The sequence below is a fragment of the Legionella waltersii genome (genome assembly GCF_001468085.1).
Taxonomy (GTDB): domain Bacteria; phylum Pseudomonadota; class Gammaproteobacteria; order Legionellales; family Legionellaceae; genus Legionella; species Legionella waltersii.
Genome location: NZ_LNZB01000004.1, coordinates 1 through 85,510 on the forward strand (window position 1 = coordinate 1; position 85,510 = coordinate 85,510).

An 85,510-nucleotide genomic window follows, 5' to 3' on the forward strand; every position below is an offset into this window, starting at 1 on the left:
ATATTTACTCATATAACAACCTCCTGTCAGAGGCTATTATCTCTCAAATTTTACTCTTTGTGTGGTCTAAATTTTGGGGGGCATTATAATTGAGCCAAACCAAATCTTAGGCTCATTTTTCTTAGGTTTATAACGGCCAGAAGCAATTTCAATAGTACGACTCTGAAATTTATCTCGTGGCATAATACCAATTTGAAGTGTTTTCATTTTTCCCCGCATTATTTAATACAAATAAGCCATCTAGTTTTTACCCTTTAATAAAAGGATAAGATATCACCAGATGATATTCATATTATAATGAATACTCAGCATAATAAAAAAATTATTTACTCTAATTAAGGAATATTAAAATAGAAGTATATTGCGCTTAAAATTCATTTTTCGGGAAAATTGCAAATTGCCAAAAACTCACTGTCAATAAAATCGACATCCAGTAGTCAAGTAATCCTTGACAGCTGAATGTCTTTTCAAAAACACTAATATACAATTTAATTATAATTCTGAATGTGAACCTGTACGATCCATCTTAATAATTTGAAAACGATTGATTAATTCAATAAATTAATAAGTTATTATGACTACAAGTTATTAAATTTAATTAAGACAGTAGAATAAATGATTAACCTAAAAAAATTGGAAGAACAAGGGTGGATCGAAATTGAAGGAATTTCCTCTTTAAATGATTTACTTTTAATAGCAAGAAATTTGGGTATTATTCAACATCATCCCAATGGTGAAATTGTATCCTCTCTTATCCCCTCAGATGGAAAAAACTCAATCAAAGGGACTCTCTCTAATATATACGGTTTTTCAGAGTTTCCATTGCATACTGACACAGCTTTTTGGCCTATTCCAGCAAGATATGTTGTAATGGGCATGTTCAATAAAAGTAACTGTAGCACAAGTATTTTAAACTTAACTGATTTCTTTTCAGAACCCAATCAGCAAGCCCTAAGAAAGGCCCAAAATAGTATCTATTTAATTAAAACTATCGAAGGAAAGAGATATACATCATTTTATTTCAAAAACGGCTCGAAAGATGGTTTCAGATTTGATACTAACTGCATGATCCCAGTTAATAATGAGTCAAAAATATTTCATACCGAACTTATTAAATGGTTAATAAAACAAAAAAGAAGTACTATTAATTGGAGTGGTAATAAAGCAATAATATTAGACAATTGGAAAATATTACACGGACGAGGAGCTATTCCTTACTCAGAAAGGAATAGAAAATTGATGCGAATATATGTGGGATAATATATGGGCTGGGATAGAGAATCATTGTGGACAAAATCTAGATTATATTTTGAAAGAGCTCTGAATACAGATAGAGAAGATGATAGCTTTGGTCTTTGGTGCTCTATGGGGCTGGAACTACTAGCAAGATCAGCAATAGCAAAGTTTAGTCCAACTCTTCTAGCCGAACCAGACAAAGATCATAAATATTTATTAATCGCATTAGATCTTGGCTCTGCAAAAATTTCGAGAAAATCTATTCCAACAAATCAAGTCTTGAGCCTATGTAAAACATTAATTCCTAGCTTCACCGAAGAAGAACTAAAACTCGCTTCCGCCCTTACTGGCCGACGAAATGAAGAGCTGCACTCAGGCACTGCTGCTTTTCAAGAATATTCTACCCAACAATGGATCGCCGGTTTCTATAAATGTTGTAAAATACTAGCTGAATCCCAAAGTGAAAACTTAACAAACTTGTTTGGAGATGATGAGGCCAAGATTGCCGAGGCTGTAATAAAAGATGTTGCCGATGAAGTAAAAACAAAAATTCAAAATGATATTGCAGCTTATAAAAAAGTATTTAATGAAAAAGAAGAAATAGAAAAGAGTGAACTAAAAGAAAAAGCAGAAAAGCAAAGTGAAATTATGTCTCATAAAAAGCATCATCGTGTTAAATGTCCTGCTTGTGAAAGCGCAGCTATAGTTCAAGGTGATACGTATGGTAAGGAACAGATAGAACATAAAGAAGGAGAGATAGTTGTTCGACAATCAGTTATACCTACACAATTTTCATGTATAGCTTGCGGACTCAAGTTAAGTGGCTATGGTGTGCTCTCCGCACCTAATTTGGGAAATCATTTCACTCATAGAACTCATTACACTCCTGAGGAATACTATGACTTAATTGACCCACATGATACTGAAACTTTGCGCTCATACGCGGAAGATCATGGTTATTATCATTTTAGTAATGATTAATTCAAAAAGACAGATGACAATGTAATCTCTCACCAAAGATGTTTTACATTAATTCGAGTAATTTCTGACCCCATCGATCCAATTTAATTGCAAACTTGCTTAGAGAAAAAATAAGTCTTTAATATAAATATCTTAAGATTTTAACTACAAATATATTCTTCGCCAATGTTGCTCTGAACAATAACGAAGAAATTCTTCTTTAAAATTAATTGTCAAAATGTCCTGTCAACAAACTTTACTAAAAATTAGATTTAGGGTTAAAAAATACATCCTTGTTTTCATCCTCTATAGATGTTTCGATTTTTTCTTTTTCTTTAAAAAAATTTATTTTTCTTAATTCATTTTCAATAGATAGTTTAACAAATTCATTTAAACTTATACCTTTTTCAAATGCTGCAATAGCTGCTTGTGCATGAAAATCTTCTCCAATACGTATACTAAAAGATCCTTTAAATGGTTTTTCAGGAGTTCTATCTGTTTGCTCACAAGTATCCAAATAATCATCTACAGCTTCTTCAAATGCATTTCTAAGATCTTTTGGCGTATTTCCTTCATAACTCACTAAATCTCTTATAAATTCCAGCTTTCCATATAAAATATTTTCCTCTAGATCTGTCATTATGGAGCCATAATAACCTTTATATATCATCATATTCTTCATAATAACCCCTCATCTTGGAGTTGCTCAATTATCTGCTTTACTTGGTAAGATCTCAGTATCGAGGGATTATGCGGTTTGTGTAAACTTATCATACGGTACCTATCATGTATAAAACTAACACGTGAACCACTTGTCTTACCCTTGTTACATTCTTTAAACCCCAAATTACCCAGAAGCTTAGTTAGCTCATTCCAAGTAAAATCTTTAGGGAAACTCAACAACCTGTTTTTTATTTTATCTATTTGGGTCATTGCCACACCATATAATATCCATAATAAAAGTATAGTTTAATACAGTTAATCTGCAACTAAATTTAGTTGCTTAAAATGTATAATTAAATATTAAATAATTGCGTCACTGCCATTTTCCAGCAGTGACGCAGAAATATTCGACATCACTAACCCTCCAACACTAAGACTTAAAAGATCTTTTGTCCTAACGCACCAGATAAGATAGGACAAAATATTCCTTGTAAGAGTCTTGCCCCCAGATCTGCACTTTGCTATTTTTTAGATGAAGCATGACTGATGAATCGGTGAAAATCCGATGAAACGCTTAGGCGTCTTATGCTAAGCCACTCTCATTCCCTAACTTTGTGGCTGGACGTATAGTCGGGAAACCCTTCAGGAACCTTTACCATTCGGTAAGGGGAGTTCTTCGGAACTCTAAGTCATTTCATTTGACCATGGATCAGAGATAAAGCTCTGCTTTATTGCTTTCACTTACTTTTATTTTATTGAGGAGAAAAAACCACAAAAAAACTAGCAGTACTGGCGAGATCGTTTGCCTTATAACGATTGATTTGCCCCCTTCTTCGAGCTTTACGGCTTTGCCGGGTTTCAACAGAGAGTGAACCGCTCGACCAACACTAAACAATACACAGGGCAATTTATTTTTTAACACTTTTTTGCGGATAGGAAGATGCGTACAAAATCCTTAAGACAATTCGCTAATCGACAAATCAAACAGGATAGGCAAGGTAAATACCTGTATCGGAAACACCGTGCCTATGTCATCCATAAGATGATTGATGACTTGTTTGTTATACGGCAAATGCCACCTTCATGGCAGGCGTTGCAATCTGAGCAAGTTCACAAGCTGGTGCATTACTGGAAAAAGCAGGATATCAATCCAGTCACTATTATGCGATACATGACCATCATTCGTCGTTTTTTGCAGATGAACAATTGTTCTATTGCTAATATTGATAATCAATCGCTCGAACTCTCAAGACCTAAAGCAAGAAAAAAGAGAAAGAAAACAATCTCTCCAGATATTTGGAAATCGCTTCACGATCCTATAGCCAGAATAATCATGGGCTTACAAACAGAGTTTGGACTCACTTTCAAAGAAGCAATTCTGGCTAAGCCACATATCCAAGTTAGAGAAGACTCACTTTGGATAACACGAGACATTGCTTTTAATTCCAGCGACCGTACCATACCTGTACGAACCGAAAACCAGAAAGCGGTACTCAATCTTTTTAACTGGCTCACGCAACAAGATGGTAACTTGCTCCAATTAAAATCTTATGAGGAAATCCGCATCATCTGGCGCAGTGCATTAACAAAGCACCGTTTATCCAGTACCAAAAGCTGGCGATATTTGTATGCCAAACAAATGTATTCTTGGCTGCTGCCTGAATATGAAAATTACAAGTCTTGTTTGCTGATACGTGATGAGATGGGAATAAAATCTCGAAATACACTTTGGTTATATCTTAAAGAATAAAAATTTATCTGGGACAATTGGGACATGAGGGACAGCCCGTAAATGCTGGCTTGTAGCTGTCCCAAGATGTCCCAATATTTCAAAATATTGGGACAAATAATTCTGATTTATCGAAATAAGATTACTCCCCACCCCAGATTTTATCTGTAAACATGTATAGTCTGGGTGTTCCAACTCCCTTAATTCTTGGTTTATGAGAGGGCGATCCATCTGCTGCTGGCTTTAACCAACCTTCATTCATTAATACACGGACTACCATTCTAGGCTCAAACCCCATGCATAGCTCTTTTTTAAAGACTTCCGTTAATACCATATACACGCGAAAACCTGCATCATCGGTAAGGTAAAATCCAGCACGATTCTGAATCCTTTCATTGTTTGGCGTTCTGATATTATCAAACCGACTGGCACCATGAGATTCAAAGAAGGCTCTGACTTGAGCTAATATCGCTCTGTCCTCCTTATTGCCCTCCATGCCAAAATGTTCCAGCCATGTTCTATAACATTTGTAAGCTGCATAGGTAGCCTCGCCTTTTTGCCAGCCGGTCAATCCATACTGGCTAGCCAATTCGCCAGCGACAGCAACCAAGGCAAACCGTCGGGCTACGCGGATAATTTGTCCCGTTGAATCCGGAAAGACAGCACTATTAACAAACTCTTGCATCGCGTCAGCAATGCCAGTTGCAATGCTTGATTGATTTGCCACGACCTTTTGCAGCCATGCCATCCCAACTGCACCATAATACTTACTGGAATATTCCTTTAAGGATAAGGACATTGTAGCTGGACTGAGTTGATTATGGATTTTTTCAAAAATCCCCTTATTTAAACCAGCATCAGCTTCAATATCCGCCAACCGTATCTCTTGACCCGTATTGGTTTTCTGTCCAGCTCTAGCCATCAAAGACATCAATGATTCCTCTCCAGCAGATAGAAAGAACAATGACCATCGAGACGATGGTTTGACTGTTCCATGACGTGAGGCTCGTGTTTTACCTTGACCATTGGCCAGCAAGTAAGCCGCCTCCCCTGCTTCTTTGGGATCCATCTGACTTAATTCATCCAGAATTAATAAGCCATCGTTATGCAAAGCAGCTAATCCTTCAAGTCCATTCGTAGTACTGCGCCATAATCGACAATATGCTTGGGGATTACCCCAAACCGAAGCCGCTACTTTTAAAGCAGTGCTTTTACCACTAGAAGATGCACCTCTAAAATGAAATCCACCTGAATCTTCACCAGCAATCTTTGCTAAAGCAGGAGCAAAAGCAGCGGATATAGTGAAAACTAACCGAGAATTGCCAGAGGCAAGACGGCCTATTGATTCTCGCCAATCATCTACAGTACCGGAAACAGACATAGCAGATTCAATCGCATGGCTATTTTGAAAAACAATTTTTTCAGAGGAGTGTCCGAAGATTTGTGAGGGAGTTACAAAGAGGTTTTCATGCCACCCCAATTTCTCGACACAACGTGCCCGATCTTCAACAGGAAACACCTGCAAATAGGTAGCCAGTAAATCCCGAACAACTCTATGAGGTGAAATAGTTAAACCAAGACTAGCCAATTCTCGTCTTACTTCAGAAGCGTCTCCTTGTAACAAGGCTAATGGCATTGCCCATTGATGAATGACTCCATCATCATCCTGCCACTCAAGTAATCGACCCCACTCCCCACTTTTAGCATCACGAGTTTTAGCCACAACATACAAAGGAGAACAAATCCACTTTGGCGCCATTGGATTACCGTCTTTATCTTTTCCCAAGAAAGACACACCCTGTTCATTTAATTTAAAATGACCTCCTGCATATTCGCAGATAATAGGACTATGACCGTTTTTGTTTTTTAACGTAATAATTTGATTTTGCAACATCACTGTTTCTCCGACAACGTCCAAGGAAGATAGAAACCCTATCCATCCGTGAACAATCTATTTCTTCTATGGGTTTTATTCGTTGACCAGTGAAAGCAGTTCACCTCGGTCACCAGTAGAGCGATAGATTTTCTGTTGTTGTAGAAAAGACAACACGTCACTTTTTCGATACAAAACCTTACGGCCTATTTTAAGGTAGGGAACGCCCTTTCCTTCCCAACGATTGCGCTCCAAAAGTTGAGTGGAACAATCTAAAACAGCCGCCAAAGTGTGTTGATTAAACAACGCAGAAGTTGGTGCAGATTCAAATTCGTTTAATAGTTGTAAACGAGATAGTTTTTTATTCATATGGAACCTCATCAAATGATTATTCATTCAGCTTAATGCCGACGGTATGCGTCCTGCTCGATGAATATCAGTTGACTGTCCGGCCGGATAATAGTCGTGATATTTCATTTTCCATGACTTTTACAGAACCGTGGATCCGCAAAAGTTTACTGCTCGCGATAAGTATTGCTTGGAATTTAAAAGGCCGTCAAGCCTTTTAAAGCCTGGTGATCTGATTGTTATTATATGATATTGTTTGTTACTTAAAAAATTATCTGGCAAGATTTGTCCCATTTGTCCCAAACGAACTTTTTACATTGGGACACATAAAATCTAATGTTTATAAGTTTGTCCCCACTGTCCCAATTGCCCCATTTTTTTTGTAATGGTTTACATTGAAATTAATGAAGAATACATTTGGTAATGAGACGATTACCTCCAAATTGTTAACTATCATTAACCAGGTTTTAAATTATCATTATGATTAATACTGCCGTAAACCAAAATACGCTTCATTTACTTGACAGAATATGTGATATTTCTTAGCATTCGACCCAAGTGACTAATATATAACCACTAACCTATAGTTATCACCCGATAAGTATTTCCTTTTACTTAAAACCAACAATAAAAACTCGGTGCAGTAACTCATTTTTAAATGAGGCTATTTTCTTTGTGTAACAGAAAGCTATTAGCCAGCAATAAACGGCGTGTTAAATGAAAAAATTACTATTATTGATCATTCTTTGTGTTTCCAATGTTGTAATCTCTGCAGATATAAAAACTTATAACCCTGATACTTCTTGGTTCACATCCAAACAATCCTCAATGCTATCCATAGCAAATAATCTATCCCTTCGGCATTACAATAAAAAATTAAATGACAAAGAATTTGTTAGTGAATTGCTTAAGTGCTCTTTAAAAAATAATTTTTGGTGCTCAGGAAGACTAGGTGATTGGCTTTTAGAAAAAAATGAATATTCTGATGCGTTTTACTTACTTACTCAGGCAAATGATAACTTACACGACTCATTTAGTTTTTCTCTTGGCAGAATGTATCTTGAAGGAGTTGGAGTTCTTCAAAATGAGGAAAAGGCTCTTCTCTATTTTAAAAAAGCGGCAAAAGCAGAAGTAGATCTTTCACGAGTCCGCAAATATGCTGCCTACAATGTAGGAGTAATCTACTCTCAAAAAGAATTAAAGAAAAAAAATAATAACATTACGAACATAACTAAAGCTTATGCTTGGTTTAAGGTATCAAAAGCTTTGGGATATGATGCTGAAATAAAAGTTAATGAGGTTTTAAAAGAATATCTTGCTTCACATAAAGGTTTACTTAAAGCCGATAAACTAGCTACTCAAATATGCTCCACAATACCTAATTGTCATTAACTCCAGAGAGAAAGTTAAATACAATAATATAAGATAAGATTGATAATCTATAGGAGCTTATGTAGCCGGGGTGAAAGTGCTAATGTAAGTATTTCAATGCTGCAGGGGCGGCATACAATTGATGGGAAAGTTTATTAATAACACAATCAAACCCATTCCATCCAAAAATTTAGTCTTCATATTCTTTATTAACGCATCTGCCTCTACAGCAGGCACAAATTGCATTTTTATTTATTGCCATAGTAATTTGATTAACAAGTCCTTGAAAATATATAGTAATACTTTTCAAAATAAAAAAACAAAATATACCGATTATAATAAATTCAATATGCTCCTTTAAATAATTAAATATTAAATAAATAATGGAGAGTGAACTGTAAAATAAATTCAGTGTATCTAATGATGGATTAGAAAGTTCTCTTAGGATACCGAAGAAGATAGACACAATCATCAGCCCTATGTATAAAGTCAAAAAAAATGTCCATAATCCAGATAGTATGGCAGATAGTTTGGTTTTAAATGATCTGTTAAAATAAGCCCCTAATAAATTTCCTGTAGCAAATAAAAGTATTATACAATTTATTGTACTATTACCTGACAAACAAAACGTCAGCAGGATGATTATACCGACGATAGATACCATGGCTAATGTATCGTTTAGTGCTGATAATATTCTAACATTTGATTTAATATAAAAACTCTTTACGTAGTTAAATATTTTAAAGCCAATTTTTTTGTTACTCATTTTTACCACTTATTAAATTACTTACAAATTATATATAAAACATTCATTAAACTTAATTCACAACACATACGCCATGTGTTCGTTTTTAATTATAGGTACTTCAACATTAAGCTAATATGCTGAGAAACTACAAAAACTCAATTCGCAATTACCCATGCCACTTGAAATGAAACGTGCAGAGTAGCAAGTGATCGATTTTTATTCAACTTTTTCTTGCCTTGGCAACAAATTTTGACTCTATCCTAAACTCTAAAAACTTCCCCATAATTGAAGAACAGCCAATGGAGAAGTGCTCCACTAAAAAATATACCATTTGAATTGGAGCGCGTCCCCTTGGTGTCGCAATTATGATAAAACGCCGATTCAATGATTTAGCACATTGTGTTAGGTTGGAAATCTTTTAGCCAAGTTAACTTGAAACAAGTATATAAAAACTACTATACTGTACATGTACAGAAAATATGGAGAAAACCATGCAAACAGTGTCTTATACTCATATGCGCGAACATTTATGTGAAATCATGGAAAAAATCGCCAATGGTGAGCAAATCTGCTTTACTCGCAAAGGTCAAAAACCTTTTATTATAGGAAAGATTGGCACACCGACAGAGGCTCAACTTGAAGAAGCAAAGTACAAGAAGCGTGCTCAGACGATTGCTAAACTAAAAGAACGACATGCAGCCACTATTAAAGCTTTAGCGGATAAATAATGGAATTAATTTTTTTAACTGTAGAAGATGTAGTATTTATTCAAAGTGAAATATTATCTAATGCTTCGGTTACTGATTTAGGGAAACTTGAATCCGCGCTTAAACGTGCTGAACAGTATCATCACTATGAACACATCAATAATATTATTGAGTTAACAGCTATTTATATTATTGGCATTGCTAAAGCACATGCTTTTCCCGATGGTAATAAACGAACTGCCTTCCTGAGCGCCACTTATTTTCTTGATTTGAATGGGTATGCCTTGGAGGAAAATAGTGAATTGCCAGATATTATTGAACAGGCAGCTTCTGGCGTAGTTAATAGACATCGGCTCGTTGAGCTTTTAAAACCTTATATTTATTCAAATGAATAAGGTCAGTTAAATCCCGTTTGCAAGCAACGATCTAAAATAACTGCCTCTGATATGAAATATGCTTACTGCCCTTGCTCTATTTTCTTTCCTATACAATTTGCAATTATCTTTCAACTTGTGAATATCCTTTTGATTTTAAACAGAGGGCTTCAAATCTTGATTGCTCATATGCACCATTCACGCTGTTTTCAAAATAACTTTGTCGCATATCTTTTTCACATTCATAAAAATCCTTTGTTTTTTGCTGCGGAGAAACATCAGGATTTTCCCAATATACTTGAGTACATCCTGTTAGAACCAGAACAGTTAAAATTAGATATGCTTTCATATTCATACCCTCACTACATTGAAAAAAGTATAATTTAATTAATTAAATTGTAGTATAAATTATCAATCTAAATAGTTATGAACAGCTGAAACAAAAATTACCAAAATTTCATATTATTAAAGAATATGTTAGCAAGCGCAACCTTTATTTAGACTACGTCTAATAAAGGCTAATCTTGCAATATACAGGCACGTCAAACTGTTAAATAAATGCCTGAACCCAAGAAGAAGACGAATTGATCTAATTTAGTTCCACATATATAATTGATCAATTTTAATACTTCAAGCCATTATGAAAATCTCAAGAAGTACAATTTTCACCCTTTTTGTTATAATTTTCTTTCAAAATTCAATTATTAATGCCCAAAGTAGTTTAAAAACAATTACATGCCCTAAATTTGTTGAATGCACACCAAAATCTAACTCAGATAAGCTAAGCCTTTGTAATGCTGAAATAAGTAATAATCAAGATTTCTTCTATAATTGGCAGAAGCCTGATTATCCAATATTAATTGACGATATATCACCTTATTCTCAAAAACACCCTGGCATTTATAAATTTTTGAGCGCTAATTGCAAACGATATAATCTAGGGTTTGAATGTCTTTGTAAGTATAAGAGACAGGCTCCCTTTCCTGATTATTTTACGATTGGCTTAAGAAGACAGGCAAATCTATTACCAATGGTACCGACCGAATGGCTAAATAAAAAAAATCACTATATTTGTAAAAAATCCCCAGAAATGTGCCTTCTAATTGAAGATAAAAGTATAATTAGAATTGAAAGTGTTATAGAAAGGTCAGATATGCCTACTTATATAGATATTGAACTTGCAACACAAGATTCGAATAAAATAGAGTTATCTAAACCAGATTTTTTAGACAGCAGTATCTTGCATAAATTTACATTCTATATTGAAAAAAATAAATTAATAGATGCATGTAAATCAAAGAAACAGTGCAAAATATATATTAGAGCTCGGAAATCAAAATCTAGTGACTGGCACATCGGCAGTTTTACTGTTGATATTGAGAATGACTATCAAATTATTTCACTTAAACAATTTAATGATCATCCAGAATTTACAATGCGTTTAAACCAACCATTTTCCAGAACAATTTCTATAAACTCTTCATATTCGTGGTAGACCGACATAAGAGAGAGCAATCGAATGTCTAATTAATCAAGTATTAAATTTATAGTCTTCATCCCCAAAAGCCGGCTCCGGAAATAACTTGGCAGCAAGTAAATTGGGTCGTTTTGACCTGAGAGATCGTCACCTTTTTTAACAATAGAGAGCAAATAGCACCAATTTAAATTGGTTTTACTCAAAATCACTCAGATCCGTTCAGTAATACACTGATTCTTAGCCAAAAATATTTTTCAAAAAAAGGTGACGATCTCTCAGGTCAAAACGACCCAACTTACTTGCTGGGCTATTCTATGTTTAAATACACTATCTCATGAAGTTGGGGATCAGATACTTTATCGTGAGGCCCAATATTCACACTCCATTCAATATCAAAAGCTGATTGTCCTTGAGAAATAATTTTTTTTGTAACAGAGCCAGAGAGAAGTCCATTCAATGGCTCTCCTGTAAAGGAGTATATTGGTTCATCTTGCCTAGTGTTTTGCGCTTCTAAAGATGACAGGGAATTACTGAATGGTAAATTAACTCCAGCTGGAATAGCTCCAAATAAACCTGTCGTAGGTAATAAGTCACTTGGGAATGAATTGTTCTGAGTTACACTAGTTGGTATTTTTGGGGTTACAGGGGTATGTATTGCTCTTGATTCTATTTGAAAAGGACTAAGTAAACTCGACGTAGTGCTGATTCCATTAGCAGTTATGTAAGTTGGTTCCCACTTATACAAAATAAATGGTATTGAAATTCTTGTGCTCCAATAAATTCTTGTTTTTTCTTTTTTAATAAACTGTGGTGGATAAATTTGCCAAATTCTATTTTCACGCAGAAGCCCTTGTTCAACAGAACGAAGTTTTGCATTTTCATATTTTCGAATAATCTGATCCCGTAAATTCATAACATAGTAAAAGGAAGTGGGGTTTCCTTTCTCAAAAAAATATTTATTGGATAGTTGTATGTAATTTTTTAGGGTCTTTTCGGAAATATGTGTAGTTAAAGCATTTACATGTCCGATTAAACTTTGAGTGTTTATAAGTACGGTAACATTGCTGGTATTTTTTATTTTTTCTTCAATATATTTTTTTAATTCCCCATCATTAGTCATAAAAAAAAGCTTGCAATCCACATCAGCTTTTTGAGTTGAATCAACTAGCTGTAAAAATATTTGTGCAATAATTGAATCTCTAAACCCTTTTTCCTCTTCATCTGCTGAAAAAGGTGCAAGTCTAAAGCAAGCTCTATCAATAAGATTTTTCCAGTCCACATCAGAAGTATTTAAATTTAACACTTGAATTTTATGGCTAATGATTTGATTATTGATGTGTTCATCTATTTTATTTTTTATAATATCTTCGTTGACTACCTGAGAAGATCCAAGGAGATCATTTAACTTAGATACAGCAGGTAATAATTCAAATGCCCCCCTCATCATCTGGTGCTGTCTTTCCATAACAACAACTTCAGGTAAATACCATGATAAATCAACATCTTCTCGTTCTGACTCCCTTTTTATTAATGCACTAATTTCTTTATTAAATAACTTATTATTAAATTTTGTGAAAAGCACATTGGTATCAAAAACGACTTTAATCGTCGGTATTTTTTTATTCATTCAAAAAACCATTAAACAATTGATAATCCATCTTACACTCAATAATTAATATCACTTTGTAAAATTAAGTTTATCATGATTTATTCTGATTTTTTTATTAACTAATCTGCGACACAGATGCGACACAAAAACAGACATTCTCAAGAAAATTTCATAACTTATTGATTTTACAATGCCGCTGCGCAGAATCGAACTGCAGACCTTTTGATTACGAATCAACTGCTCTACCAACTGAGCTACAGCGGCTTAACGATTAGTATACTTTAGTGTGTTGATGTTGCAATACCACTCCGATGGTCCAGTCGGCGTTCTTGTTTTGTGGTAGAAAATTGATTTGTTGATCGTTTTTGATTCCGTATCCATTTACAATGAGGGCATACAAGTAGGACGGTAACATGCAGTAGTTGTAGAGCATAAAATTGTCTGGGTTGGTTTCTTCTAATGTAGACCATTTTTGATGGCAAATGTTTTGATCGGCTAAGTTGAAAAGCTCACTCATGGTGAATTTATTTTTGTTGAATGAGAATAGTTTGTCATGCAACATGGAGGTAATTCCTCCTAGAATATACCACTTGTCTACCGGGTTTGATTTTAGTATACCGTTCACTTTTTTAGACACGTAATGAACATCATTAACAAGTATGCTGATTTCATTTTTACACAAGCTTGCATCCCCCTGTCCCAAATGCCCCCTTGGTAATTCGAACTCTTTAGGGTAACAGTATTTTAAATCAAAATACTGATGTCCCATTTCATTTTGACCTAGACCAAGAAAACTACGGGAGTAAATCGTATAGGTTTTACCATATATAGACATAGTCACTAGATCTCTGCCTTTAAAGACGCCTCCATCCTTAATGGGTATAACAATCTGTACTGAAGCTCCACCGATATCCATGACACCAGTTGGCGTAGTATCTTGTTGATTGAATAAGTTTAATTGATAATTTATAGCAAGCCAGGCAAACACCCCTTCTTCTGTCCCTGAAATGGTTCTTGCCTTGATTAAGCGCCAATAATACTGTTTATCGAACCAATCAGCCACGAGCTGATTGACATTTTTGTGATGCGTTTTAGGTAAAAGTCTCATACCTCCAGTTGAATAAAAATACACTGGCATAGTCACAGCTGGTGCATCAGCAAATAGCTTTTCCATGTATACTGATATGGATTTGTGTTCATGCTCTATGGTTGATAAGCCTGGCACAGCTTTCCTGTTCCAAATTTCCTTAATATCAATTGGAGTATTAGTATCATCTAGAACGTATGAATAAATGTGCAACCGAGAGCCCGTACTTCCTGCATCGATAACTGCAATACAATGACGATTAATGCAATCCGATTTTTCTGCAAATACTGAAAAAGAGAGCGAACAAGTAATAATTATCCATATGATGAACTTATGCATATTGCTTCCTTACATCCCATCAACATCTCATCATATATTATCCACTCGGACAGGTCAAAACTACAAAACCACCTATAATCTATACAATATGTAAAAATCAATAACTTTTAATTTATTAAATAGATAATCACTTTTTTCTTTTAATTGGAAAAATATTATGCTATAAACGCGGACTTTTTTAGAAAATGAAAGCAGAAAATTAGTTTTTTTTTACAAAAGAAATGTTTTAAATTACTAGAGATAAATATAACATAAAGGGTTCACCCAATTAATTTTGAGAGAATATACAGCCTGTGAAAAATAGCATTCCTACGCTATCTAAGCCAATTAAAGATAGTGGTTATCGACGAGGATTAAAGGACCGCCATGTTCAACTTATCGCTTTGGGTGGGATTATTGGATCCGGGTATTTTTTAGGGACTGGAGAAGTCATCAATCTCGTCGGACCATCCGTTTTCATTGCCTATTTGCTTGGCGGATTGATTATCTTTTTAACCATGCTTTGCATGGGTGAGTTGGCTGTTGCAATTCCTATTTCTGGATCATTTGTTACCTATACCTCTGACTTTATATCTCCCGCAGTAGCTTGTGGAGTTGGATGGTCCTATTGGATAAGTTGGGTCGCCTATATTCCTGCTGAGTGCGTTGCCGGTGGAATTATCATGGAAATGTTTACTGGCATAAACGGCTACTTATGGGCCATTTGTTTCGGGTTTATCATTACTTACATTAACTTAGCAAAAGTAGATACCTTTGGTGAAATTGAATTTTGGCTTGCACTTATCAAAATTGTCTCTTTACTGGCTTTTGTTGTTTTAGCAACTCTTATATTTTTTGGCTTAATCCATGGCTCCGAGCCAACGGGAATCATTGGATTAAAATACTTAACAGGAGATGGTGGTTTACTTCCAAATGGTGCAATGTCCCTGTTAACCGCCATGGTGCTATTGCTGGTGAATTATCAAGGCTCTGAGATCATTGGCTTGGCAGCTGGGGAGTCAGAAAACCCTGCGCGTATGATACCTCATGCAATACGCAACGTTACATTGAGGATTTTATTTCTTTATATCATTCCAGTCTTTTGTTTGGTTTTAATTTTCCCCTGGCAGAAAGCGGGCTTGTCCAACTCAGTATTTGCTGATGCACTTAATTTTTATGGCCTGAAATGGGCTGGCGCTGTGACGAGTTTCGTCACTCTTTCAGCAACTTTATCTTGTGCCAACTCAGGATTTTATGGCACTGTGCGTTCGTTAAATGCTCTAGCTCGTGATGGAATGGCTCCTCATCCATTTTCTAAGTTTAACGAAAATGCGGTTCCCCAGAATGCAGTGATAGCCACGTTAATTGGTGTATGGGTACTTTTAGGCGTTGGTTATTTTTTTGGGCAAACTAAACTCTATATCGCTTTGCTTTTAGTCTCTGGTTTTACTGGTACTTTAGCATGGTTGTCTTTATGTTTGTCTCAGATTAACTTTAGAAACCGCTTATACAAAGCTGGCTATTCAACCAAAGATCTTAGATATGTGACCCCCTATTCTCCCTATACCGGTATACTTGCAATTATTCTCATGATTGGCGCTCTGTTTTTCTTAGTACTTAATAAAGATCCGATGTACAAAGTATCGTTTGGTATTGGCGTGGTGAGTTTTGTTGTCCCAATGATTATCTATAAATTATTTGATATTGCTAAAGTAAGACGTAAAGCTATGCATGTTAAGAGTCGTGTCAAATTCCAGGATTTATTCCCGCCACAGTGATTTCAGTGTAAGGGACAGGCCCCAGTGAGGAGGTCCGTGTCCCTAACTGGCAATAGAAAGTAATCGAGCCGCGACCGCAAGGGCTGAGAACCGACTCATTTTTTAAAATGGGGCATTTATACCAAAGGTCGGGGGCTTCGCCTAATGGCCTGCCTTAAGCAGTGTCATTCGTGAAAGCGGATAGTTCGGTATCCGCTTGCTGACGCGCGCGGCTCGGTTCACTTCCTGCTGTGACTAGGATTTGATTCAGACAGCAAAGAAGAAACCGAGCCGCGCGCGTCAGCAAGCGGACCGATGCGGGCCGTATAGATGAACCTAATGGCGCTGCTTAAGGCAGGCCATTAGGCGCGAAGCACCAGACCTACGCTTACTAACAATCAGAGAAGAGATTAGTTAGGACACAATAATAGGAGTCGATTCCTCAGCCGTCAGAGAGCGGGCCTAACTAATGTAACTTTTGACCATTAGGTACGCTAGGTTCAGTGGTTATTAAGCATATGTTGCCTTTCTCATCTGAAAAACCTACCAACAGAAACTGAGAAATAAAACCGGCGATATTCCGTTCACCTAAGTTAACGCACCCCACCACTGAGCGACCAATTAGGCTTTCTGGAGTATAGTGTACTGTGACTTGTGCCGAAGTTTGAAGAACACCGATTTCTGCTCCAAAATCCACCCATACTTTATAGGCAGGTTTCTTTGCTCTTGGAAACTCTTCCACCTTCACAACAGTGCCTGATCGCAACTCTACTTTTTCAAAGTCTTCATAGCTTATGATCATGTTACTTCTACCTTACCAGAAAACGATTTAATTACTGACTTCTTCAATGCCTTCTACACTATACTCTGGAACTAAGCTCTTCAATAAAATTAATAGCTCATCCTCTTGGTATTCATGACAAGCCGTATTCATCATGCGCATGGTTTGTGATAAATCATTCCAATCCAACTCTCGAAATTTTGCCTTAAACAACTTCGAATGTTGAGTCGTAGCCAGTTGTTCGCTTTCATGGAATAATTCTTCAAACATTTTTTCACCAGGCCTTAACCCAGTGTATTCAATCTGAATATCTTTGCCAGGTTCTTTACCTGCTAACCGAATCATCTGCTCAGCTAAATAACTAATTTTAACTGGGTCACCCATGTCTAAAACAAAGATTTCACCACCATAACCATTAACCATGGCTTGTAAAATCAGTTGACATGCTTCAGGAATAGTCATGAAATATCGTTGCATATCAGGATGGGTAACGGTGATTGGCCCACCTTGCTCAAGTTGTTTTTGAAACAGTGGCACAACACTCCCAGCAGAGCCTAAAACATTACCAAAACGCACAGTGATAAACTGAGTTTCCGACCTTAAATTTAGATTCTGACAATAGATTTCAGCAACTCGTTTGGTCGCCCCCATGACGTTAGTCGGATTTACAGCTTTGTCCGTAGAAATCAGTACGAATTTCTGAACTTGGAAGTGAGCACTGGCTCTAGCAACAATTTGAGTTCCTAGGACATTGTTTTGTACTGCAACTCTGATTTGATTTTGCAACATAGGAACATGTTTGTAGGCGGCAGCATGGAAAACCAGCTCTGGTTGGAAACGACGGAAAAGATCATTGACTGCAACTTCATCAGTAACATTGATTAAACATAAATCAACTGGAGTATTTGGGAATTTAGTAAGTAATTCTTGTTCAATTTTATACAAATTAAATTCACTGTTCTCAACGATAGCTAATCTCTTTGGGGATAAAGCCATTATTTGACGGCAAAGTTCAGAGCCTATAGATCCTCCGCCCCCTGTAACTAATATCTGCTTACCGAAAATAGAGTCAGCTATCTTATCCCAATCAAGCACAACTTGATCTCTGCCCAATAGATCTTCTATGTTTACAGGTCGTAGTGCATTTACCTCTACCCTTCCAGCTGCTAAAGCTAAAATACTTGGTAAAGTCCTAAATGCAACTTTTGTCTGCTCACACAATTGGACAATTCTTCTCATGACTGCCGAATTTGCAGAAGGAATTGCTATAAAGATTAGGTCCACTTGATGACGATTTACAATTTCTGAAATTTGCTCAATGGTTCCTAAGACCCGCACACCATGTATTTCTAACCCTCTCTTACTGGTATTGTCATCCACAATACCCACAGGTTTATAATAGCCAAAGCGCTTTAAATCTCGTATTAACCCTTCCCCTGCAAGACCAGCACCGATGACGAGAACCTTTTTAATCTCCTCCTCTTTGCCTTGCTTATTAGGTCTATCCCATTGCAATCGGACCATTAGGCGTCCACCACATAGAAAGGTAGTTAGGATAATGGCATAAAGTGGAAATACTGATCTTGGAATATAGTGCAATATTGACATTGAATAGAACACAGGAATGATTAAAATGACTGCGGTGAAAACTGATTTTATAATCCTAACGACATCATTTAATGATGCAAAGCGCCATAATCCTCTGTATATTTTGAAATAATAAAAGCAACTTATCTGTACAATTGCGAGTAAAGCCAAAGCAGAAAACGAATGCACTGAGGTTAAACTACTGGGATTTGTTTGTAAGTTAAATCGTAACCAATAAGCGATATACCAAGACACTGGAATTGCTGATACGTCAAACAATATAACTGGTAGTTTAGAAATGAATTTGTCTATAATTTTTATTATTTTTTGCAACATAGTACACTGTACTTATCCCTAATAAGATACGCATACTACACTAAGTTACGCTAAGTCGCATCAAAATTTAGCAGGACTCACGCCCCCCTCCCATCTCCTCGTTAAAAATTGATTTTAATTCAGTCGTTTAGTGTATCTAAACGTTCACATTTGAAACCCTGTTTATCTCAATCTTGGTGTCATTTATTAGTTTTGTTTAACGAACAATTCATAGCGATACTGGGAGTGCGTTGAATTTGTAGAAAACACATTAAGCATTTTATAGTTATTACTGTTTACTAGTTCTTTCTTTAAGCACATATCGCTTGGGGTGTATTTGACTTCGCCATTTTCGATCAATGAAGTCAAAATAAAGTAGGTTGGTTGTTGAGACAATATACTATTACAAAATACTTCATATCGATTAGAAGAGGGCATTTTTGTCATTTCAGCGTTGTTTAAACAATACGAGTCTATGAAATTCAGCGGACTGTAATAGGGGATAAGTCCGGAATCGGCTATGACTACTGTAGCATCTTTTGTTGCGTGAGTATTTAGCCATTTAACGACTTCAAGCCTTAGTTTCTCTCCATTTAAAGGAGCCTCACTGAAATAGCGGTACTCTTCTAAAGACATTTTAGGAATAAATAATAAAGCGATAAGAATCACTGTTACAAATAAATAGCCCACAACCATTTCTTTCTTAAGACTATAGCGATTCAATAAATGACTTACTCCTTGAAAAGCTAGGACTAGAATAAGGGCAAATGCGGGCATAAATAAGCGATTTTGAAATGCGACTAAAGTATCAGCCTCGATCAGCATCAATAAATAAGCGACGCTGGGAATCCATAAAAAATAATGCCTCTTGTCAGGGGAGTGAATGCATGCGGGAATAGACAACAATAGAAACGGCCAAACCAACTTTAAATAATTCAAATCCAAGGCAAAACGATTACCCTCAAACCCTTTACAATACACTGGATTTGGGAATAATTGTCCAAAATAATGCCATCTCCATAAAAAATAGGGTAGAAAAACAACCACGATGGGAAAGGAAAAACTAATTGCACTTCGAATAGTACTCACCGAAATAAAGGGATGTTGTTCCCAAGCCATTAAAACACCGAATAGGATCATAAACACAGGAGCCTCAGGCCGAGTCAAGGCAGCAATTGTTAAAAAGACACCTGCAAAGAAGAAACACCAATTATTAGCTTTGGATTTAGGATGGGGATAACTCAAATAACCCATCCCACGATAGCAAAAATAGACCGAGCCTGAAATTAGAGCTTCATAAACCGTTGTTTCAAGCCCACTAACTGCCCAAATAATTTGTCCCTTATACAGCAATAGCCAAATTACTGGAATCAAGGACTCCTTTCTAGAAAACCACAACCGCGTCATTAAATAGATAAATAGACAGGTAGCAACCAAACCAAGCCAACCAGTGATTTTAAGGGTAATAACAGGGTCTAGGTGGACTAAAAATGCAAAGACTCCGAGAACAACGAAGATAAAATTTGAGTAACCTTCGACAGGGACTGAATTAGGATTCCAGAGTAATCCTATTCCAGAAGCCCAATGATGTGCATATCGCAGAGAGATGTACATATCATCAATAGTAAATGGCCAAATCGCTCTAATTTGCAGCAATAGTAGGTAACACAATAAGGCAATATAGAAAATACAATGCCAGCGCCCTTTCAAACTCATCCGATCAGAGCCATAAGGGTCAACACTGAAAAACTTAGTAGATTCAGGATAGATAATTTATCGCATAAAAACACGTTGACCGGATCATCGTTATTTACTTCTTGTTTAGCGAGCCAAGCAAAACGCCATAAGGCTATAGCAGCAAACGGTAAGGTTAATACAAAATAATAGGCTTCCTCCCGCACGTACACGATGTACAAAATGTATGTCATTAGGCAGGCTATCCCTGTTCCCAATATCAATCGCTGTAATAATTGGGGATGGTATTTCCGTAACACTTTGCGCGTTGAGTTCTTTAGGCCGAGTTGTATTTCCAACTGTCTTTTGTTTAGGGCAATAAATAAGCTTAATAAAGTAGCTGCAATCAGCAACCATATGGATATAGGAATTCCTATTCCAGTTGTTCCAGCAAGTACCCTTAACATAAATCCCATTGCAATGCAGGCCACATCAAGAATTGGAATTAATTTTAGTAGATGATTATAAGCCAGATTTATTAGCAAATAGATTGCTAAAATAATGACTAATGATTTAGAGATTAACCAGCCAATACCAAGACCACTAATGATCAATAAAAACATAATTCCAATTGCATCTTCAACAGATACTAAATCACTTGCTAAAGGCCTATTGCTTTTATAGGGATGAAGACGGTCCTCAGAACGATCCTGTATATCGTTATAAATATAGACAGAACTAGCAATCAGACAAAAACAAAATGAAGCGACTATGGCAGGCAAAAGGAAACCCGATACAGGAGTATAAATAAAGCCAAGCATCACAAATATAGATTTACTCCAGTGTGACACACGAAGCAGTGAAAAATAGTTCAATAACTTATCCATGTATCCTATCCTGATGAATTTGTGAATTAGTGCAAGCATGCCAATTTACCTTATTCGAAAATCTAGTAGTAGAATTGTCATCAGACTCTGGCTTCAAGACATGGATTTACAAAGTTTTAAACGCCATATACGACCATAAAGAGCTTCTGATTCTTTAAAAATACCATAATCCTCAAAAAATGCATCATTTACAACCTGTTAAACTAGAATTCCTCAGTAAGGCATTAATAGTTTGCAACAATTTAGTAAAATTTAATCAAATCAGATTGCATTTAACCAATGAACCAGTAATATAAAAAATACACCAATAGACTTCATGAATAAGCGCTACAGACTCTTTTAGTGCAAGAAGTCTAAATAATTAACTCAAGGGAAATGAGGTTTATTATGCGTTATATTCTTCCAGCAGGAGCACTTTTAAATATATATTCTATCCGCAAGGAATATGAGGGTGAACGACATGTTAATTTAGATGAAACTCCTTCTCTATTTGGGGTTCCAACCTTATTCGGTGGTACTGATGTTAAATCAAGAGACAGACAAACCAAATTCATTCTAAAAATGATCATTGTTCTTCGCGCTAATTTTGCCCGAGAAGAGGAAATAACATCTCCCGAGGAATGGGAAGCTAACTTAACAGCCTCACGTGTTGTTCTTGCAGCTTGTTTATTCGTTCAATCACAAATTTCTACCTTTAAAAACAACTCGGCATTGTATCGCTTAATTAATAAAGATTTAGGGATAACCAGTACCAATTATTTAGATAAAGAAGACGAAGAAATGTGCTTTTTAGCAGCGAATCGAGTCATTAACTCTTCATTGTCAGCATACTCTGACGCAAATGCTGCTCTAAGAAAACAGAACTTTCCACCCTTCAGTGAAAAAGAGTGGAGGGAGTTTTCAGATTTTGTCGCTACACAAGCAAAAAATGCAAAAAAACCCGTAAATCCATACACTAACTATCCAGTTACAACAATTACGCAACGATTTTTTGGCGCTGTAGGTACCTACACCGGAGCAACAGTGGGCTACATCGGTGGAGACGTTATTAGCCAGTCATCCACAGCTCTTTCAAGTAAAGCTCAGCTTACGACCTACGTTGGAAGTAGTCTTTTATTCTTAGGTACAACTGGACCAATGGGTGTTGCACTATTCTCACAAGTCATAGCCAGTAAAATAATCACCTCCTTTTGCAATATCAGTATGGCCAGTTTGCTTGGAACAATAGGAGGTCTATTGGGAGAAGGTATAGGGGTTGGTGTGGGGATGCCTATAGATATGGTATACAGGCTTCTGTGGAGGGGGGCTGAAACGTTAATTAGCTATTCCACCACTTACCCTAATGATGGCAGAATGACAGGCTTACGGATTTCCGATGGCAAATCAGTCATTAATGGTATTGTTCTTGATTACTCAACAAACACAGAGCTAGCAACGGACTTAAAAGGCAAGACAGTGACTATCACGGAAGATAGGAAATTGCTTGTTGATGGTAAGGAACTAAAAGTACCTACTGATGGAGCATCTCTCCCAATTGAAGTCATTAATGAGCTCAAAAAACAGATCAATATTAGAGCGCTGAAAAAAGAGCTTGAAAATAATGCTCAACCGAATGAACAGGAAGAGTCTCAGGATGAAGAAAAAGAAGAGTTATTAAGCACTGCATCAACCCTATAGAGTTAGTCATGCATCAAGTTTGTCGGACCAAGGTCCGACAACCCCCTATAAAGTGATCCATTGATTTATAAATAGCGTCGGCCAGCGACTCTAGACGATGCATTTTTAGCAATTCCTGTTTTCATCCAGAAGTATTAATACCTCATGTTAACTTGTTCAGGACCAATCAAGTTACTCAACACCTCCAGTAACTCATTACTAGGATCGACAAACCATTTTGAACTTAGATTTAAATGCGCTTTTGCGACCTGATTATGATAAGCCACTTGCACTGCACAACGACCGGAATAATTTTTTAAAATGGATTGAATGGAAGAAAGAAGTGATTCACTACTCTGGTTTAACTGCAACTCCAAGCAGCGTGCAAATTTAGTTCTCGCACTCGCTATCGAATGAAGTACACTCGCTGTCATTTTAATTCCACCATTGTAGTCATCGATGGCCACCTCCCCTTCGATAACGAGCATCTCTCCACTCGCCAAAGTTTCGGTATACTGCTCAAAGATCTCACCAAATACAACAACATCAATCTTAGCTGTGGCATCCTCTAAGCCAATGATGGCTAATTTCTTTCCACGCTTAGTGATCAGTTTTCTAATGCCTACAACCTGCCCACAAATATGTGCTTTCTTTTGTACAGCTGGATTTAATTGACCAATTGGGTGAATAAAATCTGTAAACTCCCTTCGGTATTGATCAGCTGGATGCCCTGTTAAATAGAAGCCCAAAACCTCCCTTTCACCTTCGAGCCTTTGTGCATCTGTCCATGACTTACAGGGTACATATTCATGCTTGGTAGAGTTATCGTCGATCAAAGAAAACAAATCAAATTGGCCACTGTTTTGATTTTGATGCTCCTTTTCTGCTAAACGAAGCGCTCTGTCTAATGATGCAGTCAATGCTGCTCGCTCTATGTTCCATTCATCCAAGGCACCACTTTTAATCAAGGCTTCAAGGACCCGTCGATTTACTTTACGTAAATCTAATCGCTCACAAAAACTAAATAAGTCCTGGAATGAGCCATTTGCTACTCTTTCTTGCACAATGCATTCAATGGCAGACTCCCCTACCCCTTTGATAGCTCCAAGACCATAGATAATGGTTTTATCATCACTCACCGTAAAATGGTACATCGATTGATTAATCGAAGGCGGTAATACTTCTAACTTCATGTGCGCACACTCATCAATGAATGTCACAACTTTATCCGTATTATCCATATCTGAAGACATAACAGCCGCCATAAAAGCCGCAGGATAGTGTGCTTTTAACCATGCCGTTTGATAAGCAACTAATGCATAGGCTGCAGAATGTGATTTATTGAATCCATACCCTGCAAATTTTTCCATCAAATCAAAAATATGAGTAGCGACCTCTGCATCAACACCTCTAGCTAGTGCACCACTCGTGAATATCTCCCGCTGTTTCGCCATCTCTTCTGGCTTTTTCTTACCCATAGCTCGCCGCAATAAATCAGCAGAGCCTAGGGTATAATTCGCCAGTACCTGAGCAATTTGCATAACTTGCTCTTGATATAATATGACACCGTAAGTGGGTTTTAGAATTGGTTCCAAATCTGGATGTGGATAATCTACTTGGGCTCTTCCATGCTTCCTGTCAATGAAATCATCGACCATTCCCGATTGCAAAGGACCTGGTCTAAATAAAGCGACCAATGCGATGATGTCTTCAAAGCAATCCGGTTGCAGTCTACCGATGAGCTCTTTCATCCCTCGCGATTCAAGTTGGAATACTGCCGTTGTTTTGCAGGCTTTAAGCAACTCAAAACTCGCTTGATCATCCGTGGGAATATGGCTGATATCAACCAAAGGTAAGTTGTTTTGTTGACACTGTTTGTTCACCGTTGCTAATGCCCAATCAATAATTGTCAGTGTTCTCAACCCTAAAAAGTCAAATTTGACCAAGCCCACTGCTTCAACATCATCCTTATCGAATTGGCTTACGATTTGTGTAGACCCCTCTTCACAATAAATCGCTGTGAAATCGGTCAATCTAGAGGGAGCAATGACTACACCCCCAGCATGCTTTCCAGCATTTCTTGTCACGCCTTCTAGTTTTAAGGCTAAATCGAATAACTCCTTTACTTCCTCTTCCTCGTTATAACGGCGTCGTAACTCCTCTTCTTGCTCCATGGCTTTACTCAGAGTAATACCAAGTTCGAAAGGAATTAATTTAGCTAATTTATCCACAAAACCATAAGGGTGACCTAATACCCGCCCCACATCTCGAACGACTGCTTTCGCTGCCATAGTACCAAAAGTGATGATTTGAGATACACTTTGTCTACCGTATTTTTCTGCAACATAATCAATGACCCGATCCCGTCCTTCCATACAAAAATCAATATCGAAGTCCGGCATGGAAACTCGCTCTGGATTCAGAAAGCGCTCAAACAGCAATTCATAAAGTAGTGGATCCAAGTCTGTAATTTTTAAAGCATAAGCCACTAAGGACCCCGCCCCTGAACCTCTTCCTGGGCCAACAGGAACTCCATTATTCTTTGCCCATTGGATAAAATCTGCCACAATTAAGAAATAGCCTGCAAACCCCATGTTATTGATAACATTCAGTTCTACCTTTAATCGTTCATCGTAATTTATTCTTGCTTCTGCTATTTCTTCTGGGGGTTTTCCTTTAAAAATTTGCTGAAGTCTTTCCTCAAGTCCTATCTCAGACAAATGCGACAAATAGTTTTCGACGGTTGAGCCTTCGGGAATAGGAAAATTGGGGAGATAATTATGCCCAAGATCCAATTGCACATTGCATCGCTTGCTAATTTCAACTGTATTTTCAAGAGCAGATGGTAAATCGCTAAACAGATCTTGCATTTCTTTTGCTGATCGCAAATACTGTTGGGGGCTAAAGCGTTGTTCTCGCCTCGGATCAGCTAAAGTGTATCCATCGTGAATACATACTCTTGCTTCATGGGCATCAAAATCGGATTCATCAATAAAACGAACGTCATTACTAGCTACAATGGGTAAACCAAGCTCATCGGCTAAAGCAATCAATTTTTCATTGTACAATCCTTCATCTGCTCTTCCAGTGCGTTGTATTTCCAAATAAAATCGATTGGGAAATAACGTCATCCAGTGAGTTGCTCGTTGTTTTGCGAGTTCAACGTCATTTGCTACTAAAGCTTGACCTATATCTCCAAATCGCCCACCTGACAGGGCTATTATTCCTTCCGAATACTCCGCAACCCAATTGTATTGAACTCTAGGTTGTCCCTGATGTTGCCCTTCTTGATAGGCTTTTGAAACCAAACAAGTAAGATTTTTATAGCCTTGGGAATTCATACACAATAGAACTAAAGAGCTTGTAATATCTGGAGTTTCAAGATGATGACAAATTATTTCGCCACCTATGATTGGCTTGATCCCCGACTCTAAAGCACTCTTATATAACTTGACTGCAGCAAATAGATTACAAAAATCCGTGATTGCAACAGCACTCATGCCTCTCTCTGGCAAGATTTTCATCAATGGCTTTATTTGTACCAGGCCATCGATCAAAGAAAATTCCGTGTGTACTCTAAGATGAACAAATTGTTGTTGCATGGGGGTTATTTTAATTTTTTAATCATGAAACTTTAACCTAATTACTGGTTTATAACAATGTTCTCAGATCTCAATTTCAACGCTTTCTCAATGTGAGTGATGAGGATCAAAAGCATCCCTTACTGCGTCCGCAAAGAGATTGATGGACACAACCAACAAAAACATAAATACAAAAGCCGCCAACATTGGCCACCAAACAACAGGATCTCTTGCAAGTTCTAACCGAGCTCCATCTATCATGTTTCCCCAGCTAATCGTCATTGGTGATACGCCTACACCAACATAAGACAAGACTGCCTCTGCCATGACTAAAAAACTAAAATCCAATACCAGATTAATGACCACGATATGCATTACATTTGGCACTAAGTGTTTGCGAATTATCGTAACCCAACTACTGCCAAGAGAACGGGCGGCTAGTATAAAATCTGCTTCACGCAATTTCATGGTTTCTGCTCTCAATAGCCTACATAGACTAGTCCAACTGGTCACCCCTAAAATAATGCATAATGCGAGTAATCGTGCATCTGCACTTTCAGCCAATGTAGGAAATTGCTCAGGATGGTTAGCAATGTAGGTTTGCAAAGACAACACAGAGGCTGTAATCAATAGGACTCCAGGAACTGAACTTAGTGTTGTATAACAGTACTGAATCACATCATCCACTATCCCTCCAAAATACCCAGAGGCTACTCCTAATATCAAAGCAAAGGGTAAGGTAAACAGCGTCGTTAAAAAACCAATGATTAAACCAGTACGTATACTCTTTATACTGTAATAAAATAAATCTTGACCAATTTGCCCTGTTCCAAAAACATGAAATGCTCTTGATAATTGATACCCTGTATAAACCGATAGTGTAATAACACCGAGGGTCAATATTACACTGAGTTGTGTTGAATTTATCCTCCAAGCCTTTATTGATTTAGCCTTTAACTTTAGTGCACTAAAAAAGCCCCAAATACCAAGCATCAATATCATGCTGATGATTACACCCCTGATCACCACCGAGTGAATAAATGCCAATTTATCCTCCTCAGTCTGGATGTGTATCGGTGGGTACTCCAATCTCGGATAAACCTGTGTCATGACACCATTTACAAGTTCTGTTTCACTCACAAAAGAGGTTAAAGCCATGGGTTCCGAATACGTTTTTTCATACGTCAAACTCATTGGGGCGAGCAATTTATCCAATAAGGAAAGTCCAGTCTCGTCATTTGTTTTAAAATGAATGGAATCCAAAACTCCAATCATCAAAAACAACATCAATACAATCCCAGCACTCACTGCTATGGGCTTATGCAATATAATGGCAAAGGAAGAGCGAATAGGTTGTTTGCGCAGCCCTGTTAAAACGATGCAAATACTGGCTAGTAAAAGAAGTAAGAAGCACTTATCTGTCCAGAAGAAATCAAATTCCATTCAACATTCCATCCTTTCTCGATCTTGTCATTGTAGACGAACCCTGGGATCAACTAATAGATAGGATAAATCGGTTAATACCAATCCAATAATGTAAAGAATTGAGCCTAAAAACACCATGGATCGTACGATTGCGAAATCCTGTTGCTGTATCGCATCAATGATATAACTTCCCAAACCTGGCACACCGAAAAATGATTCTAATATCAAACTACCCATAAATAAGGAAGGAATGATCACTACAATTCCCGTCAATATAGGTAACATCGTGTTTTTCAAAACATGCTTAAACAAAATTCTTAACTCGGATAATCCTTTGGCTCGGGCTGTTTTCACATACTCTTGGTGAATTTCTTCGAGAAACAAGGTACGATACCAACGTGCACCAGCCCCAAATTGTCCTAATACCGCCACAAGAACAGGTAAGGTAATGAACTTAAAGGCATCTAAACCACCATCATAGCCAGAGATAGGAAATAATTTTAAAATTTTTCCAAACAAGTATTGCCCACCGATAATATAAAACAAACTAGAGATAGACATTAAAATGAGGCAAAACACGACTCCAGAAAGATCCAGATAACTGGTTCTAAAAAAAGCCATACCCATTGCAAAAACAATGTTTACAAGGATAGTCAACAACAACGTTGGCAAAGCTATAGCTAGGCTGGGCCACATTCGATAGCTTATATCATGGCTAATGTCCCTACCTGCATCCGATACTCCAAAATTAAAGGTAAATAACATCAGGGATTTCTGGTAAAACAAGGTGTCTTTAACTGTGTTAAACCCTGATTTTTCTTCATTATAAAATAAAGGGAAATTATAGCCATGAACCTCTTTCCAATCCTCAATTGCGGATTGCTCAATATGCTTATTCCCTAGGTGCATTCGCGCCATATCATCAGGGGAGTTTACAATAAAAAACAACGCAAAGGTGATGAGATTTATGCCAAATAAGATGGGGATTGCATAAATTATTCGTCGAAAAATATAATTCCCCATTATAAGCTACTCCGCTGAGCCGCTTGCTTTTCTTTTTTGAAGTAAGCAAAAATCAAGGGGAGAACAAGCGCGCCCATGAATAATATCATGACGATTAAAGGCCAAATAATTGGATGGTTCCAATCAGTACGCAATTTATTTCTCTCAGAAACATCAATAGAAACGTACTTTAATGTACTCAAGGAAATCGTGTTTGGCTTTACATGAGAGACCCAACTTTGGGTAAGATTAAAACTTTCAGGATGCATTCCCCATATCCAAGGAGCATCATTAGTGACTATTTTTAGCATCTTTGTAATAATTTTTTGTCTAGTTTCATCATTATTTCGGTTTTTCATTTTATCAAATAATCGATTAAATTCTGGGTTGTTGTAATTTGCAGCATTCTCACCTCCATATTTGACCTTACCATTTCGACCATAAAGAAGGAACAAGAAATTTTCCGGATCGGGGTAATCGGCATTCCAACCCCAACTAAAAATCTGTGTGTTGCCCGTCCTAACTTTATCCTGAAAACGATTATACAGGGTAGATTGGACATTCAAATCAATGCCAATCGTTGCAAACTGCTTACGCATCCAATCCAATCTAGACTTCTCATCTGGGTTGCCTGAAACAGCCACATCATAACTTAGAATCAGCGCTTTACCTGTTTTCGGATCCACTCCTTTAGGATAACCGGCCTCAACCATCAGTTGTTGAGCTTCAGCAATCGAACGACGCTTCATTGTATTATCTTTCCAACGATAGACATAAGGATTCATCCCCTGTTCTCCATCTCGATAACCAAATATTCCTGGAGGGATCGGGCCTTGAGCTGCCAAACCACGGCCATTAAAAAAAATAGCGATAAATTCATCGTAATTTACAGCAATGGAGATTGCCTGCCTTAGTTTCCTCGCTTTAGTGCTATATCCACCTACTACATTATCCAGCATGTTAAAACCCATGTAATAAATATAAGGCTCCAAGGATTGTGTTAATTGAATTTTTTTTGATTGCATTTCCGGGCTTAAAACCGCATTTCCGACACGGTTGATCCTGATTGCTTGATCAAAGCTATCTGCGCTTACGTCTGAGGTGTCGTAATAACCTTGTAAAAATTTATTCCACCGTGGTATCGATTCTTTCTCTAAGGTATAGACCGCCTTATCAATTATTGGTAGGCGCTTTCCAATATTATTCACATAACCTTCTCGCCTATCTGCATCTGAGGCATCAACAGGGAAATACACTTCTCTATAATTAGGATTTTTTTCCAATATCATGTTTCGGTTTGGGTTGTTCGCGGTCAACATGAATGGTCCTGTGCCAACTGGGTACCAACCAAAAGACAGATTTTTATCATCCATTCCTTTCTGTGAGTAGAATACATCGGCTTCCCAGGGTACTGGGGCAAAAAAAGGCATTGCTAGCCAAAATAAAAATTGTGGATATTGGCCACGCAATGTAATCTCAAAACGATAATTATCGAGTTTTTTTATCCCATTTAGAGGGTATTTTCGTAAATCGATATAGGTACCATTTCGTAAGAGCTCAGGCGGCAAAGAATCACCAAACTCTTTAAATCCCACAATGTAATCACTCATTAATCCATAAATGGACGAACTTACGGAAGGATTGGCTATTCGTTTAATTTCATAGATAAAATCATCAACCAAGAGCTCTCTGGTACCAGTGTACTTAAAATCAGATAATTTACTAATGTCTTTGTCATCCAAGTATTCTTCCGATAAATGATGATAACGAAAGCTCCCATCTTTTCGTTTTGCAAACGCTGGATGTGGTTGATAAAGGATTCCTTTTTGAATTTCGATCGTATAGACAGTAAATGCAGGCTTAGCGTTTTCAACTAAGGGTATCGTCTTACCTTGGCTATCCAAATATTTAATCGTTGGCATCGCCGTTGCGATCAAAGGGATCAGTTTGTAGGGTCTGGCATAATAATCGTATTCCAAGAGTGGCTCGTAAATCTGAGAGATAAACACGTACTCATTTGAAGAGTAAGATCTGGCTGGATCCAAAGTCTTAGGTTGCTCGTTAAATGAGGAATAATAGATGTTTTCTTTGGATTCGCTCTCTGGATAAGGATTATTTAAAACCCAATTACCGCTGCATACAACGGATGCATAGAGTTGAATGGTAATAAATAACGTTAAAGATCGCACTCAAATTCCTTCTTTTAGTTATCTTGAACCTTTATATACGCTGCAAAAATTGTTCTTCATCCAACACTTCAACCCCTAGTTCAGTTGCTTTTGCCAACTTAGAGCCTGCCTCTCCACCCGCAATCACGAAATTGGTTTTAGCTGAAACACTTCCACTGACTTTAGCCCCTAAAGCTAACAATTTTGCTTTGGCCTCTTCACGCCCCATACTGGTTAAAGTACCGGTTAATACCACTGTTTTACCATAAAAAGGGTTGTTCATGTTAATCGGTTTTTTTTCTTTAATAGGCCAATGAACCCCTGCTTTTAAGAGTTTATCGATAACTTCCATATTATGTGCTTGGCTGAAAAAATGCACGATATAAGATGCTGCCACTGGTCCAATGTCATTTAAAGTCATCAACTCATCTATTGTCGCCATTTTAATAGACTCTATATCTGGAAAATGGTCTGCTAAAACACGGGCTCCCGCTTCTCCAATTTCGCGAATTCCTAAGGCGTAAAGAAAACGATTAAACGTCGTTGTCTTACTTTTTTCTAACGCATCCAATAGGTTTTTTGCGGATTTTTCTCCCATCCTTTGTAAGTTGGATAGAGTCTTTAAATCCATGGTGTACAAATCAGACACATGTCGTACTATTCCAGCATCAACAAGCTGCTCTATGAGGACACTCCCTAAACCCTCAATGTACATTGCCTTACGAGAAGCAAAATGCCACATCATTCTTTTTAACTGTGCTTTACAATACAAACCACCCACACAGCGAGCTATTGCCTCGTCTTCTTCGCGCACAACATCTGATCCACAAACAGGACATTGCTTGGGTAGTTCGATAAATTGAGTTGTAGTTGGTCTCCTTTCCAAAACCACAGAAACAACTTCGGGGATCACATCACCAGCACGGCGGATAACCACTGTATCTCCAATACGAATGTCTTTACGAGTAATTTCATCCATATTATGGAGCGTTGCATTACTAACAGTGACTCCACCAACACTTACAGGTTCTAATCGAGCAACAGGCGTTAATGCCCCTGTTCTACCCACTTGAAAATCGACTGAAAGCAATTGGGTCATTTCTTCAGTTGCTGGAAATTTATGGGCGCAAGCAAAGCGAGGGGCCCGAGAAATAAAGCCTAGCTCTTGTTGCAATGAGATATCATCTATTTTATAAACCACTCCATCGATTTCAAAAGGAAGTTCATTTCGTTTTGCCAACATGTGTTCGTAATAGCTTAAACAACCGTTTATTCCGACCTCCCTCTTTGTGTCCTCAGACACTCTAAATCCATATGTTCTTAGTAAATCCAATTGCGCCAAATGGCTACTCGGTAAAGTAAAGCCCTCACAAGCTCCAATACCATAACAATACAGATCAATAGGTCTGTTTGCGGTGACTTCTGGGTTTAATTGGCGCAAACTTCCTGCTGCTGCATTGCGCGGATTCGCAAATGTTTTCTCACCTAAGGCTCTTGCTTTATCATTGTATTCTTGAAATCCGGCTTTGGGCATGTATACCTCGCCACGTATTTCGATGAGTTTCGGTGGGATTGAGCCCCTTAATTTTAAAGGAACAGAACCAATGGTTTTAATATTTGCGGTGATATTTTCGCCTACAGCCCCATCACCTCTTGTTGCAGCATGAGCTAAAATGCCATTTTCATAAGTGATGTTTACTGCTAAACCATCCAATTTGGGTTCACAGGCAAACACCAACTCTTGATGTTGATCATCCAGTTTATCCATAGCTCTTTTAATAAAAGCTCTGAGCTCTTCCTCGTTGAATACATTAGATAGCGACAACATGGGCTGTCTATGCGAGATTGGCATAAAAGCATCAGAAGGAGAGCCACTGACTCTTTGGGTGGGAGAATCAGTACTTAAATACTCAGGGTGTTCACTTTCAAGCTTTTGCAATGTTTTAAAACAGCGATCGTATTCAGCATCAGGAACGAGTGGTTCATCTAAAACATAATAATGATAATCGTAAGTCCTTATTTGATCGCGTAGTAGGTTAATTTTTTCCTTAATTTCATTTTGAATCATGAAATCCATTCCCCGACATAAAAAACTCAGTTTAACATTTTTTTAGTGGTTTTATGCAGGATTTATGTCTAATTGTATTTCGTTCTATGGCTTTTGGCTGAACTCAACAACCAACTTGAAATTTACAAGACTTACGAAAAACCCCAATGTCTTTTAACGAAGAGATTGGGGTTTTTCGTAGGTCTTTATTTATTTTTAACAAAGAGACTAGGGTTTTTCGTAAGTCCTGTTGAAAAGAGAATTCAAACCATGATATAGATCCACACTCATTAAATACTCTTTTTATCACAATCATTTACCTTAAAATGATTAAATTGCGAGGGGTGTAACTTAGAAACGTTTCATCTTTAGGAGAAACTTTGAAATGGGATTTCAACGCATTTTAGTGTTTATTGTTAGTGTTTTATTTTCAACATTGACCTTTGCTTTGCCAAAAGTGGATTCAAGTCATTCTGGACTGGCTTTAGTTCATGGTACGAAAGATCACCGCGAGGACGCCTATGGGACTTATTGGAAACTGGACTTTATAGAAACTCTTTCGCATGCTTTAGAGAAACCTGAAAACCTGTTTGTAGCCCATTGTGATTTCAGCCAGTACATGTGGCATGAAGACTCCGCAAATTGCCTTGCAGACCAACTGTTGGATTTTATCACTGAAAAAAACATCGAATCCCTTACGGTGATTACTCACTCCGATGGGGCTAACGTGATACGCTGGATTTTATCAAATCCCACCTATGACAGTCGCTACCTGAAGCTCAAAAACAAAATTATAAAAGTTATCGCCTTGGCTCCATCCAGTGGAGGAACTCCTCTGGCTGACGAAGTTCTCAATGGTGGAGTGTTTGAAACCAGTTTGGCTTGGTTACTTGGGTATCTTTCAGACGCTGTGAAACAGCAACGGGTTGGAGATATGTTGATTTTCAATGACGAATTACTTCTAGGTGGGGTTGGACGACCTTCGTTATCAATACCCTTCAAAGCAGTTGTTGGCACTGACGTTAGTGTCTCACCTTTTTCGTCATCAAGCTATTGCAATGGGTATATGTTGAATTCCGGTTTAAAGATTGCAAAATTATTTCTGGATGAATGTGCTGATGGGTTTTTAAATTGCGAGTCTCAAAGTCACGCAGGGGACGTTTGGTTTTATGATACAGAAAAAACAGAAAATAACTCTCCTTTAAGCCATAACCAGAGCAGACACTCATGCTTAGGTTTGGAGTATTTACTGATTAGAGAAATCGCACAAAAAGGAATTGTATAATGAAAATATTAAATTTATTCTGGATAGCCGGATTCTGCATCAGTCAAGCCCAGGCATTCACTCTACCCAGACAACCTACAAAGTCGTATGAATGCAATCATTGCAGTCAGCTTTCTCGAGACAATTTGCAGGATAAATGGGAAATTAATACTCAATCATTAAACAACGACCTCAGTAATGCACAAAAAAGTTACGGTTACAAAGAGCTGGTCAACATTGAACAATTTAAAAAGGGGATTGAAGTTTATACCCAATCACCTGGGGCAGTTATTCGCATTACGCCTTTACAAAATAAAACCATTCCTCAGCTACTCATTAAAACTCCATCCAATGACACCATGTCAATCAAAGAGGCCTCCTCTTTGTATTCTCAAGATCAAGAGCTAGGGGATTTAATTGCTGCGAATAAACACCATACTATGCTGCAGATAAAACCTGAACTCGGAGCTGGACGCTTTATCATTAAAACCAAAGAAATAAGTCCAGACAATGCTCAAGGCTATGTCATCAGTGTGTTGGATAAGTTTTCACTCACCTACTTACAAGTTGAAACAGATTCAATCCATTATCAATATGGAGATAAAGTCACTGCTACAATTTCTCTGGTTAATGATGTTACGGTGTATGATATAGATGAAGTCAGTGCCAGGATCGTTGGTCCACAAAACCAAAGCATTCCTCTGAAGATACGCAAAGTTAAACCAAACGTATTTGAAGCACAAGGCCTATTAAACTCCGAAAGTAATGACCGTGGAGAAAACTGGTACCTAGAAACAGATGTTGAGTCTGATAATGGTCAAGAAATTATCAGACGCTCTGGACATACAGCCTTTTCTTACTCTATTCCGTCAGCCAGCCTTATTAGCGTGAAAAAATTGTCTTCCAAACCTTTAACCTTTGTAGCCACCATCGATGTAGCTACAGCAAGTCGCTATTCCTTACAAAGCGTTCTTTTCCAAAAAACACCTAAATCATCGATTCGACCGATTCAGACTTCACAAAAAGCACAGTGGTTTGAACCTGGAAAGCACGTTATCCAATTTACCTTTGACAATTCACACCAATTATTAGACGATAACCTGTATTTAGGGTATTTACGCTTGATAGACTATGGTCAACTAAAAACCGTTTACCAATTCAACCCACCTATTAAGTTGACCCAACTAGTGGATTAGTTCATGTCATTTTTGTCATCTAACTTGTTTTTTGAGGGCATCGCCTTTGCGTTTGCCCTGCATTTTTTTCTGCTGTTATGGATGCTCGTTAAGCTAGGGCATCAAAAAAGCCACACCGCTCGTGAAAGCGAAAAAACGCTGCAAGCACTTACTAACCAGCTACATCAATTGCATTTGGACATTAACCAATCCTACCAAAGCAGTCAGCAACACATTAACGAAAAAATTGCACAAGGCCTACTGGGTACTCAACAACTGATCAGTGATACGATGCTGAAACAAATGGGCGATGTTAGGGAGCAAATCAATCATAGCTTTAAACAACATGCCAGCTCACTGACCTCTCACCTGCAGCTGCTCACAGAGGAGATTCGTAACCATCTTCACTCATTAACTCAACAAGTGAATAACAAGTTGACTGAAGGTTTTGAGAAAACCTCTTCGACCTTTATTGACGTAGTCAAACGTTTAACCATTATCGATGAAGCCCAGAAAAAAATTACCGAGCTCTCTAATCATGTTGTCAGTCTTCAAGACGTTTTGGTGGATAAGAAAGCGAGAGGGGCATTTGGAGAGGTACAATTATCCACATTAATTAGTAATATGCTTCCTAGCTCTAACTATCAGATGCAATACACCTTAAGCAACCAAAAAAGAGCGGATTGTATTCTGTTTTTACCAGAGCCGACTGGTAATGTGGTCATTGACGCCAAATTCCCACTAGAGACTTACCAACGCCTAATCAACGTAGATGCTCTTTCGAACGATAAAAAAGTGCTTCAACAACAATTTCGACAAGACATACAAAAGCATATCAAGGACATCGCTGAGAAATACATCATCGCGGATGAAACAACTGATGGCGCCATGATGTTTATTCCTGCTGAGTCTATTTTTGCAGAGATTCATGCCAACTACCCAGAACTTATTGCCCTATCCCAGCGATTAAAGGTATGGCTAGTATCCCCTAGTACATTAATGGCTGTTCTTACTACAGCTAAGGCTGTCCTTAAAGATGATGCTACACGGAAGCAAGTGCATATTATTCAAAAACATTTACATGCCCTTGCTAGTGACTTTCAACGATTTGAAAAAAGAATGGATAAGCTCTCCAAGCACATTGATCTTGCCCATCAAGACGTTACTGAGGTGAATACGTCAGCCAAGAAAATTACGTCCAGATTCCAAAAGATAGAGGCGGTAGATATTGAACAAGAAACCTTGGACAATGAATTGGTTGAACTCGAACCTATCGAAAAGTAGATAGGGTTTCTAGGGCCTAATGACCCCAGCATAGTGCTTATGAAATCGTCCAAATCAACTTAATGTGTGATGAGAGGCATGTTCAGGGTCACTTTTATTCAGCTCGTCCATCAAAGGCTTTCCTAATGTCTGAGCATCCTTGGGATGTTGTTTTAAATATTCCTTGGCAATGTTTTTGTAATTTTCATTATCGGGATTATTCCTGATCTTATCGACCAATTCATCCACTTTGTCTTGACGCATTTCAGTGGTGTATGATTTAAACTCCTTTTTAACATCCGCTTTATCTTGTTCTGTAAGGTTATCAAACCCACCTCTTTCCCTTGCTCTTATGGCCAATAAAATGCCATGCATGTTTGCACGTGCATTGGCAATGGTGCAGTTTTCTAATTTCTGCGCACTTTGAGGAATAAAACACACAGGGTCTTGATGATCAGTGACGTTGGCTATTTGGGATACTATGTCGTCGTGTGATGCACCACTATTATGCCCATTCATCATATTACGAATAAACTCAGGCGTTATTTTACTGGAGTCCTCAACTCTGTAAATTCGTGTACCAAATTTCCCAGGTGTTTCTCCAAGTCCGCGGTTTGTATAGACGAGGCTTCCTGATTTAACTGGCGGTTCGCCATCAGGCACAAAAGACAAACCCATTGCGTGACCTTTACAATTAACGGGTATAGTCGTTACTTTTCCACTTAATTTAATTCGTTCAGATAAAGCCGCGCCATTCCCATGAGGAGTACTGTTTACAAACCTGGCTTCTTTATTTGAGGTTGTAAACGCGTCGGCTATCTCTTTAAAATGGGGGTTATCAGGATGCCTTGCAGCATATTTAGTCACTGAATCAGTCATGACTTGGTAAGTAGGACCGACGTGAGCATATTGAGAAGACACACCATTGCTGTCCGTCATTTTAATACCAAGGGTCAACCCAAAATACTTCACGTCTTCAAGGGGTTCACTACGGTTAGCCTGAGGTAAACCATAATGCTCTCTACCTGCAACACTGTCTCGTGCTAGATTATAAATCGCTTTTTCTATAGAGGTTACATTTGCGCCTTCATTAAACAATCGCTCTGCAGTCTTAAAATCTTGGTTTTGTAGAGCAAACGCGAGTGGGCTTTGTCCGTTCTGATTGAACGCATTATTGACAGCCGTTTTTGAATCAGGATACCCGCTTGCTTGTGCAATATGTTCTAACTCTTCCTTGAATTGAGCGCTTTCTAGTTGCTTTTTCATCAGTTCAGCAAGCATCATGAAAAAGCGTTCGTTATCCACTTTAGCTTGATTGAGCTGCATTTGGATCATTTTTTGCTGTATTGCATCCGCTATATTTGACTTCTCCACTTTGTTCATCTGTTCGATTAAAGAGGATTGGCCACTGTCGACAGATGGTTTTTCCTTGTCAGCAACAGTACTAAAATTAGTATTAGTATCAGAAGGGGATTCAAACATAGTACATCTCTATCTATAATGAAAATTTGAGTTTAAATAATACGCTAATTATAGTCAAAATAGCAGGCGTTTTGGATTATTGCACGACTTCTTATCACAAAACTTACAATAAACCCCAGGTTGAAACAAAAAATGCAATTAATTAAGACGTTAGCCAAACAAAACGGATACTTTATAACCATAATTTAACGAGATGATTGGCTTTTATCCTAAGTTCTGTCTTATTTTTTCACCGTTAAGGGAGTATACTCACTCGTTTTAATTTTTAATCTGAAAACAGTATGAACAGCAATGCGCTACTTTACCCGACGACACAAAAGAAACTAGTTTGGGGTCAACTCCATGGTAGCAGCTTAGCACTTGCCTTAGCTGAATATTGCGAGCAGACCTCTGGGATTAAGCTACTCATTACGCAAGACAATCTCAGTGCTAGTCAACTGCAAGAGGAGCTGCTCTTTTTTTTAGAAGGTAAACAAGAGGTGCTGTTATTCCCTGATTGGGAAACGTTGCCCTACGATCAATTTTCACCGCACCAGGACATTATTTCAGAACGACTTTATACGTTAAGTCGCCTGCAACAATCCAACAACGTAATTGTGCTATCTTCCGCTAGCACATTAATGCATCGATTGCCTCCACCCGATTTTTTGAATCAATATGCCCTGATGCTCAAAACGGGACAAAAGCTTGAGCTAGACTTATTCCGAAATCAATTACAACAAGCTGGCTATCACTGTGTCAATAAAGTTCTTGAACATGGAGAATACGCTGTGCGAGGCTCAATCATAGATGTCTATCCTATGGGTAGTCACATGCCCTTTCGCATTGAGTTATTTGACGATGAAATAGAGAGTTTGCGCCAGTTTGATACAGAAACGCAAAGAACCATTGAGAAAATCAAGCATGTCCATGTGCTTCCGGCCCGTGAGTTCCCACTGACCGAACAAAGCCAATTATTATTTAGAAAATCGTTCAGAGAGCAATTTCCAGGAAACCCAAGCCAATGTCCTATCTACGAAGCGATTACCAACGGCCAATTTCCCTCAGGAATTGAATATTATTTACCCCTGTTTTTTGATAAAACAGTCACCCTTTTTGACTATTTGCCGCAAACGAGCAACATCGCTTTAATCGAAAACATTCAATTGTACGCTGAACAGTTTTGGGTAGAGTTAAGTGATCGCTTCGAACAACGACGCTATGATATTAGTCGGCCAATTTTACCGCCTGAAACCTGTTTCATTACTGCTAACGAACTTCTTACAAAGGCAAATAGCTATGAGCCCATTCGCTTATTCCATAACACGTCAGAAAAAAAGAATGCATTCAATTTCAATGTCTCTGAAGGGCCCTTACTTCCTATCGACCGAAAAAACCCCGAACCATTGCAGCTTCTAAAGCAATACTGCTCTGTTCCCAATCGACGTTATTTGTTGGTGGTTGAAAGTGCTGGAAGAAGAGAAGTGCTCCTTGACTTACTAAAACCCAGCCATATACAACCTAAAACAGTTCAATCATGGGCGGAATTTCTCCAAAGTAATAGTTCTGTCAACATTACGACTGGTGCCTTAATGAATGGCTGTGAACTTAATGAGAGCCATATATCCATCATTGTTGAATCACAATTATTTGGAGAACAAAGTACGCCACAACGGAGAAGCTCACAAAAAACAGTTGATCCCGATCTGATTATTCGAGATATGGCTGAATTAAGAGTTGGATCCCCAGTAGTGCATCTTCAATTTGGTGTAGGACGCTATCAAGGACTTCAATACATTAATACCAACGATACAGCAAGCGAATTTTTAGTCTTAACTTATGCAGGAGATGATAAAATCTATGTGCCCGTTACCTCCTTGCATATGATAAGTAGATACACAGGTGTAGACAGTGAGCATGCTCCATTGCATAGATTGGGTACCGATCTATGGCAAAAGGAAAAGAAAAAAGCCGCTGAAAAAATTCACGATGTAGCCATTGAGTTGCTGGATCTCTATGCCAAACGTGAAGCACAACCAGGCCATCAGTACCAATTTGAGCAAATGGAATACACCAAATTTGCCAGTGGCTTTCCATTTACAGAAACACCCGATCAATTACAAGCCATTGAACAGATCATCAATGACATGCGATCTTCTCGTCCCATGGATAGGTTAATTTGTGGAGATGTTGGCTTTGGTAAAACTGAAGTAGCCATGCGCGCTGCTTTTGTGGCTGTCCAAAATGGGAAACAAGTTTGCATTCTAGCTCCAACTACGCTTCTAGCAGGACAGCATTTTGAGTCATTTCGTGATCGCTTTGCAGACTTCCCAGTCATGATAGAGTTACTCTCTCGCTTTCGAAGCAACAAAGAATCAGAGCAAGTCATTGAATCATTAAAATCTGGAAAAACAGACATTGTCATAGGAACCCATAAACTCTTTCAGAGTAATATTGCCTTTAAAAATCTAGGCTTGCTGATTATTGATGAAGAACATCGATTTGGAGTTAAGCAGAAAGAGCATATTAAAGCATTAAGAACTCATGTTGATATCTTATCCATGACTGCCACACCCATTCCTAGAACGCTCAATATGGCAATGGCAGGAATTCGAGACATCTCTTTAATTGCAACTCCACCAGCAAAAAGGTTAGCCATAAAAACCTTCTGGCAAGAAAAAAACAACTTAACGATTAGGGAAGCAATCCTCCGCGAGATCCTAAGGGGAGGACAAGTTTTTTTCCTGCATAACAATGTGCAAACAATTGATAGAGTTTGTCAGGATTTGCAGGCATTGGTGCCTGAAGCCAACATACGGATAGCTCATGGACAAATGCGTGAAAGAGAGCTAGAGCGCATCATGTCGGACTTTTATCACCATCGTTTTAATGTGTTGGTTTGCACCACCATTATTGAAACGGGTATTGATATACCAACAGCCAATACCATTATTATAGATAGAGCAGACATGTTTGGTCTTGCACAATTGCATCAATTAAGAGGCCGTGTGGGGCGATCTCATCACCAAGCATATGCTTATTTATTAACTCCTAATGAAAAATCATTAACTCCCGATGCAATTAAACGCCTTGAAGCAATTGTCTCACTGGAGGATTTAGGTGCTGGTTTTACTTTAGCAACACATGATCTGGAAATTCGAGGTGCTGGTGAGCTGCTTGGTGAAGAACAAAGCGGTAATATGCATGCCATAGGCTTTAGTTTATTTATGGAAATGCTTGATAAAGCTGTCAGTGATCTAAAATCAGGAAAAACCCCTGAATTGTCTGCTCCTATGCAGCAAGGTCCAGAAATTGATCTTAAACTTAGTGCTGTTATTCCAGAGGATTATATTGGAGACATCCACAATCGCTTAATTATGTATAAACGAATTGCAAACGCAAAATCAAGCCAACAACTGCATGAGTTGCAAGTTGAACTTATTGATCGCTTCGGCTTGTTGCCTCAACCGGTTAAACACCTCCTGTTAATTACTGACTTAAAATTAAAAGCAGAGCAAATGGGTGTTGTTAAAATCAGTGCTAATGCTGAGCAAGGCCGAATTGATTTTTCAGAACAACCATTCATTGATCCGACAGTGCTCATTCAACTCATTCAGGTCCATGCCAAACGCTACAAAATGGAAGGACCACAGCGCCTAAAATTCTCCCTAGATGCCTCTACTGGAGAAGATAGAATCCATGAAATTAAGCAATTACTGATTAAACTGTCTCCCAAACAATAGGGTTGTGTGCCTTTAAAGCTTCTTGAACGAGCTCAGCAAACATAGGCTCCACAACCTTTCTCTTTACCTTCAAGGTCGGAGTTAAGCGGTTATTCTCTGTTGTCCATGCGTCCTTTAATACAATAATGTGGCTTATTTTTTCATGATTAACTAATTCTGAATTTACTAGTTTCAATGTGTCTTGCAATGATTTATTAATCTCGTCTTTATTCTTATTCAAGCGAGCAGATTCAGATAAAGTAAGCAACATCACATTTGTTGGAAGTTCTCGTCCGACTAAGCATAGTTGCTCTATTAGCGGATTTACTGAAAACCGTTTTTCAATCGGAGTTGGTGCAATAAACTCCCCTTTTTGGTTCTTGAAATTCTCAGAAATCCTTCCAAAAATTTTTACACGATTAAAACCATCTAACTCAGCAACATCACCCGTTTTTAACCAGCCATCTTCAGTAAATGAAGCACTTGTTGCTTCCTTATTTTTATAATACCCCGACATAAGACATTGGTTGAGGATCAATAGTTCATCCCCCTCACCTAGTTTAACATCAACATTCATTCTTGGGGTACCCACATAGCCCCTACGTCTATCATTCAGCATTGATAAGGTTGCATAGGCCATGTTTTCACTTTGCCCATATCCTTCTTGGATATAAATTCCCAATCTATCGAAAAAGTCAATTATCGAAATGGGCAAATGAGAGGCTCCTGAGAAAAAATTGGTACACTCCATGAATCCTAGTCCATGCCTAATTTTCTTTTTAATTAACGCTGAAATAAAAGGGATTTTGAGTAGCAAATTTAACTTTGTTGGTGACAACTTTAATTCAATCTTTTGTTTAAAAACACCCCAAATTCTTGGAACAGCAGTAAAAAAGGTAGGTTGAATTTCCTGTAAATTCTCCACAAATTTATCTAGACTTTCTACAAATGACACTGAGCTATTAATACTGACGCTTCCAAGCTGAATCGCTGAACGCTCATACACATGGGCTAAAGGAAGATAAGAAACTAACTTATAATGTTCTAGATCACGAATTCTTAATAGATCTTTGGGGAACACCTCGAGGTAGTTTGCAATCGCTTGATTAGTATACATAGCCCCTTTTGGAGAACCTGTTGTTCCTGAAGTATAAATGATGGTGTATAAATCATCGGGTAGAGGTTCGGTTAAATGAATAAGAGGATCTACTTTAAGCACGTCAGACCAGGTATGATCTACTTTCAAGTCCTTGTGATAATCAAAGCCAACAGTCTTGTACTGCTTAGGGATGAATTGGCGAACTCGTTGGTGATCATCTAATTTTCCGACAAAGACTAACTTTACATCCCCATGTTCTAACACATAGTGTGCACTGTCTTCATTTTGATTTGCAAAGAGAGGCACATTGACCATGCCAGCGATATGTATTCCAAAATCGGTAATGAACCATTCAGCACAGTTTTTGGAAATAATGGAAACATGATCTCCTCGTTTCAGTCCTAATTCCTGTAAGAATCCGGCTACTTTACGAGCTTGTAACATCACCTCTGCCCAACTATACTCTCTCCACTTACTTTCTCTTGGCTGCCTTAAATAGATTTTCTTTGGTGATTCTTTTTCATTTTTCAGAAGCAATTGGAATAAAGAATTGGGATTTGAGTGATTCGTCATCGCTTGTCCTTTAGCTTGTTCAATTGACTGGTTAACCTTCGAGAAATACATCCTAGTTAAGAGCAGAATAGTATCTTTTGCTCATTTATACAATCGATCAAGGTTATTTTGAATCTACATTCTCTTGTTTACCTATATTTCTTCATGAAAACTAGTGACAATGAATTTAATGAATCCAATTTGTTCTCCATGAACATATAATGTATATTCGACTCAATTTATTGCTAACTCAACTAAGGAAATGGAGAACATTATGACCAGGAAAATAGTGGACCTACTTGATGACTATAATATCAACTGCAATTTATCAAGTGATGACCCAATCCTCCAACTTCCTTTGTCCTTATTTAAGGAAACAGAATATGCTGATGTAATCACTATAGTCTGGTTTTATGAACATAATTGGTATAACCCATCAAAAGTACCTTCAACAAACAAAAAAATGGGAGAAATTAGCTATCGTCAATCCTTAGAGTTTTATAATTCGGTAAAAAGCAAGGTGGAATCTACGATGAAGTTGCCTGTAGATTTATCTTCAGATGAAATAATCATCAATAAATCTCCTGCATCTTTATGGGTAAATGCCTCTCAAACAACCTACCTCCTCTGCACCATGGATATCTTTGCTAAAATGATGACAAACATTAATTGTGATGATGAGCAAGAGATGTTTTTTAAATGGATTCTAGAGGGTCAGCTAAGCACACAAGATCAAGCAAGACTAGAAAGCCGATTAAGCATCAATACGTTAAAAAACACACTCGATGCCGTTGTATGTAATATGGCTAGGAATTTGCTCAACTCAGCCACATTCCAACAATCAAGCCACTCTATTGCTTTAGTAAAGAAACTTCTAGAGAACTTAATTCAAGGTAACTCTGGATTATTAGAAGATAATGCTCGGTTTTTCATTTCTGTGTTAAGACAAGTCATAACCATTTTTCCTACCCCAATCAGTGTGATCCTTCAAGGATTAGGTATACATATTCCTGATCAGCTTAGCCCAGAATTAGCCTTTATTTTAACAATGAACATCGATGACATACCTGGTTTAAAGGATGAAAATTGGCCTGTTTTTATCTATTGCATCACTCTCTTTCTTCATCAATGTGCTCAGGGTAGTCCATCGTTATTGTCATACTCCTATGCTGGAGCGGCACTGAATTTTTCCTTTGAGAGTTGTACAAAACATCACACGCAACGTCTTTTGGAGAGCCTTGAATCAAAAAAATCTTTTTACACAAAAGAGATTTCAGATCAGCTAAAAATGGAGCTGAGCGAATTTAATTTATCCTCTGTCCATCCAGAGTTGTTAGCCTTATTATGCTTTGAACGGTGTGATCCTTTAAAACAATTGTTTATAACGGCATGGAAAAACCAACAAGTTTCATTACCAAATACACCGGTGACAGCGTTGTTAGCCAGTAAAAATAAATTTACTCTTGGTGAAACAATTTATAACCCCAAAAACAATCAGATTGTTTCAGTGAACAAAGAAGATATTTATTTAATTATGAAACTAAAGCAGTTAGTACTCTCCTATAAATCAAAGGCGTCAGGAACTAGTCAGCCATTTTTTGCAACAAATGGTAGCAGCACTCAACCGCAGGCTAGAACAAAAGAAGAGTATTTACAGGAGTTTGAAACATTGAGCAGACAAATCAGTGATCCAAAACTTAAACTTTTTTTGACCATTGAATCTATTGACTCCCTACATTTTAGTTATGTGCCTAATTCTTCCGCTGTTTTTGAGTTCATGCATCAATACCTGGTCAGTTCAGAGCCCCAATATCCCCCGACGAGCGACCTGCGAGATTTAAATCTAGTTTTGAACAGTCCACAGGTCCTAGATGGAATTATTCTGTCTATATCAAAGGATAAGTTATTGGTCAACTTAAACGACGAAAGTTCCTATATAGCAGAACTAGAACGTATCGACGAAAAAATTGGTAAATTGGAGTCCATGCTAACCGGCTCCGGGGATGACGTCGCAACCGAAGAGACAAAACTACGTCAGTGGTGGCTTGAAATTCAATTACAAACCTGGGTAAAAATCAAAGAAATGATGACTACAAAACAAGAAGAAGCCGATATGAGGCATGGAAAAGTAGAGTTCGCTTTGCTTTAAAGGATGTATTGGTCTAACTAGACCAATACAAATTATCCAATAACTATTTAGTTCCACCAACAGTCAATGCATCAATTTTCAATGTGGGTTGGCCTACCCCTACTGGAACAGATTGCCCATCCTTTCCACACACACCAATTCCTTTATCCAATGCCAAATCATTTCCAATCATGCTAATTTTTTGCATGACCTCCGGCCCATTTCCAATTAAAGTTGCCCCTTTAACCGGTTTGGTCACTTTCCCATCTTCAATTAGGTAAGCTTCACTGGCTGAGAAGACAAATTGCCCTGAGGTAATATCTACTTGCCCCCCACCAAAATTTACTGCGTATAACCCCTTTTTGACCGTTCGAATAATTTCTTCAGGGTCATGTTGCCCTGCTAACATGTAGGTATTTGTCATTCGTGGCATAGGAACATGCGCATAGGATTCTCTTCGGCAGTTTCCAGTGACTTGCATGCCCATTAATTTAGCATTTAATTTATCTTGCATGTAATTGACTAACACGCCATTTTCAATCAAGGTTGTACATTGAGTGGGAGTTCCTTCATCATCCACAGTCAAAGAGCCTCTACGATTTTGTAAGGTTCCATCATCTACTACAGTGACGCCCGTTGCTGCTACTTTCTGTCCAACACGCCCTGAAAATGCAGAAAGACCTTTTCGATTAAAATCGCCCTCTAATCCATGTCCAACTGCTTCATGCAATAACACACCCGGCCAACCCGGGCCTAATACTACTGGCATAGTCCCCGCTGGGGCATGATCAGCTTCCAAGTTCACCAAAGCCTCTCGAACAGCATCTCGTGCATAGCTAAGGGCTATGTCCTTTTCTGTAAAATAGGAATAGGCGACTCTTCCTCCACCCCCAGCACGAGCAGATTCTCTTCGTCCGTGTTTGTCTTCAACGATAACGCTTACATTCACACTGACTAAAGGTCTAATGTCTGCAACCATTTGTCCACTCATCCCCGCAACCATAACCACTTCATAGCAACCACTTAAGGAAGCATTGACCTGAATGACTCTGGGATCAATACTTCTTGCTTCTTTGTCTATTGCTTCTAATAAGGCTATCTTTTCTTGCTTAGTCATTGTTTCAAGAGGATTTAAACCTTGATAACGACTGATAGGCGCAGTGTCTACCTTGACCTTTTGAAGGGTTTTAGAGCCTGTTAAGGCAATTGAACGCGCTGCCTCAGCGGCACGTAACATTGAGGGGAGTAAGATGTCGTCACAATAAGCAAATCCAGTTTTCTCACCACTGACGGCGCGAACCCCCACCCCTTTTTCGATTGAATAGCTTCCACTTTTGACCTCTGAATCTTCCAGATACCAGGATTCAAAGCTTGTGCTTTGAAAGTAAAGATCCGCATCATCAATAGGATGACTCGTCATTGATCTGAAGAGTTTTTCGATTCCTATTTCATCTAGAGAAGCAGGGGCTAATAAGATTTCTTTTGCTAGAACCAGTGCTTGGGACATGGGTTTACCTTAGGATGAAAACTCTGATTGTAGCCAAATGCAGTCTATATTTGAAGTAGTGGACTAAGATTGATGGGGATGGATCCTCTGGGGTCCGTCCCCATCTCTGTGTATCATCTCTTACGCATCTAGAGTTCTATCTATACCTAGTACCTGTTTGAAGTTAATTCAACACATGATGTTGAATAGAAGGAAATTGATTGCGTAAATGCTCTAAACGTTGCAGATCAATTCCAGCCATGATAACTCCAGGTCCAGTTTCTATGGAGGATAAAACCTTTCCCCAAGGCTCCACAACCATACTGTGTCCGTAGGTGTGTCGCCCATTCTGGTGTATTCCCCCTTGGTTGGCGGCTAGAACATAGGATAAATTCTCGATAGCTCTAGCTCTAAGCAGCACCTCCCAATGAGCTTTTCCTGTGACCTCAGTAAAGGCTGAGGGAATAGAGAATAATTGAGCCCCTTTCTGTTGCAAGCTATGAAATAACTCCGGAAAACGTAAATCATAACAAACACTAAGACCGATTTTACCCACAGGTGTATCAACACAAACCAATTCATTTCCTGGTTCAATGGTTAATGATTCTTGGTGAGCTTCTTGTTCTGATACGCGTACATCAAACAAATGAATTTTATCGTAGCGCGCTGCACATGCACCTTGACTGTCATAAACTAAACAACTAGCTCGAACTCGTCTGCCTCCTGTTTTCATAGGTAATGTTCCTGCAATTACCCATATTTTAAGAGATTTTGCTAATTGACCAATTTTATCCTGGATTACCCCATTTCCGTAAGCTTCTGCAACATGAAATCTATCGGTTTCGCGCATGCCCATAAAAGCAAAATTTTCCGGTAATTGCGCTAACAACGCACCTTGCTCTTTCGCTTGAACTAATAACTTCTCAGCTTGTTTTAAATTCTCGCCCACATTAGCAGTGGATACCATTTGGACGATGGCAACTTGATTCATAATAAGCCTTTTTGATGTTTAATAGTGATATTGCATAATATCATCCGCTTCCTGACGATCGCCGCTCGGTTTGTTCTCTTGATATTTCGAGCGGCTGTTAGAGGGTAGATAAATGCTTTCATTCGATGTTATCACAAAGTAAATTGACATCAATGCCATTTCGCTTTAATAATTAAGTACCTATGGTGAGGTATTTTTACCAAAGGTTTTTCCAGAAAATAATTGCATGAAACACCCTTGAAAAAAGGAAATTTGTCCATAGATATGCTACAATACTATTAAATATATGGAGTTCTAACAATGAACCGAAACGATGTCACTGTATTAAGTCAACGTAATGAATCTGTCCTTGCAACTAATAAGGTCTTAAGAAACACTTATTTACTATTAAGCTTAACCTTTTTATTCAGTGCATTCACAGCCTATTTGTCTTTTGTTACTGGCGCTCGCCCAATGAATCCTCTTCTTATGATAGTTGGAGTCTATGGGTTGATGTTCCTTACTCATGCTTTAAAAAACAGTGCGTTAGGTTTAATCAGTGTCTTTGCTTTCACTGGATTTTTAGGTTACACAATTGGTCCAGTACTTAATTTTTACATCACTGGATTTTCTAATGGACACCAAATAGTTGCAACAGCTCTTGGTGGCACAGGCATGATTTTCTTTGCTTTGTCAGGATATGCACTAACAACAAGAAAGGATTTCAGTTATTTAGGTGGTTTCTTGTTCGTTGGAGTGATGGTAGCCCTACTTGCTATGATTGCAGGAATATTCATCCATCTACCAGCCTTGCAATTAATGATTTCAGCTGCTTTCATACTGATTTCATCTGGCTTAATTTTATTACAAACAAGTCAAATCATTCATGGTGGTGAAACAAACTACATCGTAGCTACTGTGAGTTTGTTTGTATCCATATACAATTTATTTGTTAGTCTGCTGAATATACTGAGTGCCTTTTCAGGTCGCGACTAAATAAAGGTTCCTCTACCTGAGTCCCGGTTTATCCGGGATTTTTTTGCTTTAAAAGTCATTCAATGAGTTATTCAATGAACAGGTCTTACGAAAAACCCCAAAGTCGAGGCAAAAATAGAGTTCAATGAGGGAGTTTAGATTCACTAAATGACCGAATTGAACTCTATTTTTAACGAAGAGATTGGGGTTTTTCGTAAGTCCTCATGAAATCAGTATCCTAGGGCTACTGATATCCAATGCTATTGTTGCCAACTAGCCTTTGCTCGATATAAAGCGCTTAAATCACCGATCTGCTTATTCACTCCCTGTGGCAGGGTAAACAACTCTCGACTATGTTGGTAATAAACACCCAGAGGAACAGGATGTGAAGGAAAACTCAAGCGTGCTAAACGCATTGCATCTATTAAGTTTGAAGGCTTATGAATGTATGCGATATTTTCAGAAGCTGATTTACGCACCCATTCTTCGCCCTGTAAATCAAGAGCATTTTCCTTCTCAGCACCAAAGAATAAAGGACGTCCTGCTTCCAAGAGGATTGTATTTACTGCACGATTGCTTTTCACTGCAAAATCATCAAAAGCACCATGATTAAAGATGTTACAATCCTGGTAAATTTCAACAAATGAACAGCCTTGATGCTCATAGGCTTGCTTAATAACACTGGCCAAGTGATTAGGATCTTTATCGACTGCACGAGCAACAAAACTTGCTCCTGCTGCCAAAGCAAACATGAGTGGATTTATTGGTTCATTGCTTACACCCTGTGGTGAAGTTTTAGTGACTTGGCCTTTTTGCGATGTAGGCGAAAATTGCCCTTTTGTTAGTCCATAGACTTGATTATTAAACAGTAAAATATTGACGTTTACATTACGTCGTAAAATATGCAATAAGTGGTTTCCACCTATGCTTAGAGCATCTCCATCACCTGTAATGATCCAAACACTCAGGTCGTCTCTCATCGCCTTTAAGCCTGTTGCAACAGCCGTAGCGCGACCATGAATCGTATGAAAACCATAAGTATTCATGTAATAGGGCAATCGTCCAGCACAACCAATTCCGGAAACAAAAACATGCTTTTCTGGTGCCAGACCTAAATCGGGTAATACCCTTTGTAAAGCGGCTAAGATTGCGTAATCACCACAACCTGGGCACCAACGAACTTCATTGGCATTAGTAAAATCTTCTCGTTTATAATTGCTGTTCATAATTTGCTTCCGCTTGGATGGCTTTAACTAGAGATTTCACGCCAAATGGTTGACCATTGCATTGACTAATGGACTTTGCATCGACTAAATAGGTAGAGCGAATAATTTGACACAGTTGACCTGAATTTAGTTCAGCAACTAAGACCCTCTCATACGATTTTAATACTATTCCCAAATCACTAGGCAATGGATTAAGATGACGTAAATGAACATAGGCAACTGAAATTCCCAATTCTAGGCATTGCTGAACAGCTGATTTTAAACTACCGTAAGTACTTCCCCATCCAATGAGCAACATGGGAGACATGGTGTCCCCTTCAACAATCAGTTTCTCATACTCACGTGCAATCCCTTTTATTTTATCCATACGCAAATTAACCATTTGCTGATGATTGTCTGCATCATAACTTACACGTCCTTCATCGCCTTGCTTTTCCAGCCCTCCAATTTGATGAATATATCCAGCTGTACCTGGAAAAATCCAGCTTCTACTTAAAAACTCATCTCGTTGATAAGGCTTAGCAAATCGATTGTAGTCAATCTTTGGTAATTTTAATTCTGAAAGCTCAGGTATTTCCCAAGGCTCTGCAGCATTAGCCAGATAGGCATCCATTAACACAATCACTGGCGTCATGTATTTAATGGCCATTGCAAATGCTTCTAAAATTGTTTTAAAACAATCCGAAGGAGATTTGGCAGCAATGACTGGCAAAGGGGCTTCACCATGTCGCCCATACAAAGCCTGTCGGAGATCACTCTGGCTTGTTTTAGTAGGCAAGCCTGTTGAAGCCCCTGCGCGCTGTACATCCACTAAAACGAGCGGAAGCTCAGTAACAACCGCTAAACCTAGACTTTCACTTTTCAGGTCCAATCCAGGCCCAGAAGTACAAGTTAACGCCAAACGTCCACCATAAGCCGCCCCTATACAGGCACAAATCGCTGCAATTTCATCTTCTGCTTGAATAAGCTGTACACCATAATCTGCCAATCGTACACATTCATGCAAAATGGCCGATGCAGGGGTAATGGGATAACCAGAAACCAGTAAAGGTGTTTGTGTACCTGTAGCAAGAGTGGCTAACGCCAAGCCCACTGCTTCAACACCAGTAATTTGTCGATACTCACCCGATGGTCTATTGACCTCTCCCAGCATGAATTCTCTCCGGGAAAGCTCCAAAGTCATTGCATAGTTATAACCAGCAAGCAACGCCATTTCGTTGGCTTGAGCAATGGTTTTATTGTTTTTGAATTTTTTAGCAATAAAAGCTTGGCAGGTCGTTGTTGGTAAATCGAATAACCACAGTACTAAACCTAATGTGTAAAAATTCTTTGTTTTAGTAGCCTGCGGTTTGGTTAATTCTAATGTTTCCACCGATTGCAGGGTTTGAGAAATTAAAGGGAAAGAAACCACTTGGTATTGCTCGGCAACATTGTCTAGAAAACTCTTATCAATGCCTGCTTTTTGCCAATCTTTATCAGCAAAGCTGTCTTCATTCAGAATGAGCAAACCACCTTGATTTAGGTGTTGCAGCGAGTTCTTGAGGGCTGCGGGATTTAAAGCGACTAGAACATCAAGCGATTCACCTGCAGTAAAAATAGACCGCTCAGCCATAGCAAGCTGAAACCCTGATACTCCAGCAACAGTACCCGCAGGCGCCCTGATTTCAGCTGGAAAATCAGGCAAGGTTCTCACGTCACGACCCGATAAGGCAGCACTAATAGTTAGTTGTTCACCAACCAATTGTACTCCATCCCCTGAGTCTCCAGTAATACGGATTACGATCACGTCATTCATCGACATAATATCTCGCTTCCAGCATGAGTTGGCGCATATGCTTTACTGCTTCTTTCAAACCACAAAACAACGCTCGTGCAATAATCGCATGGCCTATGTTAAGTTCATGAAACTCTATTATTTGTGCGATGGGTTTAACATTCTGGTAATTCAACCCATGACCTGCATTAACAATTAAATTTAAGCCAGCTGCAAATTCAGCTGCCTCTTTGATTCGTGTAAGTTCATAAAGTCGCTTTTCATCCGTTGTTGCATCCGCATAGCAACCAGTATGAATTTCAATGACTGGTGCTCCAACATCGACTGCGGCTTTAATCTGTTCCTTATCAGGGTCAATAAATAAGGACACTTCACTCCCAAAGTTTTGTAAACGACTTACAGCATGAGCGACCGCTTTAAAATGGGTTAAAACGTCTAAACCACCTTCTGTGGTTAACTCTTCTCTCTTCTCTGGGACTAAACAAGAATGCTCAGGTTGTATTTCTTCAGCGAAATCAAGCATTGCATCCGTAACCGCCAATTCAAGATTCATTCGGGTTTGTAGAACTTGTTTGATTAATCGAACGTCTCTAGCTTGAATATGGCGTAAATCTTCTCGCATATGCAAAGTGATGCCATCCGCACCCGCTTCTTCTGCATCAATAGCTGCTTGAACAGGATCAGGGTAACGAGTCCCCCTTGCTTGCCTTACTGTTGCAATGTGATCAATATTAACGCCTAGTAGTAAGTCTCTTCTCATGTTGCACCAAAAATAGAAATTGAAGAGTATAATAAACTTCCTGTTAAACTGCTATAAACCTACAATTATACATACAATTTTCGTGCCTTAATTTCACGTCCACCCAAAAGATGGTCAATGGCTTGACGCATAATTAATTTTGCTGTTTTTAAATAGGCAACTTCACTTAAATTGTCCGATGCCAAGGCAAGTATATGCGATCCAGAAACTCCATGTTGTGAATTTAAAACAAAGCCCTCACCTGCTATAAATTGATAATAAGCATCAGCCACAATCATATCACCCGTTCGTGCCTCATGAACTAAGGAAAATAAATGCCCACAAGATTTAAGCAGCATCCACTCAAATCGTCTTAGAATAGCCTCTACATCCATTTTTTCTTGAATTTGAGCCAAGCCATTTAACGCCATTACATAGGCAGCAAAAAGATCCTCGTCTGGATAGTCGGTTCTCATTGCATAGACTAAGAGCTCATTCAAATACAACCCTGAAAAAAGGGAGTGGCCATTCAATCTCAAACTTGCAGAATTGCATTCAACAGAACGAATATAATATCGCTGATGACGCTCTTCAAAACTAATCCATAAAGGGGTAAAGGCTTGCAAAACAGCTTGTTTTTTTGGAGTTCTTCCACCTTTGTACAAACAATCAAGCAAACCCAGCTCTTTTGTAAACAGCACTAGACGAACACTGGTATCCCCAGAATATTTTTTATGAAGTAACCATGCTTGTAGTGATTTAATGGTCATAACCTAATTGTTTTAACATTCGCTCGTCATCCGCCCAACCGGATTTTACTTTACACCAACATTGCAAGAACACCTTTTTGCCCAGCAATTTTTCCATGTCGATGCGAGCGCTAGTAGCCATTTCTTTGAGTTTTTGGCCTTTGTCTCCAATAATCATGCGCTTATGGTTGTCCTTTTCAACTAAGATTAAGGCATGTATGCGTATCAACGTTCCTTCATCTTTGTAGGATTCAATTTCAACATTAACAGAATACGGCAATTCCTGACCACAGGAACGAAATATTTTTTCACGTATTAATTCAGCGCATAAAAATTTGGTTGAACGGTCAGTAAATTGATCATCTGGAAATAAATGCGGTCCTTCAGGCAAGAAGCTTAGTAGCTTATTCTGGAGTTCATCAACTTGTTGACCTGTTTTAGCAGACAATGGGATGATTGAAACAAACTCATGTCGCTGGCTCATTTCTTGAATCCAAGGCAGTAGTTTTTCTTTTTCAGCAATTTTATCGACTTTGTTGATGACCAAAATACAAGGCACCTTAGCCTTTTGAATCATTTCTAATACGTATTGATCTTCCTCTTTCCAATAGGTTCCATCCACAACAAACACAACGACATCAACATCTCGCAATACACTAAGGGCTGTTTTATTCATCATGCGATTAATGGCTTTTTTATTGTTTTGATGAATTCCGGGAGTATCTACATACACGTATTGATAGTCCCCTTCGGTACGTATTCCGAGAATACTATGACGTGTAGTTTGGGGTTTTCTTGACGTGATACTGAGTTTTTGCTCCAAAATCTGATTCAGCAAGGTAGATTTACCAACATTAGGCCGACCAACTAAGGCGATATAGCCACAATAACTCACCATTCATAGTTCCTGTTTAGTTTTGGAACATTTTAACAGTCATTTCTAGAATAAACCAGGATTTAGGAAAAATCATAACCTTTGTGATTTTCACTAACTCTCTCTTCTTAATTCCGAGACCAATGCTTGATTCCAGGAATTATCATGCGAGACGCTCCACCTACGATTGATGATTGCGTCAAGTGGAATAATGAGCATGTTGAAGTTACTTACAGGACTTACGAAAAACCCCAATCTCTTTGTTAAAAGAACTTTTTAATTCGGTCATTTAGTCCATCTAAACTCCCTCATTAAAAAGTTCTTTTGCCTCGACCTTGGGGTTTTTCGTAAGTCCTGACTTAGCTAAAGTTTATTTGGTTCATTGATTTTTTCAAAGTATAGTGAAAAATAGAACCAGGACTTACGAAAAACCAATAGGCCACACTATGTTCATGACTATCAAATTACTCATTTTTTGTTCTCTTGTAGTTATGCTAACTCTGTTTGCAACCCCAGGTATAACAAAGGACACGGATAGACAAGTATGGACTAATATGACTGCCATGGGACCCATCCATGACAATCACCGCTCAATCAGATACTGGCTTGAAATCCAAGACAGAATTGGTGAGGATGTGTCTCAATTATCTCAGATTCTACTACGTCCTGGTTTAGGCTATGAATTCTCACCGACCGCCTCTGCCTGGGTAGGCTATGCATTTATTCATACCTATCGCCCCTTTAGCCAACAACCTGTGGATGAAAATCGACTATGGCAACAATTGTTATGGTCAAAAAATTACACTCCATTAAAACTGAGTGCCCGGTCGCGATTGGAAGAACGATTTATTCAGCGTGTACCAGAAACCGCTTGGCGTTATCGACAACTGGTAAAAACCAACATTCATACCACTCTTCCCAAGTATGACGTTGTCATCACTGAAGAGGCATTTATTCACTTAAATAATTTCAATTTACAAAAAAACCGAGGTTTTGATCAAAACCGTTTGTTTATCGGTCTTGGATATAAAGCCAGTAAGAATAGTACTGTTGAAGTGGGTTATCTCAATCAATTGATCAAACGAACTCGCGGCAATCATTATATTGGGAATTATTTAGCCCTGACCTTGCTTTTAACTTAAATACAACAGGACTTACGAAAAACCCTCATCTTTTCGTTATATGAAATTATTAATGCTGTCATTGTGTACTTCTAAACTTCCTCATTAACAATTTCTATGCCTCATCCTTGGGGTTTTTCATAGGTCCTGAAGTTTGTGCTTGCTATTTTGATGCAAAATCGAGTAACCTAAATTTGTTTAGAATATGGCCAAAGCATGATGCGAGAATTTGAAACAACGAATGGACAAACCCAACTTATTATTCCCCTAAGAGTTGCACCTTTTAGCCATCAAGCCATGCCAACGATTACAGGAAGTCTCTTTAGTCAAGAAGCAGGTACGGTGTTGTACGGCAACTACACCATGGAATACCTACTTCCTGCTGGGGATAAACTACGCTTAATTGCTAATCACCATAAAAAAACAGTACAACTCATGCTGTTTACTCATGATTCAGATCTAATTCAACGTCTACCTGGCGAAAGATACTCTTCTTTGGTTTCAAACATTATTAACCGTATTCATCATTACAAACTGCTTTCAGACAGCTATAAAAGACCACTAAGTCCTGAACAAGAGGAAAAACTGAAGATTGCAAACCACTGCATCCAATTATTAAGTGGACTATTAAAAAAAGAACGACGATTACAAGCAAGCGATTTTAAAGGTCATGAAGAGCTAAGAAGAGAAGTCATTGGGATAATCAATGAGTGCAAGAAAAACAATCGCCTTATCGCCATCAACCCAGTGATATCCGAAGGCACTTTAAGTGATATTCTTTATGATGCGCATAAAACTGCTCAACATTATCAATTCAATCGAGTTTATCCTGTATCCCACCAGGATCAAATGGATTTTAGAAAAATCATCAAAGAACAAGATGGCATTGCAGTTCAACCCATTTTTGTCTGGGACAGTGAAATTCATGTTGGACATGATACAAAAGAGCTTGATAATGCTTTAAGGGTAATCTGTCAGCATTATCATTTGTCTCAAGCCAATCAGTTGATCAATTTACCCTCTAACCGCTTTTCCAAATTAGAACAATTTTTGAAAAAACTATTGAGGGATGGCCAAGATTGGATAGACTACCTGGCCATAGATACAAAGCCGCATCATAAAACCGAAATCCAGGAACGCTCAGATGGTGTTTCAATTACTAAAATTACACCCTACTACAAACTAAAGGGACTGCAACAAAAAGGATATGATAGCTTAAATGAATTCATGACTGAAATTATTGGGAAGCAAGTCGATCCTATCGAAGCGTCAGATCCAACTTCTGCCAAAAGTATGCTTGCCCATCTGAATAATGGGCATTGGGTAGTGCTAAGTAAGGAAAAAGCAATCCTTGTTCGCCAAGACAATAAACTCGTTCAAATTAATTATTTTGTTCACGACCAGCTCTTTTATCCTCTTCCAGAGGGTGATGATTTATATACACTGAGCCAAATCAGTAAAAGACACCTGTATTTGCCAGAACGAGCAAGTCTACGCTTAAAAGGGTTTCTTTCTAGAGTTCCAACCTTTTTCTCTCATTTTTTTAGAAGCATGCAACGATTTATTGTCCATGACTTGAAAGATGAATTTATCAAACACATTCATGCGGGGCATGTTGATACTTCCTACACAGAAAACGATACATCTTCAGTAAATAAAAAGGAGAAAACAAAACGAACCTCTCTTCATTTGGCATTGGAGGAGAATGGATTTCTAGCAAATGGCCAAACCATCGAAGAATTTATCGAAGAGCAAATTAAAAAGAGTCCTTATGTCATCGCAAGGGCAAATCACCCTCCAAGCCCACCAACTTATGAAAACCCATTGCATAGAGTTGCCCATGTGCTGAGGCATATTGCAGGATTTTTTATCGATACTAGTGAGCGTAATCCCCTGATTGGAACATTGGCGATGGCCGCTTATGCCTATGGTGCAGGGGCTGTCCTTGCGCCTAATGCATTAACGTCAATACTCACAAAGCTTCATCTTAAAGGTCTAATTTATGGAATAGAGCCAGTTCAAAAACTTGGACATTTCTTGAATCATGGTAAAACCTCAGAAGCAGTTGCAGCATCCATTACCCTTTGGCAAAGCATGGTTGCTGGTGGGAATTTGGATAAATTCTTTATCAATGCAGTCAGCGCTTTAAAGGAAGATCCAGCTGAAATTGCAATCATTGCTTCTCTTGCCCTAAGCTTGGGATATGGGTTAACCAAGGCTATCCCTGCTTTACAACATGAAATGGGGGATTTTCCCTATACCAATTATGCGGCTTTAGGAGGGAAAGGTGGAGCAGCTATCTATGATACCATCATGCATCCTGGCGATGATTGGTTACTGGGAAGCTGCAAATGGCTTTTCAAGCATATCATTAGTTTAGGAAAACTAACCATTGCGCCCTTTTTTGAATGGTATTATTACGGATACCGAGACGGATTTATTCATGGCTGGAAAAAAAACCATAGCTTGGTTAAACAACTTGGAAAACAGTTTATAGCTGCTTGCGCCGACTTACTCCTACTAATAGCAACCGTCCCTCTTGTTGAGATAAGTGCTTTATTTATTCATGTCCCCTTCATGGGCATTAGTAATTTCTTTCAAAAATTGTTAGGCGGTCTAGGTAATCTAAAGGCTCTCGGCAATTTATTTACAGCAATTGCTCAAAGACCTTCTTCCAACAATTACATTGCTGAATTTCGAATGTCTCCTTTGTATGGATTTACTTCGCCTTTCGGTCACTTTTCGGATAACGCATTTATTAATATTGGTATTGTCTCATTTCGAATTTTATTTTTACCTTTATGGCAGTGCCTGAAGAATTTCATTCTTTTACCATTAATCGATGTTGTATCGATGAGCACACGGATATTTCTTACCCTTATAAATCCAGCATCAAGAATCGTCTTATTTGGTCTAGGTAAAGCGCTCTATAGTGTGGGACTAGTTTCTGACCTATCAATAGGATTACTATGTACTTTGGCAGCAAAATTAGTCACTGTGGTAACCAATGAAATCGATCAACAAGCTGGCGAACTAAAACATTGGTTGCTTTCTAGTATTGAAATTAAACGTAGCGAGCTTTTCCACTGGGGATTTCACGAAGAAGATCTATCTCTACATACCGAATTGAATGACAGGCAATATTTCCACGATGATCCACGTCGTGCTGAGTTAATGCCCCATGATGAAAAACATTGTCTATTGGATAATTTGCTCAGTGATAGTTCAATCACTAAAAGCTCCCCTTACTTACCTCCCAAGCATTTCCCACCTCTTTTTGAGACTAATTCGTTGCTATCATTCACTTCGGGTTTGCAAAATGACTCTTTGCAACCTAATATTAGCTTAAAATTGGAGTAGCAACGGTCTAAGATGAATGGGGACAAGATGAATGGGGACGGACCCCAGTGGGGTCCGTCCCCATTTCTACTCCGGTCGTGGCTCCGTTGGAACTGTTCTAAACCGAGCCGCGACCGTGAGGGAGCGGATGAAGTGAGCGTATAACGCTTTCGCTGGATTAACGGCCCTTAAATGGTGACTATTTAACCAGCATTGTGTATAATTAACTTAACTAAGGATTTCAGAGGACCATCAGTATGGCTAGAGAACTGCATAAATCTACCAAGAGGCCCCCTCACCTTCAATTTAAATCAACATTCCAAGAATGGCTTGAAAAAAATTTACAAGATCCTGGGGCAATTCCAGCGATTAAAATAGGGACTACTGGTTTTCAAAATGCTGAAGTTCTTAGGCAATTTATGCTTAGTAACGTCGGACAAGTCTTTTTAAATGAGAACAGAAGACAATTCGATGAAAAACTCTTTATTCAAAACCAACTTAAAATCGATGCCATAGAGTCAGAGTTATTCAAACAGATCATTTTAGGTGCACTGCTCCGAGCCTACATGAATGGTGAAGACGCAAAAGCGGAGAAAATACGTAGATACGCTATAGAACTTAACCATCAGATTTTAAGTGAAAATCAAGCTGTTATTTCAGCAAATCATACCCCGAAACCCGATGATGCACCTAGAGGTCCGTCTGAAGGCCTAATGTCTACACTACAGATTCTTGAAGGAATTCAAAACAATATTGAAGAGCGTGAAAAACTTGAGCAGAAGTTAGCACTAGCCCAACATCAACAACAATTAATGCTTGCTAAACACGACCAGTTTAATCAGGCGATGGCGATTTTTGATACTCAAGATGGACATCTTGACGGATTGGATGTTTTTGCAACAAGGGATTTAGACAGACGCGTTCAATGGTATACCAAAGACAGCAAGTGGATTACGGACAGACTTCAAGATGGAGTGAGTGAAAAACTTTATGTGGATGCAAATGGAAAAACCGTTACCGATTTAAAGAAAGCCGAATTAGTTCTTTCTAAAGGGAAAAAAGTCGTTGTTAATGATGGAGTAGGTTATATTCTTAAAGATAGTCAAGAATTGGATGACCTAACTGAACATGAGAAAAAAGCGGCAAAAAATAGTTACCGAGAAGTCCAACAATACACGCGGCAATTAAAGCTCAATGAATTAAAATTAGAAGTTCTAAGGGATTTAATCGATGTCCTCAATGGTGATAAATTTTATGTGGATGCTGAAGGTAAGCCTGTTCAACCACCTAAAGACATAAAACAAGCAGAATTAGTTCTTGCTAAGGGACAAAAAGTCGTTGTTAAAGATGGAAAAGGTTATCTTCTTAAAGCAGGCCAAGAGTTTGATAGCCTTACTCAAGATGAGAAAGAAACAGCAAATAACAGTTATCAAGAAGCACAACACTATATGAAACAATTTAAAGTGTTGGTTGCAATGCATAAACGTGAAATTGAGTTGGATTTGGGAGCTACAGATCTGGCTATACTCATTGAAGATCATGCAATGAAAGCCCCCAAAGGTCATCATGGAGGACTTGACGATAATCTCGTTCGAGTAAGGGATCAACAACAAACTTTGAATTTAGAATTAGGTCATCTTTTCGATATGCTTGCTGTCCTTCAAGGACTTAAATATTTCGCTAACAAATCGGGAAAACGAGTTCCGTATGGAGAAGAGTCTGTCTATATCATTGATGTGAGTCAACAACCAGTACTTGTAAATGGCCAACTCTATGCTATTGATAAATCAGAAGAAATACTCGAAGACACGAATGAAAATCGATTTTACTTAGTGCCCAAAGGAACAACGTTGGAAATGTTGAAAAACGAACCCGAAGCTCAAAAAAGAGCTGAGCGATCTTTTGAAAGACTCAAATACGATCCCTCATCGACAGTTAAAAAACTTGTAAAAGATAACAATGCGTTAGAAGTTAGTTTTATGGAAGGTGAGATAAGCAGACATGCAAGTGATCTAGCTAACAATTTACAGGTTGGAAAGGAACTTAGTCAATCCCTAGCACCTAGACCGACTCCTAGACCAAGTTCACCCAGAAAGGATGATTTAATGGCACTCCGAAGAGGAGAGCAACCTGCCCTTACTTATGATGATTTCAGTCATTGTCAAGGAAGATTAGAACCTAAAGCCCGTGATGCTTACTTACAACTCTTAGAACAAGCACCCAGATTTGGTCCTATTCCTCCAGAGTTGCAGAGAAAAATCATGAACTTTTTGGATAAACATCATGTAAATCCTTTTGAGAGGACATTTAATCCAACCCCTTTCAATAATCCTTACCAATAATGTTTGTTGAGTCAAAATGACCTGAGCGCGCCTGGAAACAATGCGGCTCTGTTTAAGACTTTAGTACCGAAAACAAGTAGCTGTGACAGGGAATTAATCAAATTAAAGAACTCTGGCTCCCCGAAATAAAGTCGATTGGGATTCAGACTCTATTCGTTCCACTGCTTTGATAAAATCATTACTCTGTAAATGCTTTATGGTGTTTAAATACCGCTCTTTCCCAAGAGTTTCGTAGGCTTTAATGTCTACTGCATCTGCTTCGTTTACTACCTGAGTCCAAGACCAGACTGCAATCCACCACTCAATGATTGGTTTGTAGGCAGCCAACCAGGCTTTAAGACTTTCATTTTTAGAAGCATCCGAGAAATAGCAGTTGATAAAAGCAAGCTCTGCCTCAGAGCTCAGTTTTGCTTCCACACAAAAATAGACTAGATCCCATAGCAAATCATTGTTACTTGAGTATTCCCAATCGATTTGATACAGCATTACCTCTTCTGGGGTTGCTCCCTGTTTAACAAGGAAGTTTCCTGGAGTTGTATCGTTATGACAAGGTACACTGGGAATTTCATAATTAGAAAATAATTGCTGCAATTGATGCATTTTATCTTCAATAAATCGCGTGTCACCAGGGAATTTAAACCCCTTTTCTTTTAAATTTTGCAGTAATTGAGCGTTTCTACCAAAAAAATCGACGTTATTTACAAATTTGGAAGAACCATGCATAGTCTTCATCATGCTTGCAATTTTTTGTAGGATGCCCTCTCTAGCAAGAAGCGATTGATCCAATGCCTTTGCATCTTTAATAAATTGTGCTAATTGCAGACCGTCAGAACTGTCATAGAAATCAATCGGAACGTTAACTCCTAATTGACTCGCTTGGATGGCATTGTTTTTTTCATCACCGCGATTGATAAATGCAGAAGATCCCCTTCCAGGAACTCGTAATACCCATTCCTTCTTCAAAGTTCGATCTTTGACGCGATAACTACTGTTTGTCATGCCACCTGATAACAATTTAAACCTTAAAACATCCATTCCTAAAGACTGTAAAAAAGGGATACGATGAACGGTTGGTAGTAATTCCACGTATTTTTTAGTCAGTTGTGAGTACTTTCTCCATTCACTATTGACTGCTCCTGCCCTTGCGAGACTTGCATTATCCAATAAGCTAAGAATATAAATGACCAAATGCTCACTCAATGTAGGCTTTGCATGATTTTCTCCGAAGAATTTTATTTTCATTGAACCTCACAGAACCGAACTAATAACGCACAGACTGTGAATTATGTTTTAATTTACTCTCAATTCCTAGATAGTATTTGTATTTCCATAGAAAATAGTCACCTAAGACACGTTGGCTTACTTATATCTTACTCAAACAAATTGCTGTATTTCTTATCAATATACTTGCCAACAAGCAATAAGTCTTCTAACATTAATACCCATATTTACATTGCGGAACACATAATGGTAACTGATAAACTGTTAGGTAAGCAGTCAGTGATGATATCGCTGGATGTAGATGGTTTTTTATTTGATCGATTAAATCAAATTACCAAGGCAGGTTTTAATTTAGTTGAAATTAATTCAACTGATGTAAAATTGTTTACGTCTATCAAAAACCAATATCCGAATCTAAAAATTGGTGCGTCAGGAGTTATCAGCACTTCTGAATTGGAGGAGTGCTACAATGCTGGAGTTGACTTTGCATCCAGTCCGGGCTTTCTGCCATCTATAGCTCAGACCGCCAGTGTGTATTCCATGAATTATTTTCCTGGAGTAGCTACTGTTTCTGAGGCCATGGCCGCAAACAGTTTAGGATTTAATTACGTAAAACCTTATCCCGCTACCCTTAGTTTTTGCACCTTGCTCAACAAATGCATGCCCAAAGTATCTATACTTCCAACAGACATTGAATTTGAAGAAATTGAGCATTTTCTAAATTTACCCTCGGTGAGTGTAGTGGTTATTAATAATCCTGATATTAAGCAGTTAATTGCTTCAATGAATGCTACACAATCCATTGCTTAGACTTTAATTCGCTACTCTGAAATGAGAGGTAGGCATAGTTATTGATAGCTCAATTTATGAGAACTCGATTCTATTACGCCCCAAACGCTTACCTTTTAGCAATGCAAATCGAGCATTTTGTATAAGATTCTCAACCGTTGAATTCTTCTCATCAAAAACAGTAACACCAATCGTTGCTTTAAACGTTATTTTGTCGCTGGGTAATTGTACTTCTGCCTTGGCTATATTGTCCCTAATACGATTGACCACTGTTTTGATGTTATCAATATTTGGCGCGTGGATAATCACAATAAAATCTTCATCATGTCCTCTCGCGATAGTATCTTCATCACGACAAGACTTCAGTAAGGTGCTTGAAGTTACAGTGAGCACTTGATCCCCTGCTTCTTTACCATATTTTTCATTAATCGCTTGTAGATGATCAATATCTACAATTGCCACCGCAAAGGAGGACTTCTCTTTTTGGCTTTCTCCAATTTGGTAATTTAAGATTTTTAAACATGATTCGTAACCCCAAGCTCTGGTTAGCTCATCAGTAAAGCTTGTTCTATCCGTATTAGCAATCTCTTGCAGAAACAGCTTTTGGGCTTTAGATAATCGATAATTGCGAATCTCAGTCTCGATCAGCCTGACAATATCGTTTAAGTTTGTTAAATCGGTAAGTCCAAAAGTTCTAGGTTTATAATCAAATAAAATTAACGAACCAATTTTCTTTCCATGCCTCTCAAAAATGGGGCAGCTAACGTAAAATCTTAAGTTAGGCTCCTTAACCACCAGTCGATGATTTTTTAACCGTTCATTTTTTGCAGTATCTTCGACAACAAAAATGTCATCGTTATTGAATTCATTAAAAAAGGGCATAAATAAATCAATTTGACTGATATCAAAGGAAACAACCGGTTTCGCGAGCTGTCTTTTTTCATCAAATAAACAAATTGCAATACCGCTAACATTAAACATTCGCTTTGCTAGGCGTGCTAAACGCTCAAAATTATGTTCAATTGGAGTACTGAGCAAGTTTCCAATTTGATTACTAATTAGATTCAAATTAGCCAGAAAACTATCGTTTAACATAAAATTCGCCTCGTTTTACAATAAATTATTTTTTTGTTAAATAAAAATTGGCAAAATCATTAATGCTTCTCTCTATTTTTTGAACTAATTCATTGTATTTATCGTGATTCACTATCGAATCATCTATTTTTATTTTTCCTTGGCTTAGGCTCATAACCGTTTTTCCATTAAACTTTAATTTACTCTCAATCACTTTTTGCTGAGGTTTACGATTCAGTTTTTTATCAATTATTTTTTCGACTGTCTTAATAACCCGCTTTTCTCCGTAACCATGTGCTATTTTACTTGCAATGGACATTAAAGCCTCTATGTACATGGTCCCTTTATTCACTATTTGAAGAATAGCTTGCGCGGTTTTTGCGGAGACACGCGATAAGTCACCCACGGCACTCCATATTTCAGCCGGAACTTGAGCAAAGGTTAAATACAACTTCAAATGGCTTGGCGTTATGTTCAAGCTTTTACATAACTCTTCTTCAGTAGTGCTTTCATTAGCTATTAGGCTGTGATAGAACATGCCCTTGGAGTAATCAGAAACATTTTCTTTCTCATTTTCCGAAACCAAAATACCCACCGCTTGTTCGAAACTAACACTTTTTACAACAGCCTTCACCAACAAATTATTTTGTTTACACGCGATCCATCTTCTGTATCCTGCAATAACGATGTATTCAGCATTATGATCATCTTTAGGTCTAAAGACCTCGGATGTTTTAACCACAATAATGGGCTGGCATTGACCAATGTGCTTAATACTAGATGCTAACTCATCAATATTACCTAGCTCAAATGGTTTTCTGTCTCTAAACATCCAGGTATCTAGTTTCAGACAATCAAGCTCTACAATTTGTTCGGTATAACCCAATTCGTTGGTTGCACTTTGAAATCGTTCCAATAACACATCGGATAAGCAAAAATTTTGCATGATTATCTCCTTTCTGCCACTGACAGAGGATTAACTGATGGTGCAAAATCATCGGTTTTCTTGGATTCCATTTGTGCTGGATTTTTTACCTTTACACCTGCAATTTTCATAATTTCATCAGCTAAGGCCAAAAATTGCTTATGGCTTTCGGAGCTAGGATGATACGTTCCAACCCACATTCCTTGGAACGGGCTTTCTACGACAGCCGCTAAATTTGAAATATAGGTTTCAAACGCTAAACCTGTGTTGATTAATTCTGCAATGAGCTGAAGCGATAATTTGTGTCGCCTATTGATCTTGCAACCTAGAATCTTAAAAGGCTTTTGGGCCATTTTAGGTATTGCAATTGCATCGGTTAAATTGGTCTGATCCAGGAAGCTTGGAGAGCATGGTAGAATAATAAAGTCAGACAGCATGATGGCTTTAAAGGCTGCTGGCATGTAATTCGGAGGAGTATCTAAAATGACGAAATCGTAGGTCCGCCTTAAGCTTTCCATTTTTTCCATTGGTTTTTCTTCAAACATTTCTACCACAAAACCAATAGATTCTCCTTGTCTAGCCCAATTGATGGCATCAGGTTTGTCTTTATCCATGTCCGCCACAATTGCCTTGAATCCTTTCTCATTTAACGCGCCGCACAAGTTTATTGCCGTAGTAGTTTTAGTACTACCCCCCTTTGATTGGCTTATAGCTATTACAAATCCCATAATTCCTCCTGATTAAAATTATGGTCATTTTTTCTTAGTATAGAACATAAAAAATCAAATAGTTAATAAGTAGATCAATAAGATTGGAATTAATATCAAAGTGTGATGGTCGAAGACTATTTTGGTTATTTTTTGAGTTTTTGTATGCGATCAAGTGCTTGTAGTGGAAGTAGAAGCCAATAGTGACCTTCATTTTTCATATGACCAGCAATAAGGGTTGCCTTATCACCACCGCCCCAAAACACATCTCCTCTTACTTTGCCACGTATTGCGCCCCCCGTATCTTGAGCAATCATTAGGCGTTGCATAGGTTTATTGACATTGGGATCATGACTATCAGGTCTGGTTGTACTTAACCACAGAGGAGTCCCCATTGGAATCCACTTTCTATCAATGGCCATGGAATAACCCGGAGTCAACGCTACTCCTTGAGATCCCAAGGCACCGTCTAACGATAGTTTTTTGAAAAATAGGAATGATTTGTTTTTATTAATCACAGCATCCATTTGCTTAGGATGGGCTTCTAGATACTTCTTGATACGTTGCATAGAGGCATTGTCTTTAGTCATCACTCCTTTGTTGATTAATACACTGGCAATTGAAGTATAGGTAGCGCCGTTTTGGCCATCATACCCAACATACATTTGTGTACCATCAGGAAGTTCAATAACTCCAGAGCCTTGAATTTCCAGAAATACTCTATCAACAGGGCTGTGAATCCATGCAATCACTTTCGCTTTATCTTTGATTGCCCCTTTATTGATTTCTTCGCGTGTATAATAGGGAACAATCTTAGTTCCAGCGACCCTACCCACTATTGTTTTCTTTTTTAATTGGGGTAAAAATAGCCCTAAATCTACGGTGACTAAATCTTTTGGTAACTCATACAAAGGAACACTGTATTCGGAGGTTTTAGTAAGGCTACCCTTAAACAGAGGCATGTAATAGCCTGTAAATAAGCCTTTAACGGGTTGGTCGTTATAAAACTCCACTGGTGAAAACCATTTTTCAAAAAAGACCTTAGCAGCTTGTTCGTTGATTGATTTAATTTTAACGGCGGCGCGACAAGCTGGATGCCAATCCCCTGCCTCTAAGTAGATTTGCGGGGTTCCAACAACACGGCCAGAATCTTGTTTAAGAAAAACTCGGCAAGAGGTTTGAAATGTTTGAAATGACTTTTTAAATTGGCCTTTATCCCAGCCAGGCAAAGTATTAAACTGCACCTGTCTGTATTGAGGTTTTGGCTGCTGCTGTGAATACCACCAGCTCACCACACCAAAAGCTATAGCAGTTACAGCTATCAATAAATAAGTCAATTTCACTTTCATAACGGACAATTTTTACACGTTATGAGAAAAAATGCAACTTAAATTTCATGCTCAGTGTATAGAATTGAACTATTTTTGGTAAAAAATTCATCAGTCTCTCAGCTAAAGGTCAAAGCAAAAAATAACGCCAAGTGCTAATCCCCTCACTCACTTTTTCAACCTCTGTTTTACATTCCGACAATCGAGAAACAGTAAAGTATCGAAGCTGCAATAGCAATTCATTGGAATTCTCAGTTTTTCCATAGGTGATAGTCAACCGAAAATGGTGTGACACATAATTCACCTCTCCTTTAGAAATAACAAGACAAGGAAAATCACCTAGATCTTCTATAAAATAGTTAAATCTTCTGTCCCCTATTTGTAAAACACATGTGGAATTCAATAGAACATGAATTATTTCTTTAGAGCTTAAATGATGCCTACTTATGCATTTCGAGTTCAGTGCTGAATGCCCATTATTAACTATTTGCTCTGCTAGGTACTCCATACTATAGAATTTTTGATGATTCTCTTCTTCGCGATTGATTAATTTTAAATACAATCCAGTTTGTTGAATTCCTGTTGCAATAAGTAAAGCAAAAACAAACAACATCAAGAGGGTTGCAACTAAAATAAAGCCCTTGCAAGATTGATTCATGTGCTTCGCACCGTAAACAAAATAGTGTTGACATTGTATTTTGGATCGCCTAACAAGATACTGATTAACACACGATGATTTATTGTTTCTTTTAACACTTGAAACACAGAGATTAAGGAACTGAGTTCTTCTGAATGTATTAATCGGTAGTAAAAGTGTTTATGCCCGTTTGCGTCGGTCTTCATGAACCATTTTTCTTCTAGCCACTGACCAATGTACGCATTGAGTTGATAATCAAAGAGTATAGGCTCAACAAGAGTAATTAAATACCCACCTGCATGTCGTTGTACTGAAGCTACTCGATGCACTTCTGCATGCAAGCAATCAGCCATGATTATCGGGTAATTTGGGCCTATCGGCTTATCTTCAGATACTAAGACTTGTTGTCGTCCTATAATCTTGCTAATTTCAGCGTATGTACTGCTCATGTGGTGGATCTCGAGGGAATCTTCATGATCATGATCAATTTGGAAAACAGTTAGCGGAATATCCATGTTACGCCTGTCTGCTGATTGTAAATGATCAACTCTTCGACATGGAGAAAACCCTGCTTGCCTGATATTTTGACCTAATAATTCACCTATCCATTGCAGCTCTATATTGAACTCAATAATCTCTTGACTCTTGATGTACTGTTCCTTAATCGATAAATACACTTGTAACAGCACAGAAAATAAAATGCTTGTGATGAAAAGGCTAACTAACAGTTCTGATAAGGTGAAACCTTGCTCTTTTTTCATTTTGATGTGCCCAGATACCTGTGAGATCTGGATAGTGACCGAGCACCATTTAACCATTCAACCTTTAAATTCAATTCGCCATGAGTGTTGTGAACCTTTAATTCAAAAGGTTTTTCTGGTTTTTTAATAGTATCACTATGAGCAATGAACAACTCCTCTGTTTGATCAAGAATATTAGAGGCTTTTGAATAGAGTTGAGTTTGATTAATGACTGATTTAATTTTTGAGCGCTGTTCTAATAATCCTAAGGCAATTGTCATTATGAGCATAAGCGACAACAATACTTCGAGCAGGGAAAATCCCTTTGAAAGTTCCATCGTATTCATCCTGAGGTTGGTTTGACAAAGGAAGAATACTTCTCTTTATTTCATTTTTCAAGGATATGATGACATATAGCCCTTGCTTCGGTAATATGAAGTTTATTTTTGGTTAGGAGTACGAATGGCTGTCGATTTTCAAAAACTACCTCATCCCGGAATTCAATCATTAATCCCTTATAAACCAGGAAAATCGATAGAAGAACTCGCAAGGGAGAAAGGATTAAGTAAAATTATCAAATTGGCTAGCAATGAAAACCCGCTAGGCTGCAGCCCATTAGCTCTCGAGGCGGTACAATCGATAAGCTCGCAAACAATCGCTACTTATCCATCCCCAATAAACCACACGCTAATGGATAAACTGGCTGCTAAATTAAACATTAAAACAGACCAGCTATTTTTAAGTAATGGATCGGATTACTTATTTAATGTGGTACTCACTTGTTTTGCATTGCACAGGAATAAGAACATTGTTACGCATGACTTTGCTTTCAGCACCTATGAAATTCAGGCTAATTCACTGCAAATCCCAGTAATCCATGTGCCCATAGAAAAAAACTGGGTGGTTAATACTCGAAAGATTGCTCAAGCATGTACAGAAGACACTTCAATGGTTTGTCTTGCAAACCCCAATAACCCAACTGGATTACCCATTCACGAAAAGGATATTAAACATCTATTAAAAACGATTCCCGAGTCCACCTTACTGGTTCTTGATGAAGCTTATTATGAATTTGCCGCAGACACTCTTAATTACAACAGCATCAATTGGTTGGAAGAGCACCCGAACCTGATTATTACGCGTACATTTTCTAAAATCTATGGCATGGCGGGTTTGCGCTTAGGATATGCTATAGCTCATCCCACTATAATTAGCATTCTGCGTAGATTCCAGCTTCCTTTTATAGTCAATCAATTAGCAATGGCTGCAGCGCAAGCAGCAATTGAGGATGAGCAATTTATTCAAGCCAGTTTAGAATCCAATGCAAAAGGCATGGAGCAAGTAAAAGAAGGGTTCCAGCAGTTACAAATCGATTACTTACCCTCTGCTTGTAATTTTCTTACTTTTGACTGTAAAAAAGACAGCACTGATTTATACCAATACTTGCTGAATAGAGGAATCATTGTGAGACCCCTACATGCGTATAAAATGAACAATTATATTCGAGTAACTATTGGAACAGCCGAACAAAACTCTTTCTTTTTATCGGCTTTAAATGACTACTATTCATAACGGATAAGGATTACTATGACCAGTGATTTGAGCAGCAAACATTGTGAAGCCTGTGAAGGTATCGGTAAAGCACTCAATGCAGAGCAAGTGCACAACTTAATGCCCCAATTAAATAAACAATGGCAAACCAGTGAAGATTGTAAATGGATAAAAAGGAATTTTTCATTTAATAATTTCTACGAAACCATGGCTTTTGTCAATGCCATCGCCTGGATAGCCAATGTTGAAAACCACCACCCTGATCTAGAGATTGGCTATAACTACTGCCGAATACAGTTTTATACGCATGCGTTAAATGGGTTAACGCATAATGACTTCATTTGTGCAGCTAAAATTGATAAGTTGCTGGTTTAAAGACGCACAGGACTCCACTTCTTACTCAATAAAGGGGTTGATTTATCCGCTTGCTTACGTGCGGCTCGGTATGCTCAGCGCTATCCGAGCTGCCACTACGTACGCAGCTCAGATCTTAGTGTTAAGGTCTATCGTCCAGTTCTTTGCGCTGGCTTGGTAAAAAGTCCTTTCTATCTAATCCCATTGCAACAGCTAATGCACCTGCAACGTATATTGATGAATAAGTTCCAATTAAGATACCGATAATCAGTGCCAATGAAAAACCATGTATAGTCTCTCCACCATAAACATATAAGGCGACAACCACGAACAACGTGAGCAATGAAGTCATAATCGTTCGAGACAGAGTTTGGTTGATTGAAATATTCATGATTTCTAAAGGAGTTGTTCGCCTTATTTTCACGAAATTTTCTCGGACACGATCAAATACAACGATAGTGTCGTTTAATGAGTAGCCAATTACAGCCAATAAACCTGCTAAAGCTTTTAGGTCAAATTCAATACCGAAGAAAGCAAAAATCCCAAGAATTAATACCGGGTCATGAACAAGAGCTACTGCTGAACTGACTGCAAGTCGGTATTCAAATCGCATTGCAATGTAAATCATTGTAGCTAACAAAGAGACTACAATTGCTAGAGCCCCTTTTGTTGCAAGCTCTTGCCCCACTTGAGGTCCTACAAACTCTACCCTTTGTTTCATTGCACCAGGCAAACTCGCCATCGCTTGATCCACCAGCACACTTTGCTCTTTACCAGCATGAGGAGCTATGCTAATTAGAACGTCTTTTGAAGTTCCGTAGCTAACAACTTGAGCCTCTTTAAAACCTGCTTTACTCAAACTCTCACGGATCAATGGCAAATCAGCTGCTGTTGGGTAAGTCACTTCGATTTGAGTACCGCCTGTAAAATCAAGCCCCCATTTCAATCCATTCACCGCTAATGCAGCAATGGAAACGACGAAGATTAAAATGGAAAACGCCGCTGTCCAGCGACGCGCTCCCATAAAGTCCACTTTTGAATTTGGATTAAAAAATTCCATCTGAGCCTCTTCTTAAATACCTATTGATAGTTTCTTCACAGTACGACCACCGTAATACCAATTCACAATGCCTCTAGTATAGGTAATACCAGTTAACATGGAGGTTAGGAGTCCTAAGGACAAAGTCACAGCAAATCCACGAACCGGTCCAGTACCAATCGCAAATAAAATAATAGCGACTATCAAAGTGGTTATGTTCGCATCTAATATCGTTGAAAATGCACGCTCATAGCCTGCATGTATAGCAGCTTGAGGTGAAATTCCATGTCGGAGCTCTTCCCTAATCCGCTCATAGATCAACACATTAGCATCAACAGCCATTCCAACCGTTAATACTATCCCCGCAATGCCCGGTAAAGTTAGTGTTGCATCAATTATCGACAACAATGCGCAGAGGAGCACTAAGTTCAACATCAACGCAATATCAGCGATTAAACCAAAGAAGTTATAATAAACAAGCATAAGAACTAAAATGAGTCCCATACCTACTTCAAGAGAAACAACGCCTCTATGAATATTCTCCTTCCCTAAAGTAGGTCCAACTGTTCTTTCTTCAATTGGATAAATTGCTGCGGGTAATGCCCCAGCCCTCAATAATAAAGCAAGATTACTTGCTTCTTTGTTGTCAGAAAGTCCTGTAATTTGGAAATTACTACCCAATGCGTTTTGGATTACTGGAGCACTAATGACTCTTTCTTCTCGATGAGTGATGCGCTTTTCAACTCCATTAACCACTTGAGTTGCTGTTTTAGTCTCAACGTAAACGATTGCCATTCGCTTACCAATATTTTCACGCGTGATTTTGGTGAACAAACTTTCTCCACCACCACCTAATTGGATTTGGACTGATGGACTCGCTGTTTGCTGATCAAAACTTGAAACTGCCGAAGTGATCGAATCGCCACTTAAAACGACTTGTCTTTTTAATAGTATGGGATGACCATCCATCATGTACAATTTATCGCTTACAGGAACAACTCCAGTTTGTTTCGCTATCACTGCATCATTGTCTTGATCAACCAGATAAAATTGCAAGGTTGCTGTACCACCAAGAATTTGTTTTGCACGAGCCGCATCCTGAATACCAGGCAAATCCACTGCAACACGTGTAGCACCTTGTTGTTGAACAACGGCTTCACCTACTCCCAGCTCATTGACCCTATTCCTTAAAATACTCATTGTTTGTTCAATGGTATTTTGGCGAATGGTGTTTAATTCAGCAGGAGAAATCGAACTTAAAACGGAGTTATTGGCTTTGGCTTTAACAAAAACAACACCAGGAACTTTTTGTCTTAAGTCAACTAATGCGTTTTCCATTGACTCTGGATCTTTGAAACGCAACTCAACCCCTTTGTCCGCCAAATAACGAATTCCTGAATAGCGTATCCCTGATTCACGTAATTCTTGCCCTATATTTTTCATTATTCCTTCATAACGGCGGGCTATGACACTCTCCACATCAACCTCTAGAAGAAAATGAACCCCACCTCGCAAATCCAATCCTTGTTTCATTGGCGCGGCATGAATTACATCTAACCAATGGGGAGTTGAGGGAGCTAAGTTTAAAGCAACGGTATATTGACTATCTAATTTATTTCTAATCACGTCCCTTGCTTGCAACTGTGTATCTGTTGAGGAAAATACCACCTCTACTTCGTCGTTTTCTACAACAGCGGATTTATAATCTAATTTTGCATCGTGTAAAATGCTCTCAATTTTGGTTTTGAGTTCCTCTTTATCTTCATCTTCTTGACTAGATACTTGAACAACAGGGTTTTCCGTATACACATTGGGTATGGCATAAATAAACCCAATGACTGCTATGAATATCAGCATCAGGTTTTTCCAGAGAGGGTATTTATTCTGCATTTCCTTTTCCCTATGACAAACTTATAGCGATTTTAAAGTACCTTTTGGTAATACTGCAGTTACAGCACCCTTTTGCAAGCTGAATTCAATTCCTTCAGCTGGGCTCACTTTAATAAACTGCTCATCCATACTAACAACTTTTGCAAGTATTCCTCCAGTTGTCACGATTTCATCGCCCTTTTTTAAACGAGTTAGCAACTCCCTATGTTCTTTAGCTCTTTTATTTTGTGGTCGAATGAGCATAAAATAAAACAACACAAAAATTGCAACTATCATTACTAGAGAAAAAGTCCCATCATTTTGTCCGGCGGGTGCCCCTCCTGCAGCGGCAAAGGCATTGTTAATAAAAAAGCTCATAAAAACTCCTTACTCTGAAAATCAGGGCGACATTCAACAAGCCCAGTTATTTTACATCGAACCTAAATTTGGCAGTTGAAACTACTGCTAAATTTGGGTTGATTACCAGCGACACATCATATAGGGAATTGAGCTTAAGGTAAATGTATAGCTGTCTAGAAGACTTATAATTTTGCTGACTGAATATAACTAATATTATGCTGAATCAAAAATCGCTGACATAAAAGTGGTGTATTACGAAGAAGATGATGCAAATAAGCTCTTGTAAAGTGCTGTGAGCAAGTTAAGCACTGGCAGTTTTCCGATATGGTTGTAAAGTTCATGCTCTGCATCGGGGAGTTTAAATCGACTAAATCTTGATTAGAATACACGTAGCCATTCATCGCATTATTTGCTGGAATATCTGATTCAATAAGTATTTGGTCATAATCCTGCAATGCTCTGATTAATTCTAAATTTATTCTACCAAACAAGTAACATGGCCTATCTGAAGTTTGGGCTATTTTTTTCTGAATGGTTTTGAGATCTTCTTGCTCTGTGACGTGATAATAACTTCCAGGTGAATGGATTAATGGGTTGGTGCACAACTCTTCTTCAGCGAAAAACGGCAGAATAGAGTTATCCCACTGATTCAGCAGTTCTGGACAGACAGCCATAATCTTTTTGGGAAGAAGTGCTGCTTTTGGTTTTAACTGATGAATTAACTCCAAAAGCTCCGTATAAGTAAATTGCAACTTACTCCCATCATAAGAGGAAATAACTGTGAATATTCCTTCACGATTTGCTATTACATCGCCGCAATTGAGTATGATGTCACCTGACCAACCAAGATACTGGTTTAAATTTGGAATTGCCTTCAGAACAGAAATACCAGGTTTCACCATAAGCAACACGAGCTTAACTGCAAGAGTGTTTACACCCACTTCTGACCAATTTTCACCCGTTAGGCACATCCCTGCATTGGTGTTTAAAACGGGTATAAATTTTTGATTTAGTTTCAACATGTATTTCTCTCATGATTCAGAAGCTCAAAATAAGCTTTTCTCCCCTGAAACGAAAGGGAAGCACTTGTTCTATAAAAGTAGACTTGTGTCTCCATAACTAAAAAAGCGATATTTTTTATCAATCGCCTCTTGATAAAGATCCATCGCTTGTCGATGTCCAATAAACGCCGAAACCAGCATCAACAAGGTAGACTCTGGTAAGTGAAAGTTTGTCATAAGTCCATCACAAATTCTAAATTCATAACCCGGGTAAATAAATATGTCTGTATCTCGACTACAGGGGCATAGCTCACCTGAAACAGCAGCGCTTTCAAGACTACGCATTGCTGTAGTTCCAATAGCAATCACCCGGTTTCCTGCCTCCTTAGTCACTTTTACTGCATCACATAATTCTTGACTAATTGTAAACTGCTCACTATGCATTTTGTGATCTTGAATCTTCTCACAACGAACTGGTCGAAATGTACCCGCACCAACGTGCAAAGTGACATAGCTTACGTTTACACCTTTTACCGCTAGCTTCTCCAATACCTGATCATCAAAATGCAAACCAGCTGTTGGGGCAGCAACCGAACCATCGTATTTCGCGTACACTGTTTGATATCGGCTTTTATCGAGATTCTCATCATCCCTCGTAATGTAAGGAGGTAATGGAATGTGACCAATCCTATTCAATAAGTCCAAAATGGGTGCACTCGATTTACAATGAAATAAATCATCCTGCCTGTCTATAACTTCTAATTCAAATCCTTGATCTAAGTGAATCAATGATCCGGGTTTCAACGCTTTGCTGGCTTTGATATGAGCAAGAATTTTGTCTCCGTCAATTATTCTCTCAACAAGTAACTCAACTTTTCCTCCTGTGGATTTAGAGCCATATAATCGAGCGGGTATCACACGGCTATTATTCATAACCAGCAAATCACCTGAGTTTAGAAAATCAGCAATATCTTTAAATTGATGATGTCCATAGGATGATTGATGGCGATTATAGACTAATAAACGTGAATCACTGCGTTTATCCAATGGATATTGCGCAATGAGTTCTGGAGGCAAATCAAAATAAAAGTCATGGGTATTCATAGAACAACCTGAAAAAAAATTACTGGCATTATACTCTACTATTGGCTACTTGATCCAACGTTTAATGGATGGACTGAAACAGCTATCTTTTAGTATTAGTTAAGTCAGGGTCTGCTGAAGGGGTTGGACTATTTTCATCGGTCTGGGCAGACTTTTTGGGTGTAAAAAATCGAACTTGCTCTTGTTCAGTGCTATTTTTAACAGGAGCGCTTGCTGCAGCAACTTGTGATTGCGTTTGACTAGATGGGCTGCCAGTACTAGCCTGCTTGTTTATTGTAACAGTTTCACTCGCTTGCTGAGACTTTATCTGGACAACGGGGCTCCTAAATACCAAGCCATTTGCTGTTACTTGGATCGCTTCATTTGGTTTGTACACTAAGGTAGTGCTTTTTGATGTAGTTGGATCGACATCGGTAAATAAAACGTTTACACTGTCGGGATCCATACCCACTTTATTGCTAAATTCAATTTGTTGCTCGCGGATTGCGCCAGTTCCAAATCGCATAACGGCTTTATCACTGGCAATAATTGTGGTACTTATCCCTGATTTAGCAAATTCTTTGGCTAATTTATGCGCGAAACTACTGTCGGTTGATCCCTCACTTTTTGCACCATAACAGATGCTTAAAACGATTGTTATATGACTGCCCTTTTTCAACCCTGCTTCTTTAGCAAAGCTAACTATTTCTGCTGGACCTCTACTAATCTGTTCGCTGAACTCATCAGTAACATAATTTCCTGAGATTTCTTCCGTATCTGGGCTTGAATGCCCAGTGATCACCAAGAGCCCGTTATTGCCTATGTGCCTGGATAAAACTCGTGAAGCTTCAGTTCGATTTCCTTGTGATCTTACAACAACAAAGGGGGCTGTCTGTAAAGCCGATGCTATAGCTAGCCCAGTATGACCATCCCCTGGATTTGTTACATTTTCTGCATTTGTTTCTATGTAGGATTCAACCTGATCAGGTGTAAAAGCAGCTTTCTCCATATCAAGAGATTGTAAGCTTAATACCGCCCTAAGATCAGGAGCTGATTCATTATCTTTCTTAAATTGCTCCCATCGTTGGTACCCCACAAAATTTGGAAGATGATCTTTTAATACTTTTTCGAGAAAATGATTTCCTCTGCCTTTGAGAGAATAGGGAATTAACACATTTTTCGAAGGCGTTGAGTCAGAAGAAAAGTAAGTCAAACAAAAGTAGCCCTGTTGCGAGGCTTGGCGAACAACAAAGGGGATGCTTGGATTATCAGTTAAAAATTTTTCAGCGGTTGTTCTGTCATAGTCTAGGTGAAAGACTTCTCCAGATGCTTCGGGAATAATTCGTAGAAGGTTTTCTTTCACTTTTTCAAAGCATCTAGCTTGCACTATTACTTCAAGAGATTTATTTATTTGACGCATCCCAGTTTGAGACTGCTCCCAGAAAGTAAACTCCTCTTGGTCTGAAGTAGGGTATTTAACCAATACATTGCTTGATGCCTTTGAGTTAGAAAAAAAGTAAGTTATACAGAAGTACCCTTCTTGGGCAGATTCTCTGAGAACAAAGGGAGTATCTGGATGTTTTTTTAAATATTTTTCGGCTTTACTACGGTCAAAACCCTCTTGAAATACCGCATCTGGAATTTTTGGTACAATTCCCTTAATTTTGGTTTTTAATCCATTAAAATGTTCAGTTTTATCGCGCATAACGTTAAACACATAGGTAGCATATTATACATTATAGGCGATTTAAAAACATAGTAGTTCGTAGCTCATACCATGAGCAACAAATAGGAAATGATAAGGATGAGCGTGCTGGTCAGGTAAGGATATTTATAGGCTTTGTGATTTCGTCTACGATGAATCCAATCCATAATATGAACCGGTACTACGGATAGGAAGGTTAACAACACAACCAATGCTAAGCTGGTTGCATACTGATGAGCAGGAATTAGTTTGACTAAAATCATGAGTATTTTTTGCAATACTTCACGAATATAAATAATGACCCACAAAAACTCCATATTAAAACTGTATATTAACCAAGATCCAGCTGCCAAGGGTAAAATTAATTTAGCCCCTTTAATGGCGAAAATGCGTTTAATAGTTCGAATAAATTCCTGCGAAAAGAAAACAAAAATGGCCGCTAAGCAGATCAGCAAAGCTAGTGTTGCTTCCATTATTAATCCTTAGTTCCCATAGAGTTAATGCCTTTTCTCTTCCAAAAATTCCCAACGGACAAAAAACTGGCTCAACAATTCCTCTTGTTTGGCCAACTGCTGAGTCACTTCCGCAATCTTCTTCTCATCTTGCTCATAAAACTCTGGTTTTGCCATGATTTGGTGGATTTCAGCTATCCTTTTCTCAACAGTTTCAATTTGTTGAGGCAGTTTAGATAATTCACGCTGCTCTTCATAGGATAGTTTCTTTTCAGGATTAGATAAAGTCGTCGCTTTAGTTTGGATGACTTTTGGCTTTTGCTCCTGTAGCTTGCTCTTGTAGAGTTTATAGTCCTCATATCCCCCAACGTACTCATTAAATTGCCCATTTCCCTCGAAAACCAATACGCTAGTCACTACTTGGTTTATAAATGCTCTGTCGTGGCTGATTAATAGTAAAGTGCCGGGATATTCAATCAATATATTTTCCAATAACTCCAAGGTTTCTATATCTAAATCGTTCGTTGGTTCATCCATTACCAATAAATTCACAGGTTTTGCAAATAGTTTTGCTAAAAGGAGTCGGTTTCGCTCTCCTCCTGATAATGACGAGACGGGTTGATTAAAGCGCTCTGAAGAAAATAAAAACTCTTTCAAATAGCTAGCAACGTGTTTTTGTTTGCCATTGATGGTCACGTGATCAGCACCGTCACCGACATTAAACATCACGGTCTTGTCTTCTATTAATTGGCGTCTAAGCTGGTCAAAATAAGCTACCTGCAGGGTGGTTCCTAGCTTGATTGTCCCGGAGTCCGGTTGCAGTTCACCCAGCAACAAACGAACTAAAGTGGTTTTCCCACAACCATTTGGACCAATAATTCCCAATTTATCTCCTCGAGTAACCAATAAAGAAAAATTGGATATAATTGACTTTCCAGAAATACTGTAAGTGACTTTTTCAGCTTCAATAACCATTGAACCAGAACGAGATACATCTAAGCTTAATGATTTAACCGTGCCTTGTTGATTTCTCCGTGCATTATACTCTTCACGCATCGCCTTTAATGCTCTAACACGTCCCTCATTGCGCGTTCGTCTTGCTTTGATTCCCGTCCTGATCCACGCTTCTTCTTCAGCGAGTCGCTTATCAAATAAATCATTTTGCTTTTGCTCACTAAGCCGAATGGATTCACGTCTGTCTAGGTAAGTTTCGTAATCACATTGATGGGAATAGAGCTTCCCTCTATCGATTTCAAGTATTTGGGTAGCCACTTGCTTCAAAAATTCTCTATCATGGGTAACAACCACAACACTTCCAGAGAACGATTTTAGGTACAGTTCAAGCCATTCAATAGCATCCATATCCAAGTGGTTCGTTGGTTCATCCAGCAATAACAACTCTGGCTCTGCAATTAATGCAGCCCCAAGAAGCACTCTTCTCTTTAATCCCCCAGACAAATTAAGCATACGATCTTGGACAGGAATACCTAAGTGACTGGCCATGGTTTCAACTTTTGGCAAATAATGCCATAGATTCATGTTATCCATGCGTTGTTGACATATGGCGAGTGCATCCATATCTCCAGTCTTAGACAGCTCATAGAAACTGGACAATACCTCCCCTGCATCGCCTAAATTTTTCACCATAAAATGATATACAGATTCGTCTTCCTCAACTGGAACTTCCTGAACCAAACCTGCAACTCGCAGACCAGATTGCACTTTCATTTGTCCGCTGTCCAACAGCAAATCACCTTCTAATAATTTGAGTAAAGTGGATTTACCTGCACCGTTACGGCCCACTAAAGCTATTCTATCTTGAGGCTGTATCTGTAGATCAGCTTTATCAAGTATGTAATTACCCGCTAAAATTAAGGTGGCACTATTTAGTGAAACAATACTCATGGATTTACTCTATAAAGAAAGATAATCATCTTTTAATAATCAGTCGCTTATCCTGCTGAACGATATGAAATCGCGATAGCACATTCATTCCAAGCAAAACAGTATCGTCCTCTCCCCCAGGAATGATCACTGCTTTTACATCCTCCAATTTAAACTCACCAAATGTGAGTTTTTCTAGACGAGTTAGGTTACCGGTTACTTCACCATTGGCAGTTTCTAAAGTGATGGGGTATCGCCCAGAAATATGGATTTTACTTGCTAACTCTTCAGGAATTGCAACTAAACTAGCTCCGGTATCCACTAAAAACTCCACTGGATACTCATTAATACTTCCCTTGATGTGATAATGTCCATCTTTATCTGCACTGATTGCAAGTTCTGATGAGCTCGATAAATAAACCTTGCTTTCCGCTTTATCGTAATAATAAAAAAATAAAAATAAGCCTATAAAAAAGATTATCCATGCAATCAGAAACATAACACGCCCAGTACGGGCGTATTGATCATCATTCATAATAGTCAATCGACTCAGCTAGGTAGCACCATTATCCCATCTACTTCTACTTTTGAACCGCGCGGCAGTGCGGTAATACCAATAGCAGCACGAGCAGGAAAAGGTTCAGAGAAATAGCGAGACATGGCTTCATTGACTAAAGGAAAATGACTTAAATCAGTGAGATAGACATTCAGCTTTACAACATTAGCTAAACTACCGCCCGCTGCTTCACAGACTGCCGATAAATTTTCAAAGACTTGAGTAATTTGTAATTTAATGTCTTCACTACAAATCTGCATGGTTGCAGGATCTAAAGGTATTTGTCCAGAAAGATAGACCGTTTGGCCTGAGCATATGGCTTGACTGTATGTGCCTATTGCTTCTGGTGCTAGTTTGGTATTAATCGGACGCATTAATTTTCCCCTTGCTTTTTTCTGTATAAACGCATAACGACTTTATTTGCCCTTAAGCGACGCATGACTTTGGCTAAATGACTTCTGTCTCGAACGCTAATGGAAAAAGTAACGGCATTATGACGCCCATCTCTGGGATCCACATTGATATTACCTATATTAGAATCCGATTCAGAGATAGCGGTTGCCAAAGCAGCCAATACTCCACGTTCATTAGCCACTTCAACCGTGATATCAACCCAATATTCTCCTTGCACCTGCTCATCCCAACGCAAAGCGATAAATTGCTCTGGATGGTTGCGCAAGCTCTTTAGGGTGGGACAATCACTAGCATGAACAATAATTCCACGTCCTTGCTGGAACTTTCCAACAATATTATCTCCGGGGATTGGCTGACAGCATTCCCCAAAATGAACCACCATGCCTTCAGTGCCTTTAATTGCAAGTGGCTTAGCTTTGCCACCCTTTTCTAACTCAGAGGTATCCTGTGATACTACTAAGCGCTTGGCAATAACCATTGGCATTTGATTACCTATACCTATAGCATAAAGTAAATCATCTATTGCTTTATAATGTAAATCACTGAGTAAAGCCTGTAAGGTTTCCGGAGGAATTTTTGCAAAATCACTGGATAAATCAATTAATGATTGCTCAAGCAATCGCTTACCCAAAACAATGGACTCCGCATGTTGTTGACTCTTCAGGAAATGACGTATATTGGATCTGGCCTTACCAGTAACCACAAAATTGAGCCACGCTGGGTTTGGTTGTGCACCTGGGGCTGTAATTATTTCAACCGTTTGCCCATTTGATAAAGGAATACTCAATGGAACTAAGCGTCTATTGACTTTAGCAGCAACGCAACCATTCCCAACACCTGAGTGTACGGTGTAGGCAAAATCAACAGGTGTTGCTCCTTTGGGTAATTCCATAATATGGCCTTTAGGAGTAAATACATAAACTTCATCTGGAAATAAATCGATCTTAACGTTCTCAATAAATTCGAGCGAGTTCCCTGTGCTACGTTGCATTTCCAACAAACTTTGCACCCACTCTCTAGCTCTTAATTGAGCTTCGTTAACTTCTAAACCTGAAGACTTATAAATCCAGTGGGCGGCAACGCCATTATCAGCTACTTTATCCATCTCTCGTGTACGAATTTGTACTTCAAGAGGAACTCCAAATGGACCAAATAATGTAGTATGTAAAGATTGGTAACCATTGGCTTTAGGTATTCCGATGTAATCTTTAAAACGCTGTGGAACTGGCTTATAGGTACAATGCAATGCACCTAGAATACGGTAGCATGAGTCTATGTCTTCGGTAATGACACGAAATGCAAAGACATCGGTAATTTCAGTAAATGATGCCTTTTTTTGCTTCATTTTTCGGTAAATGCTGTATAAGTGTTTTTGACGTCCAAAGACTTGTTCGTAGGGTATATTCAGCTGAGACAAAGCATGTTGAAGGTCTCTTTCTATTGTTTGAGTTAATTCTTTTCTATTACCTCGAGATTTTTCAACCGCAGATTTGATTGCTCTATAGCGCATTGGGTGTAATGCTTGAAATCCTAAATCCTCTAGACCAACGTATATCGAGTGCATCCCTAGTCGATTGGCGATAGGTGCGTAGATTTCTAGGGTTTCTATAGCTATTCGACGACGCTTTGCGGAAGGCATTGACCCAAGGGTGCGCATGTTATGCAATCGATCAGCCAATTTAACAATAATAACTCGAATATCCTTAACCATGGCTAGGACCATTTTTCGGAAATTCTCGGCCTGTGCTTCTGCTTTAGATTCAAACTTAATTTTAGTTAATTTAGTGACTCCATCCACTAAAGCGGAAACCTCTTCACCAAACTTGTTTAAAAGCTCTTCTTTACTAATGGATGTATCTTCCACTACATCATGCAACAGGGTAGCCATTATGGTTTGGTAATCCAGGCGCATTTTGGCCAAGATCAACGCGGCGGCTACTGGGTGGGTGATGTAGGGCTCTCCGGACCGGCGCATTTGGCCATGATGTGCCTTTTCTGCGACCAAATAAGCTTGGTAACACTTCTCAATTTGTGCTTGTTCAAGGTAGCATTTAAGCTCTTCATCTAGCTCTTTAAAGTAGCTCACGCAGTACTCCCTAGTATCCAACATGGCTATTTATACCTCTCGTCATTCAAATAAATGATATGATGTGCTGCTCTTATTCCCTATTCTTCTTACAAATACCTTAAAACGATTTACAAGAGGTACATAAATAAAAGTCGAATGCCTGTAGTACAAATTCACTAAAAAAATCAATCTTGATCCAAGATATCCGCACGAATATGACCTTCAGCTATTTCCCTTAAAGCAACAACAGTCGGTTTATCGTTTTCCCATTCTACCATTGGTTGCTCGCCATGCACTGCAATTTGTCTTGCTCTTTTTGTTGCAACCATCACCAATTCGAAACGGTTTTTTACATGTTGTAAACAATCTTCAACTGTTACTCGTGCCATACAATCCACCCTTAAGTTAGTAAAACCAATACTCAAACCCTTTATTTTACTTCGATGATAACAGGAATGAAAGTAATTTCGCTTGTTTATTTACTTGTCTTTCAATTTTCAACCTATTTGCAATCACAATAGACTGTAATTCCAAGGCTGCCCTGTCGAAATCATCGTTTACAATCAAGTAATCAAACTCAGGATAATGACTCATCTCGTCTTTGGCTTTATTCATACGCTCACTGATCACATGATCTTTATCCTGTCCCCTTTGCATCAATCGCTGCTCCAACACCTCCAATGAAGGTGGAACAATAAAAATACTGACCGATTCTGGGTAATTACGCCGAATTTGCTCAGCTCCCTGCCAGTCAATATCCAGAACCACATCAATTCCGTGTTCAATACGTTTCGTGATTTGTTCAACGGAAGTTCCATAAAAAGAATTGAAAACACTGGCATGCTCAATAAATGCATTCTCATTAACCATGTTTAAAAATGTTTCTTCACCAACATAAAAGTAATCAGAAGCTTCTTTTTCCCCTGGTCTTTTAGCTCTCGTTGTATGAGAAATAGAGACTTCAATACCCTCTAGAGTTTCAACCAATTTTTTAACCAAACTGGTTTTTCCACCTCCTGATGGTGCAGCAACAATGTATAAATTACCCTTATCATTACCCTGCATAATAATCACTCAAAATTTTGAATTTGTTCACGCATTTGTTCAACCAGTACCTTCATCTCAACAGCACTTTGAGTTAATTCCACATAATCTGATTTTGAACTTAATGTATTTGCTTCACGATTAAGTTCTTGCATTAAAAAGTCCAATCGTCTTCCTATCACTTTATCGTTTTTTAGGGTTCTTTCAACTTCAGCAATATGTGTTTCCAGTCTATCCAACTCTTCACTTACATCCAAGCGAGTTAATATTAAAGCGATTTCTTGTTCAACTCTTGCTTCAGGAACTTCCATCTGTACAGTCTGTAATTTTGTTAATAATTTATCCTTAGTTCTCCTGGACATATCACTTACAATTTGCTTAGATTTTTGAACTTCAAGGAATAAGGTCTTGATTCTATTTTCCACATGGGCGACTAATGCCTTCCCTTCAAGTTCCCTAGCCTCGCATAATTTGTCTATAGAGTCCTGAAACAACTCCAACACTTGCTTCCCTAGCTCCTCGACATCAACCTGATTCACGCTAACAACACCTGGCCATGAAAGTACTTTACTCACCGTCATGTCATTTGCCAACTGATGAGAGGCAGCAATCGCATTACTTGTATCTAGTAATGCATTTATCATACCTATATTTATAAGCATAGACTGATTATTGGAACTTGTGTCTTGATACTTCAACTGGCACTCTAGCTTTCCTCTGTGTATTTTATCCCTTAGAGAAGCTCTTAAAGCAGTTTCTAAGAAACGAAAAGAATCCGGTAAACGGAAGGAAACGTCTAAATAACGGTGATTCACCGACCGGATTTCCCAGCAAAAATGACCAGTTTCCACTTGTTTTTGTGACCTCGCAAAAGCTGTCATGCTTTGAATCATAAACACACCTCACTTTAACCAAGCGCGACTATACCTTAAATTGGAATGAATGCCCAGATATTGGTAGAAGAGGAATAGGATAATATAAAATCAGGACTTCTAAATAACTCCCAACATCTAATTGATATTTGGAGTAAAATTTATCTGATTTTCGATCAAGCTCATGCCGAACTCAGC

At 38.4% G+C, this 85,510-nt stretch carries 69 protein-coding genes and 1 tRNA gene; 21 read left to right on the plus strand and 49 right to left on the minus strand.

Features of this window, described 5'->3' with window-relative positions; translation table 11 throughout:
• Positions 1-615: 615 nt before the first annotated feature.
• Positions 616-1,260, plus strand: coding sequence for a hypothetical protein (locus tag Lwal_RS00475; protein ID WP_058478970.1), 645 nt, complete (start codon positions 616-618; stop codon positions 1,258-1,260).
• Positions 1,261-1,263: 3 nt separating this feature from the next.
• The gene (locus Lwal_RS00480; protein ID WP_058478971.1) at positions 1,264-2,217 is read left to right on the plus strand and encodes a hypothetical protein; all 954 of its coding nucleotides are present in this window, start codon (positions 1,264-1,266) and stop codon (positions 2,215-2,217) included.
• Between the two features lie 238 nt (positions 2,218-2,455).
• Here Lwal_RS00480 and Lwal_RS00485 read toward each other — a convergent pair whose 3' ends face one another.
• Together Lwal_RS00485 and Lwal_RS18145 are read right to left on the minus strand one after the other, a co-directional pair.
• Entirely contained in the window at positions 2,456-2,878 is a 423-nt protein-coding gene (locus tag Lwal_RS00485) for a type II toxin-antitoxin system HicB family antitoxin (protein ID WP_065235631.1), read from the minus strand.
• A complete protein-coding gene (locus Lwal_RS18145; protein ID WP_058478972.1) occupies positions 2,875-3,129 on the minus strand; it encodes a type II toxin-antitoxin system HicA family toxin in 255 nt (84 codons plus the stop codon). Before Lwal_RS18145 ends, Lwal_RS00485 begins: the two co-directional genes overlap by 4 nt.
• A gap of 670 nt (positions 3,130-3,799) precedes the next feature.
• On the opposite strand from Lwal_RS18145, the gene Lwal_RS00500 reads away from it, so the two are divergent.
• Positions 3,800-4,609, plus strand: coding sequence for an integrase domain-containing protein (locus tag Lwal_RS00500; RefSeq protein WP_058478974.1), 810 nt, complete (start codon positions 3,800-3,802; stop codon positions 4,607-4,609).
• Between the two features lie 121 nt (positions 4,610-4,730).
• On the opposite strand, the gene Lwal_RS00505 is transcribed toward Lwal_RS00500, so the two are convergent.
• Positions 4,731-6,482 (minus strand): DUF927 domain-containing protein, encoded by a 1,752-nt coding sequence (locus tag Lwal_RS00505; protein ID WP_058478975.1) that lies wholly within the window; start codon positions 6,480-6,482, stop codon positions 4,731-4,733.
• A gap of 75 nt (positions 6,483-6,557) precedes the next feature.
• Positions 6,558-6,830, minus strand: a complete 273-nt coding sequence (locus Lwal_RS00510) for a MerR family transcriptional regulator (protein ID WP_058478976.1) — start codon at positions 6,828-6,830, stop codon at positions 6,558-6,560.
• A 696-nt stretch (positions 6,831-7,526) separates the two neighbouring features.
• On the opposite strand from Lwal_RS00510, the gene Lwal_RS00515 reads away from it, so the two are divergent.
• A complete protein-coding gene (locus tag Lwal_RS00515; protein WP_058478977.1) occupies positions 7,527-8,201 on the plus strand; it encodes a tetratricopeptide repeat protein in 675 nt (224 codons plus the stop codon).
• A 169-nt stretch (positions 8,202-8,370) separates the two neighbouring features.
• Here the strand turns inward: Lwal_RS00515 and Lwal_RS00520 are convergent, their stop codons facing one another.
• Positions 8,371-8,946 (minus strand): hypothetical protein, encoded by a 576-nt coding sequence (locus Lwal_RS00520; RefSeq protein ID WP_058478978.1) that lies wholly within the window; start codon positions 8,944-8,946, stop codon positions 8,371-8,373.
• Positions 8,947-9,419: 473 nt separating this feature from the next.
• On the opposite strand from Lwal_RS00520, the gene Lwal_RS00525 reads away from it, so the two are divergent.
• Positions 9,420-9,656 carry a hypothetical protein gene (locus Lwal_RS00525; RefSeq protein ID WP_035893860.1) on the plus strand — a complete coding sequence of 79 codons (237 nt, stop codon included), beginning with the start codon at positions 9,420-9,422 and terminating at the stop codon, positions 9,654-9,656.
• Positions 9,656-10,030, plus strand: a complete 375-nt coding sequence (locus tag Lwal_RS00530) for a type II toxin-antitoxin system death-on-curing family toxin (RefSeq protein ID WP_058478979.1) — start codon at positions 9,656-9,658, stop codon at positions 10,028-10,030. Before Lwal_RS00525 ends, Lwal_RS00530 begins: the two co-directional genes overlap by 1 nt.
• A gap of 103 nt (positions 10,031-10,133) precedes the next feature.
• On the opposite strand, the gene Lwal_RS00535 is transcribed toward Lwal_RS00530, so the two are convergent.
• On the minus strand, positions 10,134-10,358 hold the full coding sequence (locus Lwal_RS00535) for a hypothetical protein (protein ID WP_058478980.1): 225 nt from the start codon (positions 10,356-10,358) through the stop codon (positions 10,134-10,136).
• A gap of 291 nt (positions 10,359-10,649) precedes the next feature.
• Here Lwal_RS00535 and Lwal_RS00540 point away from each other — a divergent pair, with 291 nt between their 5' ends.
• The gene (locus Lwal_RS00540; protein ID WP_058478981.1) at positions 10,650-11,504 is read left to right on the plus strand and encodes a hypothetical protein; all 855 of its coding nucleotides are present in this window, start codon (positions 10,650-10,652) and stop codon (positions 11,502-11,504) included.
• 289 nt (positions 11,505-11,793) lie between these two features.
• On the opposite strand, the gene Lwal_RS00545 is transcribed toward Lwal_RS00540, so the two are convergent.
• The 3 genes from Lwal_RS00545 to Lwal_RS00555 all read right to left on the minus strand — a co-directional run bounded on the left by Lwal_RS00545 (position 11,794) and on the right by Lwal_RS00555 (position 14,521).
• Complete coding sequence (locus Lwal_RS00545; RefSeq protein ID WP_058478982.1) at positions 11,794-13,113, minus strand: PIN domain-containing protein; 1,320 nt, start codon at positions 13,111-13,113, stop codon at positions 11,794-11,796.
• A 173-nt stretch (positions 13,114-13,286) separates the two neighbouring features.
• Positions 13,287-13,359 (minus strand) — tRNA-Thr (locus tag Lwal_RS00550).
• A 7-nt stretch (positions 13,360-13,366) separates the two neighbouring features.
• Entirely contained in the window at positions 13,367-14,521 is a 1,155-nt protein-coding gene (locus Lwal_RS00555; RefSeq protein WP_058478983.1) for an acetate and sugar kinases/Hsc70/actin family protein, read from the minus strand.
• Between the two features lie 293 nt (positions 14,522-14,814).
• Here Lwal_RS00555 and Lwal_RS00560 point away from each other — a divergent pair, with 293 nt between their 5' ends.
• Complete coding sequence (locus Lwal_RS00560; protein ID WP_058478984.1) at positions 14,815-16,278, plus strand: amino acid permease; 1,464 nt, start codon at positions 14,815-14,817, stop codon at positions 16,276-16,278.
• A 445-nt stretch (positions 16,279-16,723) separates the two neighbouring features.
• Here the strand turns inward: Lwal_RS00560 and Lwal_RS00565 are convergent, their stop codons facing one another.
• The 4 genes from Lwal_RS00565 to Lwal_RS00580 all read right to left on the minus strand — a co-directional run bounded on the left by Lwal_RS00565 (position 16,724) and on the right by Lwal_RS00580 (position 21,540).
• The gene (locus Lwal_RS00565) at positions 16,724-17,059 is read right to left on the minus strand and encodes a tRNA-binding protein (RefSeq protein ID WP_058478985.1); all 336 of its coding nucleotides are present in this window, start codon (positions 17,057-17,059) and stop codon (positions 16,724-16,726) included.
• Between the two features lie 27 nt (positions 17,060-17,086).
• A complete protein-coding gene (locus Lwal_RS00570) occupies positions 17,087-18,961 on the minus strand; it encodes a polysaccharide biosynthesis protein (RefSeq protein WP_058478986.1) in 1,875 nt (624 codons plus the stop codon).
• 186 nt (positions 18,962-19,147) lie between these two features.
• A complete protein-coding gene (locus tag Lwal_RS00575) occupies positions 19,148-20,656 on the minus strand; it encodes a hypothetical protein (protein ID WP_058478987.1) in 1,509 nt (502 codons plus the stop codon).
• Entirely contained in the window at positions 20,653-21,540 is an 888-nt protein-coding gene (locus Lwal_RS00580) for a decaprenyl-phosphate phosphoribosyltransferase (protein ID WP_058478988.1), read from the minus strand. Before Lwal_RS00580 ends, Lwal_RS00575 begins: the two co-directional genes overlap by 4 nt.
• Before the next feature lie 348 nt (positions 21,541-21,888).
• On the opposite strand from Lwal_RS00580, the gene Lwal_RS00585 reads away from it, so the two are divergent.
• Positions 21,889-23,178, plus strand: a complete 1,290-nt coding sequence (locus Lwal_RS00585) for a type IV secretion protein Dot (protein ID WP_065235632.1) — start codon at positions 21,889-21,891, stop codon at positions 23,176-23,178.
• 134 nt (positions 23,179-23,312) lie between these two features.
• Here Lwal_RS00585 and dnaE read toward each other — a convergent pair whose 3' ends face one another.
• From dnaE to ligA, 5 genes are all read right to left on the minus strand, one after another.
• Entirely contained in the window at positions 23,313-26,759 is a 3,447-nt protein-coding gene (gene dnaE / locus Lwal_RS00590; protein ID WP_058478989.1) for a DNA polymerase III subunit alpha, read from the minus strand.
• Between the two features lie 87 nt (positions 26,760-26,846).
• Positions 26,847-28,181 (minus strand): ABC transporter permease, encoded by a 1,335-nt coding sequence (locus Lwal_RS00595; protein ID WP_058478990.1) that lies wholly within the window; start codon positions 28,179-28,181, stop codon positions 26,847-26,849.
• A 27-nt stretch (positions 28,182-28,208) separates the two neighbouring features.
• Positions 28,209-29,186 (minus strand): ABC transporter permease, encoded by a 978-nt coding sequence (locus Lwal_RS00600; protein WP_058478991.1) that lies wholly within the window; start codon positions 29,184-29,186, stop codon positions 28,209-28,211.
• Positions 29,186-31,333 (minus strand): ABC transporter substrate-binding protein, encoded by a 2,148-nt coding sequence (locus Lwal_RS00605; RefSeq protein ID WP_095197655.1) that lies wholly within the window; start codon positions 31,331-31,333, stop codon positions 29,186-29,188. The genes Lwal_RS00600 and Lwal_RS00605 overlap by 1 nt, the downstream gene beginning before the upstream one ends.
• 52 nt (positions 31,334-31,385) lie before the next feature.
• Positions 31,386-33,401, minus strand: coding sequence for an NAD-dependent DNA ligase LigA (gene ligA, locus Lwal_RS00610; protein WP_058478993.1), 2,016 nt, complete (start codon positions 33,399-33,401; stop codon positions 31,386-31,388).
• Between the two features lie 364 nt (positions 33,402-33,765).
• On the opposite strand from ligA, the gene Lwal_RS00615 reads away from it, so the two are divergent.
• From Lwal_RS00615 to Lwal_RS00625, 3 genes are read left to right on the plus strand one after another with little or no spacing between them, the layout of a single operon-like run.
• A complete protein-coding gene (locus tag Lwal_RS00615; RefSeq protein ID WP_058478994.1) occupies positions 33,766-34,665 on the plus strand; it encodes a hypothetical protein in 900 nt (299 codons plus the stop codon).
• A complete protein-coding gene (locus Lwal_RS00620; protein ID WP_058478995.1) occupies positions 34,665-35,840 on the plus strand; it encodes a DUF4785 domain-containing protein in 1,176 nt (391 codons plus the stop codon). Before Lwal_RS00615 ends, Lwal_RS00620 begins: the two co-directional genes overlap by 1 nt.
• 3 nt (positions 35,841-35,843) lie before the next feature.
• Positions 35,844-37,103, plus strand: a complete 1,260-nt coding sequence (locus tag Lwal_RS00625; protein ID WP_058478996.1) for a DNA recombination protein RmuC — start codon at positions 35,844-35,846, stop codon at positions 37,101-37,103.
• 54 nt (positions 37,104-37,157) lie between these two features.
• Here the strand turns inward: Lwal_RS00625 and ankD are convergent, their stop codons facing one another.
• A complete protein-coding gene (gene ankD, locus Lwal_RS00630; protein ID WP_058478997.1) occupies positions 37,158-38,564 on the minus strand; it encodes a Dot/Icm T4SS effector AnkD/LegA15 in 1,407 nt (468 codons plus the stop codon).
• A 281-nt stretch (positions 38,565-38,845) separates the two neighbouring features.
• Between ankD and mfd the strand changes: the two genes are divergently transcribed.
• Positions 38,846-42,286: a transcription-repair coupling factor gene (mfd, locus tag Lwal_RS00635; RefSeq protein ID WP_058478998.1), complete on the plus strand. Its 3,441-nt coding sequence runs from the start codon at positions 38,846-38,848 to the stop codon at positions 42,284-42,286.
• Here mfd and Lwal_RS00640 read toward each other — a convergent pair.
• Positions 42,264-43,937 (minus strand): AMP-binding protein, encoded by a 1,674-nt coding sequence (locus Lwal_RS00640; RefSeq protein ID WP_058479035.1) that lies wholly within the window; start codon positions 43,935-43,937, stop codon positions 42,264-42,266. The two genes, mfd and Lwal_RS00640, sit on opposite strands and share 23 nt — an antisense overlap.
• Before the next feature lie 253 nt (positions 43,938-44,190).
• Here Lwal_RS00640 and Lwal_RS00645 point away from each other — a divergent pair, with 253 nt between their 5' ends.
• The gene (locus Lwal_RS00645) at positions 44,191-46,065 is read left to right on the plus strand and encodes a hypothetical protein (protein ID WP_058478999.1); all 1,875 of its coding nucleotides are present in this window, start codon (positions 44,191-44,193) and stop codon (positions 46,063-46,065) included.
• 43 nt (positions 46,066-46,108) lie between these two features.
• On the opposite strand, the gene tldD is transcribed toward Lwal_RS00645, so the two are convergent.
• Entirely contained in the window at positions 46,109-47,551 is a 1,443-nt protein-coding gene (tldD, locus tag Lwal_RS00650) for a metalloprotease TldD (protein ID WP_058479000.1), read from the minus strand.
• Positions 47,552-47,714: 163 nt separating this feature from the next.
• Positions 47,715-48,521: a carbon-nitrogen hydrolase family protein gene (locus tag Lwal_RS00655; RefSeq protein WP_058479001.1), complete on the minus strand. Its 807-nt coding sequence runs from the start codon at positions 48,519-48,521 to the stop codon at positions 47,715-47,717.
• A gap of 300 nt (positions 48,522-48,821) precedes the next feature.
• Between Lwal_RS00655 and Lwal_RS00660 the strand changes: the two genes are divergently transcribed.
• Positions 48,822-49,496, plus strand: coding sequence for a Bax inhibitor-1/YccA family protein (locus tag Lwal_RS00660; RefSeq protein ID WP_058479002.1), 675 nt, complete (start codon positions 48,822-48,824; stop codon positions 49,494-49,496).
• Between the two features lie 239 nt (positions 49,497-49,735).
• On the opposite strand, the gene Lwal_RS00665 is transcribed toward Lwal_RS00660, so the two are convergent.
• The 5 genes from Lwal_RS00665 to era form a co-directional block, all read right to left on the minus strand.
• Complete coding sequence (locus tag Lwal_RS00665; protein ID WP_058479003.1) at positions 49,736-50,701, minus strand: 2-oxoacid:ferredoxin oxidoreductase subunit beta; 966 nt, start codon at positions 50,699-50,701, stop codon at positions 49,736-49,738.
• On the minus strand, positions 50,685-52,502 hold the full coding sequence (locus Lwal_RS00670) for a 2-oxoacid:acceptor oxidoreductase subunit alpha (protein ID WP_058479004.1): 1,818 nt from the start codon (positions 52,500-52,502) through the stop codon (positions 50,685-50,687). The genes Lwal_RS00665 and Lwal_RS00670 overlap by 17 nt, the downstream gene beginning before the upstream one ends.
• The gene (gene pdxJ / locus Lwal_RS00675) at positions 52,489-53,235 is read right to left on the minus strand and encodes a pyridoxine 5'-phosphate synthase (RefSeq protein WP_058479005.1); all 747 of its coding nucleotides are present in this window, start codon (positions 53,233-53,235) and stop codon (positions 52,489-52,491) included. The genes Lwal_RS00670 and pdxJ overlap by 14 nt, the downstream gene beginning before the upstream one ends.
• Before the next feature lie 65 nt (positions 53,236-53,300).
• On the minus strand, positions 53,301-53,984 hold the full coding sequence (gene recO / locus Lwal_RS00680) for a DNA repair protein RecO (RefSeq protein ID WP_058479006.1): 684 nt from the start codon (positions 53,982-53,984) through the stop codon (positions 53,301-53,303).
• Positions 53,974-54,861 carry a GTPase Era gene (era, locus tag Lwal_RS00685; RefSeq protein WP_058479007.1) on the minus strand — a complete coding sequence of 296 codons (888 nt, stop codon included), beginning with the start codon at positions 54,859-54,861 and terminating at the stop codon, positions 53,974-53,976. Before era ends, recO begins: the two co-directional genes overlap by 11 nt.
• A gap of 422 nt (positions 54,862-55,283) precedes the next feature.
• Between era and Lwal_RS00690 the strand changes: the two genes are divergently transcribed.
• From Lwal_RS00690 to Lwal_RS00700, 3 genes are all read left to right on the plus strand, one after another.
• The gene (locus Lwal_RS00690) at positions 55,284-55,979 is read left to right on the plus strand and encodes a DUF2490 domain-containing protein (protein WP_058479008.1); all 696 of its coding nucleotides are present in this window, start codon (positions 55,284-55,286) and stop codon (positions 55,977-55,979) included.
• 195 nt (positions 55,980-56,174) lie between these two features.
• Positions 56,175-59,318, plus strand: a complete 3,144-nt coding sequence (locus Lwal_RS00695; RefSeq protein WP_095197569.1) for a hypothetical protein — start codon at positions 56,175-56,177, stop codon at positions 59,316-59,318.
• Between the two features lie 236 nt (positions 59,319-59,554).
• The gene (locus tag Lwal_RS00700) at positions 59,555-61,639 is read left to right on the plus strand and encodes a hypothetical protein (RefSeq protein ID WP_058479009.1); all 2,085 of its coding nucleotides are present in this window, start codon (positions 59,555-59,557) and stop codon (positions 61,637-61,639) included.
• 102 nt (positions 61,640-61,741) lie between these two features.
• Here Lwal_RS00700 and Lwal_RS00705 read toward each other — a convergent pair whose 3' ends face one another.
• On the minus strand, positions 61,742-62,881 hold the full coding sequence (locus Lwal_RS00705; protein ID WP_058479010.1) for a phosphotransferase family protein: 1,140 nt from the start codon (positions 62,879-62,881) through the stop codon (positions 61,742-61,744).
• 225 nt (positions 62,882-63,106) lie between these two features.
• On the opposite strand from Lwal_RS00705, the gene Lwal_RS00710 reads away from it, so the two are divergent.
• Complete coding sequence (locus Lwal_RS00710; RefSeq protein ID WP_058479011.1) at positions 63,107-63,670, plus strand: multidrug DMT transporter permease; 564 nt, start codon at positions 63,107-63,109, stop codon at positions 63,668-63,670.
• Positions 63,671-63,724: 54 nt separating this feature from the next.
• Here the strand turns inward: Lwal_RS00710 and Lwal_RS00715 are convergent, their stop codons facing one another.
• From Lwal_RS00715 to Lwal_RS17490, 7 genes are all read right to left on the minus strand, one after another.
• Positions 63,725-64,744 carry a sensor domain-containing diguanylate cyclase gene (locus Lwal_RS00715; RefSeq protein ID WP_058479012.1) on the minus strand — a complete coding sequence of 340 codons (1,020 nt, stop codon included), beginning with the start codon at positions 64,742-64,744 and terminating at the stop codon, positions 63,725-63,727.
• Positions 64,745-64,769: 25 nt separating this feature from the next.
• Positions 64,770-65,669, minus strand: coding sequence for a ParB/RepB/Spo0J family partition protein (locus Lwal_RS00720; RefSeq protein ID WP_058479013.1), 900 nt, complete (start codon positions 65,667-65,669; stop codon positions 64,770-64,772).
• A gap of 2 nt (positions 65,670-65,671) precedes the next feature.
• Positions 65,672-66,376, minus strand: a complete 705-nt coding sequence (locus Lwal_RS00725) for a ParA family protein (RefSeq protein WP_058479014.1) — start codon at positions 66,374-66,376, stop codon at positions 65,672-65,674.
• A 125-nt stretch (positions 66,377-66,501) separates the two neighbouring features.
• The gene (mltA, locus tag Lwal_RS00730; RefSeq protein WP_058479015.1) at positions 66,502-67,704 is read right to left on the minus strand and encodes a murein transglycosylase A; all 1,203 of its coding nucleotides are present in this window, start codon (positions 67,702-67,704) and stop codon (positions 66,502-66,504) included.
• Between the two features lie 109 nt (positions 67,705-67,813).
• Complete coding sequence (locus tag Lwal_RS00735; RefSeq protein WP_058479016.1) at positions 67,814-68,341, minus strand: hypothetical protein; 528 nt, start codon at positions 68,339-68,341, stop codon at positions 67,814-67,816.
• Positions 68,338-69,081: a PilW family protein gene (locus Lwal_RS00740; protein ID WP_058479017.1), complete on the minus strand. Its 744-nt coding sequence runs from the start codon at positions 69,079-69,081 to the stop codon at positions 68,338-68,340. The genes Lwal_RS00735 and Lwal_RS00740 overlap by 4 nt, the downstream gene beginning before the upstream one ends.
• A complete protein-coding gene (locus tag Lwal_RS17490) occupies positions 69,078-69,398 on the minus strand; it encodes a hypothetical protein (RefSeq protein WP_058479018.1) in 321 nt (106 codons plus the stop codon). The genes Lwal_RS00740 and Lwal_RS17490 overlap by 4 nt, the downstream gene beginning before the upstream one ends.
• Positions 69,399-69,522: 124 nt before the next feature.
• On the opposite strand from Lwal_RS17490, the gene hisC reads away from it, so the two are divergent.
• Positions 69,523-70,632, plus strand: a complete 1,110-nt coding sequence (hisC, locus tag Lwal_RS00750; protein ID WP_058479019.1) for a histidinol-phosphate transaminase — start codon at positions 69,523-69,525, stop codon at positions 70,630-70,632.
• Positions 70,633-70,647: 15 nt separating this feature from the next.
• A complete protein-coding gene (locus Lwal_RS00755) occupies positions 70,648-70,986 on the plus strand; it encodes a 4a-hydroxytetrahydrobiopterin dehydratase (protein ID WP_058479020.1) in 339 nt (112 codons plus the stop codon).
• 121 nt (positions 70,987-71,107) lie between these two features.
• Here Lwal_RS00755 and secF read toward each other — a convergent pair whose 3' ends face one another.
• The 14 genes from secF to Lwal_RS00825 all read right to left on the minus strand — a co-directional run bounded on the left by secF (position 71,108) and on the right by Lwal_RS00825 (position 85,333).
• Entirely contained in the window at positions 71,108-72,025 is a 918-nt protein-coding gene (secF, locus tag Lwal_RS00760; protein ID WP_058479021.1) for a protein translocase subunit SecF, read from the minus strand.
• Between the two features lie 12 nt (positions 72,026-72,037).
• Entirely contained in the window at positions 72,038-73,894 is a 1,857-nt protein-coding gene (gene secD / locus Lwal_RS00765; protein ID WP_058479022.1) for a protein translocase subunit SecD, read from the minus strand.
• Positions 73,895-73,915: 21 nt separating this feature from the next.
• Positions 73,916-74,251 carry a preprotein translocase subunit YajC gene (gene yajC, locus Lwal_RS00770; RefSeq protein WP_058479023.1) on the minus strand — a complete coding sequence of 112 codons (336 nt, stop codon included), beginning with the start codon at positions 74,249-74,251 and terminating at the stop codon, positions 73,916-73,918.
• Positions 74,252-74,415: 164 nt separating this feature from the next.
• Positions 74,416-75,255, minus strand: a complete 840-nt coding sequence (locus Lwal_RS00775) for a hypothetical protein (RefSeq protein WP_058479024.1) — start codon at positions 75,253-75,255, stop codon at positions 74,416-74,418.
• Positions 75,256-75,324: 69 nt separating this feature from the next.
• Positions 75,325-76,338: a tRNA preQ1(34) S-adenosylmethionine ribosyltransferase-isomerase QueA gene (queA, locus tag Lwal_RS00780; RefSeq protein ID WP_058479025.1), complete on the minus strand. Its 1,014-nt coding sequence runs from the start codon at positions 76,336-76,338 to the stop codon at positions 75,325-75,327.
• 82 nt (positions 76,339-76,420) lie between these two features.
• Positions 76,421-78,022, minus strand: a complete 1,602-nt coding sequence (locus Lwal_RS00785) for a hypothetical protein (protein WP_058479026.1) — start codon at positions 78,020-78,022, stop codon at positions 76,421-76,423.
• Between the two features lie 65 nt (positions 78,023-78,087).
• Complete coding sequence (locus Lwal_RS00790; RefSeq protein ID WP_058479027.1) at positions 78,088-78,495, minus strand: hypothetical protein; 408 nt, start codon at positions 78,493-78,495, stop codon at positions 78,088-78,090.
• A gap of 24 nt (positions 78,496-78,519) precedes the next feature.
• Entirely contained in the window at positions 78,520-80,379 is a 1,860-nt protein-coding gene (locus Lwal_RS00795; protein WP_058479028.1) for an ATP-binding cassette domain-containing protein, read from the minus strand.
• Between the two features lie 25 nt (positions 80,380-80,404).
• Positions 80,405-80,893, minus strand: coding sequence for a retropepsin-like aspartic protease family protein (locus Lwal_RS00800; protein ID WP_058479029.1), 489 nt, complete (start codon positions 80,891-80,893; stop codon positions 80,405-80,407).
• A 14-nt stretch (positions 80,894-80,907) separates the two neighbouring features.
• Positions 80,908-81,288: a RidA family protein gene (locus Lwal_RS00805; RefSeq protein ID WP_058479030.1), complete on the minus strand. Its 381-nt coding sequence runs from the start codon at positions 81,286-81,288 to the stop codon at positions 80,908-80,910.
• On the minus strand, positions 81,288-83,414 hold the full coding sequence (gene spoT, locus Lwal_RS00810) for a bifunctional GTP diphosphokinase/guanosine-3',5'-bis pyrophosphate 3'-pyrophosphohydrolase (protein WP_058479031.1): 2,127 nt from the start codon (positions 83,412-83,414) through the stop codon (positions 81,288-81,290). The genes Lwal_RS00805 and spoT overlap by 1 nt, the downstream gene beginning before the upstream one ends.
• Before the next feature lie 167 nt (positions 83,415-83,581).
• Positions 83,582-83,785: a DNA-directed RNA polymerase subunit omega gene (rpoZ, locus tag Lwal_RS00815; protein WP_058479032.1), complete on the minus strand. Its 204-nt coding sequence runs from the start codon at positions 83,783-83,785 to the stop codon at positions 83,582-83,584.
• 46 nt (positions 83,786-83,831) lie between these two features.
• Positions 83,832-84,461 carry a guanylate kinase gene (gene gmk, locus Lwal_RS00820; protein WP_058479033.1) on the minus strand — a complete coding sequence of 210 codons (630 nt, stop codon included), beginning with the start codon at positions 84,459-84,461 and terminating at the stop codon, positions 83,832-83,834.
• Between the two features lie 5 nt (positions 84,462-84,466).
• Complete coding sequence (locus Lwal_RS00825; protein ID WP_058479034.1) at positions 84,467-85,333, minus strand: YicC/YloC family endoribonuclease; 867 nt, start codon at positions 85,331-85,333, stop codon at positions 84,467-84,469.
• Positions 85,334-85,510 lie beyond the last annotated feature (177 nt).

What these genes read in the sequence shown, in the direction of transcription:
- hisC (WP_058479019.1), top strand. Translation starts at nt 69,523, where the DNA reads ATGGCTGTCGATTTTCAAAAACTACCTCATCCCGGAATTCAATCATTA.
- Lwal_RS17490 (WP_058479018.1), bottom strand. Translation starts at nt 69,398, where the DNA reads ATGGAACTTTCAAAGGGATTTTCCCTGCTCGAAGTATTGTTGTCGCTT.
- rpoZ (WP_058479032.1), bottom strand. Translation starts at nt 83,785, where the DNA reads ATGGCACGAGTAACAGTTGAAGATTGTTTACAACATGTAAAAAACCGT.
- Lwal_RS00700 (WP_058479009.1), top strand. Translation starts at nt 59,555, where the DNA reads ATGGCTAGAGAACTGCATAAATCTACCAAGAGGCCCCCTCACCTTCAA.
- Lwal_RS00720 (WP_058479013.1), bottom strand. Translation starts at nt 65,669, where the DNA reads ATGCAAAATTTTTGCTTATCCGATGTGTTATTGGAACGATTTCAAAGT.
- Lwal_RS00595 (WP_058478990.1), bottom strand. Translation starts at nt 28,181, where the DNA reads ATGGAATTTGATTTCTTCTGGACAGATAAGTGCTTCTTACTTCTTTTA.
- Lwal_RS18145 (WP_058478972.1), bottom strand. Translation starts at nt 3,129, where the DNA reads ATGACCCAAATAGATAAAATAAAAAACAGGTTGTTGAGTTTCCCTAAA.
- pdxJ (WP_058479005.1), bottom strand. Translation starts at nt 53,235, where the DNA reads ATGAGAAGAGACTTACTACTAGGCGTTAATATTGATCACATTGCAACA.
- Lwal_RS00800 (WP_058479029.1), bottom strand. Translation starts at nt 80,893, where the DNA reads ATGAATGATGATCAATACGCCCGTACTGGGCGTGTTATGTTTCTGATT.
- ligA (WP_058478993.1), bottom strand. Translation starts at nt 33,401, where the DNA reads ATGATTCAAAATGAAATTAAGGAAAAAATTAACCTACTACGCGATCAA.
- Lwal_RS00645 (WP_058478999.1), top strand. Translation starts at nt 44,191, where the DNA reads ATGACCAGGAAAATAGTGGACCTACTTGATGACTATAATATCAACTGC.
- Lwal_RS00625 (WP_058478996.1), top strand. Translation starts at nt 35,844, where the DNA reads ATGTCATTTTTGTCATCTAACTTGTTTTTTGAGGGCATCGCCTTTGCG.
- Lwal_RS00480 (WP_058478971.1), top strand. Translation starts at nt 1,264, where the DNA reads ATGGGCTGGGATAGAGAATCATTGTGGACAAAATCTAGATTATATTTT.
- Lwal_RS00640 (WP_058479035.1), bottom strand. Translation starts at nt 43,937, where the DNA reads ATGACGAATCACTCAAATCCCAATTCTTTATTCCAATTGCTTCTGAAA.
- Lwal_RS00565 (WP_058478985.1), bottom strand. Translation starts at nt 17,059, where the DNA reads ATGATCATAAGCTATGAAGACTTTGAAAAAGTAGAGTTGCGATCAGGC.
- Lwal_RS00710 (WP_058479011.1), top strand. Translation starts at nt 63,107, where the DNA reads ATGGTAACTGATAAACTGTTAGGTAAGCAGTCAGTGATGATATCGCTG.
- Lwal_RS00510 (WP_058478976.1), bottom strand. Translation starts at nt 6,830, where the DNA reads ATGAATAAAAAACTATCTCGTTTACAACTATTAAACGAATTTGAATCT.
- Lwal_RS00660 (WP_058479002.1), top strand. Translation starts at nt 48,822, where the DNA reads ATGAACCGAAACGATGTCACTGTATTAAGTCAACGTAATGAATCTGTC.
- secF (WP_058479021.1), bottom strand. Translation starts at nt 72,025, where the DNA reads ATGGAATTTTTTAATCCAAATTCAAAAGTGGACTTTATGGGAGCGCGT.
- Lwal_RS00585 (WP_065235632.1), top strand. Translation starts at nt 21,889, where the DNA reads ATGCGTTATATTCTTCCAGCAGGAGCACTTTTAAATATATATTCTATC.
- ankD (WP_058478997.1), bottom strand. Translation starts at nt 38,564, where the DNA reads ATGTTTGAATCCCCTTCTGATACTAATACTAATTTTAGTACTGTTGCT.
- era (WP_058479007.1), bottom strand. Translation starts at nt 54,861, where the DNA reads ATGGTGAGTTATTGTGGCTATATCGCCTTAGTTGGTCGGCCTAATGTT.
- Lwal_RS00600 (WP_058478991.1), bottom strand. Translation starts at nt 29,186, where the DNA reads ATGGGGAATTATATTTTTCGACGAATAATTTATGCAATCCCCATCTTA.
- Lwal_RS00690 (WP_058479008.1), top strand. Translation starts at nt 55,284, where the DNA reads ATGTTCATGACTATCAAATTACTCATTTTTTGTTCTCTTGTAGTTATG.
- Lwal_RS00805 (WP_058479030.1), bottom strand. Translation starts at nt 81,288, where the DNA reads ATGCGTCCGATTAATACCAAACTAGCACCAGAAGCAATAGGCACATAC.
- Lwal_RS00775 (WP_058479024.1), bottom strand. Translation starts at nt 75,255, where the DNA reads ATGTTGAAACTAAATCAAAAATTTATACCCGTTTTAAACACCAATGCA.
- Lwal_RS00665 (WP_058479003.1), bottom strand. Translation starts at nt 50,701, where the DNA reads ATGAACAGCAATTATAAACGAGAAGATTTTACTAATGCCAATGAAGTT.
- Lwal_RS00555 (WP_058478983.1), bottom strand. Translation starts at nt 14,521, where the DNA reads ATGCATAAGTTCATCATATGGATAATTATTACTTGTTCGCTCTCTTTT.
- queA (WP_058479025.1), bottom strand. Translation starts at nt 76,338, where the DNA reads ATGAATACCCATGACTTTTATTTTGATTTGCCTCCAGAACTCATTGCG.
- Lwal_RS00580 (WP_058478988.1), bottom strand. Translation starts at nt 21,540, where the DNA reads ATGCTTGCACTAATTCACAAATTCATCAGGATAGGATACATGGATAAG.
- Lwal_RS00540 (WP_058478981.1), top strand. Translation starts at nt 10,650, where the DNA reads ATGAAAATCTCAAGAAGTACAATTTTCACCCTTTTTGTTATAATTTTC.
- dnaE (WP_058478989.1), bottom strand. Translation starts at nt 26,759, where the DNA reads ATGCAACAACAATTTGTTCATCTTAGAGTACACACGGAATTTTCTTTG.
- Lwal_RS00570 (WP_058478986.1), bottom strand. Translation starts at nt 18,961, where the DNA reads ATGTTGCAAAAAATAATAAAAATTATAGACAAATTCATTTCTAAACTA.
- secD (WP_058479022.1), bottom strand. Translation starts at nt 73,894, where the DNA reads ATGCAGAATAAATACCCTCTCTGGAAAAACCTGATGCTGATATTCATA.
- Lwal_RS00740 (WP_058479017.1), bottom strand. Translation starts at nt 69,081, where the DNA reads ATGAAAAAAGAGCAAGGTTTCACCTTATCAGAACTGTTAGTTAGCCTT.
- Lwal_RS00715 (WP_058479012.1), bottom strand. Translation starts at nt 64,744, where the DNA reads ATGTTAAACGATAGTTTTCTGGCTAATTTGAATCTAATTAGTAATCAA.
- Lwal_RS00725 (WP_058479014.1), bottom strand. Translation starts at nt 66,376, where the DNA reads ATGGGATTTGTAATAGCTATAAGCCAATCAAAGGGGGGTAGTACTAAA.
- Lwal_RS00515 (WP_058478977.1), top strand. Translation starts at nt 7,527, where the DNA reads ATGAAAAAATTACTATTATTGATCATTCTTTGTGTTTCCAATGTTGTA.
- Lwal_RS00755 (WP_058479020.1), top strand. Translation starts at nt 70,648, where the DNA reads ATGACCAGTGATTTGAGCAGCAAACATTGTGAAGCCTGTGAAGGTATC.
- yajC (WP_058479023.1), bottom strand. Translation starts at nt 74,251, where the DNA reads ATGAGCTTTTTTATTAACAATGCCTTTGCCGCTGCAGGAGGGGCACCC.
- Lwal_RS00525 (WP_035893860.1), top strand. Translation starts at nt 9,420, where the DNA reads ATGCAAACAGTGTCTTATACTCATATGCGCGAACATTTATGTGAAATC.
- Lwal_RS00695 (WP_095197569.1), top strand. Translation starts at nt 56,175, where the DNA reads ATGATGCGAGAATTTGAAACAACGAATGGACAAACCCAACTTATTATT.
- Lwal_RS00575 (WP_058478987.1), bottom strand. Translation starts at nt 20,656, where the DNA reads ATGAGTTTGAAAGGGCGCTGGCATTGTATTTTCTATATTGCCTTATTG.
- Lwal_RS00795 (WP_058479028.1), bottom strand. Translation starts at nt 80,379, where the DNA reads ATGAGTATTGTTTCACTAAATAGTGCCACCTTAATTTTAGCGGGTAAT.
- Lwal_RS00615 (WP_058478994.1), top strand. Translation starts at nt 33,766, where the DNA reads ATGGGATTTCAACGCATTTTAGTGTTTATTGTTAGTGTTTTATTTTCA.
- gmk (WP_058479033.1), bottom strand. Translation starts at nt 84,461, where the DNA reads ATGCAGGGTAATGATAAGGGTAATTTATACATTGTTGCTGCACCATCA.
- Lwal_RS00505 (WP_058478975.1), bottom strand. Translation starts at nt 6,482, where the DNA reads ATGTTGCAAAATCAAATTATTACGTTAAAAAACAAAAACGGTCATAGT.
- Lwal_RS00500 (WP_058478974.1), top strand. Translation starts at nt 3,800, where the DNA reads ATGCGTACAAAATCCTTAAGACAATTCGCTAATCGACAAATCAAACAG.
- Lwal_RS00475 (WP_058478970.1), top strand. Translation starts at nt 616, where the DNA reads ATGATTAACCTAAAAAAATTGGAAGAACAAGGGTGGATCGAAATTGAA.
- Lwal_RS00655 (WP_058479001.1), bottom strand. Translation starts at nt 48,521, where the DNA reads ATGAATCAAGTTGCCATCGTCCAAATGGTATCCACTGCTAATGTGGGC.
- Lwal_RS00790 (WP_058479027.1), bottom strand. Translation starts at nt 78,495, where the DNA reads ATGGAAGCAACACTAGCTTTGCTGATCTGCTTAGCGGCCATTTTTGTT.
- Lwal_RS00520 (WP_058478978.1), bottom strand. Translation starts at nt 8,946, where the DNA reads ATGAGTAACAAAAAAATTGGCTTTAAAATATTTAACTACGTAAAGAGT.
- Lwal_RS00485 (WP_065235631.1), bottom strand. Translation starts at nt 2,878, where the DNA reads ATGAAGAATATGATGATATATAAAGGTTATTATGGCTCCATAATGACA.
- Lwal_RS00620 (WP_058478995.1), top strand. Translation starts at nt 34,665, where the DNA reads ATGAAAATATTAAATTTATTCTGGATAGCCGGATTCTGCATCAGTCAA.
- Lwal_RS00705 (WP_058479010.1), bottom strand. Translation starts at nt 62,881, where the DNA reads ATGAAAATAAAATTCTTCGGAGAAAATCATGCAAAGCCTACATTGAGT.
- Lwal_RS00825 (WP_058479034.1), bottom strand. Translation starts at nt 85,333, where the DNA reads ATGATTCAAAGCATGACAGCTTTTGCGAGGTCACAAAAACAAGTGGAA.
- mfd (WP_058478998.1), top strand. Translation starts at nt 38,846, where the DNA reads ATGAACAGCAATGCGCTACTTTACCCGACGACACAAAAGAAACTAGTT.
- Lwal_RS00785 (WP_058479026.1), bottom strand. Translation starts at nt 78,022, where the DNA reads ATGCGCGATAAAACTGAACATTTTAATGGATTAAAAACCAAAATTAAG.
- tldD (WP_058479000.1), bottom strand. Translation starts at nt 47,551, where the DNA reads ATGTCCCAAGCACTGGTTCTAGCAAAAGAAATCTTATTAGCCCCTGCT.
- Lwal_RS00535 (WP_058478980.1), bottom strand. Translation starts at nt 10,358, where the DNA reads ATGAAAGCATATCTAATTTTAACTGTTCTGGTTCTAACAGGATGTACT.
- Lwal_RS00545 (WP_058478982.1), bottom strand. Translation starts at nt 13,113, where the DNA reads ATGAATAAAAAAATACCGACGATTAAAGTCGTTTTTGATACCAATGTG.
- Lwal_RS00670 (WP_058479004.1), bottom strand. Translation starts at nt 52,502, where the DNA reads ATGTCGATGAATGACGTGATCGTAATCCGTATTACTGGAGACTCAGGG.
- Lwal_RS00735 (WP_058479016.1), bottom strand. Translation starts at nt 68,341, where the DNA reads ATGAATCAATCTTGCAAGGGCTTTATTTTAGTTGCAACCCTCTTGATG.
- mltA (WP_058479015.1), bottom strand. Translation starts at nt 67,704, where the DNA reads ATGAAAGTGAAATTGACTTATTTATTGATAGCTGTAACTGCTATAGCT.
- recO (WP_058479006.1), bottom strand. Translation starts at nt 53,984, where the DNA reads ATGACCATTAAATCACTACAAGCATGGTTACTTCATAAAAAATATTCT.
- Lwal_RS00530 (WP_058478979.1), top strand. Translation starts at nt 9,656, where the DNA reads ATGGAATTAATTTTTTTAACTGTAGAAGATGTAGTATTTATTCAAAGT.